102 protein-coding genes and 1 tRNA gene (2 of these 103 cut by a window edge) are annotated in these 115,343 nt (G+C 49.7%); 55 read left to right on the forward strand and 48 right to left on the reverse strand.

Annotated elements, in window-relative coordinates; genetic code table 11:
• Window positions 1–803: the 5' portion of an ATP-dependent Clp protease ATP-binding subunit gene (locus ABD880_RS18295; RefSeq protein WP_345169442.1), read on the reverse strand. The gene continues 1,798 nt to the left of window position 1, outside the view; only the first 803 of its 2,601 coding nucleotides appear in the window; its start codon is at window positions 801–803; the stop codon falls past the left edge of the window.
• A 107-nt stretch (window positions 804–910) separates the two neighbouring features.
• Window positions 911–1,516, reverse strand: coding sequence for a WbqC family protein (locus tag ABD880_RS18300; protein ID WP_345169445.1), 606 nt, complete (start codon window positions 1,514–1,516; stop codon window positions 911–913).
• Between the two features lie 885 nt (window positions 1,517–2,401).
• On the opposite strand from ABD880_RS18300, the gene ABD880_RS18305 reads away from it, so the two are divergent.
• The 3 genes from ABD880_RS18305 to ABD880_RS18315 all read left to right on the forward strand — a co-directional run bounded on the left by ABD880_RS18305 (window position 2,402) and on the right by ABD880_RS18315 (window position 5,161).
• Window positions 2,402–3,412, forward strand: coding sequence for an LLM class flavin-dependent oxidoreductase (locus ABD880_RS18305; RefSeq protein WP_345169447.1), 1,011 nt, complete (start codon window positions 2,402–2,404; stop codon window positions 3,410–3,412).
• Window positions 3,413–3,716: 304 nt separating this feature from the next.
• Window positions 3,717–4,583: a lysophospholipid acyltransferase family protein gene (locus ABD880_RS18310; protein WP_345169732.1), complete on the forward strand. Its 867-nt coding sequence runs from the start codon at window positions 3,717–3,719 to the stop codon at window positions 4,581–4,583.
• Window positions 4,584–4,735: 152 nt separating this feature from the next.
• Window positions 4,736–5,161, forward strand: coding sequence for a response regulator (locus ABD880_RS18315; protein ID WP_345169449.1), 426 nt, complete (start codon window positions 4,736–4,738; stop codon window positions 5,159–5,161).
• A 117-nt stretch (window positions 5,162–5,278) separates the two neighbouring features.
• Here ABD880_RS18315 and ABD880_RS18320 read toward each other — a convergent pair whose 3' ends face one another.
• A complete protein-coding gene (locus ABD880_RS18320; RefSeq protein ID WP_345169452.1) occupies window positions 5,279–5,908 on the reverse strand; it encodes an L-threonylcarbamoyladenylate synthase in 630 nt (209 codons plus the stop codon).
• 308 nt (window positions 5,909–6,216) lie between these two features.
• On the opposite strand from ABD880_RS18320, the gene mltG reads away from it, so the two are divergent.
• The 7 genes from mltG (at window position 6,217) to ABD880_RS18355 (ending at window position 12,130) form a co-directional block, all read left to right on the forward strand.
• A complete protein-coding gene (gene mltG / locus ABD880_RS18325) occupies window positions 6,217–7,305 on the forward strand; it encodes an endolytic transglycosylase MltG (protein WP_345169455.1) in 1,089 nt (362 codons plus the stop codon).
• A 53-nt stretch (window positions 7,306–7,358) separates the two neighbouring features.
• On the forward strand, window positions 7,359–8,030 hold the full coding sequence (locus ABD880_RS18330; protein ID WP_345169458.1) for a DUF6624 domain-containing protein: 672 nt from the start codon (window positions 7,359–7,361) through the stop codon (window positions 8,028–8,030).
• A gap of 119 nt (window positions 8,031–8,149) precedes the next feature.
• The gene (locus ABD880_RS18335) at window positions 8,150–8,563 is read left to right on the forward strand and encodes an acyl-CoA thioesterase (RefSeq protein WP_345169460.1); all 414 of its coding nucleotides are present in this window, start codon (window positions 8,150–8,152) and stop codon (window positions 8,561–8,563) included.
• Window positions 8,560–9,489, forward strand: a complete 930-nt coding sequence (locus tag ABD880_RS18340; protein WP_345169463.1) for a YihY/virulence factor BrkB family protein — start codon at window positions 8,560–8,562, stop codon at window positions 9,487–9,489. Before ABD880_RS18335 ends, ABD880_RS18340 begins: the two co-directional genes overlap by 4 nt.
• Before the next feature lie 57 nt (window positions 9,490–9,546).
• On the forward strand, window positions 9,547–11,370 hold the full coding sequence (locus ABD880_RS18345; protein ID WP_345169466.1) for a DUF4153 domain-containing protein: 1,824 nt from the start codon (window positions 9,547–9,549) through the stop codon (window positions 11,368–11,370).
• An 81-nt stretch (window positions 11,371–11,451) separates the two neighbouring features.
• Window positions 11,452–11,536 (forward strand) — tRNA-Ser (locus tag ABD880_RS18350).
• A gap of 183 nt (window positions 11,537–11,719) precedes the next feature.
• Complete coding sequence (locus ABD880_RS18355) at window positions 11,720–12,130, forward strand: hypothetical protein (protein WP_345169469.1); 411 nt, start codon at window positions 11,720–11,722, stop codon at window positions 12,128–12,130.
• Window positions 12,131–12,253: 123 nt separating this feature from the next.
• Here the strand turns inward: ABD880_RS18355 and ABD880_RS18360 are convergent, their stop codons facing one another.
• The 3 genes from ABD880_RS18360 to ABD880_RS18370 form a co-directional block, all read right to left on the reverse strand.
• Window positions 12,254–12,637, reverse strand: coding sequence for a response regulator (locus ABD880_RS18360; protein ID WP_345169471.1), 384 nt, complete (start codon window positions 12,635–12,637; stop codon window positions 12,254–12,256).
• 6 nt (window positions 12,638–12,643) lie between these two features.
• Entirely contained in the window at window positions 12,644–14,854 is a 2,211-nt protein-coding gene (locus ABD880_RS18365; protein WP_345169474.1) for a PAS domain-containing sensor histidine kinase, read from the reverse strand.
• 202 nt (window positions 14,855–15,056) lie between these two features.
• Window positions 15,057–15,356: a hypothetical protein gene (locus tag ABD880_RS18370; RefSeq protein ID WP_345169476.1), complete on the reverse strand. Its 300-nt coding sequence runs from the start codon at window positions 15,354–15,356 to the stop codon at window positions 15,057–15,059.
• Between the two features lie 1,031 nt (window positions 15,357–16,387).
• Here ABD880_RS18370 and ABD880_RS18375 point away from each other — a divergent pair.
• Window positions 16,388–17,557 carry a sensor histidine kinase gene (locus tag ABD880_RS18375; protein ID WP_345169479.1) on the forward strand — a complete coding sequence of 390 codons (1,170 nt, stop codon included), beginning with the start codon at window positions 16,388–16,390 and terminating at the stop codon, window positions 17,555–17,557.
• A 6-nt stretch (window positions 17,558–17,563) separates the two neighbouring features.
• Window positions 17,564–17,956 carry a response regulator gene (locus tag ABD880_RS18380; protein WP_345169482.1) on the forward strand — a complete coding sequence of 131 codons (393 nt, stop codon included), beginning with the start codon at window positions 17,564–17,566 and terminating at the stop codon, window positions 17,954–17,956.
• Between the two features lie 106 nt (window positions 17,957–18,062).
• On the opposite strand, the gene ABD880_RS18385 is transcribed toward ABD880_RS18380, so the two are convergent.
• Both ABD880_RS18385 and ABD880_RS18390 read right to left on the reverse strand, forming a co-directional pair.
• Complete coding sequence (locus ABD880_RS18385) at window positions 18,063–18,515, reverse strand: 6-pyruvoyl trahydropterin synthase family protein (RefSeq protein ID WP_345169485.1); 453 nt, start codon at window positions 18,513–18,515, stop codon at window positions 18,063–18,065.
• Window positions 18,516–20,330, reverse strand: coding sequence for a hypothetical protein (locus ABD880_RS18390; RefSeq protein WP_345169486.1), 1,815 nt, complete (start codon window positions 20,328–20,330; stop codon window positions 18,516–18,518).
• Window positions 20,331–20,645: 315 nt separating this feature from the next.
• Between ABD880_RS18390 and ABD880_RS18395 the strand changes: the two genes are divergently transcribed.
• On the forward strand, window positions 20,646–21,257 hold the full coding sequence (locus ABD880_RS18395) for a TetR/AcrR family transcriptional regulator (protein ID WP_345169488.1): 612 nt from the start codon (window positions 20,646–20,648) through the stop codon (window positions 21,255–21,257).
• A 36-nt stretch (window positions 21,258–21,293) separates the two neighbouring features.
• Window positions 21,294–21,809, forward strand: coding sequence for an acyl-CoA thioesterase (locus ABD880_RS18400; RefSeq protein ID WP_345169491.1), 516 nt, complete (start codon window positions 21,294–21,296; stop codon window positions 21,807–21,809).
• A gap of 95 nt (window positions 21,810–21,904) precedes the next feature.
• Here ABD880_RS18400 and ABD880_RS18405 read toward each other — a convergent pair whose 3' ends face one another.
• Genes ABD880_RS18405 through ABD880_RS18415 form a run of 3 tightly spaced genes read right to left on the reverse strand, consistent with a single transcriptional unit; the run spans window position 21,905 to window position 27,485 of the window.
• Window positions 21,905–23,224, reverse strand: a complete 1,320-nt coding sequence (locus ABD880_RS18405; RefSeq protein ID WP_345169494.1) for a TolC family protein — start codon at window positions 23,222–23,224, stop codon at window positions 21,905–21,907.
• 22 nt (window positions 23,225–23,246) lie between these two features.
• Entirely contained in the window at window positions 23,247–26,345 is a 3,099-nt protein-coding gene (locus tag ABD880_RS18410; protein WP_345169496.1) for an efflux RND transporter permease subunit, read from the reverse strand.
• Between the two features lie 18 nt (window positions 26,346–26,363).
• Window positions 26,364–27,485, reverse strand: a complete 1,122-nt coding sequence (locus ABD880_RS18415; protein ID WP_345169499.1) for an efflux RND transporter periplasmic adaptor subunit — start codon at window positions 27,483–27,485, stop codon at window positions 26,364–26,366.
• 484 nt (window positions 27,486–27,969) lie between these two features.
• On the opposite strand from ABD880_RS18415, the gene ABD880_RS18420 reads away from it, so the two are divergent.
• From ABD880_RS18420 to ABD880_RS18435, 4 genes are all read left to right on the forward strand, one after another.
• Window positions 27,970–28,323, forward strand: coding sequence for an MGMT family protein (locus tag ABD880_RS18420; protein WP_345169501.1), 354 nt, complete (start codon window positions 27,970–27,972; stop codon window positions 28,321–28,323).
• Window positions 28,324–28,329: 6 nt separating this feature from the next.
• Window positions 28,330–29,376, forward strand: a complete 1,047-nt coding sequence (locus ABD880_RS18425) for a hypothetical protein (protein WP_345169504.1) — start codon at window positions 28,330–28,332, stop codon at window positions 29,374–29,376.
• Between the two features lie 61 nt (window positions 29,377–29,437).
• On the forward strand, window positions 29,438–30,376 hold the full coding sequence (locus tag ABD880_RS18430) for a YihY/virulence factor BrkB family protein (RefSeq protein ID WP_345169507.1): 939 nt from the start codon (window positions 29,438–29,440) through the stop codon (window positions 30,374–30,376).
• Window positions 30,377–30,506: 130 nt separating this feature from the next.
• Window positions 30,507–32,606 carry a M13 family metallopeptidase gene (locus tag ABD880_RS18435; protein ID WP_345169510.1) on the forward strand — a complete coding sequence of 700 codons (2,100 nt, stop codon included), beginning with the start codon at window positions 30,507–30,509 and terminating at the stop codon, window positions 32,604–32,606.
• A gap of 95 nt (window positions 32,607–32,701) precedes the next feature.
• Here ABD880_RS18435 and ABD880_RS18440 read toward each other — a convergent pair whose 3' ends face one another.
• Complete coding sequence (locus ABD880_RS18440) at window positions 32,702–33,100, reverse strand: hypothetical protein (RefSeq protein ID WP_345169512.1); 399 nt, start codon at window positions 33,098–33,100, stop codon at window positions 32,702–32,704.
• A gap of 76 nt (window positions 33,101–33,176) precedes the next feature.
• A complete protein-coding gene (locus ABD880_RS18445) occupies window positions 33,177–33,938 on the reverse strand; it encodes a peptidylprolyl isomerase (protein WP_345169515.1) in 762 nt (253 codons plus the stop codon).
• A gap of 263 nt (window positions 33,939–34,201) precedes the next feature.
• Here ABD880_RS18445 and ABD880_RS18450 point away from each other — a divergent pair, with 263 nt between their 5' ends.
• Window positions 34,202–35,413, forward strand: coding sequence for a S8 family peptidase (locus tag ABD880_RS18450; protein WP_345169518.1), 1,212 nt, complete (start codon window positions 34,202–34,204; stop codon window positions 35,411–35,413).
• Window positions 35,414–35,507: 94 nt separating this feature from the next.
• On the opposite strand, the gene xseB is transcribed toward ABD880_RS18450, so the two are convergent.
• Window positions 35,508–35,720 carry an exodeoxyribonuclease VII small subunit gene (gene xseB / locus ABD880_RS18455; RefSeq protein WP_066504955.1) on the reverse strand — a complete coding sequence of 71 codons (213 nt, stop codon included), beginning with the start codon at window positions 35,718–35,720 and terminating at the stop codon, window positions 35,508–35,510.
• 107 nt (window positions 35,721–35,827) lie between these two features.
• Entirely contained in the window at window positions 35,828–37,408 is a 1,581-nt protein-coding gene (gene xseA, locus ABD880_RS18460) for an exodeoxyribonuclease VII large subunit (RefSeq protein ID WP_345169522.1), read from the reverse strand.
• A 217-nt stretch (window positions 37,409–37,625) separates the two neighbouring features.
• Between xseA and ABD880_RS18465 the strand changes: the two genes are divergently transcribed.
• The 5 genes from ABD880_RS18465 (at window position 37,626) to ABD880_RS18485 (ending at window position 41,575) form a co-directional block, all read left to right on the forward strand.
• Entirely contained in the window at window positions 37,626–38,453 is an 828-nt protein-coding gene (locus ABD880_RS18465; RefSeq protein WP_345169524.1) for an MOSC domain-containing protein, read from the forward strand.
• Between the two features lie 327 nt (window positions 38,454–38,780).
• Entirely contained in the window at window positions 38,781–39,206 is a 426-nt protein-coding gene (locus ABD880_RS18470) for a hypothetical protein (RefSeq protein WP_345169526.1), read from the forward strand.
• A 23-nt stretch (window positions 39,207–39,229) separates the two neighbouring features.
• Window positions 39,230–39,487 carry a hypothetical protein gene (locus tag ABD880_RS18475; RefSeq protein ID WP_345169529.1) on the forward strand — a complete coding sequence of 86 codons (258 nt, stop codon included), beginning with the start codon at window positions 39,230–39,232 and terminating at the stop codon, window positions 39,485–39,487.
• A gap of 101 nt (window positions 39,488–39,588) precedes the next feature.
• Window positions 39,589–40,965: a peptidoglycan DD-metalloendopeptidase family protein gene (locus ABD880_RS18480; RefSeq protein ID WP_345169531.1), complete on the forward strand. Its 1,377-nt coding sequence runs from the start codon at window positions 39,589–39,591 to the stop codon at window positions 40,963–40,965.
• Between the two features lie 154 nt (window positions 40,966–41,119).
• On the forward strand, window positions 41,120–41,575 hold the full coding sequence (locus tag ABD880_RS18485) for a hypothetical protein (protein WP_345169533.1): 456 nt from the start codon (window positions 41,120–41,122) through the stop codon (window positions 41,573–41,575).
• A gap of 48 nt (window positions 41,576–41,623) precedes the next feature.
• On the opposite strand, the gene ABD880_RS18490 is transcribed toward ABD880_RS18485, so the two are convergent.
• From ABD880_RS18490 to ABD880_RS18525, 8 genes are all read right to left on the reverse strand, one after another.
• Window positions 41,624–42,301, reverse strand: coding sequence for a hypothetical protein (locus tag ABD880_RS18490; RefSeq protein ID WP_345169536.1), 678 nt, complete (start codon window positions 42,299–42,301; stop codon window positions 41,624–41,626).
• Window positions 42,302–42,381: 80 nt separating this feature from the next.
• Window positions 42,382–42,996: a deoxynucleoside kinase gene (locus ABD880_RS18495; protein ID WP_345169539.1), complete on the reverse strand. Its 615-nt coding sequence runs from the start codon at window positions 42,994–42,996 to the stop codon at window positions 42,382–42,384.
• A gap of 161 nt (window positions 42,997–43,157) precedes the next feature.
• Window positions 43,158–44,138, reverse strand: a complete 981-nt coding sequence (locus ABD880_RS18500) for a zinc dependent phospholipase C family protein (RefSeq protein ID WP_345169542.1) — start codon at window positions 44,136–44,138, stop codon at window positions 43,158–43,160.
• A gap of 56 nt (window positions 44,139–44,194) precedes the next feature.
• Window positions 44,195–44,713, reverse strand: a complete 519-nt coding sequence (locus tag ABD880_RS18505; protein WP_345169543.1) for a GNAT family N-acetyltransferase — start codon at window positions 44,711–44,713, stop codon at window positions 44,195–44,197.
• 187 nt (window positions 44,714–44,900) lie between these two features.
• Complete coding sequence (locus tag ABD880_RS18510; protein WP_345169546.1) at window positions 44,901–45,455, reverse strand: porin family protein; 555 nt, start codon at window positions 45,453–45,455, stop codon at window positions 44,901–44,903.
• Between the two features lie 97 nt (window positions 45,456–45,552).
• Window positions 45,553–46,842, reverse strand: a complete 1,290-nt coding sequence (locus ABD880_RS18515; protein ID WP_345169549.1) for a metal-dependent hydrolase family protein — start codon at window positions 46,840–46,842, stop codon at window positions 45,553–45,555.
• A 198-nt stretch (window positions 46,843–47,040) separates the two neighbouring features.
• The gene (locus ABD880_RS18520) at window positions 47,041–48,495 is read right to left on the reverse strand and encodes an amino acid permease (RefSeq protein ID WP_345169551.1); all 1,455 of its coding nucleotides are present in this window, start codon (window positions 48,493–48,495) and stop codon (window positions 47,041–47,043) included.
• A gap of 126 nt (window positions 48,496–48,621) precedes the next feature.
• Window positions 48,622–48,843 (reverse strand): CDGSH iron-sulfur domain-containing protein, encoded by a 222-nt coding sequence (locus ABD880_RS18525; RefSeq protein WP_345169553.1) that lies wholly within the window; start codon window positions 48,841–48,843, stop codon window positions 48,622–48,624.
• Between the two features lie 230 nt (window positions 48,844–49,073).
• On the opposite strand from ABD880_RS18525, the gene ABD880_RS18530 reads away from it, so the two are divergent.
• The 3 genes from ABD880_RS18530 (at window position 49,074) to ABD880_RS18540 (ending at window position 51,512) form a co-directional block, all read left to right on the forward strand.
• Window positions 49,074–49,400 carry a hypothetical protein gene (locus ABD880_RS18530; RefSeq protein WP_345169556.1) on the forward strand — a complete coding sequence of 109 codons (327 nt, stop codon included), beginning with the start codon at window positions 49,074–49,076 and terminating at the stop codon, window positions 49,398–49,400.
• A 121-nt stretch (window positions 49,401–49,521) separates the two neighbouring features.
• Window positions 49,522–50,367, forward strand: a complete 846-nt coding sequence (locus ABD880_RS18535) for an OmpA/MotB family protein (protein WP_345169558.1) — start codon at window positions 49,522–49,524, stop codon at window positions 50,365–50,367.
• 452 nt (window positions 50,368–50,819) lie between these two features.
• Window positions 50,820–51,512 carry a hypothetical protein gene (locus ABD880_RS18540; protein ID WP_345169559.1) on the forward strand — a complete coding sequence of 231 codons (693 nt, stop codon included), beginning with the start codon at window positions 50,820–50,822 and terminating at the stop codon, window positions 51,510–51,512.
• An 87-nt stretch (window positions 51,513–51,599) separates the two neighbouring features.
• Here the strand turns inward: ABD880_RS18540 and ABD880_RS18545 are convergent, their stop codons facing one another.
• On the reverse strand, window positions 51,600–51,884 hold the full coding sequence (locus ABD880_RS18545) for a hypothetical protein (protein WP_345169562.1): 285 nt from the start codon (window positions 51,882–51,884) through the stop codon (window positions 51,600–51,602).
• A gap of 188 nt (window positions 51,885–52,072) precedes the next feature.
• Here ABD880_RS18545 and ABD880_RS18550 point away from each other — a divergent pair, with 188 nt between their 5' ends.
• From ABD880_RS18550 to ABD880_RS18570, 5 genes are all read left to right on the forward strand, one after another.
• Window positions 52,073–54,562 carry a PIG-L family deacetylase gene (locus tag ABD880_RS18550; RefSeq protein WP_345169564.1) on the forward strand — a complete coding sequence of 830 codons (2,490 nt, stop codon included), beginning with the start codon at window positions 52,073–52,075 and terminating at the stop codon, window positions 54,560–54,562.
• 201 nt (window positions 54,563–54,763) lie between these two features.
• Window positions 54,764–55,162 (forward strand): hypothetical protein, encoded by a 399-nt coding sequence (locus ABD880_RS18555; protein WP_345169567.1) that lies wholly within the window; start codon window positions 54,764–54,766, stop codon window positions 55,160–55,162.
• A gap of 47 nt (window positions 55,163–55,209) precedes the next feature.
• Complete coding sequence (locus ABD880_RS18560; protein ID WP_345169568.1) at window positions 55,210–55,335, forward strand: hypothetical protein; 126 nt, start codon at window positions 55,210–55,212, stop codon at window positions 55,333–55,335.
• Window positions 55,332–57,020 (forward strand): sodium:solute symporter family protein, encoded by a 1,689-nt coding sequence (locus ABD880_RS18565; RefSeq protein ID WP_345169570.1) that lies wholly within the window; start codon window positions 55,332–55,334, stop codon window positions 57,018–57,020. Before ABD880_RS18560 ends, ABD880_RS18565 begins: the two co-directional genes overlap by 4 nt.
• Before the next feature lie 27 nt (window positions 57,021–57,047).
• On the forward strand, window positions 57,048–57,632 hold the full coding sequence (locus ABD880_RS18570) for a nitroreductase family protein (protein ID WP_345169571.1): 585 nt from the start codon (window positions 57,048–57,050) through the stop codon (window positions 57,630–57,632).
• 95 nt (window positions 57,633–57,727) lie between these two features.
• Here ABD880_RS18570 and ABD880_RS18575 read toward each other — a convergent pair whose 3' ends face one another.
• The gene (locus ABD880_RS18575; RefSeq protein ID WP_345169574.1) at window positions 57,728–58,603 is read right to left on the reverse strand and encodes a DUF2911 domain-containing protein; all 876 of its coding nucleotides are present in this window, start codon (window positions 58,601–58,603) and stop codon (window positions 57,728–57,730) included.
• A gap of 318 nt (window positions 58,604–58,921) precedes the next feature.
• Between ABD880_RS18575 and ABD880_RS18580 the strand changes: the two genes are divergently transcribed.
• Window positions 58,922–62,023: a SusC/RagA family TonB-linked outer membrane protein gene (locus tag ABD880_RS18580; RefSeq protein WP_345169576.1), complete on the forward strand. Its 3,102-nt coding sequence runs from the start codon at window positions 58,922–58,924 to the stop codon at window positions 62,021–62,023.
• A 9-nt stretch (window positions 62,024–62,032) separates the two neighbouring features.
• The gene (locus ABD880_RS18585; protein ID WP_345169578.1) at window positions 62,033–63,409 is read left to right on the forward strand and encodes a RagB/SusD family nutrient uptake outer membrane protein; all 1,377 of its coding nucleotides are present in this window, start codon (window positions 62,033–62,035) and stop codon (window positions 63,407–63,409) included.
• Window positions 63,410–63,509: 100 nt separating this feature from the next.
• On the opposite strand, the gene ABD880_RS18590 is transcribed toward ABD880_RS18585, so the two are convergent.
• From ABD880_RS18590 to ABD880_RS18605, 4 genes are all read right to left on the reverse strand, one after another.
• Complete coding sequence (locus tag ABD880_RS18590) at window positions 63,510–64,607, reverse strand: M48 family metallopeptidase (protein WP_345169581.1); 1,098 nt, start codon at window positions 64,605–64,607, stop codon at window positions 63,510–63,512.
• 189 nt (window positions 64,608–64,796) lie between these two features.
• Window positions 64,797–66,029: an S-adenosylmethionine:tRNA ribosyltransferase-isomerase gene (locus tag ABD880_RS18595; RefSeq protein ID WP_345169582.1), complete on the reverse strand. Its 1,233-nt coding sequence runs from the start codon at window positions 66,027–66,029 to the stop codon at window positions 64,797–64,799.
• A gap of 52 nt (window positions 66,030–66,081) precedes the next feature.
• Window positions 66,082–66,507 (reverse strand): DUF2721 domain-containing protein, encoded by a 426-nt coding sequence (locus ABD880_RS18600; RefSeq protein ID WP_345169585.1) that lies wholly within the window; start codon window positions 66,505–66,507, stop codon window positions 66,082–66,084.
• Between the two features lie 18 nt (window positions 66,508–66,525).
• Window positions 66,526–67,023 (reverse strand): hypothetical protein, encoded by a 498-nt coding sequence (locus ABD880_RS18605; RefSeq protein WP_345169588.1) that lies wholly within the window; start codon window positions 67,021–67,023, stop codon window positions 66,526–66,528.
• Window positions 67,024–67,469: 446 nt separating this feature from the next.
• On the opposite strand from ABD880_RS18605, the gene ABD880_RS18610 reads away from it, so the two are divergent.
• Entirely contained in the window at window positions 67,470–68,711 is a 1,242-nt protein-coding gene (locus tag ABD880_RS18610; RefSeq protein WP_345169591.1) for an aspartyl protease family protein, read from the forward strand.
• Between the two features lie 71 nt (window positions 68,712–68,782).
• Here the strand turns inward: ABD880_RS18610 and ABD880_RS18615 are convergent, their stop codons facing one another.
• The 8 genes from ABD880_RS18615 to ABD880_RS18650 form a co-directional block, all read right to left on the reverse strand.
• The gene (locus ABD880_RS18615) at window positions 68,783–69,643 is read right to left on the reverse strand and encodes an NAD(P)-dependent oxidoreductase (RefSeq protein ID WP_345169594.1); all 861 of its coding nucleotides are present in this window, start codon (window positions 69,641–69,643) and stop codon (window positions 68,783–68,785) included.
• Between the two features lie 112 nt (window positions 69,644–69,755).
• Complete coding sequence (locus ABD880_RS18620) at window positions 69,756–71,072, reverse strand: sensor histidine kinase (protein ID WP_345169597.1); 1,317 nt, start codon at window positions 71,070–71,072, stop codon at window positions 69,756–69,758.
• A gap of 320 nt (window positions 71,073–71,392) precedes the next feature.
• A complete protein-coding gene (locus ABD880_RS18625; RefSeq protein WP_345169599.1) occupies window positions 71,393–72,067 on the reverse strand; it encodes a response regulator transcription factor in 675 nt (224 codons plus the stop codon).
• 28 nt (window positions 72,068–72,095) lie between these two features.
• The gene (locus ABD880_RS18630) at window positions 72,096–72,998 is read right to left on the reverse strand and encodes a hypothetical protein (protein ID WP_345169602.1); all 903 of its coding nucleotides are present in this window, start codon (window positions 72,996–72,998) and stop codon (window positions 72,096–72,098) included.
• A 108-nt stretch (window positions 72,999–73,106) separates the two neighbouring features.
• Window positions 73,107–73,910 carry a hypothetical protein gene (locus ABD880_RS18635; RefSeq protein ID WP_345169604.1) on the reverse strand — a complete coding sequence of 268 codons (804 nt, stop codon included), beginning with the start codon at window positions 73,908–73,910 and terminating at the stop codon, window positions 73,107–73,109.
• A gap of 322 nt (window positions 73,911–74,232) precedes the next feature.
• Window positions 74,233–74,970 (reverse strand): hypothetical protein, encoded by a 738-nt coding sequence (locus ABD880_RS18640; RefSeq protein ID WP_345169607.1) that lies wholly within the window; start codon window positions 74,968–74,970, stop codon window positions 74,233–74,235.
• 215 nt (window positions 74,971–75,185) lie between these two features.
• Window positions 75,186–77,060, reverse strand: coding sequence for a CocE/NonD family hydrolase (locus ABD880_RS18645; protein WP_345169610.1), 1,875 nt, complete (start codon window positions 77,058–77,060; stop codon window positions 75,186–75,188).
• A gap of 223 nt (window positions 77,061–77,283) precedes the next feature.
• Window positions 77,284–78,084, reverse strand: coding sequence for a hypothetical protein (locus ABD880_RS18650; RefSeq protein WP_345169612.1), 801 nt, complete (start codon window positions 78,082–78,084; stop codon window positions 77,284–77,286).
• Window positions 78,085–78,394: 310 nt separating this feature from the next.
• On the opposite strand from ABD880_RS18650, the gene ABD880_RS18655 reads away from it, so the two are divergent.
• Window positions 78,395–80,932, forward strand: coding sequence for a M14 family metallopeptidase (locus tag ABD880_RS18655; protein ID WP_345169615.1), 2,538 nt, complete (start codon window positions 78,395–78,397; stop codon window positions 80,930–80,932).
• Between the two features lie 110 nt (window positions 80,933–81,042).
• Here the strand turns inward: ABD880_RS18655 and ABD880_RS18660 are convergent, their stop codons facing one another.
• The 9 genes from ABD880_RS18660 to rpsF form a co-directional block, all read right to left on the reverse strand.
• On the reverse strand, window positions 81,043–81,399 hold the full coding sequence (locus ABD880_RS18660) for a Rieske (2Fe-2S) protein (protein WP_345169618.1): 357 nt from the start codon (window positions 81,397–81,399) through the stop codon (window positions 81,043–81,045).
• A gap of 663 nt (window positions 81,400–82,062) precedes the next feature.
• Window positions 82,063–82,443 (reverse strand): hypothetical protein, encoded by a 381-nt coding sequence (locus ABD880_RS18665; protein ID WP_345169620.1) that lies wholly within the window; start codon window positions 82,441–82,443, stop codon window positions 82,063–82,065.
• Between the two features lie 357 nt (window positions 82,444–82,800).
• Entirely contained in the window at window positions 82,801–85,332 is a 2,532-nt protein-coding gene (gene priA, locus ABD880_RS18670) for a replication restart helicase PriA (RefSeq protein ID WP_345169623.1), read from the reverse strand.
• A gap of 52 nt (window positions 85,333–85,384) precedes the next feature.
• Window positions 85,385–85,855: a hypothetical protein gene (locus tag ABD880_RS18675; protein ID WP_345169625.1), complete on the reverse strand. Its 471-nt coding sequence runs from the start codon at window positions 85,853–85,855 to the stop codon at window positions 85,385–85,387.
• Window positions 85,856–86,205: 350 nt separating this feature from the next.
• Complete coding sequence (locus ABD880_RS18680) at window positions 86,206–87,198, reverse strand: GSCFA domain-containing protein (RefSeq protein ID WP_345169628.1); 993 nt, start codon at window positions 87,196–87,198, stop codon at window positions 86,206–86,208.
• A gap of 30 nt (window positions 87,199–87,228) precedes the next feature.
• A complete protein-coding gene (locus ABD880_RS18685; RefSeq protein ID WP_345169631.1) occupies window positions 87,229–87,909 on the reverse strand; it encodes an HAD family hydrolase in 681 nt (226 codons plus the stop codon).
• 82 nt (window positions 87,910–87,991) lie between these two features.
• A complete protein-coding gene (gene rplI, locus ABD880_RS18690) occupies window positions 87,992–88,435 on the reverse strand; it encodes a 50S ribosomal protein L9 (protein ID WP_066504841.1) in 444 nt (147 codons plus the stop codon).
• Window positions 88,436–88,449: 14 nt separating this feature from the next.
• Window positions 88,450–88,701 carry a 30S ribosomal protein S18 gene (rpsR, locus tag ABD880_RS18695; RefSeq protein WP_048921044.1) on the reverse strand — a complete coding sequence of 84 codons (252 nt, stop codon included), beginning with the start codon at window positions 88,699–88,701 and terminating at the stop codon, window positions 88,450–88,452.
• Window positions 88,698–89,072, reverse strand: coding sequence for a 30S ribosomal protein S6 (rpsF, locus tag ABD880_RS18700; protein ID WP_345169640.1), 375 nt, complete (start codon window positions 89,070–89,072; stop codon window positions 88,698–88,700). Before rpsF ends, rpsR begins: the two co-directional genes overlap by 4 nt.
• Before the next feature lie 572 nt (window positions 89,073–89,644).
• Here rpsF and ABD880_RS18705 point away from each other — a divergent pair.
• The 19 genes from ABD880_RS18705 (at window position 89,645) to ABD880_RS18795 (ending at window position 113,771) form a co-directional block, all read left to right on the forward strand.
• Window positions 89,645–90,973, forward strand: coding sequence for a c-type cytochrome (locus ABD880_RS18705; RefSeq protein ID WP_345169643.1), 1,329 nt, complete (start codon window positions 89,645–89,647; stop codon window positions 90,971–90,973).
• Between the two features lie 39 nt (window positions 90,974–91,012).
• Window positions 91,013–94,009, forward strand: a complete 2,997-nt coding sequence (locus ABD880_RS18710) for a TAT-variant-translocated molybdopterin oxidoreductase (RefSeq protein WP_345169644.1) — start codon at window positions 91,013–91,015, stop codon at window positions 94,007–94,009.
• A gap of 18 nt (window positions 94,010–94,027) precedes the next feature.
• The gene (nrfD, locus tag ABD880_RS18715) at window positions 94,028–95,449 is read left to right on the forward strand and encodes an NrfD/PsrC family molybdoenzyme membrane anchor subunit (protein WP_345169647.1); all 1,422 of its coding nucleotides are present in this window, start codon (window positions 94,028–94,030) and stop codon (window positions 95,447–95,449) included.
• Window positions 95,442–95,969 (forward strand): DUF3341 domain-containing protein, encoded by a 528-nt coding sequence (locus tag ABD880_RS18720; protein WP_345169649.1) that lies wholly within the window; start codon window positions 95,442–95,444, stop codon window positions 95,967–95,969. Before nrfD ends, ABD880_RS18720 begins: the two co-directional genes overlap by 8 nt.
• Window positions 95,969–96,685, forward strand: coding sequence for a c-type cytochrome (locus ABD880_RS18725; RefSeq protein ID WP_345169652.1), 717 nt, complete (start codon window positions 95,969–95,971; stop codon window positions 96,683–96,685). The genes ABD880_RS18720 and ABD880_RS18725 overlap by 1 nt, the downstream gene beginning before the upstream one ends.
• Before the next feature lie 17 nt (window positions 96,686–96,702).
• Window positions 96,703–97,983 carry a quinol:cytochrome C oxidoreductase gene (locus tag ABD880_RS18730; RefSeq protein ID WP_345169654.1) on the forward strand — a complete coding sequence of 427 codons (1,281 nt, stop codon included), beginning with the start codon at window positions 96,703–96,705 and terminating at the stop codon, window positions 97,981–97,983.
• Between the two features lie 24 nt (window positions 97,984–98,007).
• Entirely contained in the window at window positions 98,008–99,039 is a 1,032-nt protein-coding gene (locus ABD880_RS18735; protein ID WP_345169656.1) for a cytochrome c oxidase subunit II, read from the forward strand.
• Between the two features lie 46 nt (window positions 99,040–99,085).
• Entirely contained in the window at window positions 99,086–100,909 is a 1,824-nt protein-coding gene (locus ABD880_RS18740) for a cytochrome c oxidase subunit I (protein WP_345169659.1), read from the forward strand.
• Between the two features lie 5 nt (window positions 100,910–100,914).
• Window positions 100,915–101,988 (forward strand): COX15/CtaA family protein, encoded by a 1,074-nt coding sequence (locus ABD880_RS18745; RefSeq protein ID WP_345169661.1) that lies wholly within the window; start codon window positions 100,915–100,917, stop codon window positions 101,986–101,988.
• An 8-nt stretch (window positions 101,989–101,996) separates the two neighbouring features.
• The gene (cyoE, locus tag ABD880_RS18750; protein ID WP_345169664.1) at window positions 101,997–102,893 is read left to right on the forward strand and encodes a heme o synthase; all 897 of its coding nucleotides are present in this window, start codon (window positions 101,997–101,999) and stop codon (window positions 102,891–102,893) included.
• A 67-nt stretch (window positions 102,894–102,960) separates the two neighbouring features.
• Window positions 102,961–103,485, forward strand: coding sequence for a cytochrome c oxidase subunit 3 (locus tag ABD880_RS18755; protein WP_345169667.1), 525 nt, complete (start codon window positions 102,961–102,963; stop codon window positions 103,483–103,485).
• A gap of 16 nt (window positions 103,486–103,501) precedes the next feature.
• Complete coding sequence (locus ABD880_RS18760; RefSeq protein ID WP_345169669.1) at window positions 103,502–104,248, forward strand: cytochrome c oxidase subunit 3; 747 nt, start codon at window positions 103,502–103,504, stop codon at window positions 104,246–104,248.
• A gap of 27 nt (window positions 104,249–104,275) precedes the next feature.
• Window positions 104,276–104,620 carry a cytochrome C oxidase subunit IV family protein gene (locus ABD880_RS18765; RefSeq protein ID WP_345169672.1) on the forward strand — a complete coding sequence of 115 codons (345 nt, stop codon included), beginning with the start codon at window positions 104,276–104,278 and terminating at the stop codon, window positions 104,618–104,620.
• Window positions 104,621–104,644: 24 nt separating this feature from the next.
• Window positions 104,645–105,271: an SCO family protein gene (locus ABD880_RS18770; protein ID WP_345169674.1), complete on the forward strand. Its 627-nt coding sequence runs from the start codon at window positions 104,645–104,647 to the stop codon at window positions 105,269–105,271.
• A 2-nt stretch (window positions 105,272–105,273) separates the two neighbouring features.
• A complete protein-coding gene (locus ABD880_RS18775) occupies window positions 105,274–105,822 on the forward strand; it encodes a DUF420 domain-containing protein (RefSeq protein WP_345169676.1) in 549 nt (182 codons plus the stop codon).
• 26 nt (window positions 105,823–105,848) lie between these two features.
• Entirely contained in the window at window positions 105,849–106,091 is a 243-nt protein-coding gene (locus ABD880_RS18780; RefSeq protein ID WP_345169678.1) for a hypothetical protein, read from the forward strand.
• The gene (locus ABD880_RS18785; RefSeq protein WP_345169681.1) at window positions 106,091–106,471 is read left to right on the forward strand and encodes a DUF983 domain-containing protein; all 381 of its coding nucleotides are present in this window, start codon (window positions 106,091–106,093) and stop codon (window positions 106,469–106,471) included. The genes ABD880_RS18780 and ABD880_RS18785 overlap by 1 nt, the downstream gene beginning before the upstream one ends.
• A gap of 62 nt (window positions 106,472–106,533) precedes the next feature.
• Window positions 106,534–110,229, forward strand: coding sequence for a sensor histidine kinase (locus ABD880_RS18790; protein WP_345169684.1), 3,696 nt, complete (start codon window positions 106,534–106,536; stop codon window positions 110,227–110,229).
• On the forward strand, window positions 110,226–113,771 hold the full coding sequence (locus ABD880_RS18795; RefSeq protein ID WP_345169687.1) for a hypothetical protein: 3,546 nt from the start codon (window positions 110,226–110,228) through the stop codon (window positions 113,769–113,771). Before ABD880_RS18790 ends, ABD880_RS18795 begins: the two co-directional genes overlap by 4 nt.
• Before the next feature lie 197 nt (window positions 113,772–113,968).
• On the opposite strand, the gene ABD880_RS18800 is transcribed toward ABD880_RS18795, so the two are convergent.
• Window positions 113,969–114,793 carry an FRG domain-containing protein gene (locus ABD880_RS18800; protein WP_345169690.1) on the reverse strand — a complete coding sequence of 275 codons (825 nt, stop codon included), beginning with the start codon at window positions 114,791–114,793 and terminating at the stop codon, window positions 113,969–113,971.
• A gap of 47 nt (window positions 114,794–114,840) precedes the next feature.
• A protein-coding gene (locus tag ABD880_RS18805; protein WP_345169693.1) for a TSUP family transporter crosses the window boundary here: on the reverse strand, window positions 114,841–115,343 show its 3' portion. The gene runs 283 nt beyond the window's last position; only the last 503 of its 786 coding nucleotides appear in the window; its start codon lies off the right edge, out of view — the gene reads right to left on this strand; it ends in the stop codon at window positions 114,841–114,843.

The raw sequence follows: 115,343 nt of genomic DNA on the forward strand, positions 1-115,343 counted from the left end.
TCCAGCGTTACCACGCGCTTCCCGAACAACACTCTTGATACTTTCTTTTGGATGATGCGCAGGGCTAGGCCTTCGGCGATGGCCGTTTTACCAACACCTGGCTCACCAATCAAAATTGGGTTGTTCTTTTTACGACGGCTCAAGACCTGCGCTACGCGCTCAATCTCTTTCTCGCGGCCCACAATCGGGTCCAGCTTGTCTTCTTCGGCTAGCTTGGTCAAGTCACGCCCGAAGTTGTCCAGCACCGGAGTACGGGATTTCTCGGCGCCTTTCTTGGCCGCGCTGCCGGCTGCTCCCTTAGAAGAAGAGCCGAAGAGCTTGTCGTTGTCGTCGTTGTCGTCTGTATCTGAGGATGCGAGTGGGTTGTTAGCATGATAGTCTAACGAATCCCGGATGGCTTCATAGTTCACGTTGAATTTGGCTAGAGTTTGTGATGAGATATTATCCTCATCCCGCAAAATAGACAAGAGCAAATGCTCAGTGCCAATGATGTCTGACTTGAAGATTTTGGCCTCCAGGTAGGTGATCTTGAGCACTTTTTCTGTCTGCTTTGTGAGCGGAATACTTCCAGTAATGTTCGTGTTAGGACTAGCAGTGTTTTTGGTGGCTTGCTCTAATGAATATTTGAGCTCCTCCATGGGCACCCCTAGTTTTTTAAGCAAAGCAATGGCGGTGCCTTCTCCTTCGCGGATCATACCCAGAAGCAAATGCTCTGTGCCAATGTAGTCATGGCCTAAGCGGATTGCTTCCTCGCGACTGAGAGAGATCACCTCTTTCACTCTATTAGAGAATTTGGCTTCCATGTAAGTTCTTGTCTAGTAAATTGTTGTAGTGCGTTAGCGGCACTTGTTGGTGGCAATGGCCACGCTAGAGTTTTAACAAGTAGCGGAGGGCAAATGTTCACAGAAAACTAAGTGTTCTGCAAGTAAAGAGATGCCTCTGGCCCAAGGTTGAACAACAAGTCCAGTATACTCAAATTAGGTGCAAATTGTTTGCCAAATACCTGCGCATACTCATTTATGTCCAAATTGTCAGGCTCCCGCTTGGGGTGGAGCGCATTGCGCAGGTCCAGCACCGGGGCAGGGTAGGCGGGCTCATATGTTTCTGTGAGTCTGATGGGTGTTTTCAGTTTCAGGAACTTGAGGTACAGCATTAACAACTCCTGGTTGAGCTGAAACAGATGCGTTGGTTTCCTCTCATATACCGCCTGAATATAGTCTGCATAAAACTCAAAGAAGGGCGCGTTGCCGTACGCTGACTTGATGGTGCGCCAGTGCACGTCTACCCAGCGTTGCTCATACTCTATCTCAACGTCCAGCGCCTTTATTTTCTTGTTCCCGTTTTTGACAGGCACGGTGAGAGGCAACGGTCCCTGAGCCGTTAAGATGTGGCAACGGTTGCGGTAACTCTGTTTCTGGTAATGCTCCTGGCTTTCCAGCAGTAGCTCCTCTGCCTGGACGGCTTTCTGGAACCAGGCTATGCTGGGATGGTAGTGTAGTTCTGTCAGTAATTGCATGCGGTACGCAAAATGGAATGGCTGCAAGTAAAGGAAATAATTGAATGTATTGAGTTGTGTATGGTAGGAAAGCGTTTTTTGGCTGTTTTCTGGGAAATAGACCAAAAGCAGATGCTTACTTTAAAATAGGTTCTTACTGTGGGAGGTTGTGCGCCTGCGTTGGTTATCCCTGAGAAGGTTCTTTCTTCCGGTGCCCTTATGCTACCTTGTTTCATTGTTTCCGCCAAGCGCTCACGGCCGCGAGGCCCCGTCTTCCCGCCTCGCGCTGTACCAGCTTGCCTCCTTTGCATGGCTTCTTCCCTGAGTAATTGACGGCTCTTGCTGTGATATGACCGCAGGCCGGTTCAGAGGCGGCAACCTGCTTAGGCGACTCGACGGAAAGACTGGATTCGGGTGCCTATAGCTAAGGCCTTTGCTAGTAGTGATTCCCCTTTTGAGGGTTGCCCAAACGAGCCTTTACACCAATACGGCTACTACTCGCAGACTCCCACCTTGAGGGGGGCGAAGGGGGGTGTTTACACGTGCAGATCAACCCATAAAAAGAAAGCAACGCGTGAGAGACAAGGCAGTGCAGTGCCATTGTCTCTACAACCAACAGCGCCAACTACCTCATACTAACCTTCTCCCTCGGGGCAAATGGGACGGAGCCGTTCCGTTTTTGGGCTGTTTCCCAGAAAACTGCCCAAAAACGACATTTGAATAGCAATCAACAATCAACAACCAACAATCAAAAAGACTCAAGACTCAGAACTCGCGACTCAAGACTTTAATAGTAGTATCCTTTTAGTAACGGCTGTTTATGACCATGACAGAACTTAAGCCCCGTACTTTTGCCTTATAACCTGTCACTCGTACAAGAAGGGGTGACCAGAAAGATTAGATGTTATGGCGAATAAAAAACTAAGTGATATACCGGTTTCTGTCCTAGACTTGGTACCCGTGCGCGAAGGCCAGACCCCGGCAGACTCTTTTAAAAATACCGTAGAACTGGCCCAGCACGTGGAGAAATGGGGCTACCAGCGCTACTGGATGGCCGAGCACCACAACTTTGTAGGCATTGCTAGTTCTGCCACGGCGGTCCTGATTGGACATGTGGCGGGGGCTACTTCCAACATACGCGTAGGCTCCGGCGGTGTCATGCTGCCCAACCATGCGCCTCTGGTGGTGGCTGAGCAGTTTGGGACCCTAGAGAGTCTGTACCCTGGCAGAATTGACTTAGGCCTGGGCCGTGCGCCCGGTACGGATCAAAGCACTTCTATGGCTTTGCGCAGAGATCTGCGTGGTACGGTAGATGAGTTCCCGAACAACGTGGTAGAATTGCGCGATTACCTGGGAGACGTGGACCCCAATGCAAAAGTACGTGCCGTGCCCGGCGAAGGCACCCACGTTCCTATCTATATTTTAGGTTCCAGTACCTTCGGGGCGCAACTGGCGGGTATTCTGGGCATGCCCTATGCGTTTGCCAGCCACTTTGCGCCTTCTCATTTAAAGGCCGCCCTGCACATGTACCGCGAAAGCTTTCAGCCCATTGGCAAATTGAAAGAACCCTACGCCATTGCCTGCGTGAACGTCATTGCTGCCGATACGGATGAGGAGGCGTTGTTCCAGTCTACCACCTTGTATCAATCGTTTCTGAACGTAGTGCGGGGAACCGGTAAGCGCATGCTGCCGCCCGTCAAGAGCATGGACGGACTATGGGACGCCTCTGAACGCTATGCCGTGCAGCAGATGCTGCGATATTCTTTTGTAGGCAGCCCTGCTACCGTGCAGCAAGAATTGCAGACGTTCTTAGATGAAACCCAGGTAGACGAGATTATGGTGGCTTCTAACATCTTTGAGCCCAAAGACCGTTTGCGCTCTTATGAGATTCTGTCTGATTTCTTCAAGAAGGAATAAGGGATTTTAGGAAAGTATAAGAAAGGCAACCAGTTTAAAAGATTGGTTGCCTTTCTTTTTTTATGGATTGCTCCTTATCAGTAAAACCAGGCCAAAGGCTCTCAAGGCAAGTAAGCAGGCAAGAACCACTGGTTCCGCTTGTTGATGCGGCGGCTAATCTTTACTTTCGAAGATATTTGAAACCACCGGCTAGGGGCGTGCAATCGTTTTTGGCCTATTTTCCCGAAAACTTATCAAAACTGAACCTCCTTATACCCAAACAAGGCCCACGCTTAAGGCCAGTCAATTGCCGCTCTGGTGGTTCTTGAAAGGGATTTCCATGTTGCCTTTTTCAGTGCTATATGCGCTGTCCACGTTTCTGTATGTGATGTTGTACCAGTTGATTGGCTACCGCAAGAAAGTAGTGCGCCAGAACATTGAGCGGTCTTTCCCGGCCAGGACCCGGCAGGAACACCGCCAGATTGAAAAGCAGTTCTATAAAAACCTCTGTGACGTGATTGTGGAGACTTTAAAGATGGTGTCTATCTCGCCAGAGGAATTGCAAAAGCGGGTACATTTCAAGGGCCATGAACGCGCCGACGCCTATCTAGCCCAAGGGCAGCAGGTTATTGGTATGGGCGCCCACCTGGCCAATTGGGAAATCATGTCGGCGGCGGGCAATTTGAAGTTTGCCTATCCCATTGACGGGGTGTACAAACCCTTGAGCAGTTCGTTTTTTGAGGCGTTCATGGTATTTCTGCGCAGCCGGTTTGGCATCAAGCTGGTGCCTATGAAAGACACGCTGCGGCACATGATTCGGCACAAAAACCAGCCCAGGTTGTTTACCATGCTGGCAGACCAGGTGCCGCCGTACGGGCACATTCAGTTCTGGACCACGTTCCTGCACCAAGACACGGCCTTTTACGTGAGCGGAGACCGCCTGCGCGAATCCTTTGGCTATCCGGTGTTTTTTGTGGCCATGAAACACCTGCGCCGGGGGTATTTTGAGATTGAGTTTGTTGAGTTGTTTGGACCTGGGCAAGACAAAGAAGTTGACCAGAAAAACCCTGTCACGCACGCCTTTGCCAGACAACTAGAACAATGGATTGAGGCCAACCCCGCAGACTACCTCTGGTCCCATAAACGCTGGAAACACAAGAAGCCCGCAGACCAAGTCAATCCCGCCTCCTGAGCCGCGAACGATAAAGAGAAAAATATTCGATAATTTTTTAATAAAAAGCTGGACGCTTTTCTGTTTTCTACGTTAAGGGTGCGTTGAGAGGAGGCACTTGGAGCCTAGGCTAACCCTATGACCCGCTCTCTCACTTCCCCGCTGCAGTAACAATGAAAAAATTAGATTTGATCATGGTCGTTGAGGACGACCCCACCGCTACCTTCCTTGCCCACCGCATCCTAAAGAAAAGTGATTTAGCAGAAAAGCTCTGCACCGCACGTAACGGGCGGCAGGCCCTTACGTTTGTGCAAAGCTACTTTGGTGACCCAGACTATTCCAGTGACCTTCCTTCGGTTTTGTTGGTAGACATCAGCATGCCCGTGATGGGAGGCTTTGAGTTTTTAAAGGAGCTAGACCTGCTGGACATTACCAAAAAGCCATTGGTGGTCATGCTGTCTTCTTCCAGAAAAAAGGACGATGTAGAGAAAGCTTTCCAGCTAAAGGCAGACGGCTATTTTACCAAACCCTTCAGGATGGAGGACCTAAACGAATTCCTGGCCACCGTCCATAGTGACCCCGTAAAAAATCAGTTTTAGCCTGTTTTCCAGAAAACAAGTCAAAAACGAGCAGAGCCCGAAGACAAGTCTTCGGGCTCTGCTCGTTTTGTATATCTGAATCAAGACTCGCGACTAAGAACTCAGGACTGAGAATTTCTACAGAAATTCTTGAATGTCTCCGGCTCCTTCGCGCAACACCTCAAATTCATCATTCTCGCAGTTGACCACGGTAGAGGCTATGTTGTTGCCGTACCCGCCGTCAATGACCAGGTCCACCAGGTTGCGGTACTTCTCATAGATCAACTCAGGGTCAGTGGTGTATTCCACTACTTCGTCCTCGTCATGAATAGACGTGCTGATGATGGGGTTGCCCAATTGTTCTACCAAGGTCTGGCAGATGGCGTTGTCTGGCACGCGTATGCCCACGGTCTTGCGCCGGGTGCCGCCAATCTTGGGTACTTTGCTGCTGGCCTCCAAGACAAACGTGAACGGGCCGGGCAGTGCTTTCTTCATCACCTTATAGGTCTGGGTAGAGATGCGGGCGTATTCAGAGATATTGGTCAGGTCACTGCAAATGAAAGACAGTTGCGCTTTGGCGGGGTTGAGGCCGCGCAGTTGGCAGAGGCGCTCTACGGCGCGCACGTTGTGCAGGTCACAGCCTAGGCCATAAATAGTGTCTGTGGGGTAAATCACCAGTCCGCCTTTTTTAAGGACCTCCACCACCTGGGCCATGGCCTTGGGTTGCGGGTTGTCGGGGTGGATTTTCAGGAAGGTAGCCTGTGCCATGTTGGTTAATGTGCTAATGGTTGAATGTGCTAAGGTGCTAATTTGAAAATTGGCTCACAACTAAACTGTCTTTGGTTGTCAGTAATCTAATTGGGTTAAGCCTTAAGATAGAAGCAGCACCTTTATCAGGTTTGTGCATACGCTTAATGTAAGACTTGCGTTTTTAGGCTGTTTTCTCCAAAACAAGGCAAAAACGCAAATGCACTTTCTAGAGGTAAGCATCCATAAATTCTGGATGCCTTTCTTGATACAATTAGCACCTCAGCACATTTACTCATTAGCACATTAAATTCGTACCTTTGCAGTCTATGTCAGAATTAAATACGCCCGCTACGCCCGGACCAAGAAGGTCACGTACGCCCAAGAAAACCAGTAAATGGACATATGCGCTGGTCTTGATCATGTTCCTGTTTGTGTGCTTCTCTTACTATGCGTACCAGATTGTGTACACGCCCAACGTAGAGAACAAGGGAGAGCCCGTGTATGTGCTCATCCCCAAAGGCGCCACTTATGAGCAGGTCATGGACTCTATTGACTCCAAAAAAGTAATTGTAGACAAGTTGTCTCTGCGCTTTATGGCCAAACTCATGGATTATCCAGAGCTTGTAAAACCCGGCCGCTATGAACTCAAAAACGGCTTAACCAACTACCACTTAATTGCCAAGCTAAGATCTGGTGATCAAGATCCGGTTAAGCTCACGTATACCAACGTGCGCCTCAAGAAAGACCTGGCCCAGAAACTGAGCGGCTTCATCAATGCCTCGCCCGCCGAGATTGACTCTTTGTTGAACAGCCCGTCGTTTACCAGAAAGCTGGGCTTTGACACTACCACCATCCTCACCATGTTCATCCCCAACACCTATGAGATGTACTGGACCACGCCGGCAGATGAGATGATGGAGCGCATGAAAAAGGAGTACGACAACTTCTGGACCAAAGCCCGCGAAGCCAAAGCCAAAGACGTTGGCCTTTCTAAAACCGAGGTTTCCATTCTGGCTTCTATTGTCCAAGCTGAGCAAAGCATCCATGCAGATGAGCGCCCTAAAATTGCGGGTGTGTATTTGAACCGTCTGGAGCGGAACATGGCCTTGCAGGCAGACCCTACAGTGGTGTACGCCAACGGCGATTTTGGCATCAGACGTGTCTTGAACGTGCATTTGAAGAAGGACTCGCCGTACAACACGTATATGTACAAAGGCCTGCCTCCGGGACCCATCAACCTGCCAGCCATCTCTTCTTTAGAGGCGGTGTTAAACCCGGAAGAAACGGAATACCTGTACTTCTGCGCCAAGGAGGATTTCTCTGGGTACCATGCTTTTGCCACTACCATGGAAGAGCATTTGCGCAACGCCCGCCGCTACCAGGCCGCCTTGACGCAGCGCAAGATCATGAAATAAACCAGCATCCGTTTTTGGCCTGATTTTATGAAAATAGGCCAAAAACGGATTTTTTGTTTCCACTCATTTCTATCTCCATGCATAATTTCTACCGCGTCCTCTGGATGGCATTTATGGTGGCCATGGTCAACGTAAGCTGTGCCCAGCCCAAGCCAGCCAAGCAGATTCCGTATGAGGCCCTGCGCGTGGAACTGGAGCAGATTCTGGATGCAGACCAAGGCGTTAGGCAAAAGATGAGCTCAGTGAAGGAAGAAGACATGAACGCTTTCTTCAAAGAGATGCAACAAGTGGACTCTGTGAACCAAGGCAAGGTACTCAAGATTCTACAACAGTATGGTTGGCTGCCGCAGAGCAAGATAGGAGAGAAGGCCGCCGAAGGCATTTTCTTCGTCATACAGCATGCTCCCTTAAAAGTGATTGAAACCTACTTCCCGCAGATGAAAAGGCTGGCGCAGGCAGGGGAGGCCAACAAAACCCTGGCCGCCATGATGGAAGACCGCCTGCTTATGTTTCAGGGCAAAAAACAGATATACGGCACCCAGGCCACCAGCATGCAGAGCCCGGACGGCAAAAACAGAATCTGGCCGATTGAGAACCCAGAGAAAGTGAACGAGCGCCGCAAAGCTGCCGGCTTCACCAACACTGTTGAAGAGAACGCCCAACGCCTCAATGCCATCTACAACCCCAAAGAGGAACTTCCGGCCAACCCGGTCAGGTTTCACTAAACAATACCGCAATTCCCATTCTTTCTAGTATTATTGTAAACGCCAAAATCGTTTTTAGGCTGTTTTACCAGAAACAGGCCAAAAACGAATAGCTATTCACCGCTTAAGAAGACAGGAACGTGTTTGAATCAGAGGTACAGATAAGAGTGCGCTACGCCGAAACCGACCAGATGGGCTACGTCTACTACGGCAACTACGGCGCCTACTATGAGGTGGCCCGCACCGAGACGTTCCGCCGCCTGGGCATCCATTACAAAGAGATGGAGGCCGAGGGCGTGATGATGCCTGTGCTGGAGATGCGCTGCAAGTACATACGCCCCGCGCGCTATGATGACATGCTCACCATTAAACTACTGGTGAAGGAGAAACCCAAAGGTACCCGTATCAAGTTTGAGTACGAGGTGTACAACGAGGCCCAGGAACTACTCAACGTAGGCGAGACCACCATGGTGTTTGTGGACATGAAAACCGGGCGGCCCACGGCCATTCCGCACGGGATTCATGACAAAATGGACGTATACTTTACCGCATGAACGTCTACCAGACCTTTACCAGCTCACGGCCTTACCGTAAGTTCATTGTCTTCTTAAAGCAGTTGCGCTTTATGGGAGGCAAGGTAAGCGTCTACCATGTCATCAAGGTGATGATAGATGAGCTCAAGCTGGACTCCTTGACCAAGCGGGCCTCTTACATGGCGTTCAACTTTACGCTGGCCATCTTCCCTACCATCATCTTCTTGTTCACGCTCATCCCGTACATTCCGGTGGGCAACCTGGACCAGGACATATTGCAGTTTCTGGGAGACGTCATGCCGCAGGAAATCTACCTGGCCGCCGCCGAGACCATTGAAGACATCATCAACACGCCGCGCGGGGGCTTGCTTTCCTTCGGTTTCTTGTTTGCCATGGTCCTGTCTACCAACGGCATCATGAGCCTCATGGACGCCTTTGACAAGAAGTACAAGACCTTCAGGCGCAGAACCTACTTGCGTAAGCGTTTGATTGCCACCTTGCTGACGGCTGCCCTAGCGGTGATTTTGTTGATTAGCATCAGTGCCATCTTCTTCGGGACGTACATCTTAGACATTCTGGTGTTTTATGAGGTGGTCACAGAAGCCTTTACCTACACCTTGATTGTGATTTTAAAGTACGTGGCCGTGATTCTGCTCTTCTTCCTGGCTACGTCCATGATTTACTATTACGTGCCGGCCATTCATGACAAGTGGCCGTTTGTGAGTGCGGGATCAGTAGTAGCGACCATCCTCATCTTTCTGGTGTCCATGCTGTTCTCCTTGTACATCAGCAAGTTTGACACCTACAACAAATTCTACGGCTCCATTGGCGCGCTCATTGGTTTGATGATCTGGCTGGATTTTGTCTGCATGATTCTTATTTTGGGCTTTGAGGTGAACATCAGCATAGACACCATCACCAAGCGGCTGGAGAAAGAGAAGCGCTAAGGATTTGCGTTTTTGGCCTATTTTCCTGAAATCAGGGCAAAAACAGATATCCCGCTCATGGCCCTGCCCAGATTGCCCCTCAAAGAAATTGGCGTAGCCGCCTACCAGACCTTCCTTCGTTTTCCGTTCACGTTGCTTTCTGCCATGATGGGCACCACCGTGGTGTGGCTCATGATTGACCGGGACAGCCGTGAGGAATCTATCTTGCCTAAACTGGCCATCATTTCGGCACTGGGATTGATTCTGTTTTTCGTGCTGGAGCTCTATTCTGAGCGGAAGGGAAACAAGCCTGCATTGCGCTGGGGACTTATGGCTTTGGGCGTTCTGTTGTTAGCGACTTATTACTTTTTCCTGCCCCAGGAGCCCGCCTTCAAAGAAATGATGCGGTACCTGCTCTGGATGATCGCCTTGCATCTGGCCGCGTCCTTTGCCGCTTATTTGAATTGGAAGGTGGAGAACGGATTTTGGCAGTTCAATAAAAGCCTTTTCCTGCGACTGCTCACGGCAGCGCTTTACACAGCTGTGCTGTTCCTTGGGTTGCTGTTAGCACTTATGGCCTTTGACCAGCTCTTTGACGTCAAGATTGACCAGAAAATCTACCCGAAGCTCTGGATTTTCATGGTGGGCATTTTCAATACCTGGTTTTTCCTGGCGGGGGTGCCCAATCCAAATACATTAGAGCAGGTGACCGATTATCCGAAAGGCTTGAAGCTGTTCACGCAGTTTGTGCTTCTGCCGCTGGTCACGCTGTATCTGGTCATTCTGTATGCTTACATGGGTAAGATTCTGGTGCAGTGGGAATGGCCGCGCGGCTGGGTGAGTTACCTGGTGCTGGGCTTCTCTACGGCCGGCATCTTTTCGCTTCTCTTAATCCATCCGGTAAGAGAAAACGAAGGTAACCGCTGGATCCGCACCTTCGCCAAGTGGTTTTACCGCGCCCTCTTTCCCTTGCTGATTCTTTTGCTGTTGGCCATCTGGCGGCGTGTGCGAGACTATGGCATTACTGAGAACCGCTATATAGTCTTAGCCTTGGCGCTATGGCTGTTGGCGGTGGCTTTGTATTTCTTGTTTAGTAGGCAGAAGAATATCAAGTTCATTCCCATGACCTTGGGCGCGCTGGCTCTTTTGGTGGCTGTAGGACCGTGGGGCGTTTTCTCAGTGTCGCAGAGAAGCCAGACGGGCCGCTTGCAGGAAATCTTGATGCAGCATCAACTGTTAGTGAACGGGAAGGTTCAAAAAGTGAAGAAGGAGATTCCAGACACAGCGGCGGCAGAGATTACGTCCATCGTGGAATACTTAGGCGAAATGCACCAGTATGAGTCGGTGCGCGGATGGTTTGGGATGCCTATGGATTCCTTGTTCGCCAAAAAGCCCAGGTACGGCTCAAAAGCTCCTATAACGGATGACGTGTTAGCCTTGATGGGATTGCAATACACCCGCATGTCACAGACTGTTGAAACAATAGACGCCAATTACTTTTCTATGCATGCAAGAGATGCCGAAGTGGTGGCCATACAGGGCTATGATTACCTGGTGAGCTTTAATGATTTTAGGTATCTGGAAGAAAAAAGTGAAGAAGAATTCATGTTGGGACCAGATAAGTTAAAGGTTATTTTATCTGAGCCCGAAAATGCGGTGCAAATTAATTTTAAGCAGGAGACTTTGCGCATTTCATTAGACAGCATCATTCAGGTCCATAAAAGACAGGCCAAAACACATGGCACTCCCAAGCAGTTGCCGGCTAAAGAATTGTTATTCAGGGTAGAAGGAAACGCTCTGGTAGTGGCACTACAAATCACCAACCTGCAAGCTGAAAAAGAGAAGGGCAAATTCCACATGAGTAACCTACAGGGCAAACTCTTGATTAAGCTGAAAAAGTAAGCAAATGCGTAAAAAAAGTAAGATTTTTTTGCCGTGGGGCTTGACTCATACAGTTGCAACCCTTACTTTTGTAACACATTTAGAGAGATGGCAGAGTGGTCGAATGCGGCGGTCTTGAAAACCGTTGACCTTTGCGGGTCCGGGGGTTCGAATCCCTCTCTCTCTGCGAGTAAAATCTTAAAGCCCTGTAACTATCCGTTACAGGGCTTTTTGTTTGCCCATTTGCAACCCTTCAAGGGGGCGTCTTCTATTATTAAGGCCAGCTGCCGTGCTCTGCTATCTACATCCTTTTGTAACGATTAGCAGTGAAGTGGCGTTTGCCAACAGACTACAGCCTTCCCCCAAAAAAATGATAATCTACAAAAGTGGGTTTCTAACACTACATTACACGCCAAGTACAGACATCTTAACTGTTAATTTTCCGCCTGTGGAAGATATTCTCAACACAGAGATAAGCAGGTCTTTTGGCATTATAGTGGAGTGTACCCGTAATTACGACATCAAAAAGCTCCTGTTTGACGCCCGCGGTACGCAGGTAGAAGTGCAGGAAGAGACCTTTGCGCCCATCATATCACATTTTGTGAAAAGCCTTGCCACCACGCGCGTCCAGAAGATTGCCAGGGTTGCCTCTTCTAATCTCTTCAAAGAGCATGTGGTAAAGAGGGTGTTCAATGATACCAAGCTACTCATTCAATTCCAGAGCTTCACAGAGCTTGAGCCAGCTGTTGATTGGCTAACCCAGGCGGGTATTGAGGGCTAGTGATTGTTTTGCTCTGTCAGACCTGTATGCGTGACAGGCAGCGAGCACGGAAGACGCGCAAGTAGCAGTGCTTGAGTAGCGCTCAAGGCAAGGTGCCAAAACAGGTGGGGAGATGATCTAAATTTACCCTACTTTGTCAGCAATGAGTACTTTAATGTCTTCCTCAGTGATGGGTTTGTAAATAAAGCCGCTCACCAGGGGATGGTCTTCGGCCTTGGCAGAATCAGACACGTCCAGGGAAGAGGTGAGGATGTAGATTTTGCAACGCTTATGGTATTCCTCGCCAATGGGTTTAAGGGCTTCCATCACTTCCCAACCGCTCATGACGGGCATGTTCAAATCCAGCAGTAACACGTCAGGGGCCTCTGTGCAAGGACGATGCAGCAAGGAGTTGACGGCTTCTTCGGCAAACTGGAACGTCTCAATAGTGGAGATTCCCTCTGCCGCAATTAAATGCTGAGTCAAGAAAATACTGATAGGGTCATCATCCACTATACAAAACTTCATATCGGGTTACTTTAGGTGAATAAGAAAGGTGGTGCCTTTGTTTACTTCGCTGTGGACTTCTATCTGGCCGCCCAGGGATTCTACGTGGGTTTTGACTAGAAAGAGGCCAATCCCTTTGCCGTCAGCGTTCTTATGGAAGCGTTTGTAGAGTTTGAATACGTTGTTGCCTGCCTTCTGTACGTCAAAGCCCAGTCCGTTGTCTGTAAAAGAAACGGTCACGCCGTCTCTGGTATTTTGCTGGGCGGTGATTTGTACGTGTAAGCGCCTGTCTGGAGAACGGTATTTAATGGAATTGGCTAGCAGGTTATAGAAGATACTGAAGAGGTAGGCTTCATTGCCACGCACGTACATGTCCTCGGGTACGTCCAGAGTATAAGAGGCATGGCTGGCTTCCAGAGTTTCGCGCAAGCTCTCTACGGTCTGCTGGCATTTCTGCGCCAGGTTTACCTTGTGCCTCTCCATGGTGTTTCTATGGTCCCTGATGGACAGGATGTGGTTAAGGTCTTTAAGAACGCTGTCTATCTGCACCACGCTTGCCTTCAGGTTGGCTAAAGAGGCCGTGTAGACGGCAGAATCCCGTTCTACCATCGGCAACAGTGCTGCCAGGCCCAGAGCGTTGGCCACCGGCGCCCGCAGGTTGTGTGACACAATGTAAGTGAACTGCTGCAGGTCGCGGTTTTGCTCATACAGCTCACGGGTGAGCAGCAGTTGTTCTTTTTCTGCCTCTTTGCGGTACGTGACGTCCGTCTGAATGGCAATGAACCTGATTACCTGGCCTTCTTCATTCTTAACCGGGGTCACGTCTATCTTCACCCAGAACTCTTCGCCAGACTTTTTGTAGTTCAGGATTTCTTCCCTGAACGGCTGGCCGGAGCGGTAGCCGGCAAAAATGCGTTTTCTGGTCTCTGGATCTGTGTTGGGGCCATGAAAGAAATCATTGGGTCGTCTGCCTTTCACTTCGGCTAAGGTGTAGCCGTTGATGTTGGTAAAGCCATCGTTGACCCATTCAATCTGCCCTTGGGCGTCCATGATGACAATGCCGTTGCTGGTTTTGCTAGCCACCAAGGAGAGTTTCTCCAATTCTTGGCTGGCCCGTACCCGCTCTGTAACATCTTTTAAAATAGAGTAGACGCCCGTGGTTTTCTGCTGGGTGACCACAGGTATTTTGGAGACCTCAAACACCCGATGCCCCATGAGTTCTATCTCTACCTGTAGGGTAATGGATACGGTTTTGCCTTGCAGTGCTTCTTGTAAACTGGCATGACACGCAGCAGCGGTGGCCTCTGGCAAGTAAGCGGCCAAGACAGTGCCCACAATGGTAGGTTTTCTTAGAGAGAAGTAGTTTAAGAAAGAAGGGTTGGCGTCAAGGATGATCCCCTTGGGGTTCTCAAAGATGATCATCTCTGGGCTGTTCTCAAACAAGGACCTAAAGTGCTGTTCGCGCTCCTGTAGCTGCAGCCTGGTAAGCACGCGCTCTGTCACGTCTCTAGAGGTAAGAACCAGGCCGTTAACATGCGGAGTGGCCAGCTGGTTGCTGGCGGTGGTTTCCAGCCATTTATAGTCGCCGTGTTTGGTTTTAATGCGCAAGTCAGAGACCCTTATGGCTTGTTTGGAGGTGGCTAACTGGGTAAGCACTTCCTGGGCCCTGGGAGCGTCTTCTTCATGCAGAATATGAAAGACGCTTTTGCCAATCAAGTCATGTGGTTCATACCCCAGCAGTTTGGCCGTAGAGCCGCCGCTGTACGTGAAGACTGCGTTTTCATCTAACAAGGCCAGCATGTCTGTTCCTTGCTGAGCCAGCGCCTGATAGACCTTTTCCTTTTCTTGAAAAGCGTGTCTCTGCTTCTGTCGCCCGTTTATGTGCCTGCCCACGCAGTAAAAACAGTTATCATCTAAGGACCAGGAGGCAGCCCACTCTATAAGTACCGGCTGACCGGTAGCATGGAGCACTCGGTTTTCAAAGGTGGAAGGGTTGGGCGCGCTTGAGTCTTCGGCTGCCTTAAGCGACGCCAAGGCCTGGGTGGCTGCGTCAACATCTGGTAAGGGCAGATATTGAGTAAACAAGGATCCTGTGACCTGCTGCGGTTGATAGCCCAACAATAAAGAGACCGCTTCATTCACAAAAAGAATGTGGCCTACGTGGTCTATGGTGCAAAGAATGTCTCTGGAATGTCTGCTAAGTTTCTCTAAATGAGCAATGGGGGAAGATGACTTCATCTGAGCTGCTTATGTTGGATAGAATATGCTATATAATGTAGGATAGAATAAGTGACGGTGTAGTTGTTCCAATTTAGAGAATACTTGTTACATATCTAGTACGCTTAAAGAAGATTGTGGCTTTCATTGGCAGGATTTTGATGTTCAGTAGAAAGAGCACCAGACGCGAACAGAGTGGGTAGGGTGTATAAAAAGGTACTTGTTAAGAGCTTCTTAATTGCAGAAACAGCTCCAGCGTTACACTGGCCTCTCTAGCCAGATGCTCTTTGGCTTCTTCTGGAGATAGCTTTTTGGCGTGCTGCAAGGCAAGTTTAAGGATGGCCCAGGTACGGCGGGTGAGTTTACTGTCCTGAGGTCTGAGCAGAAGCCAGTTCTCCAGCAGCGTAACAGATTCATCAATGTAGAGCTCCAGGTCAGGGACAGGGTAATGCGTGGCATCATATGCTTCACAGAACTCAGAAAACAACTGGTACAAAGCCTCAAGTAAATATTCTGCGTCCACGCGTTTCCTTCCAACAAAAAATAGTTTATAACCTTCCCTTGGGGGCACTAAGGCCCCATTGCTGTGAGACAATCGTTTCTCAAACCACTAAGCACAGGTTTACTTATCTTGAGGGAAGGTAAAATTAGTGATTAAAGTTCATATTTTAATTGCTGGCATAGAGAACGTTGAAAATATGAACCAAGTAAGAGAGTTGGTGAGGTGGATAAATGGTGTTGCAGCTTGTTTCTTAGAAATAGTACAAATAATAGCATTTAAAAGTGCGTAATAGGCTGTGATGAAATGGGAGTGGTTTTGTTAAGGTTGCATATTTCCGTTTTCGGCTTAGTTTTCAGGAAACAGGCCAAAAACGGAAATATGCATTTGTAGGGCAAAAAAATAGGAAAAGGATTGTCTACATGGTCCTTATTCTTTGAGAAAAGGTGCTCATTTTGTTCTTAACTAATAACATGCTAGCAGCAAACACTGTGGTTAAATCTTGGTAATGGAGCATATTACATGGCTTATTACCATGCGCTTGTCTTAAGAGTAAATCTAGTGTGTGGGTAATGTGCAAAATTAAGCCAGTTTAATGTAGTGGTAGATGCCACTGAATGTGCCTTATGCAAGCCTTTGTCTGCATTTTTATAGGGTAATGTTGTAATTATAACTGAAACGTGCTTCCTAATTTGTTATAAAATCTAGAAAGTGATAAATAGCTATTGTTTAAGATGGAAAGTTTGCCGGTGGTGGAAGGGGTCATGGGAATGGAATAGAAGAAAAATAAGGTAGCGCTTTTTTGAAAATGATGATTGCCCTGTTGCTATGTTGTTTCCTATTCACGCCTGCCTTGCTGGGCTTGTTCTTTCCATTGTGACCTGCGTAATAGAGATGAGGACAGGGGTTTTGCTTTGTCCCTAAGGAAGGGCCAGGGCCTCGCAACTTGTTTCAGATTTCTTTATTTCAACGGTTTCTTTTTATAGGCAACCATGTACTTAAAAACGCAAAAACCTTTTATTTAAATGCAGGACATACGCATGTAACACGTATCCATGACACTACAAAAATCCCCCAAAGTACCTGTTGCCCATGATTCATCTGTTATTGCCTTACATCCAGCGCCCCATGTTCCAGAGATGACAGTTTCTGTGGGGCCAGCCACCCTGGTGGCCATGCATCTTGCGCAGGGCTTGGCCTTGCTTACCCAAGATGGCCGTATTCAATGGGTGAATGACAATTTCCGGCACATGACCAACTTAGTAGCACCAGAGGTAGTAGCTCAGAACTTCTTCGGGGTGCTTAAGGCGGCCGGGGCAGACCAAGACGAACTCCTCAAAACTGAAGCGTTGGTTAAGCAGGGTAGCTCTGTTACAACTGAGCTATCCGTTATACTCAACAGCCAGCAGGTTATCTGGTGGGCTTTGGAGATAACACCTTTAATGAACAATGATGACCCGATGGAGCAGTTTGTAGCCGCATTACGGGATGTCACTGCCAAGAAGAAAGAGGAGCTGGCGTTGGTCAAACTCACAGAAGACTTATACAGGCAGACCCGTGACTTACAGCAGTTTACCTATATTGTGTCACACAACCTGCGGGGGCCTGTGGCCAATGCCCTGGGGCTTTCCAACCTGCTCACGCGCCTAAAAAAAGAAGACGCAGGCTTTGACCCTATGCTGACTCAGGTAAGGTCTTCTATCTTTCAACTAGATACCATTATCAAAGACGTTAACCTGATTCTTTCCATCAGGGACAACCAAGACACCGTTGAAAAAGAGCCGGTTCGTCTGGCCGAGGTCTGCCAGCAGGTCATCTCCAGTTTGCAGGAGTCCTTGCAGAACTGCGGCGGTACCGTGCAGGTGAGCATTCCTAAAGACTATACCCTGCCGGCCAAGAAGGCGTATCTCTACAGCATCGTCTACAACCTGCTCTCCAATGCCATTAAATACCGTTCAAAGGAGCGGCCCTTGCACGTAAACATCCAGTGCCAACCAGGAACCAAGGGGGAGACCGTATTCACTTTTTCAGACAACGGCTCCGGCATGGACTTGAACAAGGTGCGCGAAGACGTATTTACCTTGTACAAGCGGTTCCATAGAAACATAGAGGGGCGCGGAATTGGACTGTTCCTGGTAAAGACGCACGTAGAATCCTTGGGCGGAACCATTGAGATTGACAGCACCCTGGAGGTGGGTACCACTTTTACCATGTACTTAGGTTAAAAAGGCATGAAGACGTATCTAATTGATGATGACCACATCAGTACCTTCATCACTGCCCAAACCCTGCGCCTGGAGAATTTTTCTGATGACATCCATACGTTTCTGTGCGCCGAGAAAGCCTTGGAACAACTCATAGGAGAGACAAGCAGAAAGGAGAGCCCAGAGGTGATTTTCCTGGACTTGAACATGCCCGGCATGAACGGGTGGGAGTTTCTGGAAAGCATCAAGCCCTATGAGCCGCAACTGGCCAACAAATGCCGCATCTATATCTTAACGTCTTCTCTGGACTATACAGACTCCTTGCGCATGAAAGACTACCCCCTTGTGACAGACTTGTTGCATAAGCCCATTGTGCCCGAAGACATACAAGTAATTTTAGCCGAATCCCTTAGACGATAGAGAACATCACTCATAGTTCATCCTTAGATGGGAGCAATCTAACCTGTAGTCGTTTTTGGCCTGTTTTCTGGGAAACAGGCCAAAAATGACCAAGGTAGCTTGGCAATTACTCGTTGTCAGAAGCGTACCATTCGCCGTAGGCGTTTTCGGTTTCCCAGAGTTTGAGGCTGTGCAGGGTAATACGCTGGGGCAGATGCGGTTGCAACTGGTCTTTGATGTGCAAGAGCATGTTCTCGCAGGTGGGTTGCCAGTCAGGGAGGAGCAACTTATGGCCATGTTCTTGCAGCGCAGCCACCAAGCTGGCAGGGCTGTCTTTTGGCAAAATCAAGGCATGGTCAAACACCTGTAATACCCGTTCCTGTACCATCAACTTCAAATCCCCGAAGTCCATTACCATGCCGTTCTTAGGGTGCCGTTCCTCTTGCAAAGGCTGTCCCAGAACCGTCACCTCTAGTTTGTACGAATGGCCGTGAACGTGCCGGCAGGCGCCGTCATAATGCGCCAGCGCGTGCGCCGTCTCAAACGTAAACCGCCGGGTAAGTCTGATCCAGTTGGCCATTTAATGAACGCGCACTAAAGCGGCCTCCAGTAACTGGTCTTCGGCTTCTAAAAGTTCTTCCAGCATGACCACGCGGCATTCTAATTCCTCGGCAGTAAACAAGTTAGGCAGCAGTTGCTTGTAGTACTGGATGCCCTGTTGCAGGTTCTGCCAGAAGGTCTGCAGGTATTTTTCCTGCTTGTCGGTTAAGGATTCCAGTTGTTCGGCCTTCTTGTTCTTCCAGTAGTCAATGTACAGCTTGAGCTCATTGATGAACATATGCGGCCGGTAGGTCTGGTTGAGGGCGTTGAACCTTCCGTAGATATGGTCCACCATCTCTTGAAGCTTGAAGATGCCCGAGAAGAAAGCCAGGTTAGGGCCGGGGCAGATGGCCACGGGTTTGTGAATCACCTTTTTGCCCAGGTTGTAAAGAATAGAAGCGGTGTTGGCAAGTCCTTCGCACAAGCACTCTTTGGCCAACACCTTGGCTTTTTCGCGCTCAAACTGGGCGGGAGCCAATGCTTCATTCTGTAACTGTTCCAGCTTGCGGCGCTGGTATTTTCTGGAGGCCGTGCACAACGGCTCTTCGCCAAACTCGGTGTTAGACACCAGATGTTTTTTAATGCAGGGGCTGCCGGGTTTGTCTTTGTCTATGCGGACGTTGGTGAGTTGCTCACTGGTGGTGCCGCGCAAGGCATTGAACGGTACGCCCAGCGGCGAAATAGGGCTCAGGTACAGGTCCTCAGCACGGGCCTGCGACAACTGGGTCAAGGTAGTGGCGTCTACGGTGCTGGCCTCGGGAACCAGTAAAAAAGGGGTTCCCCAGCCGGTGGCGTTTAAGCCGTAATGCTCTAAAAGAAACGTATGCTCTGCCGCCGTGCCAATACCTCCCTGCACCGTGATCCTTTGCTGAGGTGCTTCTGAGGGGAGGATGATTCCTTTGTTAGAAAGCGCCTGCTGGCACATGGCCCAGAGTTCTAACTGCAAGGCGCTGCGGTTGGTTTTGAATTCCTCTAAAATTGGTCCCAACAATAAGCCATCCGTGGCAAATGCGTGACCTCCGCAGTTGAGTCCAGACTCTATCCTGAACTCAGACACCCAGACGCCTTTCTTGGCCAAGATCTTGCCTTGCACCGCCGCCGACCGGTAATCACTCACCTTGATGATGACCTGCTTCTCAAACTCACCTTCTGGAGTAGGTAAAAAACAAGGGAACTGCTCTAAGTAGCTGTACAGCCTGGGGTTCATACCCGCCGAAAAGACAATGGAAGACCGTACGGTGCTTAAGGCAAATCCGCGCAAGGCCGCCAGCGCGTCAGAGTATTCTGAGGGTAGGGCCGTGCCGTCTGGCGCGTAATTGGTCTTATCCACCTTGGTCATGATGTTGACGTCAATGCTGCCGGGTACCAGGGCTTCGCGCAGTTGGTCTTGCAGAAACTGGCGGTAGGGCTCATCTGTGGTCTGGAGCATCTGTTGGTACAACACGCGCAACGCCGATGCGTCTGGCAACAACTCAAAGTACTTGGTTAACTGCGTGCCAGGGGCAAATTCTTCTTGTTTCACTTTCTGCAACTGCTCCTGCACCAGCTCATCCACCAAATTTAGATAAGCCGTCACGCGCTTGGCGCGGTAGTCTTCCTGCTTGTCTGTGATGGGTGTATACGGTTTCTGGTAAAGGGCCGCATAGTACTGGCGCATGTCTTCCAACAGCTTGTCATCAGCCAAAGACAGCACCGACGAGATGCCGTAGCGGGCTACTTTTAAAGGAGAATCTATGGAAAAAGCCAATCCCATGACCGGAATGTGGAAAGTATGCGGAGAAGAAGTAGAGACCATGGTTCTATAGGGCAATGTAGATTCAAATAGACAAGAAGCTGTGCGCAAGGTACTCTGCCGGCAGGCTGTGAAGGGAGGATGATAAAGACCTCTGCGAGTGATGATCGTCATTGCAAAATAGTCTGGATTTGATATGAACCGGTTAGAGCTTACAGAAGACTATCTCGTCTTAAATAATATGACCTGATCGTTTTTGGCTTGTTTTCTGGAAAATAGGCCAAAAACGGTTCTTAGAGGATTCTGGCCTTGCTGCTTAAGAAGAGAGGGTGAAAATAAGATTTGGATAAAATAAACCAATTGGTTTATTTTGCCTTCATGAAAGCGCCACTTACTCCCAAAGCCGAACAAACGCGTCAGCGCATCATTGAGCAGGCGGCGGTGCTGTTTAACTTAAAAGGCTTTGCCGGCACGTCTTATCAGGACTTGATAGAGGCCACGGGCGTGACCAAAGGATGCCTGTACGGGCACTTCGCTAGTAAAGAAGAATTGGCCGTAGAAGCCTTTGAATATGCCGCCCAGATCTTGATTGACAAAGTAGGAGAGGCCATGGCCCCTTATGCGCACGCCGGGCAACGACTTAGGGCCTTGTTGCAGTTCTACCATACCTACCTCAGCAAACCTGTATTGGCAGGCGGATGCCCGGTGCTCAACACGGTAGTAGAGGCAGATGACAACCAACCGGCTCTGCACGCCCGCGTCATCCTGGTTCTCAACCGACTGCACAAAGGCGTCTACAAACTGATTGAATTGGGCAAAGCACAGGGACATTTCAAGGCATCGGCTAACGCACAAGACCTTGCCACCTTTTTTGTGGCCACGGTAGAGGGCGGCATTCTGCTGGGCAAGGCCTACAATGACTCCAAGCCATTGCAAACGGTTTTGCGCCAATTGGAGCGATGTCTACAACAGGAGCTAGGAGATTTCTAACGAATAAACTAAATGAACCGAAATACAGATACAAGCATGATAAAAGAAGCTACTTCCCCCAGACCCGTTATTCTAGAAAGCCAGACCCGCATCAGGTTTGACCATTGTGATCCCTTTGGCCACCTTAACAACAGCGCCTTTCTCAACTACTTCCAGAACGCCCGCGAAGACCAGGTAGAAGAGGCCTACGGCTTAGACATCCATGCCTTCTTCCGGAAAACCGGCCGTGCGTGGGTAGTGGGACAGAACCAGATTGTATACCTGCACCCGGCGGTGGTGCGTGAGTTGGTGACCATCCAGACCAGCATCATAAGGGTGTCAGATACCAGCATGCTGGTGGAGCACCTGATGCTAGATGAGAAAAAGGAGGTCTTGAAGTCGGTGCTGTGGACCAAGTTCGTGTACATAGACGTGCGTAAAACCGCCAGAGCCACGCATGAGCCAGAACTGATGCAATTGTTTGAAGAGGTAGTCTGCAAAGAAGAAACCTCAGAGGTGTTTGAAGAACGCGTCAAGCAACTCAGGAGCCAACACCAACCCATAGCCAAATAACAAAAAAGCACCTGCCAGACCGCAGGTGCTTTTTTTATGGTGCTTCGTTTTTGGTCTGTTTTCTGGGAAATAAGCTAAAAACGGTGGTCTGTTTTTTACAGTGTCAGGTTGCCGGCAATCTCTTTTAACCCAATCTCGCCTAGCTTGGCCTGGTACTGGGCGTTGCTGTAGCGCACGGTGGCATTCACGTAATTCAACTGGGCGTCCCGTACCTCCACGGTGGTGATGCTCCCCAAGCGGTATTTCTCTAGCGTGATGTCCAGGTTCTGACGAGCGATGCGTTGGTTGTTTTCCTCCAGTCGTACCAAGGTCAAATTAGTCAAATACGTCTGGTACGCCGAAGCCAATTGTGCCGTTACGTCTTGGTTGATCTGTTCAATCTGTAACTGAGCACTGTTGATGAGCACGTTGGCGTTCTGCTCGTTTCTACGTTGGTTAAACCCATTGAAAATAGGCACCGAGGCCGACACGCCGTAGTTTAAGCCATTGCCGGTAGACAAGGTGCTAAAGCCCAAGGCAGACCTGTTTCGGTTGAAATTATAGCCGGTGTTCACGTTGATAGTGGGCAAGCGAGCGGCGCGTACTTGTTGGGCTTGCAACTCTGCCACGCGTCTATTCAAGATGGCCGCTTTCACGCTGGGGTTTTGCTCCTGCGCCAGGGTGGACAGTTGACCTAAGGTTAGCTGATCGTCTATATTGAAGTTATCCTCTACTCTAAACGTGGTGTTCACGTCCCGCGCCATAATCTGGTTGAGCCTGATCTGCGTGTTGCGGTAGAGGTTTTGCTGGCGTAGTAAGTTCGTAGTGTCTGTGTTAAAGTCAACCTGCGCGTTCAATAGTTCCAGGCGGGCAGCCTTGCCAATCTCAAAGCGGTTGCGGGCGGTGGTTACGCGTAGTCTGGAAATGACGGTGGCCGTGTCAAACGCCTTCAGCTGGGCTTGCTGTTGGGCAAGTTCAAAGTAGGTAGCCATCACATCGCCCACGGTGGTGAGAACTGTCTGCTGCAGATTAGCTTCGCCTAGTTTCTGTAGTTCCTGCAACTGCTCATAGCGGGCAAACATGGCAAAGCCGTCAAACACGGTCCAGTTTAAGCCCACACCATAATTCAGGGTTGAGCCCTGGCCCCAATTCACCTCGTTCACCTGGCCGTCTGCCCGGGTCTGTGAGCTGTTCTGGATGGTGTTGTTGTTGGTGATGGTGGCATTGACGGCCGGTAACATGCCCGCGTTGCCGCGGCTTACGTTGTTTTCAGCGATCTTGATGTCATTGCTAGAAAGCTTGATGTTAAAGTTGCGTTCCAAGGCAATCTTTACGGCTTCTTCTAAGGTGAGGAGTTCCTGGGCTTTGGCCTGGCCTGCCCCCAGAAAACTGAGGAGCAGGGCCAGCACAAAAGCACCTTTCTTATATAGTGTCATGTAGGAGGATATCATTCAAAAATTAATGGGCAACGGCTTTCTCATATTCTTCAATATGATCAAACTCTGGATGGTGCTTGCGCTCTTTGGACCACATGGCGTAGATGGCCGGAATGATGAACAGGGTAAGCACCAATGAGAAGATGGTGCCGCCCACAATCACAATCCCCATGCCCATGCGGCTTTGCGCGGCTGCACCCATGGCCATGGCAATAGGCAAGGCGCCCAGGGCAATGGCCAAACTGGTCATCAAGATAGGACGCAAACGCGCTTCAGAGGCTTCCAGAATGGCTTCCATCTTGGGTTTGCCTTCCTCCCTTAGTTGGTTGGCAAATTCCACAATCAAGATACCGTTCTTGGTCACCAGCCCTATGAGCATGATGGTCCCAATCTGACTGAAGATGTTCCAGGTCTGCCCGAACAACCACAACGACAACATTGCCCCGGCTACCGCCATAGGAACGGTCAAGATGATGATGAACGGATCAATGAAGCTTTCAAACTGAGCGGCCAGAATCAAATAGATCAACAACAAGGCCAACCCGAAGGCGAACATGGTATTGGAACCACTTTCCACGAAGTCTCTGGACTCACCGCCCAGGTCCGTAGAGAAGCTTTCATCTAAGACTTTTTCCTTGATAGCGTCCATGGCCTCAATGCCATCGCCAATACTTTTACCCGGGGCCAGACCCGCAGACACGGTGGCGGACAAGTAGCGGTTATTGTGGTACAACTGCGGCGGGCTGCTACGCTCTTCCATGGTCACTAAGTTGTCTAACTGAATCAACTGGCCAGTGGAACTGCGCACAAACAGGGAGGTCAAGTCCATTGGGTCGTCTCTATCCTGACGGTCAAACTGGCCCATTACTTGGTACTGACGGCCGTTCATCAAGAAGTAGCCAAAGCGCTGACCGCTCAAGGACAGCTGCAAGGTCTGGGCCACGTCAATCACTGAAATCCCCAGGCTTTGCGCTTTCTCGCGATCAATGGTGATGTTGATCTCAGGCTTGTTGAACTTGAGGTTTACGTCTGACTGCGTAAACGTTGGGTCCTGGCTCACGGCGTCCATGAACTGCGGGATTTTCTCCTGCAACTTCTCAAAGTTAGGCGCTTGAATGATGTACTGGATGGGCTGCCCACCGCGTCTGTTCACCGAGATGGTTGGCTGTTGAATCACGTTGGTACGCGCCTCTGGGTATTTTTTCGTCAGCTTGGTCAGGTGGTCGGCAATCTCTTTCTGGGAGCGCTCTCTATCCTCTGACGGTTTTAAGGCTATACGCATCATACCGCTGTTCACAGAGCTAGAGCCGAAGCCAGGAGAGGTAATCACCAGGTTCACCTGCTTTTCTGGAATAGAGTCATCAACCAAGGCTGTCAACTCTTGCATGAAGCGGTCCATGTACTCATAAGACGCACCTTCTGGGGCCGTGGCCGACACGCGAAGCATGCTTCTGTCATCATATGGGGCGGTCTCTTTCTGCAAGATGGTGTAGAAGAACGCCGTAATGGCCAGACACGCAAAAATGATAGGGAAGCTCAACCATTTGCGCTTCATGAAACCGGCCAGGGCCTCGCCGTAGCCTGCGTTCATGCGCTGGAAGAACGGCTCTGACCAGTTATAGAATTTAGACTTGCGTTGCTCTCCGCCTTTCATCAAGTAGGCGTTCAGCATAGGCGTCAAGGTCAAAGACACGAAGGCAGAAATCAAGACCGCTGCGCCAATCACCACCCCAAACTCCCTAAACAGTCGGCCTACAAAGCCCTCTAAGAAGATTACAGGTAAGAACACCGCGGCCAGCGTGATGGAAATGGAGATAACCGCCATGAAGATTTCATTGGAGCCTTTGATGGCGGCCTCAATAGGCGACATGCCCTCCTCTACCTTTTTGTAGATGTTCTCTGTTACCACAATACCGTCATCTACCACCAAACCGGTAGCCAGTACAATGGCGAGCAAGGTCAAGACATTGATGGAGAAGCCTGCCAGGTACATGATAAAGAAAGTGGCAATCAAGGACACCGGTATGTCTATCAACGGCCTGAAGGCAATGCCCCAGTCTCTGAAGAACAAATAGATGATGATGATTACCAGAATCAAGGCAATTAAGATAGTCTCAGCCACTTCAATCACGGACTTTTTGATGAAGACCGTATTATCCATCACAATGTCCAGTTGGAAGTCCTTGGGCAGGTCTTGCTTCAACTTCTCAAACTGGTCATAGAAGTTTCCGGCTATCTCTAAGTAGTTGGTACCGGGTTGCGGAATAATGGCCATCCCCACCATCGGCACTCCAGACTCGGTCATCTTGGTTTCCAGGTTCTCAGGGCCTAATTCGGCGCGACCGATGTCACTGAAACGGGTGATGGAACCACCGGTGGAGGAGATAATGAGGTTGTTGAACTGCTCTTGGTTAGACAAGTTGCCCAAAGTACGCACCGTCAATTCTGTATTACTACCAGATACTTTACCAGTTGGCAATTCTACGTTCTGGCGGTTCAAGGCGGTGCGCACATCAGAGACGGTCAAGCCATACGAGGCCAGTTTCATAGGGTCCAGCCACAGGCGCATGGCATAGCGTTTCTGTCCCCAGATCTGGATACTACTTACGCCCGGAATGGTTTGCAAGCGCTGGGAGATCACGTTTTCGGCGTAGTCAGATAACTGTAGCGCGTCCCGCGTGGAGCTGCGCACTGTCATGGTGATGATAGGTTCAGAGTCAGCATCTGCCTTAGAAACCACCGGCGGCGAGTCAATGTCTTCGGGTAGGCTTCTTACGGCCTGGGAGACTTTGTCCCGTACGTCATTGGCGGCTTCTTCCAGGTCTTTCTCCAGGTTGAACTCAATGTTGATGTTGCTGGACCCCTGGTTACTGGAAGACGATATGTTTCTGATGCCGTCAATAGAGTTGATGGCCTTCTCCAGCGGCTCTGTGATCTGGGATTCAATGATGTCTGAGTTGGCACCAGAGTAGCTGGTACGCACAGAGACAATGGCCGGGTCAATGGACGGGTACTCACGTACGCCCAAAAACGTGTACCCAATCACCCCAAACAACATGAGGAGCAAGTTGAGCACGATGGTGAAAACCGGCCGTTTAATACTGGTGGTGGATAAACTCATATGCTAATCTTCAATCTTTTAGTTCTTTGGCAAGGCAACGCGCACGGGGCTTCCAGCTTTCAAGGACATTACCCCAGTAGTCAAGACAGTATCACCTGCACTTAAGCCAGAGGTAACCAGGAGGTCTTTCTCAGTACGGGTAGAGGTTTCAATCATTACTTCCTTGGCTTTGCCACCTTCAGAGACAAATACTTTTTTACCGTTCTGCACTGGCACTACTGCTTCTGTAGGGATAAGGATGGCATCATTGATAGTGGTCAAAGGCAACGTCACGTTGGCAAAAGAGCCAGGACGAAGCTCTCCGTTAGGGTTGCTGGCTCTGGCGCGCAGTTGCAGGGTGCGGGTAGCGGCCTCAATGCCTGGCTCAATAGCGTACACGGTGGCCGTATACTTCTCATTAGAACCCGCCACGGTAAATTCAATTTGTGTATTGGTTTTTACGGAGTTGGAATATTTCTCGGGCACCGCAAACGTGATTTTGACAGGGTTGGTGCTCAATAGGTTGGCTACCACCGTTTCTGGCGACAGGAAAGAACCCACTGAGATGGAACGCAGACCAACCTTACCTGAGAAAGGCGCTTTGATGGTGGTCTTGGCAATCTGGGCCTGAATGAGTTGGATCTGGGCCTGCGCGGTTCTTAAATCGGCGCGGGCTACGTCATATTCTTCGCGGCTAATGGCTTCCTTCTCTAGCAAGAGACGGGCTCTGCGCTCATTCTCTGCGGTGAGCGAGCGTCTGGTCTGGGCCTGGGCCAGTTGCGCACGTAGCTCAGAATCGTCAATCTTCACCAAGGTCTGGCCTTTGCTCACGTTGCTTCCTTCGTTAAAAGAAATGCTACGCACCAAGCCAGAAACCTGTCCTCTAATTTCTATCTGTTCATTGGCCTCAATGGAGCCGGTTACTGCCAGTGAGTTGGCAAATGCTGTAGGCGTGACCACTATGCCACTCACGCGCATAGGCATGCCGCCACCGCCTCCAGGACCACCTTTTCCGCCCGGTCCGCCAGCGCCGGGTTTTCCGCCGCCTGGCCCACCACCGGGTCCACCCGCCGCTACTTCTTTGTTTGCCGAAATCCTATAAAATACCAAGGCTCCAAAACCCAGAATGAGAAGCGTGTAGACGATGTGTTTAATTTTCATATGGTAATAAAGAGTGTAATAGGTAGGTCAAAGCCAGTGCTTTGCGTAGGTTATGGTGTAAAGATTCAATACTGGACAATGGTAGGCAACACGCCGCGTATGGGGCCTGGTTCCTTGCAGGAAACTTCTCCCTTAAAGCGTTTAGGTATGCCGATGCAAAGAAAACAGGAAAAGTAGTGCTGCGCCTCCCCGCCAAGAAGAAAGTAACTGGTATGCCAGTTTAGGCAAAACCCCAAGTTTTAGCGGGGTAGGAGAAGAAAAAGTCTTTTTCATAGCGCAAAGATTGGGGGCTATATGCGTTTAATTCATTGCGGAGCCACTACACGTCCACTACAACTCAACGGCTGTATCATGAATTATTGTGTTTGGGCCTGCAATTACTGTATAGACAACAATGGCGACGCAAGGTTTAACCAGGCTAATAAAATATTCCTATTCTCCTGCGTCTTGAAATTTACGTAATTAGCCCTCAAACACGCAACTTATGCCATTACCATCAGATGCCGCCCAGCGCAGAACCAACTTTTTTCAGGACGTGTATGACGTGGTCAAGCTCATTCCGCCGGGGCGGGTGACTTCTTACGGCGCCATTGCGGCGTATCTGGGTGCTAAAGGCTCTGCCAGAATGGTGGGCTGGGCCTTGATTGCCTCGCATGCGCAACACGGCATTCCGGCGTACCGCGTGGTCAACCGCAATGGCATGCTTACCGGCAAACAGCATTTTGACAACCCCAACGGCATGCAGGAAAGTCTGGAAAAAGAAGGCGTACAAGTAAAGGACGACCAGGTGGTGGACTTTGCCACGCGTTTCTGGGACCCGGCCAAAGAACTGCTGTAAACTTTTATGGAAGTAGACTCTAACAACCTCAACAACATCTCCAAGAAAAAGCATTTCTACCCCATACAGGAACGCTTGCGCAAATACCTGCGCGAATATGACCGTGAAGCTCCTTTGCCCGTCACCTATCAGGACATGATGCGCTACGTGGAGTCCTATCCTTTGTATGACCGCCACGGCAAAGACACGCTCTGGGAGTCTGTGATCTATGACCAGGGACAGATGCAGGAAATCTTTGACGGCCTCACGCGCATCTACGTCCAGCTCAAAACCGATGGCGACGTAAGCGTGATGGAGCATCTTTCAGTAGAGCGGGTGGATTACTGTTCCTTCGGGAATTCAAACCCGTTCAGGATACGGGTGGTGAACCTGCTCAATGACAACTTTGACTACTTCTACTTCAAGAAGGCAGACGCGTCCCGGGTATATGGCCTGGAACTGGAGCACATTCTGTCGCCTAACCGCATCAGCTATTTAGTACACGGTGATTCTTTGATTGAAGAGCACATTGCCGGCATACCCGGGGATGAGTTCATCAAGAACTACCTAGACCGGCCCACGCTCAACAAAGTGCGCATAGCCAAGGAGTTTGTCAAGTTCAATGAGCGGTGCTTCTCTGTCTTGCTGGGTGATATGCGCTCCTATAACTACGTCATTGACATTACCCCAGACTTTGAGGAGGAGCAGTACCGCGTACGCCCCATTGACTTTGACCAGGAGTGCTACGAAGGCCGTAAGACCATGTACCTGCCGCAGTTCTTCAAAGAGAATAACCCCATTGTGGCCCTCTGCACCGAGTGGCTTCCCGCCGAGACCATCAAGCAGTACCAAAACGAGGAACGCACTTTGCTCTTCAGACGCCTTCGCTCTGACCGCTACCGCCTCAAGGATCTAGTAGACTGCATGCGCAAGGACACCATTTCTACCCCAGAAAAAGTGAAGCAATTAAAAACAGAGCTGGCCAAACACCATAATAATGAGGCCTTTCTGCAATGCAAGTCCATGGGTGACATTGTACGTTTGCAACTGAAAGTCATGGCCCGCCACCGGTAGCCGTTTTCCGCCTCTTTTCCAGAAATCAGCCTAAAAACGGCTGTTTACGTATTGCCCCCAGATGATTACACGATTACCCTCGCCCACCTTGCTATCCAGAGTTCAAGCCTTTTTAAAGCTTATCAAAGAAGCGTTCCTGCTCTTCAAGCAAAACGATCCGCTGCGCCTGGCTTCTTCCACAGCCTTCTTTACCTTGTTTGCGTTACCGCCCATTTTGATTCTGCTCATCTCGGCGCTGGGTACCATCTTCAGCAATGCTTTGATTACAGGGGAGCTATTCCATAAAATGACCGAGGTGGTAGGCGAAAACGTGGCCAGTCAGGTGGAGCTTATCTTAATCAATTTCCTCAATTTGCAGGGTAGCGGTTGGGCCGCGGCATTCAGTTTCCTGTTCCTGACGTTTGTGGCTACCACGCTCTTCGGGGTGGTGCAGAACTCCATCAACCAGCTTTGGAGTGTGCGCGCCAAGGGATCCAGACACTTGAAAGGCGCAGTCAAGAACCGGTTAAGGGCCTTGCTCATCATCTTTTCCAGCGGCATTCTGTTTCTGGCCACGCTGTCCATGGACGCCGGCTTTACGTTTCTCAATGACCATTACGTGCTCTGGGATAAGCATTTTCAACTACATCTTATGCAAGTGGCCAACAAGGTGGTGGGGTTTGTGATTGAGACCATGTGGTTTGCCATCATCTTTAAGTTTCTGCCTTACGCCTACATAGACAGGCGGGCCTTATGGGTAGGAGCGGCCCTTACGGCCTTCTTGTTTCTACTGGGCAAACTGATTCTGGGGCAACTGCTCGTGAACAGCGGACTAGGGTCTCTGTATTCCACCTCAGGGTCAGTGGTGGTGCTGTTGCTGTTCATCTTTTATTCTGCCATGATTTTGTTCTTTGGCGCGGCCTTTACCAAGGTGTATGCCCAGGCAATGGAACTGCCGTTTTTCCCTAAACACTTCGCCACGTTCTATGAAGTTAGGGAGACGGACCATGCGCCGTTTTAGGGCTATTTTCTGGGAAACAGGCCAAAAACGACGTTTTGACACATGCCGGCCAGAAAACCGTATATGTGGTATATACAGCTTACCAGCGGGAAACGCCCGCTTTTTCTTTCATGCTTAACATCCTATCCATATGAAAAAAACAGACATGCTATGGCTAGCCACCGCCCTTACCGGGGTGATGGCGGCAGGTTGCAGTAAATCGGCTACTGTTAGTCAGACCACTACCCCTGCCTCAGAAACGGCAGTGGCCGTAGAGGCAGAACCCAACGTGCCGGGCATAGGCCTGAAAATGGAAAACCTGGACCGCTCCATTTCGCCGTGCGAGGACTTTAACCAGTATGCTAACGGTGGCTGGCTGAAGAACAATCCCATTCCCTCATCAGAAAGCCGTTGGGGAAGTTTCAATGAGTTGGCAGACCAGAACAACGCTACGTTGCGGGCGGTGGTGAATGCGGCGGTGGCCAGCACCAATGCGCCTAAGGGTTCCAGCATTCAACTGGTGGGTGACTTTTACGCCGCCGGCATGGATTCTGCCGCCATTGAGAAAACCGGTTTGTCGGCGCTTAGAACCGAACTGACGCGCATTAACGGCATCAGGGACAAAGCATCTCTCATGCAGACCATCGCCTACCTTAAGACCATTGGCACCGGCGGACTGTTCAGCATGGGCGTGGGCCAGGACGACAAGAACAGCACCCAGAACGTGGTGAACCTGTATCAGGGCGGCTTAGGCCTGCCAGACCGTGACTATTACCTGAACACAGACGTCCGCTCTAAAAACATTAGAGACGAATACCAGAAGCACGTGGCCAGCATGCTACAACTATTGGGCGACAACCCTGCCACGGCGGCTAAAAACGCGGCTTCTATCATGGCTATGGAAACCCGTATGGCCAAGGCCTCCATGACCCGCGTGCAACAGCGCGATCCGCATGCTACTTACAACAAGATGACCATTGCCCAACTGCAAAACCTGGCACCTAATTTCAATTGGCCTACTTTGCTTAAAAACATGAGCGTGGGCAGTGCCCAAGAAGTAGTAGTGGGTCAGCCCGAGTTTTTCAAGGAGGCCAGTGCCATGTTGACGGCAGTACCTATCTCTGACTGGAAGAACTACCTTCGCTGGAACCTGGCCCGTAGCTATGCCGCGTACCTGCCGCAGGCCTTCGTGCAGGAGAATTTCAACTTCTACAGTAAATTCCTGAGCGGTGCCAAAACCATGCAACCCCGCTGGAAACGGGTCTTGGGTGTAACGGACCGCAACATCGGCGAAGCCCTGGGCCAAGCCTACGTAGACAAGACCTTCAGCCCCGAAGCCAAAGCCAAAGCCCTGGAAATGGTGAACAACCTGCGCGCCGCTTTTCAGGAGCACGTGAAAAATCTGGACTGGATGAGCGAAGCTACCAAGACGCAGGCCATGGCCAAACTCAACGCGTTTGCCGTCAAGATTGGCTACCCAGATAAATGGAAAGACTACAAGGGCCTGAACGTAGACCGTACTTCTTATGTAAAAAATGTAATGAACGCCAACCAGTGGCGCTTCTATGAGAACACCTCTAAGCTAGGCAAGCCAGTGGACCGCATGGAGTGGGGCATGACCCCGCCAACCGTGAACGCCTACTACAACCCCAGCATGAATGAGATTGTGTTCCCGGCCGGTATCCTGCAACCGCCGTTCTTTGACCCCAAGGCAGATGATGCCGTGAACTACGGCGGCATGGGCGCGGTGATTGGCCATGAACTGACCCACGGTTTTGACGACCAGGGAAGCCAGTATGACCCGCAAGGCAACCTGCGCGACTGGTGGACCGCCGAGGACAAAGCCAAGTTTAAGGAGCGCACCGATTTAGTAGACCGCCAGTTCAGCGCCATGCAACCCCTGGACAGCGTCTTTGTGAACGGTAAACTGACCATGGGCGAAAACATAGCCGACATTGGGGGCTTGAACATCGCCTTCACGGCTTTGCAAAAAGCCATCGCCAATAAGAACGTGGGCAAGATTGACGGTTTCACGCCAGAGCAGCGCTTCTTCCTAGCCTGGGCCCAGATTTGGCGCACCAATGCCACGGAGAGCTTCCTGCGCCAGCAGGTGCAGACCGACCCGCATTCGCCGGCCACGTTCAGAATCAACGGCCCGCTGTCTAACATGCCGCAGTTCTACAAAGCCTTTAACTGCGGCCCAGGCAACAAAATGTACCGCCCCGAAGCCGAACGCGTCCACATCTGGTAAGCCGTTTTTGGCCTATTTCCCAGAAAACAAGCAAAAAACGCCTCTCAGGAATGAGAGGCGTTTTTTGTGTTAGCTATTTTGATAAACAAAAGAAGTTATAATGACTTCAACCAGTTCTCTGCGGCCATCTCATCCTCAAAGCCTTGCGCGATGCCCGTCTCTTTCATCATCTCAATGGCTTTCTCAGTAGATAAGCGGCTAAAGGTGCTGGTAGAGAAAATGCAGGCGTGGTACTCCAGGCCGGCAGCTTTGGCGCGGGGGTACCAGTCATGGGCCACCCAGTCTGCCAGGTCTGCCCACAGGCCGCGCACGTCTTTGTGGTCGTCTAATAACTTATGGCAGAAGTTCTTCTTTAAATGCAGGATGATGCTCTCATAGCCCTGCTTTATGTCTTGGGTAGACAACTCGCCTTTCCAGTGACTGATGAGAAAGTCGTCAACGGCGTTATACTCTAGGGTAAGGCACTCAGTGGACAGGAGTTGAATATGCTTCATGAGCGTAGGCAGGAACCGGTGAAGACTACTTTAAAGTTCTGTTGCAATACTTGGGGGCTTCTACTAAGGTTGTTGTTTACTGCCGGATCACCCGCACCTTCATGGTCACGTCTGTAAGGGGCCAGTTCTGCTGTTTGTCTACGGGCACGTTGGCAATGCTGTCTACCACGTGCATGCCCTCTATCACCTCCCCGAAGATAGTGAACCTGCCGTCCAAGTTTGGCGCGCCGCCCTGGGTTCTGTACACCTCTTTTTGTTCGGGGCTGAGGTTCAATTTAAATTCCTGGATGTTGGCCGCTAGTTCTTCGGGGGAAAGGGGGTGGCCCTGCACAATGTAAAAGTCGCGGGCAGAAGACATGCGCTCCGGGTTTTCCTCGTCTCCGTAACGGGCCATGCCCAGCACACCGCGCTTGTGGTAGTAGTGCGGCCGTATCTCCTGGGGTATGTCATAGCCGCCAATCTTCATGTTGGGCTGGTCTGTTCTGCCGCCTTGTATCATAAAACCTTTCTCTACCCTAAAGAAGACCGTCTTATCAAAGAACCCATAATGGGCCAGCCGCACAAAGTTGGCGCGGTGCAGCGGCGTGTCTTTGAACAAGCGCACTTTAATATCGCCTTTTGAGGTTTGAATGAGGACCAAGGTGTCATGCGGAAATTTCTGGCCGTAGGCGGTGAGGGTGTCTACGGCTTCTGCCTGGTTGAGCAGCGTGGGTGTGTACGGTTTAGGCGTGGCGGCAGCCGCTGTTTCTGGCGCCTTCTCCTGACAGCCAGAAAAAGAAAACACGCACCCTAATAAGAGGGCAGTGAAAGAAGCAGACCGAAGAAAACATGTGCGCATAACCCAACAAAGAACTAGAAATGACCTATCATCAAAGCTAGCAATTACAGGGTTCTAAGACAAGAAAAGCAGGAGGGGAGCAAGGGGGTTTTTATGCGAGGGAAGGCATGTTTTAAAACGCAACGTATTGTGTACGAGTGAAATAAATTAAAGATACGTGTTTTTGGGGTGTCATTTGGATTATGTTTTCCTTAGATTGGAACTGCATTTAACCAAGTGCAACGCTTTCAAACAATCCATCTTTCAAACAAACGTCTTTGAGTATGAAAAAGAACTTCACATTTGCGTCCCCCGCCAGATTAGTGTTAGGTGCCGCCATTCTGGCTTTCACGTTCCAGAGTTGCGAATCTACGGAAGAGGCTGTTTCACCGGTTGATGTAAGCGCAGAAGCCTCTGTGCAAGGAGAGCCCATTGCCGGCAAGTACATTGTGGTTTTAAAGAAGGACAACGCCCGCCGCATGCCGGAGCAAGCTACGTATGCTCAGCGTCAAAACCAGATGCGCAGCCAAGGCAAGCAGATTCTGCGCGAGCGCGGCATTTCTGAGAACGCGTTGGGCCATGCCTACGGCAAAGTAATAGAAGGTTTCTCAGCTGATTTGTCTGAGGCCGAGGTAGAGAAGCTTCGCCGCGATCCACGGGTGGCGTACATTGAGCAGGACAAGATCATCAGTCTGGGTAAACCAGGCGGCGGCGGTTCGGCCCAGCCAAATCAGGAAACCCCTTACGGCATTACCCGAGTTGGATTTGGGGACGGCACCGGTAAAGTCGCGTGGGTCATTGACTCCGGTATTGACCTGGACCACCCAGACCTGAACGTAGACGTAGCCCGCAGCCGCACTTTCATTACCTCTGGCCCAGACGCTAGTAGCGCAGATGACGGCAATGGACACGGTTCACACGTAGCGGGCACCATTGCCGCCAAAAACAACACCATAGGCGTGATTGGCGTGGCCTATAATGCCACCGTGGTAGCGGTAAAAGTCTTGAACTCAAGAGGCAGCGGCTCTACCTCTGGCGTCATTGCCGGTATTGAGTACGTGGCCAATACCGGTAAAGCCGGCGATGTGGCCAACATGAGTTTGGGTGGCGGTGTTTCTACCACCTTAGACAATGCCGTAGTGAATGCCGCCAAAGGAGGCATCATCTTCTGCCTGGCCGCCGGCAATGAGTCTGATGACGCCAACAACCACTCACCGGCCCGCGCCGAAGGTGCCAACATCTACACCATCTCTGCCATGAACAGCTCAGACACCTGGGCATCCTTCTCTAACTACGGTACGCACGTAGACTGGTGCGCCCCAGGCGTGGGTACTAAATCAACCTGGAAGTCTGGCGGCTACAACACCATCAGTGGCACGTCCATGGCTACGCCGCATGCGGCCGGGGTTATGCTCATGACGGGTGGTAAACCCACTATCAGTGGCTACGTGAAAGGTGACCCAGACGGCAAAGCCGATCCTATTATCCATTTATAATTTGATTTCTTAGAGCAGAAAAAGGGTAGCCACTTGCGTGGCTACCCTTTTTCGTTTTTGGGCAGATTTGCCAAAAATAGGCCAAAAACGGAGTTTACTCTGTCTCTGGAGTTTCGCAGTTGATGTCTTTGAAGACCTGGTTGATGGCGTCTTCGGCGGTGCGCAGTTTCTGCTTGCACAGCTTGATGAGTTCTGAGGAGCGCTGTACCTTCTGGGTCAGTTCATCCACGTCTACATCATCATTCTCAATGGCCTTTAAGATGGCCTCTAACTCCTGGGTGGCTTGCTTATACGTTAAGGTGCTCATGTTCTTTCTAATTAGAAATTCTAAATTAGAAATTAGAAATTAAGAATGATGGATAGAGTTCTTGGTCTGTGTCCCAGCCATCATTTCTAATTTTTAATTTCTAATTTTTAATTAAATAAGTCTGGTTCTTGAATGTTGGTGACGGTGCTGGTGACAGAGCCTACCAGCAGTCGGGTTTTGAGTTCATCGCCGGGTGTGAGTTGTTCTATGGAACGCAGCAGTTTGCCGTTGACGTACGTGAGCGTGTAGCCGCGCATCAGCATCACCTCGGGGTCATGGGACCGTATGTCCATGGCCACGATCTGCAGTTGGTGGCTTTTGGTTTGCAAATGGTCTTTGGCACCATAGAGCAAGCGCTGCTGGTTTTTCTGGAACGTGAGCTTGGCTTTCTGTACCCTCTGCTCAGCGGTATGTTGTACGCAGTGCTCCACGTGCGTGAGCTTGCGCTGGCCAGCGGTTACCTTCTGCGTGCTTTCATGCTCCAGGGTCTGAATGTACTGGTGTTGTTTGGCTTCCTTGGCTCTTAGTAATTGTTCTACGGAATGGGTGAGGCGCAACTCTTCACACATGACATGCTTTTGCTCATGCGTGAGATACGTTTTAGGCTTATCTGAGAGCGTTCGGGTTTGGCACTCCAACTGGAACTGGCGCATCTGCAAGAAGTTGGTGGTGCGTTGTTGCAGTTGATTGGTCAATTGGGCCACGCGTCGTTCCTCAATGACCGCTAACGCCGTCGCCGACTCGCGGATCTGCAAGAAGATGGTTTCTATCTTGGCCTCAAACTCGTTGCAACGGTCAATCAGGTAAGCAGCTACGGCCGTTGGGGTTTTCAAGGGCGTGTGTGCCACTAAATCGGTGATGGACTCATCGCGCTCATGGCCAATGCCGGTCAAAACAGGGAGCGGCATTTGGGCCACGGTGGCCGCCAGTTCATATCGGTCAAAGCACAGCAAGTCCGTCTGCGAGCCGCCGCCCCGTATGATCACCACCGCGTCAAAGGCAGGCCGTTGCAGGGCCACGCGGCTTAAAGCGGTTTTGATAGAGGCTACGGCCTCGGCGCCTTGCACGCTGGCCTCAAACAAGGTGAGCTTGAAGGCATAGCCAAACGGGTTGTTCTCCAGTTGGGCCACAAAATCCTGGTACCCCGCGGCGGTAGGCGAAGAGATGATGGCCAGGCGCTGCGGTACCTCGGGCAGGACATGCTTGCGGTTTAATTCCAGCAATCCTTCTTGCTGTAACCGTAGGATGGTTTCCTGGCGTTGCCGTGCTAGATCTCCTAAGGTGTAGGTAGGGTCAATGTCATGAATGTCCAGACTGAAGCCGTAGAGCTCATGGAACCTGGGACTGGCGTTGAACAGAATTTTAAGGCCAGCCTTCAAAGGATGACCGGTCTGTTCTTCAAAATAGGTGGCAATCTCCTGGTATTGGCGCTTCCAGATGGTGGCTCTGGCCTGGGCCGTGAGCGTGGCTTTGGCGCCGGGTTCTTTGTCAGTGAGGGTGAGGTAGCAGTGGCCGCTGCCGTGGTGCACGCGGGCCTCAGAGATTTCAGCTATAATCCAATACCGGTGGGGCAAGGCGTTCTCAATCTCCTCGCGCAGGCGGTGGTTGAACTCAAAGAGGGTGAGCGGACGGTTAGTGCTAACCGTCAGCGAAATCTCCTCGCGGTAACTCTGAAAATATGTCCCCATTCCGTGCGCTCCTCTTATTTTCAATCTCCTAAAATTACGCTTTTTGTCTTTGCGGTCAATTGTCTGCTAAAAAAATTATCAAAGTTGCTAAATATAGGTTTTAGTGAAGATAAATTGTTGTGAAAGTGCAAATCCTTCTATAGCGTCTGTGCGTTTTAAGAATCATTCCTACCTTTACCTTATTAGGAGCATTGGCACGTCACAGCACATAGATTATATGTCACACTTGGTACTCTCAGAAATCAACATTTATCCCATCAAGTCTTTAGGCGGCATCTCGCTCACGTCTGCCCAGGTAGAAGAGCGCGGCCTGCAATATGACCGGCGCTGGATGCTGATTGACGAGAGCGGCATGTTTTTGACTCAGCGCAAGTTAGCCGAAATGGCCTTGCTGGACGTGGCCCTGCGCACCGACCACCTGGAAGTAACGCACCGCACCAAAGACCTGCCGCCGCTGCGCGTTCCGCTAGAAACCAACAGCACCCGCTCTCTGTTGGTGACGGTTTGGGACGACATCTGTTTTGCCTACGTGGTAAGCCCAGAGGCCAATACTTGGTTTAGTGATGCACTGGGCATAGACTGCCGCCTGGTGTACATGCCAGAAAATTCAATCAGGCTCATTGACCCCAACTACGCCAAGCACAATGAGAAAGTGAGCTTTGCCGATGGCTATCCGTTCCTGATTATTGGCCAGGAGTCTTTGAATGATTTGAACAGCCGTCTGGAGCAGCCCGTACCCATGAATCGGTTTAGGCCCACGTTTGTGTTCACGGGTGGTTTGCCGTATGACGAGGAAAATTGGAAGACCTTTAAGATTGGCGATGTGCTGTTTTACGGAGCCAAGCCCTGCGGCCGCTGCAACGTGACCACCATTGACCAGTTTACGGCCGCCACCAGCCAGGAACCACTCAAAACCTTGGCTACCTACCGCAAGCAGGGCAACAGCGTCTTGTTTGGCATGAACCTGATAGGCCTTTCTACCGGCACCATCCAGGTAGGGGACAAAATCCAGGTCATGGAAGCCGGCCCGGTAGAAGAAGTCTAATCTGTTTTTCGCCTCTTTTCCAGAAATTAGCCTAAAAACGCCTGTTGGCCTTTTACGTGCTCTTTGCCTTGTCATTGATTTTTTATTTGAGGTAGCTGCCGGCTGCAGCCTGCCCTTATAGGCTTGCCTCAAAGGTGCAGTAGCAAAGTCTTGGTGTAGACCACAAGGCCCGGGGGCAGGCAAGGGCTGTCCTTCATTTGGGTAATGCACACGCTTGGCACTGGTTCAATTGTAGAAATCCGACCTCATCTGTTAACCAGCCCATTGTTTCTGCGTTAAAAGTTTTCCGGATAGTTTTATTTCCCCCAACCGTTTACGCTTTCTACCATGATTCATACCAGAACAGACTACGCCGTTACCGGGTATGATGAGTTGCTGCAGGGTGTGTTTCTTAGGTTTCTGCGCAAGGCTACCAGAGAGGAATTTAAGGAGGCGCACCAGCGGCTACTGCAGACCATGCGGGAATATCCTACCCAGCGCATGAACCTGGACGTACTGCAGGTGGGCTTGGTAAGCCCAGAAGACCAGCGTTGGGTGGCTTCGCTCATTATTCCCAGACTGGCAGAACTGGCGCCAAACAATTATCTGTATATTGCAGTTGTAGTTCCAGAGACCGCTTTTACCAGGTTGGCCATGACGTCTATTGGCGACCAGGTGAAGGACAAGGGCTTTTGTGACTATCGGCAGTTCCCTAACCTGGTAGAGGCCAAGCAATGGCTTTTCCTGCAGCCTTCCGGGGTTCTTGTCCAGTAGCATGTAACACATCCTTTTGTAGTATGACACAGCACACCTTATATTTAGTGAAGACCTCTAACGGAGCAGAGCATGACCTTACCTCTGCCAAAGAACTAAGAAGCAACAACCTGTTTCCGTTTGGCTTGCACAACTACGCCATCTACCGTACGCCAGAGGGGGCCTACATCAAGGGCACTAACTCAGACAATCCCAACCTGATGTTGGACCAGTATGAGGAGATTACGGAGCAGGAGGCCAAAGGCTACCAGCACCCGCACCACCGCATCATAGAAGAGTAATTGCCTGGCCCTGAAGCCAAAACTTCCTTAGGTTCGTACATTTTACCCGTCACCCTGCGTTATATACAGCCCAGGTGACGGGTAATTTTTTGATTGAACCTATGAGTCTTACCGTTTTCAACAAGCATTCTTTTTATATCTTCTGGTTGGCCCTGCTGTGCATACAGGCCTGTAGTCCTAAAAAAGCCTTGCGGGGCGTTTTTAAGAAGCAGACGCCCTATGAACGCTACCAAAAAGGATTGGAGGAAGCCAAACTAGACCAGACGGCCCTGGGCCAGCAGTGGCTGGCCGCCGGGGCCAAAGCCTTGCAGGGACCGGTGCCCATCACCCTGCCTTTTAAAGAGACCGGTTACTTTCCGGCAGACCGGCCCATGGCCACCGGTTACCAGTTTACCGTCAAAGAAGGGCAGAAGGTCTCTGTGAAAGTGCAGACCAAAGGCACCGCCGTACCGCAGGTGTTTTTGGATTTGTTTGAGGCAGACCCCGCAACGCCCGCAGAACGCAAGCAAGTTGCCCATGCAGACTCAACGGCCCAAGAACTGGAATATGAAGTAGAAGAAGACCTACCCCATGTCCTGCGCTTGCAACCAGAACTCTTGCGCAGCGGGCAGTACACCGTGACCATTGAGACCCAGCCGGTGCTAGCGTTTCCGGTGCAGGGCAAAGACGGACGCGCCATCCAAAGCGTATGGGGCCAGGACCGAGACGGCGGCAAACGCAAGCATGAAGGCATAGACATCTTCGCGCCCCGCAACACGCCCGTGATTGCTTCTGCTCAAGGCGTGGTGTCCAGAGTAAATACCACACCCATTGGCGGGAAGGTGGTTTGGTTGCAAGACCCCGGGCGTAATCAAAGCCTGTACTATGCGCACCTGGACAGCCAACTGGTACAACCGGGCCAGCGGGTCTCTATTGGCGACACGTTGGGCCTGATGGGGAACACTGGCAATGCCAGAGGCACGGCACCGCACCTGCATTTTGGCATCTACAAATATGGTCGTGGGGCCGTGGATCCTTTCCCGTATGTGTATAAGAACCAAGAGAAACCAGCGCCGGTAAAGGTAAGTGAAAAGCAACTGGGTGCTTGGACCCGCGTGAGCAAGACCAATGCCTCTGTGCGGGAGTCTCCTAGCACCAAGGCCAACGTTTTGGCCACGCTAGAGAAGAACCTACCCGTGCAGGTGGTGGCTGGTACGGCAGACTGGTACCGAGTAGAACTACCCAACGGTCAGCAAGGGTTCATGGCTTCTTCTCTGTTAGAACCCATGGACAAGCCTTTGCAAACCTTGCGCCTGCAAGAGACTGCCCACCTCTTAGATGCCTCTCATGCCCAGGCCGCCGCCAAGCGCATGCTGCCAGCAGACACCAGCGTGCAGGTGCTGGCCAAGGAGACAGATTTCTGGCTGGTGAAGGTGGCTGGCGGGGAGACGGGTTGGTTGGCCATGCCGTTGACTCCGCAGACGGACAGAGGTAAGTGATTCCTACAGGGCAATCCGTATTTATACGTAACTCTTCTATGATTTACTACTAACATTCCATGGCGGGCTGTCGTACAATCTATATACAATGTGCTTACTCCGGTGTCTTTCCTTACTAGTCCTACTCTATTGAACATCTAATCCAGCGGTATTTATGGAATCTACCTGGCATCTTTCCCATGAGCACGCGCACATTAGCATCTTTTATGATGAGATCAATAATTGGGTTTATGTGAAGTGGGCGGGGCACATGAACGGCGAGGACGTGCTCATGGCGGCCAAGGCGTACTTGGGGCTACAAGAGAAGTGGAAATGCCCCAACCTGCTCAATGACAAGAGCCAGGTGACGGGTGATTGGGAAGACGTCAATAACTGGTTGGAGTATGAGTGGTTGCCAGACGCGGTCAACCTGGGCTTAAAACGCTTTGCCCACGTCTTGTCCCAGAACTTTCAGCAGATGACCTCGGCCAAAGACATGATTGAACGGTTCTCAGAATACTGCGAGGCCGCCCTTTTCTGGGATGTTGAGATGGCCCAGAAGTGGCTTCAGCGCCCCGCCCTAGACCCGCAAGAGGTACCCCAGAAGGACAAAATCAACAAAGCCAATTAACCCGTTTTCGGCCTGTTTTCTGTAAAACAGGCCGAAAACGGCGTTTGCTTATTCATCCTTTAACTGCTGGTGCAAGTCCTTGGCGTCTTTCTTGGCTTCCAGGGCCAAATACTCAGCCTGCAGGCCTTTTATTCTAAGTCTATCTGCCGGGCTCAAATTATCTTCTAAAGGATCTTTCTTGGCATTCATCTGCCGGTAGACGGCATCTACGTAGTCCCAGTCGGCGGCGGTCCAGCCAGATTGGCGCTGGCGTACGTTGGTTAAAAACGTCTCATACTTGTTGCGCACCTGGCCAGGTGCCCAGGTAACGTCTAGGGCAACCTTTGAGCCGAGGAGCAAAAAGGTGAAATTCTCTAGTTTTTCAGGCTGCAAAGGCATGTCACTGCGTTGCTTGTTATGAGACTGCCAGTTCTCAAAGCGGCGCTTGAGTTCTTTGTATTCTTCCTTAGACTCGGCAGAAAGGCTGTCCAAGTTGGCTTCTAGCTTGGCAGAGCGCTGTTTAAACTCCTCCTTTACCTGAGGGCCTTTGCGGTCTGCGGTGCTGTCTACGTCATTGGCTTTGTCCTTGGCCCATTCTCTGAGCTCGGCTAGTTCCTGTTCTGCCTTGTTGGTGGTTCTTTGGGCGTCTGCCTCTGCCTCAGAGGCGGTCTTGTTGCAGCTGGTGCCTAAAAAGAGGATTCCTGCGGCCAGAAGGGGCAGGAGCGAAAAAGAAAACCGGGATTTCATATGACCATTCATTTTTCTGGTACATACGCAATCCCGGCCCTGAAAGATAGCTATTTACAAATATTGAAATCAGCCCTGGTCTAAAACAGCCCGAACAGCTCAATATTAATGCGCTCAATGATGGTGCCCAGGTCTTCTGGATTGGACACAAAATCCATGTTGTTGACGTCTACTACCAGCAATTTGCCTTGGGTGTAGCCACTAATCCACTGTTCATAGTGCTCGTTCAGGTTCTTGAGGTAGGAGAGGGCAATGTTCTCCTCATAATCCCGCGCGCGCTTCTGTATCTGACCAATGAGCTTGGGCAAGTCGGCTTTCAGGTAGACTAACAGGTCTGGCGGCTTGACCATGTTGGTCATGGACTGGAACAGGTTGAAGTAGTTCTGGTAGTCGCGCTCGCTCATCATGCCAGACTGGTGCAGGTTCTTGGCGAAGATGTAGGCATCCTCATAAATGGTGCGGTCCTGTACCACGCCGTTCTTGCGCTCATTGATCTGCAGCACCTGGTTAAAGCGGCTGTTTAAGAAGAAGACCTGCAGGTGAAACGCCCAGCGCGGCATGTCTTCATAAAAGTCCTTGAGGTACGGGTTGTCATCTACGGCTTCCAGAAAAACTTCCCAGTTAAAGTGCTGGGCTAATTTTTTGGCCAGAGTGGTTTTGCCGGCTCCTATGTTACCGACGATGGCAATATGCATGATGTAGTTGGTGCTTAATGAAATGGGGATGGCAAAAGTAAGGGTTTCGGGCAGAATATCAGCGGGTGAGAGCCCAGAACGGCATAAAAAAATGGGAGGCGTTTTTGGCCTGTTTTCTCAGAAACAGGCCAAAAACGCCTCCCATTTTGTGGGAATAAGGATTACCGGCTTTTGGTGAGGAGTAAATCTTTTTCCTGTAGGCGGCCTTTCTTCCAGGCTTTCTTTTCTAGCTTGAGTTGTTTGGTTTCTGCCGGGGTGCGCGATGTTATCAAGAGGGCATTTAAATCGGGTCTTCCGCCGTCTACCCAGCAGGTAAACCAGAAGCTGCCCGTCATCTGCGCCGCGGCCTGCAGGCGTTTTTCTACGGTAGTACCCAAGGCCTGCTGGTAGGCTTTGGCGAAGGCGTCTGAGTAAGATTTGCGGGTGCGACCGTTGCGCTCAGTGGTCACAAACTTGGTCTGGTCCGTAAAATTCTTGCTCACTTCTTTCTCCAGCGCCAGCATGTTGGGCAGGTCTTTGTGCGAAGCGCGTATCACCTCCCAGATTTCATGCTCTGGATTAGCAAGGTACTTTGCCTTTTCGTGCTTAAGCGAATAGTCTTTCAGGTTCTGCTCAGGCAGTTTAGACTCCCAGAGGCTGTGCAGGCCGTGTTGGCCGGTGAGCTGACCGTCATAGTTGAGCGTGGTATGCAAGGGCACGTGCGCGTCTTGGATGTAATGACCTAGATCTGCCGAGTAATATAGAATACTGTCCACGTTCTTCTGCTGAAAGGCCCGGGTCAGGCGCTCCTGCATTACCACCACGTGCCAGGGCACCAGGCCGTATTTGGTGAGCGTGTCTACCGGGTATTTGGCACTGGCTGCGGCCCAGCCTTCGGGCATCTCATTCACGGCGTTGGGGCCGTAATAGTCTACGTCAATGAAATGGCGGGGCGCCTCAGTAGAATCTGTGTTGCGGCGCTCATCTGGCCTCACGGATTTTTCCACTAAATGGCCCATGTGGCGGTGGTAAAAGCCCTGCATGTCTTTGGGCAGACCATAAATGGCCAGTTGTTGGATGACCTTGTGCCCGAAGAAGCCCCAGCCCATGCTCAGCACAGAACAAGCCAGAAGTAAACAGATGGTAAGTGAAATCTTTCTCATGGTTCAAGTGCCGTAAAGGAGGTGCGTAGGGGGTTGTTAAGTTGTGTAAAAAATGCTTAGGCAGTCAAAGGCTTCCGCATGATGTAATCATTCAAGGTATACGGCCCCAGCGGAATGTCCAGGGTCTGGTGAATCTGGAAGCCGTGCTTGAGGTAGAAGTTCTTGGCGGGGTTCTCACGGTGCACGTTCAGGTCCAGGGCGGTGGCACCCAACGGTTGAATGCGGCGCACAATCTCCTCTACCAGCATTTTGCCAAAGCCTTTGCCTTGTTGGGCCGGAAGAATGTAGAGCTTGTTCAGTTTATAAATCTTCTCTTCTGGGTATAGCAAAGAAAAAGACGCGAAGGCGGCGGGCACTCCCTGGTTCTTTACAAGCAAAAACGTCTGGCCTTCTTGCATCTGCTGTAAAAGGGAGGACGGCGTGTAAAACTGGTCCAGCATGTACTGGATTTGGTCTGGGGCCAGAATGTCTTTGTAGGTAGGTTGCCAGGTTTGGTGCGCCAATTGGTGAATGGCCAGTGCGTCCTGGGTTTCTTCTATGGTGTTGGTAGAATGGGCAGAGGTAGGAACAGGCATGGTCAAAACGTGCTTGTACTAGAAGTGAGTAGTAGGGGTGAAAGAATCTGCAATTTACCGCTTAAAACGCAGAACTGCTTCTGGGTTAGGTGAAAATTGGCGGCACGAAATGCTCAGCCTAGCGCCAGTAAATAGAAAAAGCCCCGAATGGTTTTCGGGGCTTTTGAGAAAAACAGGCCAAAAACGGTTACAGCTTTACGCCTACCGCTAACTGGAACACGTTGTTTGGATAAGAAACGCCTTTTAACGTGCCGTCTTGGGTATCTGACAAGCCCAGGTTGTACCTAGCCGATACCTGTAAAATGGAGACATCATACCCAAATCCTAGGGCCAAGGCGCCGTCATATTTGTTCATGTTGTCTGAGATGTCTAAGGTCTCTTTGCCACGCTTGCGTTTAGCGTCCAGCAAAATTCCAAACTGAGGACCTACCTGCACGTGAAAACCGCCAGAAATGGTGCCCTTGAAGATTAAAGGAATGTTCAGGTAATGATAAGTGAAGGTGTAGTCATCTGCCTTGAATCCTTGCTGTGAGTACAACAGCTCCGGTTGAATAGCAAAACGCTCAGAGATAGGCGCCGTGGCGAAAAAGCCAGCGTGTACGCCGGTGCGCGGGTCTGTGCCTTTGGCATCGCCGCCAATGTTGGCTACGTTCAAGCCTACTTTAATACCAAAGCTGGTCTGTGCCTGGGCGCCTGCTACACTTAATAGGGCAAAGAAGCCCAAGAGAATCATCTTTTTCATATGGTGGTACGCTACTTATAAGGGGGCAAATATAAGGCAAATGTGCCTATCCAATTCCGCTATTTTTCTGGATATTTTGGATAAATTTTGGTTGGCTTTATTGCTTGTACACTTTTCCGTCTTTCATGACAAAGGCCACTTGTTGCAATACTTTGATGTTCTGCAAGGGATCACCATCCACGGCAATGATGTCGGCTAGTTTGCCTTTCTGCACAGCGCCTAGTTTGTCTGATGCGCCCACCAGTTCAGCGGCGTGCACGGTGGCGGCTTTGATGGCTTCCATGGCAGGCATGCCGGCTTCTACCATGTACTCAAACTCTTTGGCGTTCTTGCCGTGCATGAACACGCCGGCGTCTGTGCCAAACGCAATCTTAACCCCAGATTTGTAGGCTTTGCCAAACGTATTCTGCAACTGAGGGCCAATGGCCAGGGCTTTGGGCGTTACCAGCGCGGGATAGTAATTAGGAATCTTAGCCGAGTCAGCAACTGATTTACCGGCGGTGATGGTGGGAACGTACCAGGTGCTATTCTTCTTCATGAGTTTCATGGTTTCCTCGTCCATGAGTGTGCCGTGCTCAATTGACGTCACGCCCGCCCTAATGGCGCGTTTCATGCCCTCGGCACCATGGGCGTGCACCGCTACTTTCATGCCCAGGTCCCGGGCGGTTTCCACAATGGCTTTAATCTCTTCTTCGGTGTACTGGGGGCCGGAGCCGTCTTTGGCCACGCTTAACACGCCGCCCGTAGCCGCAATCTTAATCAAGTCCGCGCCATTCTTGTATTGGTGTCTTACTGCTTTTCTACACTCATCTACTCCATTGGCTACGCCTTCTGCCGGACCCGGGTCCCCAATCAGTTTCTCATTGTACCCGTTGGTAGGATCCATATGACCGCCCGTGCCCGAGATGGCCTTTCCCACCACGTACATTCTAGGACCACGCATTAAGCCTTGGTTGATGGCGTTGCGCAACTGGATGTTGATGCCGCTTCCGCCCAGATCCCGCACCGTGGTAAAACCTGCCATGAGGGTGCGTTCTGCGTAATTGCCCGCTCTAAAGGCCGTAGTGCCGGGGTTGAGGGACAGTTTTTCGGCGTAGGCGTTGGGACTGGTTTCGCTTTCAAAGTGCACGTGCATGTCCATGAAGCCGGGCAGAACGGTTTTATTCTTCAGATCGATGACCTTGGCGCCTGTCTCTGGGTTGGTATAGCCTTTTTCAACCGAAAGGATTTGATTGCCATTTATGATGACGGTCATTTCTGTCTGGGCTTTGTCACTGAGGCCGTCTATGAGTTTGCCGCAGTGTAGGTAGGTTTTCTGAGCCATGGTTTGTGCCGCAGAGAACGCTAACAAGGCCATGGTAGCCACCGCGTAAAAGTGTTTCTTCATATAGAGGTTGTTAGTAGGGTAGGTTTGGACTTTCTAAAATAGTGAAAGTTTGCCAGCGTTTAGGTGTTTCCAACAATTGCCCGAAGCGGATTTCAGTGTGAGGGGCAAGCCTGAACAGAAACCGCCCTTCGTTTTTGGCCTGTTTTCTGTAAAACAGGCCAAAAACGAAGGGCGGTTAAGAAATGAGATGCGTTCTCCTTAGTCTTCTATCTTCTGGAATTTGTTCTTGAAGAAGTAGTAAACTGGTATACCAATCAGCACAATGGCTAAGCCAGCGCCGGCATATTCTGTCTTGTACATCAAGAGCAAAAGGCAGATGAACGAAGCCATGGCAATGTACAGCCCTGGCAAGAACGGGTAGCCGATGGCTTTGTACGGTCTTGGCGCATCTGGCATGGTACGGCGCAGAATGAAGATACCGGCAATGGTTAAGATATAGAACAAGAGCACGGCAAAAATCACGAAGTCCAGCAAATCACCGTAACGGCCAGACATGCACAGAAGACACGCCCACACGCACTGGAACGTCAAAGCCACGCCCGGCACGCTGTTCTTGTTCAGGCGGGCCATGTTTCTGAAGAACAACCCGTCTTTGGCCATGGCATAGTACACACGCGGCGCCGATAGAATAACGCCGTTGTTACAGCCAAACGTAGAAATCATAATCAACACGGCAATGGCAATGGTAGCGGTTGATCCGCCAATGACCTCAGCCACAGCGGTGGCTACCCGGTCATTGCTGGCAAATTGAATACCGCGGGCCATCACGTCCACGCCTTCCGGTGATCCTTCCAGCGGCAGAATGGTGAGGTACACGATGTTGATTAACAGATACAGGATGGTCACAATGGTGGTGCCAATGGCCATGCTCAACACAATGGTACGCTTGGGGTTCACAATCTCATCCCCAGAGAAGCCAATGTTGTTCCAGGCATCTGACGAGAAGAGTGACCCAATCATAGCGGTACCCACGCCCACCATCAGGGCCCAACCGGCCAGCGGTGCACGGTAATGTTCGCCGGGCACCAGTGCCTTAGGCTCCCACATGTTAGTGAAGTTGAGTTCAATCACCTCAGCATTAGTGCCTAATAGTAGCCCGAAAATAATCAAGGCAAACAAGGCAATGATCTTGGTGCTCCCGAAGATGTTCTGAATGAACTTGCCGTTACGGACGCCCTGCTGGTTGACCAGCGTAAGCAAAATAATGGACGCAATGGCCAGAAACTGAACCGTGGTGAACTTTAGAAAGCCTAAATCCAATAGCACGTTGTCTTCAGAGAACCAAGGCACCAAAACGCCCGTGAATTTGGCGAAGGCCACGGCCACCGCGGCAATGGTCCCAGATTGAATCACCAAGAACAGCGTCCAGCCATACAAGAAGGCTACCATGGGCCCGTACGACTCGCGCAGGTACACATACTGCCCGCCGGCGCGCGGCATCAAGCTGGTCAACTCGCCGTAGCTGAGCGCGCCCGCCAGGGTCATGAGTCCCGTCAAGGCCCACACCAACAACAAATACCCCGGACTGCCCACGCTGCGGGCAATATCTGCGCTCACAATGAAGATACCGGAGCCAATCATAGAACCCGCCACCAACATGACGGCGTCAAACAGCTTTATTTCGCGCTTAAACCCTGTAGAAGTTTCAGACATACACTTTTGTGTAATTAGAAATTACGAATTAGAAATTAGAAATGGGTGGGGAGTAATGACCAATAATTACCAGATAGCCAACAATCAACAATCAACAATTGACAATCAATAATGACTCGCTACTAATTAGACTTTTCTTGGGGGAAGGTCAAAGGCTACGGCGTTGTGCTCAAAGTGGCCTTTGTGGGCACCGTCACAGAAGGGTTTGTTGCTGGAAAGACCACAGCGGCAGAAAGACACTACTTCGCGGCCTTGCAAGTTGTACTCGTTGCCTTGCGCATCTACTACTATAAATTCGCCCTCTACTTTAAGAGAGCCGTTGCTGTTCACGGTAATTTTTGTTTTCATGCTGTTTTGAGAAAAATAGGGCTAAAACGGAAATAATTAGAAGCCAGTAAATTGAATTACCAAGTCTCTGACCTTAGAAGAGACTTTGCCTCGTTTCAAAGATAGTCTTTTTGGGCAAAGTGACGGTGTCTGTATGTTTTTCCTTTTTGCTAATCTTGAAATGAATGAACAATAATGGTTTACTTTTTGCGATAACTACGTATAGTACATCTACTTAAAAAATTGGACCTATGAAAGCATGTGCCTTACAGATAGAGCGGTTAAAGGTCATAGCAGACCAACTAGAGCAGTTACAGCAGGAGGAGCAAGCCAATGCCCAGCGCCTGGCTTCTTATCTGGCAGACGCCCGCATCTACCTGCATGAGATTTCCATGCGCTGTAAAACCAAATACTTGAAGCTGGTAGAAACCACCTCAGAACAATTGGAGCAACTGCGCAAAGAAAGCCCCGTCCTGGAGAGTGCCGCCGGCATAGAGCAGGCCTCACAGGCCATTAAAGAGTTTTTGGGTCAGACAGAACTGGTCACCTCCTCCCAGCAAGAAGATAAAGAATTTTAACGGTCTACAACCATCTAACGTGGGTAGCAGAAGCGGTTTTCAACTTCTGCCGGCTTACTTGCGTAAGGGTACTAGCTAAATAATTGCGTCTTTTACGGACTCTAATTACAAGTACCACCTTATGAAAAAGTCATTATTAACTCCTGCCTTGTCTGCTGTTCTAGCATTGGGCCTGATGAGTTCCTGCGTGTCTACCAAGAAGTATGAAGCCGCCCTGGCAGAAAACCGTTCTCTGGTAGTGTTACAGGATGAATTGAACCGTCAAAAACTTGAACTGGAAAGCGAGCGCGCCAAACTGCGCGAAGACCGCGACCGTCTCACCCAGGAAAAAGAGGACCTGGCCAAAGAGAAAGCCTCCACAGAAGCCTCTCTGCGCACCAACCTCAGCAATAAAAGCGAACAAGTAAACCAACTCACCACTGACCTACAGGCCCGTGAAGCGCGCCTAAAAGAGATGGAGCGCATCCTGGCAGAGAAGGACCGCGCCGTGAACGCCCTTCGTAAGACCGTGGGAGACGCCTTGTTAGGTTTTAAAGCCTCTGACCTGACCATTGACGTGCGCAACGGTAAAGTGTATGTGTCTCTCTCTAACCAATTGCTGTTCAAATCAGGCTCTACCAAAGTAGATGCCAAAGGGCAGGAAGCTTTGAAGAAATTAGCCAGCGTGCTACAGAACCAGCCAGACGTGAACGTGGTGGTAGAAGGTCACACAGATGATGTTCCCATTGCCAAAGGCACCGCCGGCATGCAAGACAACTGGGATTTGAGCGTGATGCGCGCCACAGAGATTACCCGTATCCTCACAGACGCCGGTGTTGCTCCGCAGCGTGTAACCCCATCGGGCCGTTCTAAATACGTGCCGGTAGATCCTGCCACCACCGCAGACGCCCGTCAAAAGAATCGCCGCACTGAGATTATCCTCACGCCTAAATTGGATGAACTCTTCCAGATTCTAGAGCAGAACTAAGCAACACTCTGCATCGCAGTCTTGAGTTCTGAGTCTTGAGTCAAGCGCGTAAGGCAAATACTAAAACAGGCCCGTATCAGTTTACACTGATGCGGGCCTGTTCGTTTTTGGGCTGTTTTCTGAGAAATAGGCTAAAAACGAATTGCTCAGTATGTCTCACTGCTACGATAGCCTTCTTCTATTTTGTCATCCTGAAAGGACCTTGTGGGCAAGCTGAAATAGCGTTTGCTTAAACGTCAGTCTAGTTCGGCCACCTATATCCTTTCAGGATGACAAAAATTTAATGGCAATTGCCTCCAAGCTAGATTTGAACCGGAGATTCTATCCTTCACTAATCATTATTCATTAATCACTAGTCATTATAAAAAGCCTTGGCTTTGTTTTTGCGGAGGTGGTTTTTAGAATTCTGTATATTTGAGATGCACAACAGTACCCATTCTATGAAAAACCCGATGATGAACTGGAAAGCCTTGGCCTTAACCATTGCCTTTACGGGCATGGTCCAGGTATCTGCCAGCGCCCAGGAAGTGAAGTCAGAAACCAGCCAGGAAGTAAAGAAAGAGTCTACCCAAGAATCTGCCACTGAGCAGGAGTTGAAGCAGTTCAAGGAATGGATGCGCCTGCAAAAAGACAAAGTAGCCACGACCACCCGCGCCGAGTGGCCTAGCATCAAGAGTGATTTCGCCCGTCAGGCAGACAAGATAGAAAGCGGATTCCAAACCCTGTCTGAGAAATCAAAAAGCGATTTCCTGGACTTGAAGGCTACCTTCCATGAGATGGAGAACCGTCCGGCGTATGATGAGATTCCCTTAGAGGCAGAAGAAGTGCGCCGCAGAGAAAAGGAATTATTAGGCAAGTTTAGCAACGTGCAGACCATTAAAGCGGTGCAGATGCGTGAGGCTTATATCTTCTTCCTGCAAAACGTGCGGGCCAAGCGCCAAACCTGGATTCCCAGAGACTGGGACTACGCCGAATACATTTTGCAGAACCTGGGCAAACGCAAAGCCGCAGTAGAAAGCCAACTCACTACTCTGGATGAAATCAAAATCAGGTCACTGGTAGGGGAGTTCTACACCTGGCGCGGAGGGCAGGAGTTCAAGGAAAAGCAGAAAGCCAGAAACGCCGCCAAGCCAAGCCAAAAGTAAAACGCCATAAAAAAAGCAGAGCGCCCGTTTTTGGTCTGATTTCTAGAAATCAGGCCGAAAACGGGCGCTCTGCTTTGAAAGTAGTTCTTATTGCGCTGAGTCTTTCACCACCACATTCTTGGTGGTAGAAGATTTAGAGTCGTTGGTTTCGCCGCGGGTTTCTGAGTTGCCCACGTTTTTCTGGGTTTTCTCTGTAGCCGCGGTCCCGGTAGTGTCATTAGGCACTGTGTTGACGGCATCAGATTGAGCACCATCCATGTGTTCAGAATCTTGGGTGGCCGTGGTGGTGGTACCACCGGTGTTAGAGTCGCAGGAAGTGGCTAAGAAGCTGGTAGAGCCTGCCAGGCAGAGTATTGCAAATAACTTTTTCATAGGGTTATGGTTTAACGTGCAGTTTCAAGTTCTCTTAACTAAAGAAAGGCTTAAAAAGTTATGAATGCCTTTTTACGGCATTTGCGCTAGGTAAGCCTGTGGCGAATGATATAAAATTGAATAGCTTTACCGTTACATAGCATGGGTGCGGCAAAAGGGATTGCCGGCTCTTACTCCTTGATTTCTTCATGACCTCTCTTCGTGTGATACTAGGTGCCATTCTGTCTGCTTTAGTGGCATTTACCGCATCTGTACAGGCCCAGGCCCCCAAGAAACCCAATGCCGCAGACATACGCTTGGCACTGGAAAAACTGAATGTGTTAGGCTCTGTGCTCTACCTAGCCGCCCACCCCGACGATGAAAACACCCGCCTCATCGCTTACCTGGCCAATGAGAAAAAATTCCGGACCGGGTACTTATCCATTACCCGCGGCGACGGCGGTCAGAACCTGATTGGCCCCGAGATACGCGAAGAGCTGGGCATCATCAGAACCCAGGAATTACTGCAGGCTAGACGCACAGATGGGGGAGAGCAGTTCTTCACCCGCGCCAACGATTTCGGGTTTTCTAAGAACCCGGCAGAGACATTCACCATTTGGGACCGCGAGCAGGTGTTGGCAGATGCCGTCTGGGTCATCAGAAAGTTCAGGCCCGATGTGATTGTGACCCGTTTCTCTCCAGAGCCCGGCAACACGCACGGTCATCATACCGCCTCAGCGATGATTGCCTTGGAGGCCTTCACCGCCGCCGCCGATCCCAAGCGCTTTCCAGAACAATTGAAAACCGTGGAGCCGTGGCAGGTGAAGCGCATTTTCTGGAACACCTCTAGCTTTTTCTTAGCCCAGGGACAGAAGTTTGACGACAGCAACAAGCTCAAGATAGAAACCGGCGTGTACAATCCTCTGCTGGGCAAGTCTTACAACGAGGTGGCCGCCGAAAGCCGAAGCATGCACAAGAGCCAAGGCTTCGGTAGTAGCGGCGCCCGCGGCGAAGCCATTGAATACTTTGAATTCCTGAAAGGAGAACCTGCCAAAACTGATTTACTAGAGGGCGTAAACACCACTTGGTCCAGGGTGAAAGGCGGCGAAGCGGTTGCTAAACTTATCCTGGATGCCATCCAACAATACAACCCAGCCCAGCCATCGGCTATAGTGCCTACTTTGTTAAAAGCGAAAACGGCCTTAGACAAACTACCAGCCAGCGCTTGGAAGGACGTCAAACAACAGGAACTGGCCAACGTCATCAAAGCGTGCATGGGATTGTATTTAGAGGCATCAGCTAGAGATTTTACTGCCGTTCCGGGTGATCAGGTGAATGTGCAGATAGAAGCTGTGAACCGTTCTGCCGTGCCGGTCACCTTGACCAAAGTGGAATACCTGTTTGGGCTGAAGGATACTACGGTGCAACAGAACCTAGCCGCTAGTAAGCCTTGGATTGCCAGAACCAACGTGACCTTACCCACCAATAGAACCTACTCGCAACCTTACTGGTTGCAAGCGCCGGGCACCACTGGCATGTTCAAAGTAGAAGATGCGGCGTTGATTGGTCTGCCAGAGAACCCCGCCGCCGCGCAGGTAAGAATCCATGTGACAGTGCAAGGCCAGCCCTTCGCGTTTACGGTGCCGGTAGTCTACAAGCGCACAGATCCCGTGGAAGGCGAGCAGTACCGCCCGTTTGAAATCACCCCGCCGGTCTTTGCCAACCTCACCGAGAAAGTCTATGTCTTTGCCGATGCAACTTCCAAACCCGTGACGGTGAAAGTGCGCGCCGGGGACAACAACATTGACGGCCAACTCACCTTGCGTTTACCACAAGGATGGAGAGCCACGCCAGCTTCTTTTCCCGTGAAACTTAGCCAGAAAGGAGAAGAACAGCAGTTCACGTTCCAGGTCTTCCCGGGAGCTGCCCAAACAGAAAGCACCATTGGTGCGGCAGTGACAGTTAAAGGCAAGACCTACACCCAGGGCCTGAAAACCATTGAATACACCCACATCCCCACACAGACCTTGTTCCCGGAAGCGGTTTCCAAAGCCGTAAAACTAGACCTGAAGCGCAAGGGCCAGCGCATTGGCTATCTCATGGGCGCCGGGGACGAGGTGCCGGCCAGCCTGCAACAGATTGGCTACACCGTTGATTTGTTGCGCCTGGAGGATTTATCGGCCGCCAACCTGAAAAAATATGACGCAGTGGTGACAGGCGTACGCGCTTACAACACCCTAGACCGACTCAGATTCCAACAGCCACAATTGATGGAGTATGTGCAACAGGGTGGAACCTTGGTGGTGCAGTACAACGTGAGCAACGGCCTGGTGACTGATAAAGTAGGCCCATACAGCTTAAAGCTTTCCTCAGACCGGGTAACCGTGGAAGACGCCTTGGTAACGTTCTTAAAACCCAATCATGCCGTCCTAAATACACCAAATAAGATTACTGAGCAAGATTTTGCCGGCTGGGTGCAGGAGCGCGGTTTGTATTTCCCTAATCAATGGGCCCCAGAATATGAAGCCATTATTTCCAGCAATGACCCCGGCGAGCAACCAAAAGAAGGCGGTCTGTTAGTAGCCAAATACGGCGAAGGACACTTCGTCTACACAGGCTACTCGTTCTTCAGGGAATTACCGGCCGGCGTGCCAGGGGCGTATAGGCTGTTTGTGAATATTCTTTCCTTAGGGAATTAGGAATTAGGTTTTTCTGGCCGTCAAGCCTTCACTCTTCCTCACATTTGTCATCCTGAAAGTGGCACATCCCAGGATGATCTTGGGGGCAAGCTAGACAGACGGTGTCTAAGTGCCCAAACCCGTTTTTTGCCTGTTTTCCGGAATTGAGGCCAAAAATGGATGGCGGCTTTAAGGAGGATGTAAATTAATTACCTATTAAAGATGAGCAGCGATTGGGAAGTAATGCATCAGTCTTACGAAGAGCTATTTTACAGAAAACCAGATTTTAGGGTTACTTACACTATTTTTACCGAAGAGGAAGGTGGCAGAAAAACGCCACCCTTTCAAGGGATTAGATGGGATTTTAAGTATGACCACCCAGAACATTCTAATGGAGCCATATTTATGATTTGGCCAGAGTTTGAGGATGCCCAAGGGGATTTAATCAAAGTAGCTAACATGCCCTTGCCGAGATATGGACAAGCTAGAATGTGGATTATCATAGAGGAGCGTAGAGCGTACCACAAAGAAAAAATCAAGATTGGCACCCATGGATATTTCATGGAAGGACATAGAAAAGTAGGGGAGTGTGAGGTGATAGAGTTGCTTAGTTTAAAATAACATTCTCATTTTTTACCTCACTCAATCAAAAACTAAAAACCAACCACATGACCAAAGGAGATATTGACCCGCCGCCGTTCTTTAAGACCTGGAAAGGCATGTACTGGCTGGTGCTGGGCGTGTTGGCGTTTTTGATTGTGCTGTTCTACCTAATGACGGAGGCCTACCAATGAGTTATCTGGATTGGGCCGTACTAGTTGGCACCATTGCGTTCATTGTGTTGTACGGCGTCTGGAAGACCCACAAGACCCGCAACATGTCCACCTTCTTAAAAGCGGACAACACTGAGCGCTGGTGGATGATGGGCTTGTCCATTATGGCTACCCAGGCCAGCGCCATCACGTTTCTCTCTACACCGGGCCAGGCGTTTGAGGACGGCATGCGGTTTATTCAATTCTACTTCGGGTTGCCGCTGGCCATGGTGGTCTTATCAGCTACGGCCATTCCCATTTATTACCGCCTGAAAGTCTATACTGCTTATGAGTACCTGGAGGGACGTTTTGACCTGAAGACGCGATCTCTGGCGGCGTTTCTGTTTCTGTTGCAACGGGGCTTATCTACCGGTATCACCATTTATGCGCCGGCCATTATCTTGTCGGCTATTCTGGGCTGGAATTTGACCTATACCATTCTGTTCATTGGCGTGGTGGTGACGTTCTACACGGTGGTGGGTGGCTCCAAAGCCGTAAGCCAGACCCAACGTTTGCAAATGTCCGTGATGCTAGGCGGTATGTTGGTGGCGGCCATTGTAGTGGTGCGTCTGTTGCCGGCACAGGTAGGCTTTTCTGATGCCCTGGTGGTGGCTGGTAAAATGGGCAAGATGAACCTGGTAGACCTCAGCTTTGACCCCAATGATCGCTACAACCTATGGTCTGGCTTGATAGGAGGGTTCTTTCTGGCGCTTTCGTACTTCGGGACGGACCAGTCACAGGTAGGCCGGTACCTGGGCGGCGAGACCATTGCGCAAAGTAGATTAGGTCTGCTCATGAACGGTCTGGTGAAGGTGCCCATGCAGTTCTTGATCTTGATGGTGGGCGTGATGGTGTTTGTCTTCTACCAGTTTTACCAACCGCCTTTGTACTTTAATCAACAACAGGTAGCTAAGGTAGCGGCCTCTGCACAGGCAGGAGAATGGCAAAAGCTTGAGACCGAGAATACTGCGGCCTTCACCCAGAAGCGCGAAGCGGCTTTGGCCATGGTAGCGGCCCACCAATCCAACAACCAAGGTGGCGTAGAGCAAGCGGCCCTACAAGCTCAAGCCGCCGAAGAAAAGCGCAAAGTCCTTAGAAAAGAGGCGCATGTCTTGGTCAATCAGCAAAATGTTGGGGTGGAGTTAAAAGACACGGATTATGTCTTCTTGACCTTTGTGACGCAGCAACTGCCCCAAGGCTTGATTGGTTTGCTTTTGGCGGTGGTGTTGTGCGCGGCCATGGGGAGCACGGCCTCGGCGTTTAGTTCTCTGGCCTCTACCACGGTGGTGGACGTGTACAAGCGGTCCATTGTGCAGAATGCCTCAGATGCGCATTACGTAAGCGCGTCCCGGTGGCTGACCATTGGCTGGGGAGCGGTGTCTATTCTGTTTGCGCTATTTGCCTCACAGTTAGAAAACCTGATTCAGGCGGTGAACATTCTGGGCTCGCTTTTCTATGGCACCATTCTGGGAGTCTTCCTGGCGGCTTTTTATTGTAAGTCTTTGCGCGGGAATGCGGTGTTTTGGGCAGCGGTGCTGACGCAGGGCATCATTTTTACCTTGTACTTCACTACCTCCATTGCCTACCTCTGGTACAACCTGATTGGGTGCTTTCTGGTAATTGGGATTGCGTATCTCTTACAACCTTTGTTGCAGGAGCGGGCGTAGTGCATCTATCACTTCTCTTGTTTTCTCATGAACTCTACTTTTTTAGCGTTGCAGCAAGTCATCCAAGGCCGAAGGACTACCAAACCACCTAAAATGAACGGCCGTTTTATTCCTGATGAGCAGATACAGGAGATACTTGCCTTAGCCGACTGGGCGCCCGCCCATGGGCATACAGAGCCTTGGCGGTTTGTGGTTTATGCCAAAGAGAAGGTCCAAGATTTTTGCCTGACTCACGCTGTTTTGTACAAGAAGCACACGGCTCCAGAACTGTTTAAGGAAACAACCTATGAAAAGCTGTTGCACATGGGGGACCAGGCCTCTCATGTGATCCTTGCCTATATGCAACGCGGCGATTTACCCAAGATACCGGCATTAGAAGAGGTTGCGGCTACTTCCTGCGCCATTCAGAATCTGTTACTAGGGGCCACGGCACTGGGTATTGCCACCTACTGGGGCTCAGGAGGAATGGCGTACAAGCCGCCTATGAAAGCGTTGCTGAACCTGCGGGTGGAGGACTCTGTGCTAGGCATTTTATACCTGGGCTACGCAGACAGTCCAGATGCCGCAGGTAAGCGGCTGGTGCCTATAGAAGAGAAGGTGCGTTGGGTGTAAATGCTCCTTGCATTAATTTATAAAAACGAAGCCCCGCCAGAACATCTGGCGGGGCTTCGTTTTTGGCTTGTTTTGGCCAAAAGAGGCCAAAAACGCTATTTGCCTTTTAGTTCGGCTAATAGTTTTTCGTTCATGGCCACGTAGTCGGCATTTTTAGCTTGCTTAGACAGCTCCAAAGATTTCTCAGCAGATGCTCTGGCGCCTTTGTAGTCCTTCAGCTTCATTTGCATTTTGGCCTGGTAGTGCATGTTGTAGAACAAAGGATCTTTTTCGTTGGCCTTCTTCATCCAGGCAAGCGCCTGCTTCATGTCCTTGTTGTTGTCAGAATAGTAGTTGGCAGCGGCGGCATACATGCCAGGTTTAACGTCTGTACCGTTGATTACCTTCTCCTGGATCTGGGCCATCACTTTAGAATCTACGTCAGTGGTGATCTTAACCGGTACCAAGGTCTTCTCCCACATGATTTGCAGGGTGGCGCCGTTGTTGGTAAGGTCATTAAACCCAATGGTAAAGGTCTCTACTTTGTCATCCAGCTCCTTCGTCTTCACTTTAAAACGAACCTGGTCTTCTTCCTGCTTGTAGTTTTCACCACCGTCACCCCAGTGCTTCAGGTTTTTGTGGATGATCACGGTCCATTCTTTCTCACCTGGAATGGTATATAACGCATATTGGCCGGCTGGCACTTTGTTGCCTTCTAACATTACCTCTTCAGAGAAAGTGATTTTGGTAGAGGCATTGGCCCCGGTTCTCCAAACCTTGCCGTTGTACGGCACAATGTCGCCCATGATTTTACGGCCTTTCATGCTGGGTCTTGAGTATTCTACGGTCACTTCTCCTAAGCCAACGGCTTGTTTTACTGTGGCAGACGGGCTGGCAGCCGGCATCTTAATCTGGGCAGACGCTCCAGTCCCTAATAAGACCATAGCCATGGCACACACCAGGGCGTACGTAAGTTGAATTTGCTTTTTCATAAGTTTTAATGTTGCATTAATTGGTCTGTAAGTTAGACAAAATGGCTAGAAAAGTCTCTATTCTTCCCGTTTCCGTTGCTTAGCTAAAAGGAAGGTGTTAGCATTACCTCAACTTATTGATTACGGTTAAATAGAAATTTTGTAAGAAAAATATATGACAATTTAAACCCAGTTTGGATTTCATATACGTACATACAACATAAGAATAGATATATAGCTTACTACCCAATCTTTCTGGAACATGTAGAAAGGCTGTGATTAGCACCTTGCCTGTATCTTTTTGATGAGAGAATAGTTTACCAACCCTAACCAATGTATATGAAAAGACTTTTGCTCATTTTCTTTGTCTTTACCAGCCTGCTTAGTTTCAGCGCCGTGGCGCAGGATAGAACGCTATCGGGTAGGGTAACCTCCTCGGCCGACGGGTCTGCGCTTCCGGGCGTGAGTGTGGTGGTGAAAGGTACTACCAATGGTACCAGTACAGACGCAGATGGCCGGTACACCTTGAGCGTATCAGGCACTCCGGTATTAGTGTTTAGTTATTTAGGGTATAACACCAAAGAGGTAACCGCCGGAAGCGACGCTACCTTGAACGTAACCCTGGCTGAGGCTTCTAGAAGCTTAAATGAGGTAGTGGTGATTGGCTACGGTACCCAGGAACGCCGCGAGGTGACAGGGGCCACCACTCAGGTAACCGCCGCTGCCATTGAGAACGTGCCGGTGGCCGGTGTAGACCAAGCCTTGCAAGGTCGCGCCGCCGGGGTGCAGATTTCTCAGAACTCTGGTACGCCCGGTGGTGGGGTCACCGTGCGCGTGCGCGGGTCCAGTTCCATCTCTGCCAGCAACCAGCCTTTGTACGTGATTGACGGCGTGCCTATGACTACGGGTGACTACTCGCAGCTGGACTTTGGCGGCCAGTCCATCAACGCCCTCTCAGATTTGAGTCCTTCAGACATTGAGTCTATGGACATCTTGAAAGATGCCTCAGCGGCGGCCATTTATGGTTCCAGAGCGGCCAACGGAGTTATTTTGATTACTACCAAGCGCGGTAAGGCCAACAAAACCACCATTAACCTGAATGCCTACACCGGTATCCAGAACATGTGGAAGAAGCCTGGTTATTTAAATGCCGAGCAATACCTGCAAGTGATGCGGGAAGCCTTCATCAATGACGGCTATCTGGGCGAAGATGATCCCTGGACGGCAGCTGATTTTGGCGACTTTTATTACGGCGGGTTTGATTTTGATGCCGAAGGCGTAGACACCGACTGGTTAGACCAGGTGACTGTGAAAGATGCCCGCATCAGCAACTATGAGCTTTCTGCCAGCGGCGGTGACGCTAAAACCAGATACTATGTGTCTGGTAATTACTTTGACCAGAAGGGCGTCATCATTGGCAGCGGGTATGAACGCTACAGCGGCCGTCTAAACCTAGACCATACCTACAGCGACAAGCTTTCTTTCTCTGCCGGCGTGCAGTTGAGCCTTTCTGAGAACCAGCGTATTGTGAGTGATAATACGGTGATTGGTCCGTTTGCCAACTCATTGGCCGCCTCTCCAGTGTTCCCGGTATTCTATGAGGACGGTACTTACAGCTACCCAAATTATTACTACACTAACCCGGTGGCAGAAGGCAGAGAGAATGACAATGAAAGCAAGAACTTACGCGCCATTGGTAACATTTCGGCCAGATATGCCATTCTTCCAAAGTTAAACCTGAACCTGAAAGCAGGGGCAGACGTCCTCAACCTCTCTGAGCGTAGTTACACGGGTGACAACTTCCCGGGCAGTGTGGGTATTGCCACCCAGGGTTCGGCAACCAAGACCACCACGCTTGTAAGCAAAAGACTATTGGAGGCCACCGCAGATTACCGCTGGGATTTTGGCACCAATAGCTATGTGAATTTACTCGCCGGTTCTTCTGTAGAGGAGAATGACATTGACAGAACCTTTGTGACAGGACAGGGCTTCCCTAGTGAGCGCTTCAGGTACCTGAGCAGCGCTACGAGTGTTAATGACGGGTCCAACTCCATCACGCCGTTTGCCTTGCTATCTTACTTTGGTAGAGCCAACTTCAACATCTCAGACCGTTATTTGCTGGGCTTAAACTTTAGGGCAGATGGTTCCAGCCGTTTCGGGGAGAACAACCGGTTTGGTTACTTTCCGTCTGTTTCTGTGGGCTGGCGAGTGCTGGAGGAAAGCTTTATGCCTGAACTAGCCTCTTTAAGCGAACTGAAGCTACGCGCCAGCTACGGTATTACCGGTAACCAGGAAATAGGTGACTTCACCTATCTGTCCTTGTTCGGCCCGGGCTCTTATGCTGACAGACCAGGTATTGCCTTCTCACAGATTGAGAACCCAGACTTGAAGTGGGAAGAAACCAAACAGTTTAACGTGGGTATGGACCTGGGCTTGTTTAGCAACCGCGTAAACGTGGCGGTAGACTACTACATTAAAACTACAGATGACCTGTTGTATAGCCGTCCCATTCCTACTCAAAATGGATTGAGAAGCTACTCTTCTAACATTGGTAGTGTAGAGAACAAAGGCCTTGAGTTCACGTTGAGCACGGTCAACTTTACCTCAGCAGACAGAGGCTTTACCTGGAACACAGACTTTAACTTGTCTTTCAACCGCAACAAGGTGTTGGAACTGTATGAAGGCCAGGACATTTTCTACGGTTTTGGAGGGAACTCCCTGGTGCTGCGCGAAGGTGAGCCTATTGGTACTTTCTACGGTTTTAGGACCAACGGTATCTTCTCTACCACGCAACAGGTGATTGATGCCGGGCGCTATGTAGACGCCAACCAAGACGGCAACATAGACACCCAGGCCGGCGATGTGAATTTTGTAGACACAAATGGAGACGGTTTCATCACAGATGACGACTTAGCCATTCTAGGCAATGCCCAGCCAGACTTTGTGGGTGGCTTGACCAACACGTTCACCTACAAAGGCTTTGACCTAACTGCCTTCTTGCAGTTCTCTGTAGGTAATGACATTGCCAACCCTGCCATGCAGTATCAGCAACATCTGGGCGTGTATGATGACAACATGCGTGACATAGTTGAAGGACGCTGGAAAAAAGAAGGAGACGAGACAGACATTCCAAGAGCTACGTATCTGGACGAGAATGGCAATGGCCGCAGCAACCAGGACCGGTTTATTTATGATGGCTCTTATGCCCGTCTTAAAAACCTGATGCTGGGCTATACCCTGCCAAGCACCATCAGTCAAAGAGCAAAGCTGCGGAGCGTGCGCTTGTTTGCCCAGGCCCAGAACCTGATCACCTTTACAGACTATCCAGGGTTTGACCCCGAGGTGAACTTTGCCGGTACTTCTAACACTACCATAGGCGTGGATTTCTACACGTTCCCGCAGTCAAGAACCTTCACGTTTGGTGTTAATATTGGACTTTAATCTTCAGATATGAAAAAGAGATTTTATATACTTCTAATAGGGGCAGGCTTAAGTGTTTTTACGGCTTGTCAAGACGTGCTGGACGTGGATCCAACCACTAGCATAGAGTATGAAGGAGCCATTACAGACGCCCGGTCAGCAGACAGAGCCTTGCAAGGGGTGTACAGTGCCTTTCAAGTGGGGGATTACTATGGCTTGTCTTACCTGTACTACCAAGACCTATATACAGACAACCTCAACTTTGTGGGCACTTTTACCACCCACAGAGAAGTAGCCAATAGAAACATCAATCCCACCAACCTGCAGATTGCCAATACCTGGGCCGCTATTTACAGCGCCATTGGTAGAGCCAATCTGGTGATTCAGGATGTGGGGGCCTTGACCAACATTCCGCAGGAAGAGAAAGACAGGATTGTGGGTGAAGCGCATTTCCTGAGAGGCTTGGCCTACTTTGATTTGGTGAAGGTGTTTGGCGGCGTACCCATTGTCACCAAGCCTACCCTTAATGTGGCGGGCATCCAGAGCCAAGGCAGAAGCAGCGAGGCAGAGGTCTATTCCCAGATTATTACTGACTTAACCGCCGCAGAGACTAAACTAGCCGGCGGCAATGCAGAGGCATTTAGCGCCTCAGAGCTGGCGGCCACTGCCTTGTTGGCAAGAGTGTACCTACAGCAGGGGAACAACGCTCAGGCCAGAGACAAAGCAAACCAGGTAATTGAAAGCGGAGAATATGACCTGGAAAGTAACTTTGGCGACATCTTTAATGCCTCAGGAACGGACAATGCCTCTTCTGAGTCAATATTTGAGTTAGCGTTCAATGAGGATGACCAAAACGCGCTGGCCAGTTCTTCTAACCCCGCCGTGCCAGGTCAAAAGTTCTATGTGTCTGCCAGCCTCTTCAACCTTCTCTCCAGTGATGGCGGCGAAAGATTTGGCGAGACCACGCAACAGCAGGGTACCCGCAGAAGGGTAATCAAGTATGATGATGTGGTAGATGGCAGTGACAACGTGGTCATCATCAGGCTAGCTGAAATGTACCTGATCAGGGCAGAGGCCAACGCCAGGTTGGGTGCAGCCGGGGCGCCTCCTTCGTTGCAGGTGATCAGTGACATCAACATAATCCGGAACCGGGCAGGCCTGGGAAGCATAGTGCCTATTTCTAACGCAGAGGCTTTAACAGAAATCCTGAAGCAGCGCCGCTTGGAGTTTGCCTTTGAAGGTCTAAGATTTATAGACTTAAAGCGCTTTGGCCAGACGTGTACGGTATTGAACTTCTGTCCCGCTACCGGCACCACGCCAGACAATACGTTCCGTAATTTGTGGCCATTGCCATTCCAGCAGTTTGAGACCAACCCTAACCTGGGAACTCAGAACCCTGGCTACTAAGCACCAGGCATCATATTAAACCAGAAAGAGGAGGCCATTGGCCTCCTCTTTCTTTATATAGAATTGTTAACCTGAATAGAGGTGCTACCAGCCATATCGGTTAATTCTTTTTCTGTAGGGCCTTCCAGGTTTGATGTAGTTGGAATGAAGCTGGCCTGACCGGGTAGGGATTTTGTTGAATCATGGCCTGCACGTGCTCTAAACGCTCCTCTGTGAGCGGATGGGAACGCAGCATGGTAGGGCCTTCATAAGGAGCGGCTTGGTTTAACCGCGTAAACAAGCGTTGCATGCCCTTGGGGTCTAAGTGATTGGCTTTTAATAAAAGGAAGCCTTGCGTGTCGGCGGCTTGCTCCAGGCTGCGGCTATAATGCAGGGCCGTGAGTTGGTCAGCGTTCTCTAACAGCACCGCCGACAGCCCCACCACGTCATTCAAAAGAAGAGACAAAAGCACGTAGGTAGATAATTGGCGCGCCATGGACCGCAACGTATGCCGCTCCTGCACGTGCGCACTTTCATGGCCCAACAAGGCGGCCAGTTCCTCTGGCGTTCTAAGCTGGTCCAACAAGCCTGTATAAATGACCATGTGCCCTCCCGGCAGGGCGAAGGCATTGACTGTCTTGTCCTGTACCACGGTCATTTGCAAAGGATACCTGGACCTGATGGAAAGCTGTTGAAGAAAGCCTTGGGCGTGCTGGGTGCGGGCCGAGTCTATTTTTTCCTTTTCTACCAACTGGCTATAGATCTTTTCACCCAGGGCAATCTCTGTGTCTAGGGGTATCTGCCTGGACAGAAGGTCTGCCATGGCAGGTAGCAGAAAGAAGTAGCATAGCGCCAGACCCGCCAAGAACAGGGCTAGCAAAAAATACAGGCCAGAGGCGCGATGTTTGGGCAGAGGTTGGGCGTTTCGGTGAAAGACGGCCTCTGGGAAGGCGTTTTTGATGACTTCGGCAAAATCTGGAGAAACCACTTCTAATGACTGCACCGGTGTATCACCGTACCTGAGCACTGTTTTATGGCCCTCTCTGTAAGCATTGGGCTTAATGCGCGATGCCTCCCAGAATACTAGACCCGGTGTACCCAATACGTGCCCATCTCTGGAGGCAAAGGTCAACGCCAAGCCTGTGGCTTGCACCTGTATGGTGACCGGTTGTCCTGCCGGAGAGTGCCCGTCTTGGTAGATGCCAGAATAAGATTTCATATAGGTAGTTGGCTTGCGCTTATTCTAATGAGGAGTCATTCAGTCAAATGGGTAAATTTCTTGGGCACAATCATCAGTTGCCACCAAATAGACTAGCTTAAATTCCTTGGTCGTTCAAAAACAAGTGGGGGTAAAGAATAGTCGTTTTTGGCCTTTTTTCTTAGAAATAGGCCAAAAACGACTAGCCGGTTACGGAAGCAATAAAGAGCTGTCTCCGTAGCTCAAGAAGCGGTAGTTGTTGGCCAGCGCGTGTCTATACACCTTTTGCCAAGACGGGCCGATCATGGCGGCCACCAGCAACAACAAGGTGCTGTTAGGTTGATGGAAATTGGTGATGATACCAGAACAAAGCTTGAACTGGTAGCCTGGCGCTATGAGAATACGGGTAGTAGCCTGCAGGTGTGATACGCCCTGTTGGTCCAGATACGTCAAAATACTCTCCAGCGCTTCTTGCACAGATAGTGACGTGCGCTGGTCATAGGGCAACCATTGAGGTACTAGCAGTTGGTCATCCTCAGTGGGCAGAGAACCCATAGACAAACCCACACCCAACCAGTACAGACTCTCTAAGGTGCGCATAGACGTGGTGCCTACCGGAATGATGGGCCGGCCCAAGTGCCGTAGCAACTGCTCCACCGTCTCGCGGCTCACAGACAGTTGTTCTGGATGCATGTAATGGTGCTCCATCACCTCAGACTTGACTGGCTTGAACGTACCAGCGCCCACGTGCAGGGTGACAAACGCGGCCTGGTGTTTTTTCTGATTTAATTGCTCCAGCACGCGGGGCGTAAAGTGCAGACCGGCGGTAGGCGCGGCTACGGCCCCGGCGGCGTCTGCGTAAATGGTCTGGTAGCGGTTCTGGTCTTCTGGGGCGGCGTCACGGTTCATGTAAGGCGGCAAGGGCAAGAGACCGGCAATTTCCAGTACCTCGGCAAAGGTTCTTTCTGTTGGTGTCCATGAAAAACCAATGGCATAGCCTTCCTCAGCGGGGGCCAGGCGCTCAGCATATAAGATGCCATCCTCGGGGCTGGGACCCAAGGGCATTTCCAGACGTCCTTCGCGCCACCGCTTGTTGTTGCCCACCAAACATTTCCAGACCACAGACTGGGTTTGTTGCATGGCTTGCTGTACCTCTCTAATAGGTTCCAGAGGCTCTAAGCAGAAAAGCTCAATGATGCCGCCCGTGGCTTTCTGGAAGCGCAGTCTTGCCTGTACTACTTTGGTATTGTTGAACACCAACAGGGACTGCGCGGGCAAGACGTTGGCCAATTCTGTGAAATGGGCGTCTGCTATGCGGCCCTGCTGGTAGACCAACAGCCTGCTCTGGTCCCGCACTTCCAAAGGAAACTGGGCAATGCGCTCCTCTGGGAGGTCATAGGTATAATCAGCGATGGAGATCTGCCGGGGATGGTACGCACTCATGCAAAAATGAAAAGAAATAGATTAGTGAGATGTAGGTTCAGGAGGGAGACGGCTAGCTTTTAGGGAGAATCAAGGGAGCCGTGGCTTCTTCATGCTCCAGATCGCTCAGCTCTAGTTCTAACGCCTTGACAGAAATCTGGATTTCCCAGAGAGACAAGGACATGGAGACCATTAACAGCACCAGGCTCAACCCGAAGATGATTTCACCGGCCATCTGCCAGCCTTGGTACAGCGTAAACATGCAGAGCACGCAAGAAAACATACTGCCAATGCCCACCGCCTGCATGTTCCTGATGAGAATCAGACGCTTGCGCAGGTTCTGGATCTGGCCAAACACCAGATGGCTGTGCGAGGTCTGGTATCTATGCTTTAAATCCCTGATGAGCTTGGCCAACGACATGAACCTGTTGGTAAACGCCAGCAGGAGCAAGGACAGCGCCGGGAACAGCAGGGCAGGAGTGGTTAAGGTGATTTCCATGGCCGGAAACTGGGGTGGTTACGCTAAATCGTCGTCATCCTCACCAGACTGAATCTCCAGATCAAGGGCCAGTTCCAGGGCTTCCTCCAACAGCTCATCGGTTTCTTCTTTGGTAGAGGACTCCAGGGTGCGCTCAAACAGAGACAGCACGTGTTCAGCCTCGGCGTTGACGTACAGATCAGTGTACAGTTCTTCAAACAGGTGGCCTTTCTTCTGGATGCGCTTGTCAATTTCCTGCACGTTGGCGGCGTCCAGGGCGTCTTGCAACAAATCCCGTACTTCGGCGCTGTCTTCATCGCCGCCCAGGTCTGTGAGCAGCTGCAACAAGGTAATGCCAATGCCCAGACGCAAGCGCTCAAACCTATAGCTCACCATCTCCTGGCTTAACTTACCAGGGCGCGCCTGTTGCAAGGCCTCTTCCAGTTCTTGGTACAAGGAAGAGATTCTATGGTGCAAAGAGGCAGTCTCTTCTGAGAATACCTGAGATAGTAACTGTTGGTAGATGAGGGCGCTCATGGGCAGAATCCTTTAAAAAGAGCAAGTTAGCAAAAGAAGTTTTTACAGGAGGCTTAAAATTTACCCGCTGCCCAGAAAACCCTTAGAAACCAGCCAGGTGCCTTTTTCAATTCGCAAAGGATTTCCGGCTCTCACCCTCTTACCGGCTACAGAAGGATGACGCTTTCTACTATGCCAACCAGCATGAGTACCGCGGGCCAAAAACTGGGGCTACTACCCTCGTTTTTGGCTTATTTTCCAGAAAACAGGTCAAAAACAAAACGCCAAGGCCATGGTTCTGCTTGCAGTAGGCTGGCGGTAGAGCCTGGAAAACCGATTTGTCAGGGGCAAAAATGGGGCTAAGTATTCATAAATATAGCCATAGTTGTATGTTATTCAGTAGAAGATGATTATATTACTAGACCTACCAACTGGTACCGGTTTTTAGTCTTAAGGAGTCTTTATCCATGCCATTGCGTCATTTCCTGACTTTGTGCTTTGTTCTAGCCAGTCCGCTTCTGTTTGCGCAGCAAGTAGAGGTAGAGGAATTCAAGTTTCCGGCGCATAAGACCTCCGTTAAGATTCCGTTTAAGCTGGTGCACAACCTGGTGGTGATTCCGGTGAACATCAACAACTCCAAGCCCCTTAATTTTGTGGTGGACACCGGGGTAGAGACGTCCCTGCTCACAGAGATTGGCCGGGATGACTCCATCATCCTCAACAACGTGCGGCCCTTGAGTTTGCGCGGCCTGGGCAAAGGCGAAAGCATCCAGGCCATGAACTCTTCTGGCAATAGAATCCATTTCTCTGGCATTGAGGCCAAAGGCCAGCAGATGCTGGTACTCATGGAAAACATCTTTAGTCTGTCTACCAGGTTGGGCGTGGAGATACACGGCATCATTGGGTACACGTTGTTCAAGAGTTTTGTAGTAGAGATAGACTACAAGCATAAGATCCTGACCCTGTACAAGCCCGGCACCTACCCAGACAAGCGGTTGAAAAAGGCCAGCAGACTACCGCTCACCATTGAAAACGCCAAGCCTTACGTAGATGCCCAGATTACCACCGCAGACGGCGTCAAGCATCCTTTGCGTCTGGTGATTGACAGCGGCCTGAGCACTACCATGTTGCTGTATTTGCCATCCATCCCGGTCATGAAAGTGCCGCAGCCCAACATAGACGCGTACCTGGGCAGAGGGTTGAACGGCGAGATCCATGGCCGGATTGGTAGAGTGGAGAGCTTGCAGCTGGGTACCTTCACCTTGAGGCGCCCGCCGGCCTCTTTCCCAGACTCCATCTCCATACAGCACGCACTCAACCTCAAAAACCGCAACGGCAACCTGGGCGCCGACATCCTGCAACGCTTTAAAGTGGTGTTTGACTACCAGAACAGCCAGATGTTTCTAACCCAGAACAGCAAATACAACGACCCCTTTTTCTTTAACCTGAGCGGGCTGGAGATCATCACACCCATTCCCGGGCTTAATTACTTTACCGTCTCTGATGTGCTACCCAATTCTGCCGGCCACAAAGCAGGGCTGCAACGCGGAGACGCGCTCCTGAGCATAGAAGGAGTCAATTGCGCCACCAAAACCCTGGAGCAGATTTTATATACCTTTCAAAGCAAGCCCGGCCGCAAGATTAAGCTGGAAATAAGAAGAGACGCCGCTACCATCAAGACCACCATGTACCTGAACGATGTGATTTAGCCGGCCAGCTGGCTTCAAAAAAAATCGTTTTTGGCCCGTTTTCTGGAAAACAAGCCAAAAACGAAGGCACGTTAGGAGTTAAGAAAGCCGTAGATAGAGGAGAAGTCCTGGTCTGCGTACCCGCCTTGTTTGGCTAGGGCATATAGTTCTTTCACGGTTTGCAGAGCCGGCAAGGCCACGCCCTGCTCATAGGCCGTTACGCTGGCTAGGTACAAATCCTTATGCATCCATTCCAGCGGAAACTCAGCAGAAAAATCCTTGGTGAGTAGTTTCTGTTCCTTCAGTTTGAGAAAGGGCGCCGCCGCCGGTCCGCTGAGCAGGGTCTGACAAAGCATTTCTTCTGAGATGCCCAAGGACGTTCCCAGCCGCAGTGCCTCAGCAAAACCCGCCATGATATGCCCCATGAGCATGTTCACGGTCATTTTCATGCTGGCGCCCTGGCCGTGGCCGCCCACGTGCGTCACCGCTTTGCCCATCACGTCCAGCAAGGGCCTGATCTCTTCCATATCCTTTGCCTCACCGCCTACCAGAAAGATCAGCTGACCGTTTTGCGCAGGAAGTAAAGAGCCAGACACGGGCGCGTCTACAAACCTATGCCCCATCTTTAAGGCCACTTGTGCCATGCGCGTTGTGAATGAAGGATTGACCGTACTGCAGTCTACCCACAGCGAGTTGCCAGGCAAGGCTTTCAGGAAACCGTCTGGACCGGTGGCCACGTCCTCAACGGCGTCTGGCGTGGAGAGCATGGTGAACACCAAACGGCATTGCTGGCCTACTTCCTCGGGTGATTGGGCCAGGTGTGCGCCGTTGGCTACCAGGTCGTCTGCCTTGGCGGCGGTGCGGTTGTAGACCACCAGCTCATGCCCGGCTTTTTGTAAGTTGGCGGCCATGCGGCTCCCCATGATGCCCAGTCCTATAAATCCTATCTTCATTTTATCTCTGTTCTTAGTTGCTAGAATGAAGGTACGGAATTACCCGGCACATGGGCAAAAGAGAGGAGAAGCCGTTTTTGGCCTGATTTCCGGAAAAGGGCCGAAAAACAGGCTAGGCGTCCTTAAACAGAAAGCAGAAATTGGTGCCTTTGCCCAGCTCAGACTGTACGTCCAAGAGAATGTCATGGAAACCTGCTATGGTCTGGACAATGGGCAGGCCCAGGCCGTGGCTCTCGCCATCTGGCGCATGAAACCGCTTGAACCTGCTAAAGATGAAGGGGAGTTGTTCTTCCGTGATACCCACGCCCGTATCTTTCACGCACAGTGCATAACCACCTTCAGGCTTTGACTCACCTCTAATGGTGATGGAGCCGCCCGGTTGGTTGTACTTGATGGCGTTGTTGACCACGTTGAACAGCATGGTGAAGAGCAAGGACTGATTGGCCTTGGGCAGGACGAAGTCCACGGGCATGTGCACTTCCAGGGTGACTTCCTTCACCTCGGCGCGGTCTGCAATCTCTTCGCAAACTTCGCGCACTAAGGCTTCCAGGCTCACGCTCTCGTCTTTGAGGTACTGCTCGTTTTCAATTCTAGAGATCAACAACAAGGCCTGGATGATGCCTTTAAGCCGATGCAGGGTACGCAGGTTGTCTACCAGTTTCTCCAGCATGCTTTCTGGCGTTTCTGGGTCTGAGAGCAGGTTCTCCAGCCGGTTCTGCATGATGGAGATGGGCGTTAACAACTCATGTGACACGTTGCCAATGAACTCCTTCTCCTTCTGGAACGCCTCCTGTATCTGGCCCATCATGTCATTGATAGTGTGGTTGAGGTACAGAAAGTCATCTGTAGAAGTGTTGAGGCCGTGCGGTTTAAAGGTGGTGGGGTGCTCCACGCGCTGCAGCCGGCGCACAATCAAGGTAAGGGGCTTGAGCAGCACCTTGTTATAGGCCAGATCCACGAAGACCGTAATCAAGACCACGGCCACCAGGAAGAAGAGGGCGTAGGTCTGCAAGGTCTGGCTGTTCTCGCCAATCGTCTCGGTGCTGCGGCCAATCTCCAGCAGGTAGCGCTTGTCGCCCAGGTCAAAGGTGCTGGACAGCAGGCGGTACTCTACAATGTCTCCTTCTACTTTGCGCAGGGCGGTGGCAATGCCGTTGTTGACCTTGTCTGCATTGATTTCCTCCAGAGAGACAAACTCTTCTTTGAGCAGGTTATAGCTACCGTAGCTGGTGGTACCTTCAGGAATGTAGGTTTCTATGCCCTGGTCTTCAATAAGCTGGTACACAATGGCCTCTTTCTGTTGTAGCCGCACGTCTGCGTTGTGCAAGGCCACCTTGTTCACCAGCGTAGGTAACGCCGCAATCAACACCAGCAGAATGACCACCTTAGAGGCCGCACTGAACAACGCAAGTTTTGACTGGAGACGCATTTTTAATGTGCTAATGAGTTAATGTGCTATTTTTTTAATGTGTAAACGTGGAGATGTGAAGATTTGAAAATGGCTTATTGGAAAAATTGTTTTTGGCTTGTTTTGGCGAAAATAGGGCAAAAACGGATTAGGCAGTGAGAAACTTTATTAAGCTATCTGGCTTGTTGGTGATAACACCAACAAGGGCGTAGGCAGACTGGCTTACAATGCATCCTTCAATACCAATAGATGGTAGCTGAAATAAGAAAACCATTTTCAAATCTTCACATCTCCCCATCTTCAAATTAATTAGCACATCAGCACATTAACGCATTAGCACATTAGGCAGAGAGCCGGTAGCCTACGCCGCGGACGGTTTCCAGCCAGTCAGTAGGGGAGTGGGTAGAGAGTTTCTTGCGTAGGTTTTTGATGTGCACGTCTATATAGTTGGAGTCATAGTCGTCCTCCAGGATGTTTCCCCAGATGTGCTCCGTGAGTTGTAGTCTGGTTAAGATGCGGTTGCGGTGCAGGACCAGGTAATGGAGCAGGTCAAACTCTTTTTTTGTGAGCAGAATCTCCTGTTCATTGTAAGTGACCTTGCGGGAGCTGGTGTCCAGTTCAAACCCCTGGAATGCCACGACAGACGTTTTGAGCTTGAACTTGCGGCGTACTACGGCCTGCATGCGTGCCTGCAATTCTAGCAAGGAGAAGGGCTTGGGCAGGTAATCATCGGCTCCCAGGCCCAGGCCTTTGATGCGGTCTTCCAAGGCACCGCGGGCGGTGAGCACAATGATGGCGGGCTCATGGTCCAGACGCTTGGTTTCGGCTAGCAGGTCCAGGCCGTCGTAGTCGGGCAGGCCCAGATCCAGCAGAATGAAATCATAGAGGTTAACGGCAATCTTCTCAGAGGCCTCGTGGCCATTAGACGCCCAGTCACAGGTGTAATGCTCTTTGGTGAGAAAGTGCACCAGCTCATTGGCCAGGCCGGCCTCGTCTTCAACAATCAATACGTGCATGGCAAGATACTTTTAGACGAAGATAAGCTTAAAACGTGTAGCTCAGGTTCATGGAATAGAAAGACTGCGGCTTGGACTCATCGCCTTCTACCTTGTTCACCGGGATGGCATAGCGGTAGGCGGGCTCAAACTCAAAGTTGCCCACGTTTACCACCAGCGGCACGCGCACCGCGTAGTTCAGCACCCTGAAGCGCTTGGACGTGGTGGTGGTAGTGGTGGTGGTAGTACCGCCGTTGTTGCCGTTGCCGCCGCCAAAGATTGGGTCCAGCACGGTGCCGCCTTTCTTTTTGTTCTGGGTGACGGTGGTATGGGTTTCGGCGAAGTCCTGGGTACCGGCAATCACGCTCACCTTAGGGTCCAAACCAACAGTGAACTTTCCTTTCCAGAGCGGGTCCAAGGCAATATAGCGCGAGTTGTCCAAGACGGTGAAGATGTCATTGCTGCCGCCAAACACGTAGCTGGTGGTAAGACCCGTGTACAGAATCTGCCAGTCATAATTACCAGAGGCGGTGGCGGCATTAGAGGTCACCGCCTGGATCAAAGGCGTGTTCTTCCCGAAGAAAAACCGCGTATAGCTCACCGACCCGTCAAACCGTTCGCCTAGTTTAAAGGCATAGCCCAGGGAGACATCCGTCTCATCAATGACATCCTCAGTGTCAAACAACTGATAAGACATGACAGAGGCATATAGTCCCGTTTTGTGGGTGTAGGTAAGGGAGCCGGCAATGTATGGATATTGAATGGCAGTGTTGCGGCCGTAGAAGGAGGCGTTGTTGGCACTCTCCAGGCCAAGGGTCCACCAGCCTTTTTTAGTCTCTGGGGCACTTGTCCCTGCTTGTGAGGAAGAAGTGGAAGAACCGTTTTTGTTTGTCTGCCCAAAGGCGTTTGCCCCTAAGGCTAGCAGGAAACAGAATCCAATCAATTTTTTCATCTGCATGGTACAGGTTAATGAGTTAAAAAAACCGTCGCCTCTGCCAAGGGCAGAAGCGACGGGCACTTGCGGGGGATATGCTACAAGTTATTGGGGGATATGCTTCACTTAGTTTTTGCCAACTTTGATCACCGCGCCAGCGCCTACCTTGCCACCCACTTTCACGGGTTTCACGGCTTTGGCGGCATTGCCTACGGCTTTGGTGGCGGCGTTGGTGCTGCCTTGTACGGCACGGGCGGCTCCTCTACCTGGGCGGGCGGCAGATTTAGGCGCCTTCACTTCAACGTCAACCTCAGTACCGGCTTCTACCTTCTCTGGTTTCTGCTGGCGCTTGGCGCTGGCCACTTCCTTCACTTCCTGCCCTTTTTTGTCAGTGCCTTCCGCTACGCCTTGGGCGGCGGCTTTTACTTTCTGGCCGTGGGTGTCTTGATCTTTCTTGGTCTTGTCTTTGGCAACTTCTTTCTTGTCGCTTTTGGCTTTGTCCTGGCCTTTGCCTTGTGCAGACGCAAAAAGTCCGGCAGCCCCGTCAGTGGTTACCTCACCGGCTTCCAGAGAAGTGGACTGGGAAGCTTGTAGGGAGGTGGCAGCGGTGGCTTCAGTGGCAGAAAGCTCTTCTGTTTTGGCTTTGGCGGCTTCTTTCTGCGCTTGCATCTCTTGCTTGGCCTGGGCTTTGGTCTCTTTGGCTAGTTCTTTGGCTTCTTTGCTGGCTTCGTCCTTTTTAGAACGGGCCAGGGTGCTGATATATTCTCCTTTGCCAGTAGTCTCTGCAGAACCTTCTACCGCCACTGAGGTCTGCGCCGCAGTGCTTACGGTTTTGCCGTGATTGGCAGTGCCGGTTTTGTCAGAAGAGGCTTGGGCATAGGTAGCGTTTCCGGTAAATAGCACCAAGAGGATGAGGGTCAAATTTTTCATGGGGGTAAAGGTCAGTAGGGTTGAACTAGTAGGTCAAAAGTACCAGGGCAAGATGAAGAGAACATGAAGATTTCTGTCTGGCCCTAAATTTTTTTAATTATTCTGAAAGTTTACGCTCTCAGGGGTAAAGGATTTGCCTGCTGGGTTGGTTCCTCTTGCAGAAGCAATATGGTTAAGGGGGCACCATACGCCGGAAAAGAAGTCACCAACAAGCTGTTGATTATAATAAACAAGGCTAGGTAGAGTCTCATAGGATAAGGTGCTGGTTAAGGTAAAAAAATGGTCACTGCCACCTGAGCGGCAGTGACCGGGGGATTGGGGGTTATTGTTTCCCTACTTTAAGCGTAGTGGCGGTATTCACTTTTACCGGACGAATCACATTGGTAGAAACACCTGCCTTGGCGTTGGCTCTAGAGGCGCCTTTGGCCTTCACAGAACCGTTGGCGCCGGCCTCTGTGCGGCGGGCAGAACGTTTTACTTTGGTGGTTTCTTTCTTAGCCACGGCTTTTACGGCTTCGCCTTTGGCTACACCCGCTTCTGTGGTGGTTTTAGCAGTAGCGCTTACGGTCTGGCCGTGGTTGTCTTGCTTTTCTTTGGTGGTTTTTACTTCAGCGTCAGCTTTCACTTCGGCCTCGGTGCGAGTTTCGGCGGCGGCTTTGCGGGTAGCTTTCTCCTGGGCCTTCAACTCTTCTTTGCGGGCTTTGGCGGCTTCAATTTCAGCTTTGGTTTTCACCTCAGTCTCGGCTTGAACTTTAGCGGCGGCCTGCTTTCTTTCCTCTTGTCTGGCTTTAGCCTCTTCTTGCTTGGCCTTGGTAGTTTCTTTAGCCTTCTTGATCTTGGCTTCCTTGGCTTTGGCTACCTCGCTTACGGTCTGGCCGTGGTTGGTGCCGTCTACCGTGGCCTGGCCAGAAACAGACGTCTTGGCGGTAGTGCTTACCGTTGAACCGTGCGTGGTCTTAACCGTGGTGTTCTGAGTGGCACCAGTAGTGGTAGAAGTAGTCTGGGCAAACGAGGTGGCGGCTACAAATAATGCGGCGGCTACAAGTGTTATCTTTTTCATCTTGTGTAGGGGTTTTAAATGATTACTGGCTCAAACCTACTATGTCAAGATGAAGAGAAGATGAAGAAGTGTTTTTCTTGAAAAAATTTTCAAATATTTTTTCTGATGCAGTGGAATACGGCGTTTTTGGCTTGTTTTGGCAGAATAAGCCCAAAAACGACAAAGCCGCTCTCTTTAAAAGAAAGCGGCCTTGTAAACAAGAAGATGAAGAAAATCTACAGCACTTTCACTTTTAAATAAGAGGACTGCGCCGGGCTGAAGTACACGCGGTGGGTGGCCTTCTGGAAATCCTCAGCGGTGGCCTTGTAGATGTTGGGCACGTACTTCTGAGGGTTTCTATCTACCAGCGGGAACCACGTGCTCTGGACCTGTACCATAATGCGGTGGCCTTTCTTGAAGGTGTGCAACACATCCTGCAACGGTACATTTACCGCCGTCACCTGGTTAGGCGTGAACGGCTCTGGCTTCTCATAGCTGTTTCTAAACCGTCCGCGCATCACCTCACTGCGCACCATCTGCTGGTAACCGCCCATTTTTACGCTAGCGGGGTTATGCGGATTTTGGGCGGCGGTGTCTGGGTACACGTCAATCAGCTTTACCACCCAGTCGGCGTCTGTGCCAGTGGTGGAGATGTTGAGGGCAGAAAGAATATCTCCGGCCAGGGTGATGTCTTCGGTCAATACATCTGTTTGGTACACCAATACATCTGGCCGCCGTCCGGCGAAGCGCTGGTCATCGGTCATGTACTCACGGGTCATGCCCACGGTGGTTTCCTCAGAGAAAGGTACCGGTTTGTTGGGGTCAGAGATGAACTCGTCAAAGCCGGTGCCGGTAGCCGCTGGTTTGTCAAAGCTCAACTTGCCATTCGGGCCAAAGTACAGGAAACGTTCTTGGGTGTTTTTGGGTGGCCAGGCGGCAAACTCGCGCCATTGGTTGGCGCCGGTGTTAAACATATACGCTTCTGGCAGGGCCGGTTGTCCTTTGCCGCTGCCTTTCAAATAGTGTCTAAAGAATTTGGCCTCAATCTCTGGGCGGTAGAATTCAGAGGTCTTCTGAGAGAAAGACACCTTGCCCAGCGTCTGCCCGTTGGACCGTGACCAGCCCCCGTGGAACCATGGGCCCATCACCAGGGTGTTATACGTCTTGGGGTTGTGCTTCTCAATGGTTTTGTAGGTCTCCAGTACGCCAAAGAGGTTTTCGGCGTCAAACCAGCCACCCACTACCATTACGGCCGGCTTTACGTTGCGTAAATGCGGACGGATGTTCATGGCCTGCCAGAAGGAATCATAGTTGGGATGCTCAATGATGTCGTTCCAGAAGGAAACTTGGTTTTTAAGGTACAGATCATTGGCGTTGCTTAAAGGACCCATGCGCATGAAGAAGTCATAGCCGTCTGGCGTGCCGTGGTTAAAACGCGGCGCGCCGGTAGGAGAGGGCTGCGGACGCGGCTGCCCGAAGCTGGCCAAAAAGTTAAACGCGTGCGGCAAGAAGAAAGCGCCGTGATGGTGGAAATCGTCCCAGAACCAGTCGGTGACGGGGGCCTGCGGTGAGGCGGCTTTCAAGGCTGGGTGACTGTTGACCAAACCCACGCTCGTGTAGTAGCCTGGGTACGATACGCCCCATTGGCCCACGCGGCCGTTGTTGTTGGGCACGTTCTTTACCAGCCAGGCAATGGCGTCATAGGTGTCTGTGCTTTCGTCAAAGTCCTTCTTGCCTTTCTTAGTTTTGATGGGGGCCATGTTCACAAACTCGCCTTCGCTCATGTACTTGCCGCGCACGTCCTGGTAGGCAAAAATATAGCCTTCGCGTAGCATGTCTGAGGACGGGCCTATGCTGGTCTTGTACTTGTCAGCGCCATACGGGCCCACCGAGTAGGGCGTGCGGCTCATCATGATAGGGTATTTCTGGCCTTTGTCTTTGGGCGCATACACTACCGTGAACAGCTTGGTACCGTCCCGCATGGGAACCTGGTGCTCGGTCTTGCTATAGTTTTCTCTGATGTACGCAGAGTCTGACAGCGTCTGCGCCTGGGCTATGCCGCTCAGTACCAGCAGTACCAGCAGCAGAGAGCGCCGAAGGGTGTGTTTCATAGATTTGTTTGTTGGTGTGGGTGCCTGAAATTAGAGAATTCTGCGCTGGACACCAAGTTTCGTTTTTGGCTTGTTTTCCAGAAAATGGGCCAAAAACGATGCGCTTTTTTTGAAACGCTGCCTACCTGCAAGTGATAATTGGTGAAATGTCCTTGGCCGCGTAAAAGAAAAGCCCGCCACTTGGGATAGTGGCGGGCTTTTCTTTTACGCGGTTTGTACTTGTTTATTTACAGTCATAAGTCACTTTAGAATTTGACACCGTACCGCTTTGCATGGTCTGGGTAAACTCTGTAGGGTAGTTGTCTGAGTTGTACTTGTACACATTGCTGTAAGACTCATCCTGGAACACGGTGCCGTCTGCTCCTTTGGTGATGGCCGTTAAGATGTTGTTAGGGGAGCTTACGCCACGTATCAGTTTTTCTAAGGCGTTGGCTGGGTTTACATTGTTGTCATAAGTGTAATCAATGGTGTAATCCAGTTCGCCGGCGCCTGTGCCGGTGTAGACAGACTCTTTCTGTATGTTGCCCTTGCTGTCATAGGTAAAGGTGGAGTACTCTGTTTGTTGCAAGCCGCTGCCGGTAAACGGGTTGGCCTGGGAGGTAATGATTTTAGAAACCTGTCCAGAACCGTTGTACTCTAGGGTGTAACGTATCACGGGGCTGCTGCCAAACAGGGAACTGGTGAGGTTCATCTGGGTTAACTGGCCGCCGCTGTTGTAGGTGTATTCAATAGAACCTGGTCCTAGCTCGCTCTCAGTGACGGTAAATTTAGAAGGCTTGCCGTTGCTATAAGCCACCGTGCCCGTCAAAGCGCCGTCGCCTTCAATCATAACAGAAGAAATTTGGCGCTCGCCGTTGTAACCAATGGTGGTTTTGTTGGTAGCGCCCCCCTCAGTAGTGGTGACTAGGGTAGGGACGCAGTCTTTCAGTCCGCCATTGTCTGTGTCTTCATCATCATCTGAACAGCTGGAGGCCAACATGGAGACAGTGGCCAAAAACAAGAGAAGTACTTTGTTTAATTTCATAGTATATAGGTTTGTGGTGAATGAATACGTACTAAGAAGATGTGCCCGAGCCTGTATACGGGCATCCTGCAACTTGTAGACAAGCCGTAGGTTGGTTTCCCCTAATGGCCCTGGAATTATTTTAAGGAACTGCCGCCTTGTTGGTAAGGAGCCCTTGAACCAGGCGGGTTTATGCGCCTAAACAGGGTGTGTCGTTTTTGGGCTCTTTTACGTAAAACAGGCCAAAAACGACGGTTGGCGGTCTGCTTAATTTTTCGGACTTTGGAGCTTTGTTTTATTGCTCGTTTTCTACACTTCCTTTTCCAAAACTATGATACATCTCCGTAGCAAGTATGGGTGGTTGCTCATCTTGTTTCTATGCTGGGCTCACCTTAGCAATGGCCAGGCCATGCAAACCCCAGCGCAGTTTCTGGGCTACAAACTAGGCGACCAGTTTACCTACCACAGCCGTTTGCTGGACTATACCAACCACCTGGCGGCTAGTAACCCTACCAAGATGCGCGTGCAACCGTACGGCAAGACATATGAGAACCGGCCTTTGGTGCTGGCCATCATCTCATCACCAGCCAACATGCAGCGCCTGGAAGAGATACGCACCAACAACCTAAAGAACGCAGGCTTGCTGACCGGACAGGCTACGGGCGGCAAACAACCGGCCATTGTCTGGATGAGCTACAACATTCACGGCAACGAGTCTGTGAGCTCTGAGGCGGTTTTGCAGGTGATGCATGATTTGCTGGACCCCAACAACGCGCAGACCCAGAAATGGCTGGAGAACACCGTGGTCATCTTAGACCCTTGCGTGAACCCAGACGGCCGCGAGCGCTACACCCAGTGGTACAACCGCGCGCGCAACCAACAGCCCAACGCCTCGCCGTGGGCCTGGGAGCATTATGAGCCGTGGCCGGGCGGACGTCCCAACCATTATTACTTTGACCTGAACCGCGACTGGGCCTGGCAGACGCAGATTGAGTCTAAGCAACGCGGCGTGCAATACAACCAATGGATGCCCCAGTTGCACGCAGACTTTCATGAGCAGGGCGTAGACAACCCGTACTATTTTGCGCCTTCGGCGAAGCCCTATCATGACGCCATTACGCCGTGGCAACGCAAGTTCCAGGATGTGATGGGCGAGTACAATCGCAAGTACTTTGACAAGAACAACTGGCTGTATTTCACGCGGGAGAGCTTTGATTTATTCTACCCTAGCTACGGAGATACCTGGCCTACCTACCAAGGCGCTATTGCCATGACCTATGAGCAGGGCGGATCTGGGAGAGCGGGCGTAGTCATTCAGAAATCTGACGGTGACAGCCTGACTTTAAGCGATCGCATTGCCCACCACTACACGGCCAGCTTGGCCACGGTAGAAGCCATGTCTGACCGCCAGGAGGAAGTAGTGAAGGAGTTTAAAAAGTTCTTCTCAGATGCGCAGTCCAAGCCGTTTGGCACCTACCGTAGCTACGTCTTTAAGATGAAGGGCGAAGAAGGACGCCTACGTGACTTGACCGAGTTTTTGGACCGTCAGCAGATAAAGTACGGCTATGCCAGCAGCTCAGGAAGCGCCAAGGGCTTCAATTACCAGAACGGCAAAACCGAAAGCGTGAAATATGAGGCGGGTGATTTGGTCATCAGTTCTTATCAGCCTAAGTCTACCTTGCTCAACGTATTGTTTGATCCCAACGCTAGGCTGGAAGATTCGGTGACCTATGACATCACGGCCTGGTCTCTGCCCTATGCCTATGGTTTGAAAGGCGCCGCCTTCACCTCTAGAGTAGGCATGAAGGACGCCAAACCCGCTACCACGGTCACCAATGCCGTTAACAGCGGAGCGTATGCGTACCTGGCGCACTGGAATGGCGTGCAGGACATGAAGTTCTTAGCAACCCTCTTGAAAGCCAACATTCGCGTGCGCTATTCAGAGGTACCGTTTGTGCTCAACAAAGAAACCTATGCGGCGGGCTCGCTCATCATCACCAGAACCGGCAATGAGAAATTGGGCGCGGCCTTTGACCAGCGCGTCACCAAAGCCGCCGATTCTTTGGGCATCAAGCTAGCCTCTAGCACCACTGGGTTTGTGACCAGCGGCGGAGACTTCGGATCCAGTAAGATACGGTACATCAAAGCGCCAAAAGTGGCCTTATTGACCGGCGAAGGCGTTTCTGCCTATGGTTTTGGGGAGACCTGGCATTTCTTTGAGCAGCAACTAGGCTACCCGGTGACCGTGTTGGGAGGTGACTACTTTGCCAACGTGCCTTTGCATAATTTTGACGTGCTCATCTTACCAACCGGTAATTACGGCCGCATTCTGGAAGAGAAGACCTTGAACAAAGTGAAAGACTGGGTACGCGCCGGCGGCAGATTAATTGCCCTGGAGAATGCCGCCAACTACCTGGCAGACAAGCCAGACTTCTCCCTTAAGAAAAAAGCTAATGATTCTACCTCGGCTAAAAAGGCACCCACAGAAGCAGACTTGAAAAAATATGCCAACCGTGAGCGCGAGTCTATCTCTGAAGAAGTGCAGGGTTCTGTGTTTAGGGTAGCCCTGGACAATACGCATCCGCTGGCTTTCGGGTATGGCAACATCTACACCGCTTTGGTGCGCACCAACAGCCTGCCCCAGTTCTTGAAAGACGGCTGGAACGTGGGTGTGGTGAAAGAACCTACCTCGGCGTCGGGCTTTGTGGGCGCCAACGTGTCAGAGAAGCTAGAGAACGGTCTTGTGCTAGGTGTGCAGGAAATGGGCCGCGGACAGGTAGTCTATTTGCTGGATAACCCGTTGTTCAGGGGATTCTGGCAGGGTGGTAAGCTCATGTTCGGGAATGCCGTATTCATGGTGGGCCAGTAATTTAGACGCAAGACACAAGATGTAAGACACAAGATTTTCTCAAACAAAACGGCTCACCCTGCTAGGTGAGCCGTTTTGTTTGGATTCGTTTTTGGCCTGTTTTCCTCAAATTAGTCCGAAAACGGTTCCAAGGCTGGGGCTTTCTCTGGCATTCCTACGTAGACGCCGTCTTCTCTAATCTCAAGGGTATATCGCTTCAGGGGCTGGGTGCGGCCGCGGCATTCCTGGCCGGTTTGCAGATGGAAGCGGTAGCTGTGCCAGGGGCAGATGATTTCATTGAGGTAGTTAGTCGTGCCTCTACTAAGGGCATCACCTAGGTGCGGACAGACGTTGTCTACGGCAAACAGGCCGGCGGCCGTATGGGCTACGCAGATTTCCTGGCCCTGCACCACTACAGCTCTGGCTTTGGTCAAGGGGATGGTGGCCTTGGCGCTGGCCTCGCTGTCAAAGATTTTAATCCATTCCATATAATGGGTACGCCCAAAGGCAGGACTTGTTTTTAGGCTAGTTTACAGAAAAGAGGCCAAAAACGGAAATGGAGCAAAGATGAGGGGGAAGAAGGAGGGAAAATCAAAAAGTCTGGAAAATGAATAAGCCCGGACAGAATCCGGGCTCCTCACACCAAACTAACAAACAAAACTCTAAAAACCTTAATTTTTTATACTGTATAAGCCAGTAACCAATCTGTGAGCAAGCCTTGAAGAGGGAATTCAGTGACTTTGTTCCTGATTGATGATACAAAGATGCAGGGCCCAGACGCGCTACACAACCCAAAGCAGAAGAAGCGGGCCAATACCTGACTGAACCGAGACTAAACCGGAGTGAACCGGATTTATCTGGCGTGAACCGGACGGCTTATTTTATCAAAGGAAGCCAGGTGCTTCCTGAATTCTGATTTTCTGAACGGTGCCATAGGGGCGAAGTGAAAGGTAGTAAGCTCATGGCAGAGTGAGCAGAAACCAAAACCGAAAGGGCAAAAAAATAGCTTAAAAGTAGTCTAAGCCAGTGCGCAAGCGGATAGCAAATGACTACTTTTAAGCTGAAATAGAGTGTGAATGTCTCTGTTTTACGGTCGGTAAAACGCTAAGGTTTAAGCCGATATGTAAATAATCAGAAAAATTTCTGAAACCTTATTTTGCGCGCTCCAGAAGCACAATTTTTAAAACGTTGGTGCCGGTGTTCACATTCTGGAAGTAGGTAAGGTCAGACCAAAGACGGTCGCCGGCCTTCACGGTGATTTCTTTCTGGGCGCCATCGCTGTCCAGCACGGTTAAGGTACCGGCAGAGGCGGCGTAGGCTTCCTGCTCTGGTGAGGCATGGAACTCTAGTTTCTCACCTGGAGCCAACTCCAGAGAAAGGATGCGCAGGTTGTCTGTGTTCAAGACCTGCTGGAAGGCTTTGGTGGTGCGGGTGTTAGGACCGCTTGGCGTAGTGCCGGCAAAAGAAGGAGTGACACTTAAACCGAAACAAAGAGCCAGACAGGCAACAAAAGAGGTGAATGTAGTTTTCATAGTACTTGAATTATAATGGGTTAAAAAATTTTCTGTAGAAGTGGCTCCTTGTGCGGTAGCGTTTCTGATTATATAGATGCAAATTTCAGAAAAACGTTGCTTATCAAGAAGTTAAGGAAATGTTAAAAGCCGTATTTCAGGATGAAGACGGACAAAGGCAGGACAGGAGGCAAAAAAAGGCAGATGAACCGGAATCGTTTTCGGGCTACTTTCCAGAAAAGAGCCCAAAAACGGTAAAGTGAAGTGACATCTAAGAATATTTCTAAAGATAGCAGAGCGTTACTTAGCCGAAATTCAGAAGACGAACGAAAGGGGGAGTAATTAAAGATCTGAAATCCTGCACTAAAGGTAAGCGACTTAAGCCGGGTCCACGTCAATGACCACGCGGGTGTTCTTAAACTCTTTGTTCTGCACCAATTGGAAGACCGCCTCCTGGATCTGTTGCTTGATTAGCTTCAGGTTGCCGCTGTCCCGGTCCAGCTTGATATGGATCTCCTGCAGAAACTGGTTCCTGATTTTAAAGATATGCGGCGCCTCTGGACCCAACACAGATTTAGGGCCTAGACGGTCCGTCAGGGCTTTGGCCAGGGCAATGGCGGCGTTCTCAGCAGGTCTGGCTTCTGGATGCTTGATGGTCAATTGGATGATGCGCACAAACGGAGGATACCGGAACTTCTGGCGCTCTGCTATCTCCTGCTCATACAAGCCCATGTAGTCATTTTCCATCACCTTCTGGAAGATGGGCTGGTTGGGATTGGCCGTCTGAATCAAGACCTTGCCTGCCTTGCCTTTTCTACCGGCCCGGCCACTTACTTGCACAAATAACTGGAACGCCCGCTCGTGCGCCCTGAAGTCCGGGAAATGAATGATGCTGTCGGCGCTCAGGATGCCTACTAGGCTCACGTGTTCAAAGTCCAGGCCTTTGGTCACCATCTGCGTGCCTACTAACACATCGGTACGCAGGTTTTCAAAGTCCTCAATGATCTGCTGGTGGCTGTTCTTCTTCTTGGTGGTGTCCAGGTCCATGCGCTGGATGCGGGCCTGGGGGAGCAACAACTTCAGTTCGTCCTCAATCTTCTCCGTCCCAAACCCCACCGTCTTGAGCATGGTAGAGCCGCAGGCCGGGCAGTCATTGGGCTTGCGTTCTGTGTAACCGCAGTAGTGGCACCGCAGCTCATTGGAGAACTTGTGGTAAGAAAGACTGACGGCGCAGTTCCGGCACTTGGGAATCCAGGCGCACTCGTTGCAGTCTATGAAAGGCGCGTAGCCTCTCCGGTTCTGGAACAGGATGACCTGCTCTTTCTTGTGCAAGGTGTCTTCAATGGCGTGCACCAGCTTCTGGGAGAAATGGCTGAGCATGTTCTTCTTGAGGCCTTCCTGACGCACGTCTACCAGTTCAATCTGGGGCAAAGTCGCCTCCCCGAAACGCTCTGACAAGGTCACCAGTCCCCAGCGTCCGCTCAGGCTATGGTAGTAGCTCTCTATGGACGGCGTGGCTGAACCCAAGAGCGTTTTAGCACCGTGGTACTGCGCCATGATGAGCGCCACCTCACGGGCATTGTAGCGGGGCGCTGGCTCATGCTGCTTGTAAGACGGTTCATGCTCCTCGTCTACAATAATTAAAGACAGGCCATGGAACGGCAGGAACACGGAGGACCTCACACCAATCACCACCTGAAAGCGCCCCGACAGAATCCCGTTCCACACCTCCACACGCTCATTGTCTGAGAACTTGGAATGGTACACGCCCAACCTGTCGCCAAACACGCGCTTAAGCCGGGTTACAATCTGGGCGGTCAAGGCAATCTCGGGTAAGAGGTACAAGACCTGTCCGCCGGCTTCTACGGCTTTTTGGATGAGGTCAATGTAAATTTCAGTCTTGCCACTTCCCGTGATGCCGTGCAACAAAACCGTGTCCTTCTCCCCGAAGTACTCCAATACAGAATCTCTGGCGGCAGCTTGCGCGGTGGAAAGCTCTGGCATGACGTACGGCCCGCGTTCCAGCATAGGAAACCGGCTCACCACCGTGTCAAACTGCTCCAGCACACCGTTCTTGATGAGTGTATTGATGGCCGAGAGGGACAGGTGCGGATTAGAAGTAATGAGGTTTTTCTCAAGGCCCGCTTCGTTCAGACTCAAATCTTGTAAAAGCGGCACCAGCTGGATGTACTTTAAAAGCACGTCCAGTTGCTTGGGCTTGGCGGCCAGTTGATTGAAGAGTTCCTCTAGCGTGGCCTCATCTGTGGTGAACGCCGGCGAAAGCCTAATCTTCTTGACCACCTTGGGCGCGTACTTCTCGGCTATCTCCTCAAAGATGATGATGATCTCCTTGAGCAGGAGGGACTTGATGATTTTATGGAAGCTGGTGAGTTGCAATAGATGACCTACCTCTGTGAAGGTGAGGTGCGGTTTCTGCTTGAGCCCATAAAGGATAGCCATCTCATGACCTGACAGCGGCCATTCATTGGTCTCTTCCCTGAAATTGGGGTGTAACTGAATCTTAGACTCGCTGCTCAGCTTCAACGCTGACGGCAGGGCCGCGTTGATGACCTCGCCCAAGGTACAGAGGTAATAGTCGGCCATCCACATGAACAGCTTGAGCTGCGGCTCTGTGACCACGGGCTTCTCGTCAATGACTTCCAGCAGGTACTTGGCTTGGTACTCAGCGGGTGGTTGTTCATGAATGCGGGCCACCACGCAACTCAATACCCGCTTAGACCCAAACTGCACCAACACCCGTGCGCCCACCAAGACCTCGTCATTCATCTCGTAGGGAATGCGGTAGGTGTAGAGCTTGGGCAGGGGCAACGGCAAAATGACGTCCGCGAACAGGGTAACCCGTTCAGGGACGTCATCTATAGGTACTTGAAATTCTAGTTCTGGGGTCAAAGCGGGCTCTTTAGGACAAAGGTCGTAAAAAGCACCGGTAAATAGAAGATGATTAGTCTACCAAGACTTTAAAGTCTTCTACCATCAAGGTCATCTGGCGGTAATCTTCCTTTTCTGGGTTCTGCAGCACAGAGGTATACAACAAGACAGGCTCGTCTTTCTCCAGCTCCAACTGCAGTTGCTCCACCATGATGGTTTTCATGGGCAGCCATAAATCCTGTCCGTCTGAGTGGAAAAGGATCTCATATTTGTACGCCTTCAGTTCACCCTTGCGCAAGCCTTGGCTTTCCAGCAACAACAGGTTGTCAGCGCTGATGGCTCTGAACTGGCCGTTGTATTTGACAGACAGACGGTAACCGGCCACAGCCTGGTCTTTGGCCTTCGGCTTAGAGTTTAAAATAGTCTTCAGGCTGGCCTCTGGGTGAGTACGGTTTAAACGCTCCCAGTAGTCATTTCCATCATTAGAGAAAGCGGTTGCAGCACATGTCAGCCACAAGCCACCTAATAAAATTAGCTTCTTCACTTCTAAAGGGTTAGTTATTAGATAAAAGATTGAATAGCACAAACCAGATGAGGTCTGTTTTAGTTCTGCAAAGAAAGGGAGAATACTAATTAAGTACAATGGTGTGGAGGGTGTGATGCTCTAAAAGTGCTCAAAATGAGGGTATAAGGCTAAAATTCTTTTTTGAATCTTATCATGTTCTTTTTAAAATCACAAACTATTTTTAAGAAAATCAGTTGCTCTTAAAGATTTAATAAATATACTTTTTTTAATATATGTGGATGGGTTAGAATAGGATTTTGTCAGCCGGAGGTGATGATAACCGCCTTCATTTTTGGCCTATTTTCTGGAAACGAGGTCAAAAACGATGCTTACCTGCTTGTAAGCTGGCCACGTACCTGGGCAAGTTCCTGTGTTACATCAATGCGTAGGGAGAGATGATGCAGTTTGGCCTCTAGTTTTTGAAGAAATATCTGGTGGCTGGGGCTTGCTGGCGCAAATGGCCTGTGATTTAGGTCTTGCTTAACTTGTTGCCACTCTTGTATAAACTGCTGGAATTCGGCGTCTAGGTAAGTGGCCACAAACTTCTGCCAGATGTAGGTCTCTGCCATCTCTGAGGGATGCAATAAGTCTGCGCTGTAGAATCTATAATCCCTCAAGTCATCTAACAGCAACTCATAGGCCGGAAAATAGGAGACACCTTTATTTTGTTCTTGCATGAAGTGAGCAGCAACCCGCAGGGTGCTTTTGCTGACGCTGTTCAAGGGAAGCGTGTCTTTGAGGTGACGCACCGGGCTCACCGTCAAAATCACGTGTATACCCGGGAAATGCGTCTGTAACAGGTTCAACGTATCTTCTAGGTCCTCCTGGATCTCTGGTACTGTCAACAGTCTTTTAGTAAACTGCTTTTGCGGTACCTTGTGACAATTGGAGACGGGGTGTCCCGTGTCTTGCCGCTCATAAACAAACGCAGTCCCCCAGGTAAGAAGCAGGTGTTGGGTATGCTGTAAACAATTGTGCGCGTCTTTAATGGCCTCTTCTAAGTACAGCAAGAGTACATCTGGCTGGCTGGCAGTAAATGACGAATGAAAATCATAGTGAAACCACTGGCCCTGCCGCTCAACTAACCCTTGTTCCAGCTCCTTTGTATCTTGGGTGATGATGCGCTTTAGGTGCGCATGGCAAGATAGGGGGTTAAATACCGTCCCGAAGGGATTTACCAGAACCGTTGCTTTGTTTTGCAGTAATTGCTGACCAATCACCTCTGCGAAGCAAGAACCCAGCGTGAGGAAGCCTTGTCCCAGAGAGATAGGTGCTGCCGCGGGTGGGATGTTGAGCTCTGTCCTGAATTGCATGGTTCTCATGAATTGGGGTTACTTGCAAAATACGAAATCCTAGTGGTTGTCAGCTACTAGGAGTGCGTGTAACTCTGCCATATTTTGGACAGTGTGCGCAGGCGCTTCTTGCAGGCACAAGGTGGGGTTTCCATATCCGTATTGGGCCCAGCAAGCATCTATCCTGGCATTATTGCCAAAGGCTAAGTCTATGTGAGTGTCTCCCACCATCAGGAATTCGTCCTTAGATATGTCTGGATAGTTTGGAGCAACTACCTCCAGAAAAGCCATAGGATGCGGTTTTTTCTTAAGAGGCACTTCAGGGTTGTCTCCAATGACCAGGTCAAAATAAGACGCGATGTTAAAATGGACAAGGGCTTCTTCAATGGCGCGCTGGCCTTTGTTGCTGATGACTACGTTTCTGATCCCAGCTTTCCTGGCCGCCTCCAAGACAAACTCAGTCCCTTCAAAGAGCGTAGTGTAATGCCCTGCCTCCGTGGAGTAAATGTGCCTGTAGGTCTGTACCCAATTCATTAATACCTGAGGAGTGAGCGATGGGTGCAAGATAGGCAGAATCTCTGGCAGGCTCCCGCCCGTGCTAACCGCTTGCATGATCTCTTGTTCTGTGGGGGCTACAGCTTTGTGTTGACTAAACGTCTTGTTAAAGCTGTACAGAATAGAATCCTTGGTGTGGCAAAGGGTCCCGTCAAAATCAAAAATGAGGACTTTGTAAGAAGGCATGGCCGTTAGAAGGGGAGTTAAAAACAAAACCTCCTGCCGCAGGACGACAGGAGGTCTATACTATCTAAAAAGGAAACAGTGCTTACGCCTCAACTACGTTGAAACGGATTTGGTGCTTCACTTCTTTGTGTAGGTTCAAAGTGGCAGTGTACTCGCCCAAAGACTTCACCTCTTGGTCAAAGTCAATGCGCTTGCGGTCTACATCATAACCAAGAGCCTTAAGGGCCTCAGAAACTTGTAGAGAGGTAACTGCACCGAAGATTTTACCAGTCTCGCCAGCCTTTGCAGGGATAGAAAGAACGGTGGTACCAATACGGTTGGCCAGATCCTGGGCATCATTCTGAATTTTTTCAGCTTTGTGCGCCACCTGACGAACGTTCTCAGCTACTACTTTGCGGGCCGAAGGAGTTGCCATCACAGCAAGACCTTGAGGGATCAAGTAGTTACGGCCAAAACCTGGCTTTACTACTACGATATCATTTTTATAGCCAACGCCTTTTACGTCATCTTTTAGAATAACTTCCATCGTGATTTACCTTCCTATTTTAAAGAGTCAGTTACATAAGGTAGAATAGCCAGGTGACGGGCACGGGCTACTGCTTGTGATACACGACGCTGGAATTTCAAGCTGGTACCAGTTAAACGACGTGGCAACAATTTGCCTTGCTCGTTTACAAATTTCAACAAGAAGTTACCGTCTTTGTAATCGATATACTGGATACCGTTCTTCTTGAAACGGCAGTATTTCTTGCGCGTGTCTTGCTTGTGGATTTTTTCGTTTACTAAACTCATGACGCTTGAGGAGCCTCCTTCTCTTTTTTAGCTGATTTGAATTCGCCGTTTCTGCGGCGCTCGTTGTAAGCAACTGCGTGCTTATCTAGGGCTGTAGTCAAGAAGCGGATGATCTTCTCGTCGCGGCGGTAAGCCAGCTCCAAGATGTCAACCACAGTGCCAGGGGCGTTAAACTCTACCAAGTGATAGAAGCCGGTGTTCTTTTTCTGGATTGGGTAAGCCAGTTTTTTAAGTCCCCAGTTTTCTTCATGGATGATGTCGGCGCCATTTTCCTTAAGCACCTGTCTGAACTTCTCGACCGTTTCCTGCATCTGCACCTCGTTCAACAACGGGGTCATGATGAAGAGCGTTTCGTAATTTTTTAAAGCCATTCTTTTAAGAAATAGTTTTTGGTTCGAGGTGCAAAGTTACTCAGCTTTTCATTATTATACAAACACACTGTCTTTTACTCCTGTAGACTTTCACTGACTAACTTGATCTATTTAAAGGAGACTGTAAGTACACTATATATAATAGAGTGGATTCATTCATTCGTTTTTAGCCTGATTTTCAGGAAACAGGTCAAAAATGGTAAAAACCATCTACTTAGTATCAAGGGTCAAATAGCCGGTCCAAAGGTTGGTGTACTTCGGAGGTGTTTGTATAGAAGAGGGAGGAGGGCAAATGGCTAGAACGCTGTTGGAGGACTCCCTAGTATAAATACGGTATTGAGGATATTGGGGTCAGAAATGGGCCGAACTACAAACGCCAGGCTTAATTTATATACTTTCTAAATAGGCTTTTTCTGGCCTAAGGACGTGGTTTTTAGCCTTTAAGAATAGGGGTTAAACATATGCCTCGCCAGATGTCAAAAATAACCTATATTGAGTTTGATTAATCCCTGTCGGGTAGTAAGTTTGTGCCCGTAATGTACTTTCACCATACCTAACACTACATTTTAGCTATGATTAGCTGCAAAAAGAGAGCAAAATATACCTTCTTACTCCCTTTTGTCTTCTTCTTCTTTGCCCTGTCTACTGTATTTGCACAGGAGGCGGCCAATGTTGGAGCGGCAGGAGTGACCCCAGGTTCAACGGCACCGGCCGCGGGCGCCGCCACTGCTGGTGCTTTGCCCACAGAAGATGCAGGGGTAATTGACGCTGGTGCTACCTTATTCAAAAATAACTGTGTGCAGTGTCACTCAGTTACCGAAGAAGTGGTAGTAGGTCCAGGGTTGAAAAACATCCACACAAAAAGAACCTTGCCTTGGTTACAGAAATGGATTAAGAACTCCAGTGCTTTGATTCAAAGCGGAGACAAAGATGCCGTTGCTGTTTACAATGAGTACGCCAAGCAGCAAATGCCATCTTTTGCTTTCTCTGATGATGAGATCAACTCTATTGTCGCTTATATTAAGAAAGAAAGCGCTGCACCTGCCGCAGTAGCTACTGGTCAAGAAGGCGTACCCGGTGCCGAAGCTGGTGCCAATGTAGGTGAAAATGCCGTTGGTGACCTGGGTGGTTACATGGACATTGTCCTAGTTGCCCTGGTAGTGGTGCTTATTGTGTTGGTAATTACTTTGTTGATCATTGCCTCAGTATTGAAGGGCTATTTGAAGAACAAGGCAGATTTAACTGGTGCTGAGCAAGAAATGCTAGAACAGCGCACTAACTGGACTAATATCTATAAATCAAAGGCGGTACGTGTTATAGTTGGTTTGATACTGGCTGTGGTAGTACTAGACCTGACCATTGATAAAGTTATGGGGATTGGTATCCAGCAGGGATATGCGCCTAAGCAGCCAATTGCCTTCTCTCACAAATTGCACGCTGGTGACCACCAGATCAACTGTAACTACTGCCATACGTCTGTCTACAAGAGCCGTAGCGCCAATATTCCTTCGGCTAACATCTGTATGAACTGCCATAGCCAGATTAAGAAGGAGTCTCCAGAGATTCAGAAGATCTACCGTGCCATTGAAAACAATAAGCCTATTGAGTGGGTGCGCGTGCATAACTTGCCTGACCTGGCTTACTTTAACCACTCTCAGCACACCAAGGTTGGTGGCGTAGAGTGCCAGACCTGCCACGGTCCAATTGAGACCATGGAAGTAGTTGCGCAGTTCTCTCCCTTGACCATGGGTTGGTGTATTGACTGTCACCGCAACACGCCTCTTAACACAGAGGGCAACGCTTACTATGACAACTTGGTTAAGTTGCATGAGAAGCAATCTAAAGGCGCTTTTGTAGTTGCGTCTAACGGTGGTACAGAATGTTCTAAGTGCCACTACTAATCACTACATATCCATCCTGAATTTGAGTTTTTGAACTATATGCAAGAAACAATTAAATACTGGAGAGGGGTAGAGGAGTTAAACAACACTCCAGAATTCCAAAAGCACGCTCATGACGAGTTTCCTGAGTTTCTGCCAGTAAGTGAGGCCAGCGGCAGTGAAAAATCTGCTGATGTAGCACCACGTCGTGATTTCTTAAAACTATTAGGTTTTGGTATAGCAGCCACTACTTTGGCTTCTTGTGAGGCTCCGGTACGCAAGGCTATCCCTTATCTTAACAAGCCCGAAGAAGTAGAGCCTGGTATTGCCAACTGGTATGCCTCTACTTACTTTAATGGAGACATCTACAACTCCATCCTAGTGAAAACCCGTGAGGGCCGCCCAATCAAGATTGAAGGCAACACGCTTTCTCCAATCACCAGAGGTGGTACGCATGCCCGTTCACAGGCGTCTTTACTAAGCTTGTATGACAATGCCCGTCTGCAAGGCCCAACGGCAAAAGGAAAGGCAGCCACTTGGTCACAGGTAGACCAGGAGATTCGTACTCGCTTAACTGGTATTCAAGGCAAAGTGGTGTTGGTGTCCAACACTATCATCAGCCCGAGCACCAAAGCCGTTATCAGAGAGTTTGGAGCGCAGTTCCCTTCTTTTGAGCACGTAACCTATGATGCTAATTCTGCCTCTGCTTTATTAAAAGCAAATGGTGGCGTAGTGCCTGGTTATGATTTCAGCAAAGCCAAAGTCATTGTTTCTTTGGGTGCAGACTTCTTAGGGGCTTGGATTTCACCAATAGAGTACGCCAAACAATACATTGTTAACCGGAAGATTACGGCTGACAACCCTGTGATGTCTCGTCACTTCCAGTTTGAGACCAACCTTTCTTTGACAGGTGCCAACGCAGATGTGCGCGTGCCGGTTAAACCGTCTGAGTATGGTGCCGTGGCAGCAGCCCTGTACAATGCCGTAGCTGGCGGAGGAGCCATTCAGGCGCCAACCACGTCAGTAGCCAAGCAGATTGAGGTAGCTGCCAAAGAATTGCTAGCCAACAGAGGAGCCGCCTTGGTGGTATCTGACTCTAATGACGCGGCTGTTCAAACATTGGTAACTGCCATTAACAATACATTAGGCGCAAACGGTGCCACCATCAATACCAGCGCTCCGTCTTACGTGCGCCAAGGGGATGATGCCCGCATGCTGCGTCTGATCAATGACATGAACGCGGGTTCTGTAGGAGCTGTGATTTTCTACGGTGCCAACCCAGCATATGACCACCCTTTAAGCCAACAGGTAATTGCAGGTATTAAAAAAGTAGGTCTTAAAATCTCCTTTGCTGATAGAGCAGATGAAACAGCTATGTTAGCTGATTATATCTGCCCAGATAGCCACTACTTAGAGTCTTGGAATGACTTTGAGCCTAAGAGAGGCTTCTTAAGCTTAGCTCAACCGGCTATCTCACCAATTTTCAAAACCAGACAAGCCCAGGACTCCTTGTTGAAATGGTCAGGATCTACTTCTGATTATTACACTATGATTCAGCGTACATGGTCTGGTGTAGTAGGTGGTGGAGCAGGATGGGACAAGGCAGTACATGATGGAGTTGCCACTGGTTCTACAGGAGCCAATGAGCCGACCGCTAATGCTCCTATGACCATGGCCGCTGCTGCTGTTAGCATTAACAAAGCAAGCCGTGCCGCAGGTAAAAACGTGGAGTTAGCCATTTACGAGAAAGTAGCCATTGGGGCTGGTCAATTGGCCAACAACCCTTGGTTGCAGGAAATGTCTGACCCAACCACTAAAGCCACTTGGGACAACTACGTTACCATTTCTGCCGCCATGGCAAAAGAGTTGAACGTAGAGCAAAACGACGTCTTAAGAGTTACGGCCAAAGGCAAGTCTGTTGAGTTGCCAGCCTTAATTCAGCCAGGCCAAGCAAAAGGAACCGTAGGTATAGCTATTGGCTACGGCCGTACCCATGCCGGACAAGCTGCAAACAATGTAGGTGCTAACGTATACCCATTGGTATCTGTAGTAGACAACGGTTTGGTGTTTGCCAACACGGTAACCCTAGAAAAAGTAGGAGCAGACAAGCCAATTGCCCAAACCCAAACGCACCATACTGTCATGGGTCGTATTGTGGTGCAAGAGTCTACTCTTAAGCAATATCAGAAAGACCCTAAAGACGTAACAAAATACATTCGTATTGCCACGGCCGAGGGTCCTCAAAAACCACAGAATGTTTCCCTGTGGCAAGATTACGAGTACAAGGACCACCATTGGGGTATGGTCATTGACTTAAACTCTTGTATTGGTTGCGGTGCTTGTACTATTGGTTGCCAGGTAGAAAACAACGTGGCTGTGGTAGGCAAGCAGGAGGTGTTAAACCGCCGCGAAATGCACTGGATGCGCATTGATCGTTACTACAGCAGTGATGCTACCCGTGAGAACGGAGGCTTTACCGCTATGGAAGATCCGTCAGAGAATCCTACGGTGATCTTCCAGCCGATGATGTGTCAGCACTGTAACCACGCTCCATGTGAGACGGTTTGCCCGGTGGCTGCTACTATGCACAGCTCAGAAGGCTTGAACCAGATGGTGTACAACCGTTGCGTAGGTACTCGTTACTGCGCCAACAACTGTCCATACAAAGTGCGTCGTTTCAACTGGTTCAACTACGCCAACAATGACAAGTTCGATTATAACATGAATAACGACTTGGGCAAAATGGTGTTGAACCCAGATATCACCGTACGTTCACGCGGTGTGATGGAGAAATGCTCTTTCTGCGTACAGCGTATTCAAACTGGTAAATTGGAGGCTAAGAAAGAAGGTCGTCGTCCTAAGGATGGGGAAGTAGTATCTGCTTGTGCCCAGGCTTGTCCTACCAACGCCATTGTATTTGGTGATATGTTGGATCAAACCAGTGAAATATCAAAGATCTTGAACAGAGAGAAAGGGGAGCGTGCTTTCCATGTGTTGGAAGAGTTGAACACTCAACCAAACGTGACGTACCTCACCAAAATCAGAAACCTAGCTTAATTTAACTCAGAACGAAATATGCAGCACGTATCTCCGATAAGAGAGCCCTTAGTAACTGGGGGTAAAACTTATGCAGACATCACGGAGGACGTATGTCGGCAGGTGGAAGCCAAGCCGAACGTCCGTTGGATGATGGCCCTGGGGGTTTCTTTGGTTTTCCTGGGAATCTTTATCTACTCTGTATACCGGACGCTTTGGTTTGGTATTGGTGAGTGGGGATTAAATAAAACAGTTGGTTGGGCATGGGACATCACCAACTTTGTGTGGTGGGTTGGTATTGGTCACGCCGGTACCCTAATCTCTGCCATCTTGTTGTTGTTCCGCCAGAAATGGAGAACTTCTATCAACCGCGCCGCAGAAGCGATGACCATTTTCGCGGTTATTTGTGCGGCCATGTTCCCGGTATTGCACATGGGTCGTCCGTGGTTAGCCTATTGGGTGCTTCCTTTGCCAAACACATTTGGTTCTCTTTGGGTGAACTTTAACTCACCGCTTCTTTGGGACGTATTCGCGATCAGTACTTATTTCTCTGTATCCTTAGTATTCTGGTACATTGGCTTGATTCCTGACTTTGCTACCATCCGTGACAGAGCCAAAGGTCCAATTGCCCGCAGAGCTTATGCTTTGCTAAGCTTCAACTGGACAGGTTCTGCCAAGCACTGGTCCCGTTATGAGACTGTTTCTTTGATTTTGGCTGGTCTTGCAACACCACTGGTACTTTCGGTTCACACCATCGTATCCATGGACTTTGCAACCTCGGTTATCCCAGGTTGGCACACGACTATCTTCCCTCCATACTTTGTGGCAGGTGCGATCTTCTCTGGTTTCGCCATGGTATTGACCTTGATGATCATTACTCGCAAGGTGTTTAAACTAGAGGATTACATCACCCTAGAGCACGTAGAGTCCATGAACAAGGTAATCACCTTGACTGGATCAATCGTAGGGGTGGCCTATATTACAGAATTCTTCATTGCCTGGTACTCAGGCGTAGAATATGAGCAGTACGCATTCATTAACCGTGCTACGGGTCCTTACTGGTGGGCTTACTGGTCTATGATGACGTGTAACGTTATCACTCCTCAGTTATTCTGGTTCAGATCTATCCGTAGAAGCTTAACCGCCACGTTCATCATCTCCATCTTTGTGAACATTGGTATGTGGTTTGAGCGTTTTGTAATCATTGTAACTTCTCTTCACCGCGATTTCTTGCCATCTAGCTGGGTGATGTTCTCACCAACCAGCATTGATATAGGAGTTTATGTTGGAACCATGGGCTTGTTCTTTACCTTGTTCCTTCTATTTGCCAAGTTCTTCCCGGTTGTAAACATGGCCGAGGTGAAAGCAATCTTGAAATCGTCATCTGGGGTAAGCCATACGCATGACCCAAATGCCTCAATGCATGGTACAGCCCCTAACAACTCCCATAAACATGACTAGTAAGAAATTCATACTCGGTATTTTCGACGACGAGGATGTGCTGCTGAACGCCATCGAAAAGACGCGCGCGGCTGGCACTAAGATCTACGACGTATTCTCGCCATACCCAATTCACGGAATTGACGACGTGTTGGGGATTCAACGCTCCCGACTGCCAATTGTGGCTTTCTTCTGCGGACTTTGCGGAACATCGTTCGCCCTTTGGATGCAGATTTACATGTTAGGTTTTGACTGGCCAATGATTATTGGTGGTAAGCCACACATTTCCTTGCCTGCCTTCATTCCTGTTACCTTTGAGTTAACGGTACTTTTCGCGGCTTTTGGAATGGTGATCACCTTCTTTATCATCAGTGGATTGAAGCCTACGCTTAAAGTACCTGTGATGGATGTGCGTTCTACAGATGATAAATTTGTAATGGCCATTGAGTACAAAGAAGGTACTACTAACATGCAACAACTGAACGATCTTCTTCGCTCTAACGGAGCTATAGAAGTTAACGAGAAGGAGGTAGTTAAATAATGAACAATTTCTTTAGAACAGGAGCAAAGGCCTCCGTGATTCTTTTCTCGTCCATCTCCTTACTTTCTTGTGGCACAGATGCTACAGATCCAGGACTGGAGTATGCCCCTGACATGTACAACCCTGTGGCGTATGAGCCCTTGAAGCAGTTGGATGGCAATTACAATGCATTTAACCCAGGCGGTGGTAACTTAAGAGTTCCAGCTGCCAATACCATTGCAAGAGGGAAACTGGACTTCTATAACCGTTTATCTAAGGATAGCGCAGAGGTAGCAGGCAAAGAGTTGAAAAACCCTTTGGCAGCCACACCTAAGAACTTGGTTGAAGGAAAAGTTCTTTACTCAAGGTTCTGTGCGCCATGTCATGGTGAGACGGGTGCTGGAGACGGATTAGTAGGTGCCAAGTTTAAAGGTGTTCCTAACTACACCCAAGGGCGTTATGCTACCTTACCAGTTGGTCATATTTACCATGTGATTGTGAATGGTCGTGGACGTATGATGCCGCATGGTACACAGGTGAATCCACAAGAGCGTTGGAAGATAGCCATGTATGTGCAACAGTTACAAAAAGGAATCACTGAAGTAGAAGGAGCCGCAACGGAATCAACGGATGTAGCCTCTCAATCTGCAGATGCTCCAGCTGGCGCAAGTACAACAGACAACACTAATCCGGTAACAGGTGCAACTGCGGATTCTGCAAAGAATACCCGTAATTAACCTTAAGGTATTTTCAAATGATAACTGAAGAAAGACTTAGTATTTCTAAAAGAACCAATAATCGGTTCCTCTTCATGATTGCCATTGGGTTAGTATTACTAATCATTGGTTTAATCATCAATGCTACCTCAGGTGGCCACGGAGGTGAGCATGGAGAGGCGGCTGGAGCTGCTAGCCATGGTTCCACGTGGGTAAACCGTTTGTTGGCAAACTTATGGCTGAACAACGTGTACCTAAGCGGTATTGCAGTGGTAGGCGTCTTCTTTGTAGCGGTTCAGTATGTAGCCTATGCAGGCTGGTCAGTTCTAATAAAGAGAGTATTCATCTCCCTGGGTAATTACTTGCCAGTAGGAGGGGTTATTATGTTGGTATTGTTTTTGGGACCTATCTTGTTTACAGGACATAACCCAATCTTTCACTGGACAGATCACACCTTGGTTGAGGTAGGGCATGAGAATTATGATCCTATCATCGCCGGGAAAAGTGGATTCCTGAATGTGACCTTTTATACCATCCGTATGGTATTGTTCTTCGGGCTTTGGATCTTGTTTTTTAACTGGTTGAGAAAGCAGTTTGAAGCCGAAGACTTGAATGGAGGACTAGACCATTACAACAAAAGCATTCGCCTATCAGCCACGTTCCTAGTAATCTTTGGCGTAACGTCTTCGGTAGCTGCCTGGGACTGGGTAATGTCTATTGACTCTCACTGGTTTAGCACCTTGTTTGGTTGGTATGTATTTGCCAGCTGGTTTGTATCTGGATTAGCCGCTATTACCTTAACTGTTATACTGTTAAAGCAAAACGGTTATTTGAAAATGGTGAACTCTAACCACCTGCATGATTTAGGTAAGTTCATCTTTGGTTTCAGTATTTTCTGGACCTACACTTGGTTCTCACAGTTCATGTTATACTGGTATGCAAACCTACCTGAAGAAGCAGTTTACTTTATGGAGCGCTTGGGTGGTTATGACAATCATTATACTTGGATAGTTTTCTTTAACCTTTTCATCAACTTTGTGTTCCCTTTCTTGTTTTTAATGACGAGAGATGCAAAGCGCCAGATGTTAATGTTGAAAATAGCCTGTATTGCGGTACTGATTGGTCACTGGTTTGACTTCTATTTAATGGTCATGCCTGGAACAATGCGTGGTGACAGTGGCTTTGGATTAATAGAGATTGGTGCAGCCTTAACATTCTTAGGAATCTTCTTAGTAATGTTTACCAAAGGTTTATCTAAACTTTCCTTAGTTCCTGTGAACCACCCGTTCTTAGAGGAAAGTGTTCACCATCACGTTTAAGACTTCATTTTAAAGAAACAGATAATGATTACGTTTATTGTAGCACTATCCATCCTCCTTTTACTAGTCATTCTGTACCTTCTATTTAGAATCCAGATCTTGGCTTCTATTTTTAAAGGAAGCTACCGTCAGGATATAGGTAAGAGTAATAAAGTCAACGCAACACTGTTGCTGTTGTTCATGGTAGTAATGGGTGGCCTTTTCATTTGGTCTTTCTTAGACGCCAAGGATGACATGATGGTGCCAAATGCATCTGTTCATGGTGTGGACATTGATCAAATGTTCTGGACTACCATGGTTGTGATTGGAATTGTGTTTGTCATCACTCACATCTTGTTATTTGTCTATTCTTACAAATACCAACACAAAGAAGGAAAGCGCGCCTTCTACTACCCACACAATAACAAGGTAGAGATCATATGGACGGTGATACCGGCTATTGTTATGGCACTATTGGTATTCTCTGGTTGGAAAACGTGGGCTAAGATTACCAGTCCAGCTCCTACTGAGTCTGTCGTATTAGAAATCATGGGTAAGCAGTTTAACTGGATGGTTCGCTATCCAGGCGCCGACAATAAGTTAGGTGTTACCAAAACTTCTTTGATTGATGCTACCAACGAGTTTGGTATAGACTTCACAGATAAGAACGCCATGGATGACTTTATGCCACGTGAAATCCACGTACCTAAAGGCACTCCGGTTCTATTGAAGATTAGAGCTAGAGACGTTATCCATAGTGTTTTCCTTCCTCACTTCAGAGTGAAAATGGATGCCGTACCTGGTATGCCAACTTCTTTCTGGTTCATTCCAACTAAGACTACGTCTGAAATGCAGTCTGAAACCGGTAATCCTGAATTCAAATATGAATTGGCATGTACCGAGGTTTGTGGTAGAGGACACTTTGCCATGAAGTTTACCCTAGTAGTAGATGAGCCAGAAGATTACCAGAAATGGTTGAAAGAGCAGAAGGCATTTGTGAAGGAAAATCCAGGTGTACTTGCCAATGGTGGTAATGAGGCTGGTGTAGCTTCAACTGCTCCAGTAGCAAGCAACTAGTGCTTCTGATTAGAAAGAACAGTAAATAATCTCTTAACAGTATTGTATGTCTAGTACGGATATTTCATTACATAACGATGTGCACTTGGAGCACGATGAGCATGATCATCATGATCAAAGTTTCATTGAGAAGTACATCTTCAGCCAAGATCACAAAGTAATTGCCAAACAATTCCTATTTGCGGGTATTTTCTGGGCCATTATTGGGGGAACACTATCGAGTCTTTTCAGGCTTCAGTTGGGTTTCCCAGATGCTACCTTTACCTTTCTTGAGCCTTTATTAGGCAAATGGGTTGAGGGTGGTAAGCTAAACCCTGAGTTTTACCTGGCCTTGGTAACCATGCACGGTACCATCATGGTATTCTTTGTATTAACGGCTGGATTGAGCGGTACCTTTAGTAACTTCTTGATTCCGTTGCAAATTGGAGCGCGTGATATGGCCTCTGGTTTCATGAACATGTTATCATTCTGGTTCTTCTTTATTTCCAGCGTAATCATGTTCTATTCTCTATTCTTAGAGACGGGTCCTGCAGGTGGTGGTTGGACGGTGTATCCTCCTTTGAGCGCCTTGCCGCAGGCTATTTCCGGTTCTGGTACAGGTATGACCATGTGGCTGATTAGTATGGCCTTGTTCATTGTATCTCAGTTGTTGGGTGGTGTAAACTATATCACAACCGTAATTAACTTGAGAACCCGCGGCTTGTCTATGTCTAAATTGCCATTGACAATTTGGGCCTTCTTCTTGACAGCAGTATTGGGGCTATTGGCATTCCCGGTTCTATTCTCTGCGGCCTTGTTATTGATTTTTGACCGTAGCTTTGGTACCAGTTTCTTCTTATCAGACATCTATGTTGCTGGTGAGGCTTTGTCTCATACAGGTGGTAGCCCAGTTCTGTTCCAGCACTTGTTCTGGTTTTTGGGTCACCCAGAAGTGTACATTGTAATTCTTCCAACCTTCGGTATTGTTTCTGAAGTAATAGCCACTTGCGCTCGTAAGCCTATCTTTGGTTACCGTGCTATGATTGGTTCTATGTTGGGGATTGCATTGCTATCCTTTATTGTATGGGCTCACCATATGTTCGTTTCAGGTATGAACCCGTTTTTAGGATCTGTGTTCATGTTTTTAACTCTAATCATTGCTGTACCTTCAGCAGTGAAAGTGTTTAACTGGATTGCCACGCTTTGGAGAGGTAACATCAACTTCACGCCTGCTATGTTATTCTCTGTGGCATTCGTGTCACTATTTATTTCTGGTGGTGTGACGGGTATCATCTTAGGTAACTCTGCGCTAGACATTCAATTACACGACACTTACTTTGTAGTTGCCCACTTTCACTTGGTAATGGGTAGCGCTGCCTTCTTTGGGATGTTTGCTGGTGTATACCACTGGTTCCCTAAGATGTTTGGTAGAATGATGGATGAGAAACTAGGTTACATTCACTTCTGGATCACATTTGCAGGTGTGTATCTAATCTTCATGCCTATGCACTACATTGGTATTGCTGGTTTCCCTAGAAGATATTACACTTGGACTGGCTTTGATACCTTTAGCACGTTCATGAACTTGAACACCTTCATTACGGTAGCAGCTGTTCTTGCTTTCTTTGCACAGTTGTTCTTCTTGTTCAACTTCTTCTATAGCATCTTTAGAGGCAGACGTGCCACAGAAAACCCTTGGAAGTCTAACACTTTGGAGTGGACAACCCCAGTAAATCCAGGTCACGGTAACTGGCCAGGTGCTTTGCCTGTGGTGTACAGATGGCCATATGATTATAGCAAGCCTGGCGCTCCAGAGGACTTTATTCCACAGAACGTTCCATTCTCTCAAACGCAGTCATCTAATTTGCCGCACGAGAGAGACTTTGAGTAGCAAACATGATTAAATCTTTTAGTAGTAAAAGGTTTAGAAATATAGGAGTACTTACCATTGCTTCTGTTTATTTTTTAATCTTAGTAGGGGGGATCGTCCGGAGCACGGGGTCCGGGATGGGATGTCCAGACTGGCCGAAGTGTTTTGGAATGTGGGTCCCCCCCACTACGTTAGAAGAGTTACCAGATAATTATCTGGAAGTGTACCAAGCGAAGCGTATTGCCAAAAATAAACGCATTGGCAGTATGTTAGAGTCTTTAGGATTCACTCAAGTGGCCAAGGATATCTTTGATCACCCTAGCCAGTATATTGAAACGGCTTTCAATCCTACTAAGACTTGGATTGAATACATCAACCGGTTGGTGGGAGTCACCATTGGGATTCTGATTTTCCTAACGGTTGTTTTTGCCTGGCCATATAAAAAGAATGACCCCAAAATTTTCTGGGCAGCAGTAGCTTCTTTTCTACTAGTTGGTTTTCAAGGCTGGTTGGGTTCTTTGGTAGTGTCTACCAATCTTTTGCCAGAAATGGTAACAGTACACATGGCACTATCATTGGTCTTAGTGGCTTTACTCATTTACAGTGTTGTTAGGGCAAAGAGAGAACAGATTTATCAAGAACCCGTAACGCCGCAGGCGTGGGTACTGCCGCTTTTGTGGATAGGTTTACTACTTACATTTGTACAAATTATTTTGGGTACTCAGGTAAGAGAAGAAGTAGATGTGATTGCCTATAATATGGATGGCCTAGGAAGAGAAGGATGGATAGGTCAATTGGGTAGCTCCTTTTATGTGCATCGTTCCCTATCTATCTTATTTGTTCTTCTAAACATCGCTCTTGCCTATAAGGTAAAGGAATTAGGTAACCGGTCCTTGACTAAATTAGTTAATTGGGTATTAATCACCATTGGTTTAGAGATTCTGGTTGGAATTGTGTTGGCTTATTTTGCTTTGCCTGCTTTTGCACAGCCCCTCCATTTAGTGATTGGCACCGCAATATTTGGATTACAGTTTTTACTTCTGATGCAGTATTTTTACGCTCAGAAATCTTTTAAACGCTTTACCGGTACAGTGGCTTAAATACTACTATGTTCGTACAAGACGCAACATCCAGTGCCCCGGCTTCATCGGTTATGACAAAGGCAACCGCATATTTTCAGCTTCTTAAATTCAGGCTATCCTTTACGGTATCTTTTTCTAGTGCTATTGGTTTTATTTTAGGAAACCCCTCTGCACCCTGGACGGATACTTTGATGGTGATGCTAGGAGGCTTATTGGTGACAGGTGCCGCCAACATCATAAACCAAATTCTTGAAAAGGATTTGGATAAATTGATGAAGCGCACCGCTAAGCGTCCTTTGCCTACTGGCATCTTGAGTGTGAAGGAAGCTGTAGTATACTGTGTTCTATTGTGCATTGCTGGTACTTGCTTGCTGGGATTTTATTTTAATTGGTTAGCGGCGGCTTTGTCCTTTTTGTCATTGCTCTTATATGGTTTCTTCTACACGCCTTTAAAACAAATTTCTCCTATCTCTGTGTTTGTAGGAGCCTTTCCAGGCGCATTCCCGCCTTTGATTGGTTGGGTAGCTGCTACAGGGTATATGGGAATAGAAGGGTGGATTTTATTTGGTATACAGTTCATTTGGCAATTCCCTCATTTTTGGGCCATTGCCTGGGTATTGGATGATGACTACAAAAAGGCTGGTTTTAAGATGCTTCCTATGGCAGGAGGCAAGAATCTAAAGACGGCCTTTCATATCATGACCTATACCTTGTTGTTGATTCCTCTAAGTCTTTTGCCATTGCAATTTGGGATGGCAGGTAAGACTTCTGCGTTTATTGCGGTGGTGTGCGGGGTGTTGTTTTTAATGCAGACGTTTTATTTGATGCATACTTGTTCTAAGCGAGCTGCTATGAACATTATGTTTGGTTCTTTCTTATACTTGCCTATTGTACAGATAGCGTTTGTAGTGGATAGACTTTGATTTATTAGAAATGGATATACATACAGAAGTAGCAACTGAGCAAAGACGCGTAAACCCTTTAAAGTTTATGCTGGTTTTGCTTTTGGTAAGCATCATTATGATGTTTGCCGCCTTCACAAGTGCCTACATTGTGCGCCGTGAGGAAGGGAACTGGTTAGAGTTTGACTTACCTTCCGTACTCCTGGTAAATACAATCGTAATTATCCTGAGTAGTATCTTCATGCAGTGGGCGTATGTGTCGGCCAAGCGTGATAACTTGAATAGCGTTAAGCTTGGATTGGTCCTTACTATTGTGGCGGGTTGTGCTTTCCTGGTAGGTCAATGGGAGGGATGGGGACAGCTAGTGCAGGATAAAGTCTTCTTTGGAGGCAGCACGGCTAACCCTTCAGGCTCTTTCTTGTACGTCTTGACCGGTGTTCACGCATTTCACTTGATTACAGGCTTAGTTTTTCTAATTATTGTAGTAATTTCGGCGCTTAAGTATAAAGTACACTCCAAGAACCTGACACGGATTGAGCTGTGCACCATATACTGGCACTTTTTAGGCGCCCTTTGGATCTACTTATACGTATTCTTAATCTTGAACCATTAATTATTCTCTAACACATATGTCGCAAACTACTACATTTGAGCAGCCTAACACCGGCACTTGGGATGGAGGGAACGAGCCTTTTAAGGCAAGTTATGGCAAATTGATGATGTGGTTTTTCCTGTTGTCAGATGCCTTTACCTTTGCTGCTTTCTTGACTACCTATGGATTAAGCCGTCATCGTCACCAAGCCTATGAGGGCACCTCTGAGGCGTTTACCTTCTCTACAGAATGGTGGCCAATCCCTGACAAGGTTTTCAATGCTTTTCCTTTCTTCCATGGCGTAGACTGGCCGTTGGCGTTTGTGGCATTAATGACCATGATTTTGATCTTGAGCTCTGTGACCATGGTTCTAGCCGTAGAGGCCGGTCATAGAATGGACAAGAACGATGTACAGAAATGGCTGATGTGGACCATCTTGTTTGGTTCAATGTTCTTGGGTTGCCAGGCTTGGGAGTGGTCTCACTTTATTGCCGGTACAGAAGAAGGCATGAAATTAGCGGATGGTTCTGTTATACATGGGGCTAACCTGATTGTGAACCAGTACGGACCGCCCTTGTTTGCAGACCTGTTCTTCTTTATCACAGGTTTCCACGGTGGTCACGTTTTGAGTGGCGTAGTTCTATTGCTCATGATTTTCATCAATACGGTGAATGGCGTGTACCAGAGAAGAGGTCACTATGAGATGGTAGAAAAAGTAGGTCTTTACTGGCACTTTGTAGACTTAGTGTGGGTATTCGTGTTTACCTTCTTCTACCTGGTTTAATTGTTTGACTTGTATTTATAAAAAGATATGGCTTCGCATTCACACCACAACGAGTTTGAGCAGACAGGCGAGATTCCTAAGGCGCAGACGGCAGTTATCTGGAAGACCTTTTTCATCCTTTGCGGTCTTACCGCGGTAGAGTTCGCTTTTGCGTTCATGATGGATCCGGGCACCCTGCGTAACTCCATCTTCATCATTCTTACTATCTTTAAGGCGTTTTACATTGTAGGAGAGTTCATGCACTTGAAGCATGAGACCAAAGGTCTTATCTGGGCTGTTTTGGTACCTACCGTCCTATTGATCTGGTTATTGATTGCCTTACTGGTAGAGGGCACTTTCTACGGAGAGTCTGTCTTCAATTACTTTAAATAAATGAGTCCAAAAAAGACCCTGGTATTGGGTACGTTACTTTTAGTACCCGTACTAGTGTTTTTGTTTCTTAAAACGTTCGGAGTGAATACTTTTTCACTCCGAACTTATTTTCCAGCCAAGGTTACTACCACCACGGTAGATGGATTGGCCAAGACAGATACCGTCTTTCAAAAGGTCCCGGATTTTCAACTCACCTCACAGACCGGGGCTTCCTTCTCTCATAAAAACCTTCAGGGTAAAATTTACGTGGCGCACTTCTTTGATGCTTCCTGCCAAGGAAGTTGCAAACAAGTGAGTACGCAGCTATCTAGAGTCCAAGATGCGTTTTATGCCTACCCAGAGGTAATGATAGTCTCCTTTTCCCTTAATCCTGCCCAAGATCACCTTGGTGTTCTACAGGGCTATGCCAAAAGCTTTAAGGCCAATCCAGCCCATTGGGTATTTTTGATGGGTCCTAAAGCGCAGATAGATTCCATAGCGGCTTTGGGTAGTACCGCCTCAGTAAACAATTCAAAAGAAAAAAACCATGATGAACTCTGGTTGGTTGATATGGAAGGGCATGTGCGTGGCGTTTATGAAGGGAACAAAGCCGATGAGGTGGATAGACTAATTACAGAGATCAACGTGCTATTAAACGAGAAGAAGCAATAGAAATGGAAAATACCTCTTTAGCCAAGAATGACACCAAGTACTTAATCTTAATCGCTATTCTTTCTATAGTGGTGCCGGTATTGGTGTCTGTGTTGTTGTTTGTTCCGCAGACGGGCAAACTGGGAGATATTGATTTGTACTTCTTGCCAAAGCTGCATGCGGTCATCAATTCTCTTACTGCTATAGCGTTGGTGGTGGGTTATTACTTTATTAAGAAAGGGAACAGACGCAACCATAGATTTGCCATGACTACGGCCTTTGTGCTGTCTATCATGTTTCTGGTTTCGTATGTCCTGTACCACTACCAGGTGGCACCTACTTCTTTTGGAGGTGATGGTACCGCTAAATCCATTTACTATTTCATTTTACTAACGCATATTGTATTAGCGGCAGTCATTGTGCCATTGGTATTGTTGTCTGTTTACTTTGCTATTTCTAAACAGTATCAAAAGCACAAGAAAGTGTCTAGATGGACCTTTCCGTTGTGGTTATATGTCTCTATTACGGGAGTGTTGGTGTACATCATGATCGCCCCATATTATCCTCAGTAGGAATAAGGTCTATAAGGAACATAGTCATGAATAGAAGATTTTTGATTTGGAGTGTTGGACTGGGACTGGTCATCATGTTTCTTTTTTCTGGAAAACCTATCCAGGCCCAGTGTGCCATGTGTCGTGCTTCGGTAGAGTCCTCTAACGGGGAAGACCAAGACACTATTGCCAACGGATTGAACAAGGGGATTCTGTACCTTATGGCGGTACCTTATATTTTGGCGGGTGGCATTGGCTTTTTCTGGTATAAATACTCCCGCAGGAAGTAATGGCCTTAGAGCACTTAGGGGCGGCACTCGCCATGAAGTGCCCGCAATGCCATCAAGGTGCACTGTTCACCCATGCAGCCTATAACCTGAGCAAGTTTGATCAGATGCCTGAACATTGTGCCGTTTGTGGACTGCGCTTTGAGCGGGAGTTGGGTTTCTACTGGGGCGCCATGTACATGAGTTATGGCCTTTCCGTAGGAATAGTGGTCGCGCTGGGCTTGTTTCTTTATCATGTATTGCATGATCCGCCCACGTGGGTCTATCTAACGGCAGTAGCCTCCATTATTATAATATGTACGCCTGTCCTCTTCAGGTACGGGAGAGTCATGATGCTGTACTGGTTTGGGAGCGTCTCTTTTGACCCTAAGTACAGAACCTAAGGCAACGTATATTTCTGTGCGTTTTGCCCGTATTATTCCTAAATTCGGAAAAACCGGCAAATTTGAAATCCCTCCGCAGCAGTCTTTTCTTATTCTTTTTTCTATCGCTTCTGTTTGCAGGGGCGGGCGCTTTGTTGCAGATAAGCGTGGAGCGCCAGTTGGTAGAGACGCCAGAAAGACAGATGGCACAGGAAGTCTCCCAAAAAGTGCAGGCAGCTATTGGTCAAGCCCAGGAACAGTTGCAATCAATCTCAAGCGTTTTGCCCTCAGATTCAGGGGCCTTCTCCAAAATCCTGCCTTCTACCACGCTTCCTGTTTTTGTATTCAAGAAGAATGCATTGGTTTTCTGGTCTGAACACACGCTGCAACCAGAGATTACCCCTAAGTCCATCAGGAAGGACCTGCAAATGGCAGAGAACAGGTTTGGCAAATACCTGGTGGTAAGAACTCAGGTAAAAGACTTTACCTTGTTGGCCGTGCTACCACTTGAGATTAGGTATGGGATTAACAATGCCTATCTAAAGAACGGCCTTAATCCAGTTTTCTTTGAAACGCATGCCGCCACCATCCAGGCAGACCGAAGCGCGGGTACAGTACCCATAGTAGATCAAAAGGGAGACTACCTTTTCTCATTGCGCGTGTTAGAAAAGTCTGAATGGATGCATGCCGGTTTTCTCACGCTTTCTCTATATGTCTTAGCCGTCTTATTTTGGCTTATTTTTCTACGAAGCATTTGGGTACGCAGTAAAACCGCCAGTCAGAAGACCACCGCACTCTGGGTAATCATTCTGGGATTGCTGGTGCCCCGGGCTCTTATGCTCTGGTCTGGTTTCCCTAACAATGTGGAGGAACTGGCTTTATTTAGCCCTAAAGTCTATGCTGCAGGCTGGTGGTCACCGTCTCTCGGTGATTTTCTATTAAATGAGCTATGCCTGCTAGTGATATCCATTATGGTCTACCAAAGAGGCAAGTCTATCCGTTTTTGGCCTGTTTCCCAGAAAACAGGCCAAAATCAAAGCTGGTGGAGCAGTCTTTTGTTAGCCGTGGCCCTGGTCTTGGTCATCATTAGCTGGTATGAGTTTTATAGAAGCCTATTGGTCAACACGCAGGTTTCATTAGACATCACCCAGAACGTGCAGGTAGACGTAGAAAAGCTTTTGCTGTTTGTAGTCATTGTGCTCCATTCCCTGTTGCTGGGCTGGCTGTTGCGGTTACTGCTCAACTGGTTGCCGCTTACCAAAGATGGAACAGTTCCGTTTGCTGTTACCTGGGTTTCTATTCTTGTCTTCTCTTTGGTATGGGCTTTCAATAGGGATGCTCCCAGCGGCAACTGGATTGTTTTATTTGCCGCTGCCCTGTTGGTCACCTGGGAGCAGCTGCACCGTAGGTTTACCAAAGTGGCCGGCGCCTATTCCAGCATCTTCTTATTGAATATCTTAAGCGCCGGCATTGGCGCCTCTGCCTTGTATGACGTGTATACCGTCCAATTAAGACAAGATAAACAGCAGGTGGCCAGTCAATTGTTGCGGGATAGGGACGAGGTTTCTGAGTACTTGCTGGCGCAGGCGGCTCAGTCTATTCAGGAAGATGGTATTTTACTGCATGCCTTGCGCGCGCCATGGGTGAACGGCAATTTTCTGGAAAGAAAAATAAGAAGGCAGCACCTGCAAGGTTTGGTAGACAAGTACAGTGTGCAAGTGCGCCTGTTTGATGTGAATGGCTTGCAGCTTTACCCCAAAGACAGTTCCGTTACCTTTAATGGTTTTGTGGAAGAGTGGGTGCCAAAAGCCAAAGCCACTACCCAGAAAGGACAGAGCATCCAGCCCTCTGAAGAGGTGCCTGGCCATTTTACCTATTTGCAGGAAATAAAGCTACCCCTCAACAATGAACAGTGGGTGACGGTTTTATTGCAATTGAGCCCCAAGGTGGCAGCCCCCAATAGTGTCTTGCCTGAGTTATTGATTAATTCTCAAAATGCGCAGGTAGAAGCCTTGCCCTCTGGCAGCTATGCCATCTACCGGAAGGGTCGCTGGTTAAAGACTTCGGGGTTCTTTGAATACGGACAGGATTTTCCAGTGCATCTTTTTGGGGTGCCCAGTTTGTATTCACAGGGAGTAAACGAGGCAGATTTTCACCACCTCGCGGCCCAGTCCCAGAACGGGACCATTGCCATTGTGAGTACCATGACGTATGGGTTCAGGTCTTGGCTGTCTAATTTCTCTCTGCTGTTTTTGGTCCACACGCTGGCCTTGTTCACCATTTTGGGGATATTGATTTTATCCAGAGGGCGGTTGGTGCAAACCATCACGTCTACCTTTAGTACCAAAATTCAGTTGTTCCTGAACATGGGCGTATTGGTGCCGCTGGTTTTGGTGAGCTTGACCATAGGCAGCTTGGTAACAGATTCGTACAGACAGGATCTGGTGAGAAGTTATGTGGAGCAAGGCGATTTTGTACGCCAGAACATCATCACCAGTAACTGGGGAACCGTCTTGTTTAAGGGCCGTGCTGATTCTTTAGCCAGGAGGGTCAACCGCCTGGCTGCCATCTCCCAAGCCGAACTCAATATTTATGATGCCAAAGGGCAGCTAAGGATTTCTAGTCAGCCTGCCTTGTTTGAAGCAGGTGTGCTTTCTCCCAGGCTAAACCCCCAAGCGTTTAGCGTGCTAAAGCAACAAGGGCTTAATAGAATCCTTTTAGATGAAAAGGCAGGTACGCTACCCTACAGAACCATTTATGTGCCGTTGCGCGATAAGCCCATAGACGCACCTGATGGATATTTGGGCATTCCGTTTTTTGACTCTGAAAAAGAACTCAACTCCAAGCTCATTCAACTCATCACCACTATTCTCAACATTTTCACCTTGTTGTTCTTAGTGTTCGTGTCCTTGAGTTACTTGGCCACCAGAGCCTTGACGGTGCCCTTGAAATTACTCACCGAGCGCCTGAAACGTACAACCCTCACAGAAAGCAATGAGAAGCTAGTCTATGAGTCCAATGACGAGATAGGTTTGCTGGTGCGGGAGTACAACCACATGCTCCAAAAGCTGGAGGAAAGTAAGCAGGAACTGGCCCTGCGTGAGAAGGAAGCCGCCTGGAAAGAGATGGCCCGCCAGGTAGCCCATGAAATCAAGAATCCTTTGACGCCCATGAAACTGTCTTTGCAATACCTGCGCAAGGCCATGGCCGAGGGGCGGAGCAACATAGACGAATTGGTGGGCAAGATTTCCAACACCATGATTACCCAGATTGACGTACTAAGTGACATTGCCACTTCGTTCTCCAATTTTACATCCATGCCCGACTTGAAAATGGAAGTGTTGGAGTTGAATGAGCTGGTACGCCGGTCCGTGGATTTGCACTTGAGTCCCCAACAGCACCAGATGAACCTGCAACTACCGCAGGAGCTCATTCATGTGCGCGCCGATGAAAACCAGTTAATTAGAATCTTCAACAACCTGTTGCTGAATGCCCTGCAAGCGGTGCCTTCTGGCAAAACGCCAGCTATTAATGTAGCAGTTGAGCCAGATAACCAAGGCTGGGTGCTAGTAAGCATTCATGACAACGGCTCGGGTATTCCGGAAGAGGTGCAGTCCAAGATCTTTGTGCCCAACTTCAGTACCAAGTATTCGGGCTCGGGGATTGGCTTGGCCGTGGTGAAGAAGGGGGTGGAGGCCATGAGCGGTTCCATCTGGTTTGAGACCAAAGAAAACGTGGGCACTACCTTCTTCCTTAAATTGCCGGTGGTGACCGCATGAAGCAGGCCTGGGTCATAGGCGTTTGGCTCCTTTGTTGGCTATTAGCGGGAGAAGCAGTGGGGCAGACCCTGTCCAGTAAGCGCTGCAAGTGGGTGACCATCAATGCCGCGCCTGTCCAGTTGGACACCTTGACCATTGCCGAGAATTCCATTGAAGTTTATGACTCCCGGCAAGTGCGGCTGCAACGGTTGTTTCTGTATGACCCAGCCACCAATCGGTTCCAGTTCACCAACCTACCGCAAACCGCCGTTCCCAGTGACACGTTTCCATCTATAGACGGTACCGAGCCGTTTTTGGTCTCTTTTCCAGAAAACAAGCCAAAAACGGATTCTGTCTTAGTGTGCTACCGGGTGCTGCCCATCAACTTGGCCAAGCCAACCTTCAAACGGGATATTGCCAACTGGGACTCGCTGTCCTTTGCGCAGCGCCAGGTGTTTGAACCCATCCAGCCGCGTGAGGAGCTCTTCAAAACGCCCGGCCTCAACAAAACGGGTAGTATCTCCAGAGGCGTCTCCTTCGGGAATACGCAGAACGTGTTCGTCAACTCGGCGCTCAACCTGCAACTGGAAGGAAAGCTCACCGAGGACATCAGCATCACCGGCTCCATCACGGACCAGAACATTCCTTTTCAGCCCGAAGGCAACACCCAGCAGCTGCAGGAGTTTGACCGCGTGTTCATCACGCTGCAGCACCGGCTGTGGACCTTGACCGGTGGCGATGTGGTGTTGCGCAACAAACCGGCTTCGCATTTTCTCAGGTTTTACAAGAACGTGCAGGGTGGCGCGCTGGAAGTGAACCGGGGAAAACCAGGCTGGGAGAGTTCTACCACGGTGGCCGCCTCGGTGGCCAAAGGAAAATTCGCCTCAGAGAACATCACGCCCATTGAAAGCGTGCAGGGGCCTTACCGCCTGCGCGGGCCCAACGGCGAGCGCTTCATCATCATTCTGGCAGGCTCAGAGCGGGTGTATTTGGACGGGCGCTTGCTGGCCCGCGGCTATGATTATGACTACACCATAGACTACAACCAAGCCGAAATCACCTTCACGCCTAAGTGGATCATCACCAGAAACTCGCGCATACGGGTAGACTTTGAGTATTCAGATCAGAACTACAGCCGCAGCGTCTTGCACGCCAACCATTACCAGAACTTGGGCAAGCTCAAGGTCTACGGTAATTTTTACAACGAGGCCGACAACCAGAACAACCCGCTGACGCTTAACCTGGACACCGAAGAAAAACGCCTGCTGTCCCAGATAGGGGATAACCTGGACCTGGCCTTCGCCCCGGGCGCGGATTCGGTGCGCTTTGACCGTAACCAAGTGCTGTATATTAAGAAAGACACCGTCTCCAATAGCGGCACCTTTACCATTTATGAATATTCTACAGATTCTACCCAAGCCTTTTATGCTGTCAGTTTTACGGAGCTAGGTCCTGGTCGTGGTAATTACAATCTTTTAAACACCACCGTCAACGGGCGGGTGTACGCGTGGGTAGAACCGGTGGGCGGCGTGCCGCAGGGCACGTATGAGCCCGTGCGTATTCTGCCGGCCCCGGTGCAAAAGCAGATGGTCACGCTGGGCGCCGGCTGGAGCCTGGACAAACAATCAGAAGTTTTTGTAGAAGTAGCCGGCTCCAGAAACGACCTGAACAAGTTTTCTAGTCTGGATTCTCAGGACGACCAGGGCAAAGCCGTTCGGGTAGGTTACCAGTTAAATGAAAAGTCTGTTAAGTTTCTTGGGGCTTACAAACTGAACAGCGGCCTAATCTATGAGTACACAGACCCCAACTTCGTTCCCATTGACCGCTACCGCGACGTAGAGTTTGACCGCGACTGGAACAATCCCACCAACACCACCCTGGCCCAGCAGACCAGGATTGAAGACCACATCCTCACGTTTGCCGTGGGCGGGGTAAAAGACGCGCAGCACTTCGCCAATTATAGACTTAGCAGAAGGTACCGACCCGGCGAAGTAGACGGCACCCAGCATTTAGTGGAACTAGCGCAGAAAGTGGCTGGCTTGGAGCTGAGAACCAATCTGTTTCTCATGAACAACCAACAGGTAGAGACTGATGCAGAATGGGTGCGTGGCGAGATTGGCGCCCAGTTTCCTACCAGGTTCATTACGCCTGGTTACGTGTACCGCTTTGATAAAAACAGAATCACGTCTACTGTGACGGAACAGTTGGTTGCCTCAGCGAATTACTTTGATGACCACCTGTTTTATGTGCAGAGCGCTGACACCGCCAATTTTAAATACCGCGCCGAATACAGCCGCCGGGTAGACTGGCGGCCAGAAAACGGAGAATTAGGTAATAAGCAGGTAGCCAACACTTACAACTTCAGTACCACCACCAGCCTTAAAAACAACCATCAAATCAGCGCCTTGCTCACTCTGCGCCGGTTGCAGGCCCGGGACAGCCTGGCAGAAACCACCGTGCTCTCTAAAGTAGACTGGACCGGAGATTTATTGAAAAAGCATTTGCGCTCAGAACTAAGCTACGTGATTGGCACCGGCCGGGAGCTCAAGCGCCAATACCAGTTTGTAGAGACGGTGCCCGGGCAAGGCACCCACTTTTTTGAAGATTTAAACCGGGACGGCCGACAAGACCTGAATGAGTTCTTTGAGTCACAGCCCTCAGACCCGCCCTACCGGAGAAATTATATCAAACTGTTCATCCCAACAGATGAGTACGTCATTGCCTACACCAACCAGTTCACCTACCGCTTAAACAGCAGTTTGCCGCGTGAATGGCAAGAAGCTGCCGGCTGGAAACGCATCGCCGCCAAATTCTCTGCCCTGTCTTTCATTTCCATTGACAAACGCACCACCGACGATGACCTGCGCAGCCGGTTCAACCCCTTCAGTCTGAATTTTGAAGATTCTACCTTGCTGTCATTGAGCCGTTCTTACAGAAACACGCTGTATTTTAACCGAAGTCATCCCAAGTACGGCGTGGAATGGACGTTCCAGCAGGGCTTGCAAAAGACCTTGCTCACCAACGGCACCGATGTGCGCAACAACACCAGCCAGCAGGTCTTGTTTCGGATAAATCTCACGGAAGTCTTGTCGGGCCGCGTGAATGCCATCCGGTCCAAGCGCGAAAGCTCGTCCAATTACCTCACCACCAAAAATTTCTTAATCAGGAGTTGGGAGGCTACGCCAGAACTGTCCTACCAGTCCGGCACCAAGCTGCGCTACACCGGTTCTTATAACTGGATGCAACGGGAGAATGAACTAGGCGAAAGAGAGAAAGCGCAGTTCCACGAACTGGGCAGCGAGGTGCGCTTAAGCCAGGTTAACAAGCGCACCGCCACGGCCAACCTCAAATACATCAACATTGAATACACGGGGCTGGACGTTTCGCCGGTGGCTTATGAAATGCTCAACGGTCTGCGCCCTGGCAACAATCTCACGTGGAACCTGGCCATCCAGCAGCGCCTCAGCAACGGCCTCAACATCACCTTGGACTACGACGGCCGAAAACCCCAAGGCATCCGCTCCATCCACACCGGCCGCATGCAAGTGTCAGTGCTATTCTAGGAATTAGAAATTCAAAATTCAAAATTAGAAATTAGAAGTTGATTCTACTTTAGCAGGGCTTTTATTCAAATTTGTCATCCTGAAAGGACCTTGTGGGCCAGCTAGACAGCCGGTGGCTTCTGGCATTACATTCGTTTTTGACCTGTTTTCCAGAGAACAAGCCAAAAACGCTACCCCATTTCTAATTTCTAATTAAATCACGTCGCTGTATAATGCCTCGTAAGCCAGGCGCTAAGACCGGTGAGGCCGGGGAAGAGGACGCGCTCCGTAATATTCGCTTGGTCTAGCTTATCCCTGATTTCCCATTTGAGTTTAGCCGGAATGATGAGCCGATAATACAGGTCGGGGTGCTGGTTCATCCAATCGCAGAGCATGGCGTTGGGCGTAGACATCATGGAGAACAGTGCATACTGGTGTACGATGCGCTCATCCAGTGAAGGCGGCTCCAGGAACATTACAAAGGGCTTCTCCTGAAACTCTTCTAAACTTTTGAAACTGGGGCAAACTGGTTCTAGCACTTCGGGTGTGAAGACATTGGAGCCTTCGCGCTTGATGGCTTCGGCTAACGGGTCTGGCAAGTACTCCGTGGACTTGACGTAGTTCATGCACCAGATGGCACCGTCTGTATGAAAGGTGTGTAGGTTAGAAGTAGCAAAATGCAGCGCCACATAGGGCGAATAGGTCCAGTCCAGCATTCTGGTGGGCAAGCCATGGTGCTGCGCCACGGCCAGCCAGTTCCAGATAGAATCTCCGGGAGAGGTGTTGGCCTTGGCATACTTCCGGAAGTTGCGCAGCAGGTGGGGCTCCAGTTTGGGGTAGTCGCCGCCCAGGCGCATGAGGCTAGTTTTTAGATTGTAGCGCCGGTTCCAGGCGCCGCGATAGACGTACGGGGAGCGGTACCGGTTGATGGAGCCGTCCCAAGAATCCCGGAACAGCTCGCGTTGCAGTTCTTCCCAAGACTCCACCACCACATCATTGGCCATGTCAAAGGTCTGGGTATCGTCGTAGTGCAAATCGTTCATGGGCATTTTACGTGAGAAGAGGAGAGGGTAGTTCTACGGATTTTTTCTTACAGCCAGCCCAATCCCAGGCCAAGCGCTACCAATAATAGCAAAATCCCGACTAGGGTCTGCAAAAAATGGATGGTTACTTTCTGTAAGAGTCTACTCCCCAGAAAAGCCCCAAGAAACGCCGAGAGGGTGGCGGCCACCAACAACCAAACGTCCAACTGCTCCTGCACCGCCAGAATGTTTTTACTGTAGACGGTGAGTCTGCTCACGTCAATCAAACAGGCAATGACTACGCCGGTGGCTATAAAGGCTTCTTTGGGAATGCCGGTCTTTACCAGAAAAGCGCTCCGCAACGCGCCTTGGTTTCCAGATAAGCCCCCGAAGAACCCGCTCAAAGCCCCGCCCAGTGGCAAGAATTTAGGCGGGAAGGAAAGTTTTCTGAGCGCGGGCAGCAGGTCAAACAACGCGAAAATCACCATCAAGACGGCAATGATGGATTTGACGGGCGTCAGGAAAAACACGTGGCCGTTCAAGGAGTACTGCCCCCAGGCAGGCTGCACCG

The organism is Nibribacter koreensis, assembly GCF_039541795.1.
Lineage (GTDB): Bacteria > Bacteroidota > Bacteroidia > Cytophagales > Hymenobacteraceae > Nibribacter > Nibribacter koreensis.

What these genes read in the sequence shown, in the direction of transcription:
- ABD880_RS18300 (WP_345169445.1), bottom strand. Translation starts at nt 1,516, where the DNA reads ATGCAATTACTGACAGAACTACACTACCATCCCAGCATAGCCTGGTTC.
- ABD880_RS18305 (WP_345169447.1), top strand. Translation starts at nt 2,402, where the DNA reads ATGGCGAATAAAAAACTAAGTGATATACCGGTTTCTGTCCTAGACTTG.
- ABD880_RS18315 (WP_345169449.1), top strand. Translation starts at nt 4,736, where the DNA reads ATGAAAAAATTAGATTTGATCATGGTCGTTGAGGACGACCCCACCGCT.
- ABD880_RS18320 (WP_345169452.1), bottom strand. Translation starts at nt 5,908, where the DNA reads ATGGCACAGGCTACCTTCCTGAAAATCCACCCCGACAACCCGCAACCC.
- mltG (WP_345169455.1), top strand. Translation starts at nt 6,217, where the DNA reads ATGTCAGAATTAAATACGCCCGCTACGCCCGGACCAAGAAGGTCACGT.
- ABD880_RS18340 (WP_345169463.1), top strand. Translation starts at nt 8,560, where the DNA reads ATGAACGTCTACCAGACCTTTACCAGCTCACGGCCTTACCGTAAGTTC.
- ABD880_RS18345 (WP_345169466.1), top strand. Translation starts at nt 9,547, where the DNA reads ATGGCCCTGCCCAGATTGCCCCTCAAAGAAATTGGCGTAGCCGCCTAC.
- ABD880_RS18355 (WP_345169469.1), top strand. Translation starts at nt 11,720, where the DNA reads ATGATAATCTACAAAAGTGGGTTTCTAACACTACATTACACGCCAAGT.
- ABD880_RS18360 (WP_345169471.1), bottom strand. Translation starts at nt 12,637, where the DNA reads ATGAAGTTTTGTATAGTGGATGATGACCCTATCAGTATTTTCTTGACT.
- ABD880_RS18365 (WP_345169474.1), bottom strand. Translation starts at nt 14,854, where the DNA reads ATGAAGTCATCTTCCCCCATTGCTCATTTAGAGAAACTTAGCAGACAT.
- ABD880_RS18375 (WP_345169479.1), top strand. Translation starts at nt 16,388, where the DNA reads ATGACACTACAAAAATCCCCCAAAGTACCTGTTGCCCATGATTCATCT.
- ABD880_RS18380 (WP_345169482.1), top strand. Translation starts at nt 17,564, where the DNA reads ATGAAGACGTATCTAATTGATGATGACCACATCAGTACCTTCATCACT.
- ABD880_RS18385 (WP_345169485.1), bottom strand. Translation starts at nt 18,515, where the DNA reads ATGGCCAACTGGATCAGACTTACCCGGCGGTTTACGTTTGAGACGGCG.
- ABD880_RS18390 (WP_345169486.1), bottom strand. Translation starts at nt 20,330, where the DNA reads ATGGTCTCTACTTCTTCTCCGCATACTTTCCACATTCCGGTCATGGGA.
- ABD880_RS18395 (WP_345169488.1), top strand. Translation starts at nt 20,646, where the DNA reads ATGAAAGCGCCACTTACTCCCAAAGCCGAACAAACGCGTCAGCGCATC.
- ABD880_RS18400 (WP_345169491.1), top strand. Translation starts at nt 21,294, where the DNA reads ATGATAAAAGAAGCTACTTCCCCCAGACCCGTTATTCTAGAAAGCCAG.
- ABD880_RS18405 (WP_345169494.1), bottom strand. Translation starts at nt 23,224, where the DNA reads ATGACACTATATAAGAAAGGTGCTTTTGTGCTGGCCCTGCTCCTCAGT.
- ABD880_RS18410 (WP_345169496.1), bottom strand. Translation starts at nt 26,345, where the DNA reads ATGAGTTTATCCACCACCAGTATTAAACGGCCGGTTTTCACCATCGTG.
- ABD880_RS18415 (WP_345169499.1), bottom strand. Translation starts at nt 27,485, where the DNA reads ATGAAAATTAAACACATCGTCTACACGCTTCTCATTCTGGGTTTTGGA.
- ABD880_RS18420 (WP_345169501.1), top strand. Translation starts at nt 27,970, where the DNA reads ATGCCATTACCATCAGATGCCGCCCAGCGCAGAACCAACTTTTTTCAG.
- ABD880_RS18425 (WP_345169504.1), top strand. Translation starts at nt 28,330, where the DNA reads ATGGAAGTAGACTCTAACAACCTCAACAACATCTCCAAGAAAAAGCAT.
- ABD880_RS18430 (WP_345169507.1), top strand. Translation starts at nt 29,438, where the DNA reads ATGATTACACGATTACCCTCGCCCACCTTGCTATCCAGAGTTCAAGCC.
- ABD880_RS18435 (WP_345169510.1), top strand. Translation starts at nt 30,507, where the DNA reads ATGAAAAAAACAGACATGCTATGGCTAGCCACCGCCCTTACCGGGGTG.
- ABD880_RS18440 (WP_345169512.1), bottom strand. Translation starts at nt 33,100, where the DNA reads ATGAAGCATATTCAACTCCTGTCCACTGAGTGCCTTACCCTAGAGTAT.
- ABD880_RS18445 (WP_345169515.1), bottom strand. Translation starts at nt 33,938, where the DNA reads ATGCGCACATGTTTTCTTCGGTCTGCTTCTTTCACTGCCCTCTTATTA.
- ABD880_RS18450 (WP_345169518.1), top strand. Translation starts at nt 34,202, where the DNA reads ATGAAAAAGAACTTCACATTTGCGTCCCCCGCCAGATTAGTGTTAGGT.
- xseB (WP_066504955.1), bottom strand. Translation starts at nt 35,720, where the DNA reads ATGAGCACCTTAACGTATAAGCAAGCCACCCAGGAGTTAGAGGCCATC.
- xseA (WP_345169522.1), bottom strand. Translation starts at nt 37,408, where the DNA reads ATGGGGACATATTTTCAGAGTTACCGCGAGGAGATTTCGCTGACGGTT.
- ABD880_RS18465 (WP_345169524.1), top strand. Translation starts at nt 37,626, where the DNA reads ATGTCACACTTGGTACTCTCAGAAATCAACATTTATCCCATCAAGTCT.
- ABD880_RS18470 (WP_345169526.1), top strand. Translation starts at nt 38,781, where the DNA reads ATGATTCATACCAGAACAGACTACGCCGTTACCGGGTATGATGAGTTG.
- ABD880_RS18475 (WP_345169529.1), top strand. Translation starts at nt 39,230, where the DNA reads ATGACACAGCACACCTTATATTTAGTGAAGACCTCTAACGGAGCAGAG.
- ABD880_RS18480 (WP_345169531.1), top strand. Translation starts at nt 39,589, where the DNA reads ATGAGTCTTACCGTTTTCAACAAGCATTCTTTTTATATCTTCTGGTTG.
- ABD880_RS18485 (WP_345169533.1), top strand. Translation starts at nt 41,120, where the DNA reads ATGGAATCTACCTGGCATCTTTCCCATGAGCACGCGCACATTAGCATC.
- ABD880_RS18490 (WP_345169536.1), bottom strand. Translation starts at nt 42,301, where the DNA reads ATGAAATCCCGGTTTTCTTTTTCGCTCCTGCCCCTTCTGGCCGCAGGA.
- ABD880_RS18495 (WP_345169539.1), bottom strand. Translation starts at nt 42,996, where the DNA reads ATGCATATTGCCATCGTCGGTAACATAGGAGCCGGCAAAACCACTCTG.
- ABD880_RS18500 (WP_345169542.1), bottom strand. Translation starts at nt 44,138, where the DNA reads ATGAGAAAGATTTCACTTACCATCTGTTTACTTCTGGCTTGTTCTGTG.
- ABD880_RS18505 (WP_345169543.1), bottom strand. Translation starts at nt 44,713, where the DNA reads ATGCCTGTTCCTACCTCTGCCCATTCTACCAACACCATAGAAGAAACC.
- ABD880_RS18510 (WP_345169546.1), bottom strand. Translation starts at nt 45,455, where the DNA reads ATGAAAAAGATGATTCTCTTGGGCTTCTTTGCCCTATTAAGTGTAGCA.
- ABD880_RS18515 (WP_345169549.1), bottom strand. Translation starts at nt 46,842, where the DNA reads ATGAAGAAACACTTTTACGCGGTGGCTACCATGGCCTTGTTAGCGTTC.
- ABD880_RS18520 (WP_345169551.1), bottom strand. Translation starts at nt 48,495, where the DNA reads ATGTCTGAAACTTCTACAGGGTTTAAGCGCGAAATAAAGCTGTTTGAC.
- ABD880_RS18525 (WP_345169553.1), bottom strand. Translation starts at nt 48,843, where the DNA reads ATGAAAACAAAAATTACCGTGAACAGCAACGGCTCTCTTAAAGTAGAG.
- ABD880_RS18530 (WP_345169556.1), top strand. Translation starts at nt 49,074, where the DNA reads ATGAAAGCATGTGCCTTACAGATAGAGCGGTTAAAGGTCATAGCAGAC.
- ABD880_RS18535 (WP_345169558.1), top strand. Translation starts at nt 49,522, where the DNA reads ATGAAAAAGTCATTATTAACTCCTGCCTTGTCTGCTGTTCTAGCATTG.
- ABD880_RS18540 (WP_345169559.1), top strand. Translation starts at nt 50,820, where the DNA reads ATGATGAACTGGAAAGCCTTGGCCTTAACCATTGCCTTTACGGGCATG.
- ABD880_RS18545 (WP_345169562.1), bottom strand. Translation starts at nt 51,884, where the DNA reads ATGAAAAAGTTATTTGCAATACTCTGCCTGGCAGGCTCTACCAGCTTC.
- ABD880_RS18550 (WP_345169564.1), top strand. Translation starts at nt 52,073, where the DNA reads ATGACCTCTCTTCGTGTGATACTAGGTGCCATTCTGTCTGCTTTAGTG.
- ABD880_RS18555 (WP_345169567.1), top strand. Translation starts at nt 54,764, where the DNA reads ATGAGCAGCGATTGGGAAGTAATGCATCAGTCTTACGAAGAGCTATTT.
- ABD880_RS18560 (WP_345169568.1), top strand. Translation starts at nt 55,210, where the DNA reads ATGACCAAAGGAGATATTGACCCGCCGCCGTTCTTTAAGACCTGGAAA.
- ABD880_RS18565 (WP_345169570.1), top strand. Translation starts at nt 55,332, where the DNA reads ATGAGTTATCTGGATTGGGCCGTACTAGTTGGCACCATTGCGTTCATT.
- ABD880_RS18570 (WP_345169571.1), top strand. Translation starts at nt 57,048, where the DNA reads ATGAACTCTACTTTTTTAGCGTTGCAGCAAGTCATCCAAGGCCGAAGG.
- ABD880_RS18575 (WP_345169574.1), bottom strand. Translation starts at nt 58,603, where the DNA reads ATGAAAAAGCAAATTCAACTTACGTACGCCCTGGTGTGTGCCATGGCT.
- ABD880_RS18580 (WP_345169576.1), top strand. Translation starts at nt 58,922, where the DNA reads ATGAAAAGACTTTTGCTCATTTTCTTTGTCTTTACCAGCCTGCTTAGT.
- ABD880_RS18585 (WP_345169578.1), top strand. Translation starts at nt 62,033, where the DNA reads ATGAAAAAGAGATTTTATATACTTCTAATAGGGGCAGGCTTAAGTGTT.
- ABD880_RS18590 (WP_345169581.1), bottom strand. Translation starts at nt 64,607, where the DNA reads ATGAAATCTTATTCTGGCATCTACCAAGACGGGCACTCTCCGGCAGGA.
- ABD880_RS18595 (WP_345169582.1), bottom strand. Translation starts at nt 66,029, where the DNA reads ATGAGTGCGTACCATCCCCGGCAGATCTCCATCGCTGATTATACCTAT.
- ABD880_RS18600 (WP_345169585.1), bottom strand. Translation starts at nt 66,507, where the DNA reads ATGGAAATCACCTTAACCACTCCTGCCCTGCTGTTCCCGGCGCTGTCC.
- ABD880_RS18605 (WP_345169588.1), bottom strand. Translation starts at nt 67,023, where the DNA reads ATGAGCGCCCTCATCTACCAACAGTTACTATCTCAGGTATTCTCAGAA.
- ABD880_RS18610 (WP_345169591.1), top strand. Translation starts at nt 67,470, where the DNA reads ATGCCATTGCGTCATTTCCTGACTTTGTGCTTTGTTCTAGCCAGTCCG.
- ABD880_RS18615 (WP_345169594.1), bottom strand. Translation starts at nt 69,643, where the DNA reads ATGAAGATAGGATTTATAGGACTGGGCATCATGGGGAGCCGCATGGCC.
- ABD880_RS18620 (WP_345169597.1), bottom strand. Translation starts at nt 71,072, where the DNA reads ATGCGTCTCCAGTCAAAACTTGCGTTGTTCAGTGCGGCCTCTAAGGTG.
- ABD880_RS18625 (WP_345169599.1), bottom strand. Translation starts at nt 72,067, where the DNA reads ATGCACGTATTGATTGTTGAAGACGAGGCCGGCCTGGCCAATGAGCTG.
- ABD880_RS18630 (WP_345169602.1), bottom strand. Translation starts at nt 72,998, where the DNA reads ATGAAAAAATTGATTGGATTCTGTTTCCTGCTAGCCTTAGGGGCAAAC.
- ABD880_RS18635 (WP_345169604.1), bottom strand. Translation starts at nt 73,910, where the DNA reads ATGAAAAATTTGACCCTCATCCTCTTGGTGCTATTTACCGGAAACGCT.
- ABD880_RS18640 (WP_345169607.1), bottom strand. Translation starts at nt 74,970, where the DNA reads ATGAAAAAGATAACACTTGTAGCCGCCGCATTATTTGTAGCCGCCACC.
- ABD880_RS18645 (WP_345169610.1), bottom strand. Translation starts at nt 77,060, where the DNA reads ATGAAACACACCCTTCGGCGCTCTCTGCTGCTGGTACTGCTGGTACTG.
- ABD880_RS18650 (WP_345169612.1), bottom strand. Translation starts at nt 78,084, where the DNA reads ATGAAATTAAACAAAGTACTTCTCTTGTTTTTGGCCACTGTCTCCATG.
- ABD880_RS18655 (WP_345169615.1), top strand. Translation starts at nt 78,395, where the DNA reads ATGATACATCTCCGTAGCAAGTATGGGTGGTTGCTCATCTTGTTTCTA.
- ABD880_RS18660 (WP_345169618.1), bottom strand. Translation starts at nt 81,399, where the DNA reads ATGGAATGGATTAAAATCTTTGACAGCGAGGCCAGCGCCAAGGCCACC.
- ABD880_RS18665 (WP_345169620.1), bottom strand. Translation starts at nt 82,443, where the DNA reads ATGAAAACTACATTCACCTCTTTTGTTGCCTGTCTGGCTCTTTGTTTC.
- ABD880_RS18680 (WP_345169628.1), bottom strand. Translation starts at nt 87,198, where the DNA reads ATGAGAACCATGCAATTCAGGACAGAGCTCAACATCCCACCCGCGGCA.
- ABD880_RS18685 (WP_345169631.1), bottom strand. Translation starts at nt 87,909, where the DNA reads ATGCCTTCTTACAAAGTCCTCATTTTTGATTTTGACGGGACCCTTTGC.
- rplI (WP_066504841.1), bottom strand. Translation starts at nt 88,435, where the DNA reads ATGGAAGTTATTCTAAAAGATGACGTAAAAGGCGTTGGCTATAAAAAT.
- rpsR (WP_048921044.1), bottom strand. Translation starts at nt 88,701, where the DNA reads ATGAGTTTAGTAAACGAAAAAATCCACAAGCAAGACACGCGCAAGAAA.
- rpsF (WP_345169640.1), bottom strand. Translation starts at nt 89,072, where the DNA reads ATGGCTTTAAAAAATTACGAAACGCTCTTCATCATGACCCCGTTGTTG.
- ABD880_RS18705 (WP_345169643.1), top strand. Translation starts at nt 89,645, where the DNA reads ATGATTAGCTGCAAAAAGAGAGCAAAATATACCTTCTTACTCCCTTTT.
- ABD880_RS18710 (WP_345169644.1), top strand. Translation starts at nt 91,013, where the DNA reads ATGCAAGAAACAATTAAATACTGGAGAGGGGTAGAGGAGTTAAACAAC.
- nrfD (WP_345169647.1), top strand. Translation starts at nt 94,028, where the DNA reads ATGCAGCACGTATCTCCGATAAGAGAGCCCTTAGTAACTGGGGGTAAA.
- ABD880_RS18720 (WP_345169649.1), top strand. Translation starts at nt 95,442, where the DNA reads ATGACTAGTAAGAAATTCATACTCGGTATTTTCGACGACGAGGATGTG.
- ABD880_RS18725 (WP_345169652.1), top strand. Translation starts at nt 95,969, where the DNA reads ATGAACAATTTCTTTAGAACAGGAGCAAAGGCCTCCGTGATTCTTTTC.
- ABD880_RS18730 (WP_345169654.1), top strand. Translation starts at nt 96,703, where the DNA reads ATGATAACTGAAGAAAGACTTAGTATTTCTAAAAGAACCAATAATCGG.
- ABD880_RS18735 (WP_345169656.1), top strand. Translation starts at nt 98,008, where the DNA reads ATGATTACGTTTATTGTAGCACTATCCATCCTCCTTTTACTAGTCATT.
- ABD880_RS18740 (WP_345169659.1), top strand. Translation starts at nt 99,086, where the DNA reads ATGTCTAGTACGGATATTTCATTACATAACGATGTGCACTTGGAGCAC.
- ABD880_RS18745 (WP_345169661.1), top strand. Translation starts at nt 100,915, where the DNA reads ATGATTAAATCTTTTAGTAGTAAAAGGTTTAGAAATATAGGAGTACTT.
- cyoE (WP_345169664.1), top strand. Translation starts at nt 101,997, where the DNA reads ATGTTCGTACAAGACGCAACATCCAGTGCCCCGGCTTCATCGGTTATG.
- ABD880_RS18755 (WP_345169667.1), top strand. Translation starts at nt 102,961, where the DNA reads ATGCTGGTTTTGCTTTTGGTAAGCATCATTATGATGTTTGCCGCCTTC.
- ABD880_RS18760 (WP_345169669.1), top strand. Translation starts at nt 103,502, where the DNA reads ATGTCGCAAACTACTACATTTGAGCAGCCTAACACCGGCACTTGGGAT.
- ABD880_RS18765 (WP_345169672.1), top strand. Translation starts at nt 104,276, where the DNA reads ATGGCTTCGCATTCACACCACAACGAGTTTGAGCAGACAGGCGAGATT.
- ABD880_RS18775 (WP_345169676.1), top strand. Translation starts at nt 105,274, where the DNA reads ATGGAAAATACCTCTTTAGCCAAGAATGACACCAAGTACTTAATCTTA.
- ABD880_RS18780 (WP_345169678.1), top strand. Translation starts at nt 105,849, where the DNA reads ATGAATAGAAGATTTTTGATTTGGAGTGTTGGACTGGGACTGGTCATC.
- ABD880_RS18785 (WP_345169681.1), top strand. Translation starts at nt 106,091, where the DNA reads ATGGCCTTAGAGCACTTAGGGGCGGCACTCGCCATGAAGTGCCCGCAA.
- ABD880_RS18795 (WP_345169687.1), top strand. Translation starts at nt 110,226, where the DNA reads ATGAAGCAGGCCTGGGTCATAGGCGTTTGGCTCCTTTGTTGGCTATTA.
- ABD880_RS18800 (WP_345169690.1), bottom strand. Translation starts at nt 114,793, where the DNA reads ATGAACGATTTGCACTACGACGATACCCAGACCTTTGACATGGCCAAT.